The organism is Halalkalibacter sp. HAAS-P014 (assembly GCF_056619965.1).
Genome location: NZ_JBWQTV010000010.1, coordinates 57,672 through 173,014 on the forward strand (window position 1 = coordinate 57,672; position 115,343 = coordinate 173,014).

The window sequence follows — 115,343 nt, forward strand, 5'->3', positions numbered from 1 at the left end:
ACTTGATAGCCTGGTACAAAGTCAAATGGATTCACCAATATGAAGGCGACTTCTTGTGTTTTTGTTGATTGCAATACAAAAAAAGGAGTACCTTCTTCAAATGGTAAGAGTACAAATGATGTTTCCTCTTCAAAAGCTGGAATTCCCTTTTCAAACTCAATTACACGATCTTTATGTATGTCGATTGTCCCTTGATACTTTGTTTGGATTTGCATTGTTCACTCACCTTTTCCCTTACTATACGTGCTATTTATTATTGTCATTGTAACATAACAAAATCAATCGCTTTAGGAGAACTCATTACAGTTAACTAAATTGTTTAAAAACACAATTTTCTACTCAAGCTTCCATTATTATTACAATATTTCCTTACACCTTTGTCGATTTCCCGGGAAAGATGTTAGTTATTTCCTTGAAAATAGAAAAAGAAGCCATTACGACTTCTTTCTCTATAAACCAATATTAATATTTCCACCAGTGACAGTGAAGGAAATATGATTCTTTTGTTGAAGGTAGGCTTCTGTTTGCCATCTTGGAATCTCTATCTGCACGTCTTTTGTATGAACTTGAATGCCCAGTGGTTGATCATGAGCATGTGTTGTAACTTCACTAGGTTGATAGTGAAAATCAACACGGTCCATCGAACGTGGCATATTCACTAGACTCACTTGTTTTTCTGGACGTTCGCTGTTCGTTTTTAAAATTCGGGGGATTGCACCTGTTCCATTCTCAATTCGCATCATTTGATCGCCTTGTTGTGCTGTCCTTGTAATAAACTCGGCTGCTTTTCTTCTTCCACTTGAAAGATACTCTAGGTTTTGTCTTAGAGCAGGTACAAGATTTGCATCGGCAAATGCCTCTGTTTGGTCGATGTGCATTTTTGCAGCTGATTTACTAATTTCAATCAAACCTGCATGCTTTTGGTTTAACAACAAATCTGGATTTTTTTGACGAATTTGCAAATGAGGGCGATTTGAGCGAAGTCCGATATAGGCGCTGGACTGTTGAATGTCTATTGACGGTACTTGCATCTTCTCTCCCCCTACTCACTCTTCTTTTATCTTAAAAAGTCCATTAGTGTCGGTTGAATAATTCTAGCACTTGTTGCTAGAGCTGCGCGATGGACGCTTTCTTGTGTCATCAAATCAATAATCACTTTTTCCATATCGGCATCTTCGTTATCAGACATGATTCGATTTGCAATAACTTCTTGTTCCATTAAACGATTTTCCATCATTTCCACTCGATTTAACCGGGCTCCAAGTTCAGCGCGTTCAGCAACAAAGTTATTTATGTGCCCAAATACCGTATCGACAAAGCTAGTGATATCTTCACCACTCGTAGTTTCATCTTGCAAAGCAGCTTCTAGATCTTTGAGATCATTAAATAGTTCATTATTAAAAACGTTCTCTGGATTGATATTAACTTGAACGGATACCCCTTTTAATAACTCCACCTCAACTGGCTGAGAGTTGGTCGATACGACACCATCTTGTACAGGGGCCGTTGTCGTATTTGTTCCGTTAAAAATATATTTATTGCTATTTTTAGAATTAGCAATTGCTTCTAAATGCTCACGAAGCTGCATAATTTCTTTTGCAATATTGCCACGTTCTTCTGGATTATAAGAGTCATTAGCAGCTTGTGTTGCTAATTCACGAATACGTACAAGAGCTTGTGTTCCTTGGTCCAATGCCGTATCGGTCGTATCCATCCAATTGTATACTTCACCGATATTCCGTTTGAACTGTTCAACTTCTGTGACTTGCGTCCGGTAACGCATCCCTTTCATTGCTACAACTGGATCTTGTGAAGCTCTTGTTATTTTCTTCCCACTTGCTAATTGATCTTGAATCGTTCCTAACCGTTCATAACCTTGGCTAATATGTCTTAATGAGCTCTGCGATAGCATCATTTGTGTCACTCGCATATAGGTTCACCTATCTTTCTTACCTGCCGACTACGCCCATACCGTTAATGATACGCTCTAGCATTTCATCGACCATTGTAATATTTCTTGCAGCAGCATTGTAGGCATGCTGATACTGAATCATCATCGTCATTTCTTCATCAAGGGAAACATTACTTACAGATTGTCTGCGATAATCTACACTCTCACGCAATGCTTCATTGCTCGCTAACATTCGTCCGGCCTCAGATGTATCAACAGCCATTTGACCTATAACTCCTTGATAGAAGCTACTTATGGTAGCTGTCTCATCCCCAAACGCTAGCGTCAAGTCTTTGACATCTGCTAATCGCTTCGCATTACTTCCGTCACCAGCAAAGGCTCTTGGTGCCCCTTCAATAAAGTTAGCGTCATTTCCATAGAAAGCTAGAATATCTGTATAATACGTATCACTAAATGGTGCATTTAACAAATCTTGATACTGTTGTCTTTGCTGTTCTACAATTGCGTCTGTATTAAGGCCACTTGCTGCAATATTATTTAAACTTGATTGGATATTGTTATGGATTTTCATTTGGCTTGCAGCACCTTCGCCATCTGCAGTTGTTGTTCCAAGATCAAAGAATAGTCCACCTAAGGAAACAGACCCATCTGATGCAGGCAGTGTAAACCCAATTTGATGAGTTTGATTCACTTCGTTTGCAAACGCAAACGCCATATCATCTAGGTTTTTTAGCATGTCCGGATAGAGCCCGATAATATTTCCGTTGTTATCAGCGTATCCATATGCAGAAATTAAAGCTTTCATTTCACCACGAGGTATGGTCTCTAAATCAATTGTTGCCACTGGATCCCCATCAACCGTTGTTACTGTCATTCCATTTACGTAATTACCGTCAGTGCCATAAGATAAATTAAATTTCTTTGTGGGTTCTTCTCCCAAACCATCGACTAGCTTAATAGGAGCTCCATTTGATTCGAGTGGAGTCCCTTTATCGTCCACTAGTGTAACTGTCACAGCTCCTTCTGCAGCAGGATTCGGCTGCCCTTTGCTCTTTTCTCGTTCGACACTAATATTAACGATACGTGATAACTCATCAAGCAAGCGATCCTGCTCATCATAAAGATCATTTGTCACATATCCATGAGGTTCTGTTTCACGAATTTGTTGATTCACGCCTTCTAATCGTTGTAAAATCGCATTTACCTCATTTTGCGTCACGTTAATTTCATTACGGTAATCGTTTTGAATCGCTGTTAGGGAATCATTCATGAAGTTAAACGTTTCAGAAACTGCGACGGCCCTCTGACGCACGACTGAACGAGCACCTGCGTCTTCAGGATCAACTGTAAGGTCTTGAAGAGCCATCCAAAACATATCAATTTGCCTGCTTAATCCTTGTTCTGATGGCTCATTTAAGATATCTTCCATTTTCTCAAGAGCCTTAAATTGCGCATCCCAAAAGCCAACTTTGTTGTTTTCATTTCGATACTGTATATCAAGAAAACTTTCACGTACACGTTGGATCGAACCTGCTTCTACTCCTGTACCGATATGACCTGGAATACGTGGGGCATTTCGTCCGATTGCTGGGTAAGGCTCTGTTTGGCTAAAATTCACTCGCTGCCTAGTGTATCCAGGTGTATTGGCATTCGCTATATTATGTCCGGTTGTATGAAGTGCGTATTGTTGTGTCATCATCGCACGTCTTGCTGTTTCTAATCCGTGGAACGTTGATTGCATTGGGTGGATCCTCCGTTTCTTTTACGCTTTTGAATCAAAAAGCGAATGAGCGCCTCCTATTGGCCTCTCGTCGCGCTCCTTTGGGTTGTAACTTATATCTTCTTTGTTCGGCATCATTAAATCTAGAGAGAGGTTCACAAACCGCAACGATTCTTCAATAAGAGATTGATTAAGTTCGTTTTGTTTTTTCAGTTCCACAACCAACTTGACCAGTTTATTTTGCAGCTCATTTAATTGATTTCCCTCAACATCAGTTGCATAGTTTTTAATATCGGACAACGTTGCGTCTTCTTTTACCTCTCCCTTTTCGACTAAAAAGGTTCTTACCACTTTTGTTCGGAGTATTTCGGTTGTTTGCAATTTATGAGCTAGCTTCGACTCTTCACGAACAAGTTTCTCTAGAGCTTTAATATCGCCTTTTTTAATCGGTTCAACTTTTTGAATGGCTATGTCTATTAATGCTTCGTGAATTTCAAGTAAACGTTCAATTAACTGTGTGATTGCTACGATTGACATACCCATCCTCCTCAAATTTTTTACTCATTCCAATACTCATAAAACTTATTCGCTACTGCTTGTGCATCGACCCTATATTCACCAGCTTCTATTTTTTTCTTTAGAGCTTCGATTTTCTCACTACGTTCCTGCTCTATTTTCGTCCCTTGTTGCATTTGCATTGCTTCCGATGAGATCTCAACTTTATCTCGCTTTGCAGAAACATTAGCTGTACTTTCCATTTTATCAATTTGCTTTCTATAGGGATTTTGTTGGACAGATTGATACGGGTTGATTTTCATAAAATCACACCTCTCCTTTCTTTATATTCTAAGCTATTTAAAAGGCGGACAAGCCTATGTTCTAAAAGCGCTCCGCCCCTGGTATTGCTTCCTTTTGCTCTTATATCGGCACATTTGTCCGTTTTGTTAACTACTTTTTAGTAAATCGTTCATTTAATGAATGATACGTACTGCCTACTGAACGTTCCTTGCGCTTAGCATCAGCTTTTCGAAGATCAAATTCCTTTTCCTTATCGGCCTTTTCTAGACCTCCTGCAATATTTGTTCTGCAGTTAGTACAAATCCGACCTTCTTGGATCATATCCCCACATGATTCACACGGGTACCCTAAATTTGGAAATTGCGAAACTAATAATCGACCTTCTCGAACAAACTGGTGAATCTGTTCAAGTGGTACTTCTGTTTCTTCATGTACTTCGCGAATGGATGCCATTCTGTTTGCTTTTCGCCTCATAAACTTTGAGACCTTTTCAAAATTCTCTTCTTGCTCTTTATAACAGTGCTGACAAATTGATCGCAAAGCCTTAACAAAGATCTGCCCACATTTCGGGCAATTCTCTACATTTTTCATCGAATCTCCCCCCTAAACTCATTATAGCGAAACCCTAAGAGCTTGTCAGTCAGCTAAAGAAAAACAACACTTTATCTCGCTATTGTCATAGAGGCTACTTTGTTCGCTCCTTTTTCCTTTAACACACGTGCTGCCTGTCTTACTGTTGTTCCTGTCGTATACACGTCATCAACAAGTAGAAGGTTACGCCCTTTTACATGCGTCTCATTTTTGACGAGAAAGGGAGTTTGAGCCATCTGCTTTATTCTTTCCTTACGATTCTTCTTGCTTTGCTTTTCACCTGAAGTCCTGATTAACATTGATTGATCTTCTGCCCAACCTTCTAGTAGTAAACTCGCTTGGTTAAACCCTCTTGCAACAAGACGCTCTTCACTTAATGGCATCGCAACGGGTGTATACGTAATGAACTGTTCACGATAAATTCGTGCTAATTTCTCAGCAAAAAAGCTTGCAATGATCGCATCACCACGAAACTTAAATGTTGCAATCCATTCCTTCAAAAAAGTATTGTATTCATAAAGCGAGACATTCCGTTCAAGCAAACCGGCGCATGTTGCATTCTCCTCCCATCTCCAACAGTCTAAGCACATATTATCCTTTACATAAGACGAGTGAAGTTGAGAAAGACCACGCGAACACATGGAACAACGTGTACCTTCAATTTTTACTAACTGAGTTTCACATCTGTTACAAAGAGTAGAAGGTTGCTCAACAAGGAATATCCTTCTCCAGCCTGCTTGCTCATAAAATTTCTCATGGCACGCCAAACATCGTTTCATTTAAATCCACCTTCTTTATTCATGTTCTCTATATGGACTTTTGCAGCTCTCATTGCTTGCGAGATTCCGTAATGAAAGAAAACGATGTCCCCTGTTGGCGCTTCAGCTTTTCGACCAACCCGTCCGGCAATTTGGACAAGAGCAGCTTCTGTAAACACATCATTTTCAGCTCCAAGTACGGCCACCTGAACATCCGAAAATGTAACACCACGTTCAAGAATCGTTGTTGTGACCATCAGGGATATTTTTTTATCTCGAAAGGCTTGCACGGCCTCGTGTCGATTAGGATCAGCCGAATGGGTTGAAGCATGCGCGATGGAATTTGCAGTTAGTCGTTTTGACACTTGCGCGAGGAGCGAAATGGAAGGTACAAATAAAAGCATTTGTTTTTTGCTTGAGATCTTTTCCTGAATCCACGTCAATACGTTTCGCGATAGTTTATCGCTCGCTAACTTCTTTTGCCAGTTACCTATCCATGAAAAACGTGGTACAGGTAGGGGATGTCCGTGAAACCGTTTTGGAATTTTGATGATCGTGACGTCTTTTCTCTTTTGAAGTGCTAAAGACGGTGTGGCACTTAAATAAATTGTTGAAGCTGATTGAGTTTTCGCTTGGGTAACTGCATATTGAAGGCTTTCATCAAAGGTATAGGGGAAGGCATCGACTTCATCGATAATCATGACATCAATCGCTTTATAAAAACGCATCGCTTGATGAGTCGTCGCAAGAACAAGCTGGGCATCCGGCAAACGATTTTTACTACCACCGTATAAAGAAGTTAGGGTAATCTGTGGAAAGCTTGCAGCAAGACGTGGGTGTAGTTCTTTCACCACATCAGTACGAGGGGTGGCGATCATCACTCTTTTGCCTTGCGAAAAGGCATCCTCTAACCCTTTGAACAACACCTCTGTTTTTCCTGCGCCACAAACAGCCCAGATTAGTAGCTCTTGCTGAGTACTAATCGCCTGCCTGACTGCTGCCGATGCTTTTTCCTGTCCTGGAGAGAGCTCACCGTTCCAGTGCAAACTATTCGCAATTTTGGGAGGGGGAAGTTGTGGTCCGTTCCAGCTATATAACATTTGACAACTACTAACCTTCCCTAAAGATAAACAGTGGCGACAATAGGAACAACTCTTCTTGCAGCGTGCACATCTGTGTTCTCCAAATAAGGTTAAGTCATCATTTCCACACCTTCTACAAATGAGGCTTCGACCATTTTGTTGAATGCCTGGTTCTACCTTGAGAGCGTTAGCATGGAGTGCAACTTTCATCAGTTCTTCTGGGAATGAGATTTCAGAGCGAAGGAGTCGTTTTCCTTGTAAGTGTTGAGCTAAGGTCTCGAGTTGAGAGGACATGTTCAAGCGGGGCACCTCACTTTGTAAGTTTTAAAAGAAAAAGCATGGCATCAATTCTCATGATGACACGCTCGTTGTAGAGTATTAATTATGATAATTTCTTATGCCAACCTAAGCCGAGGCTACCAGCACCTAGATGCGTTCCAATAACTGGCCCGAAGTAGCTTATATCAACTGTTACATTATCAAATCGTTCTTTGACAGTTGCAGCTAATTTCTCTGCTCCTTCTGCATTGTTAGCATGAATAACTGTAGCGATAAATTCGCCACCTTTGCTTGTATCTTCTTCAAGTAAAGTGAGAATACGTGCTAATGCTTTCTTCTCCGTTCTTACTTTTTCAAAAGGAACAATTTTGCCTTCCTCAAAGTGAAGAATCGGTTTGATTTTCAGGAGATTACCGACAACAAGCTGCGCACTCGAAAGTCTCCCCCCACGATGTAAGTGGTTTAAATCATCGACCATAAAATAGGCTCTTAGCACTTTTTTTAATTCTGTTAATGTCTTAATAATCGCATCTGCATCGGCACCTGCATTGGCCATTTTCGCTGCTTCCATAACATAATACCCTTGAGGAGAACAGCTAACTTCCGAATCAAAGCCAATGACTTCAATGCCTTCAACCATCTCACCTGCACTGACAGCTGATTGATACGTGCCACTGATCTCACTCGATAAGTGGATTGTGACAACTTGTTTGTACCCTTCCTTTGCAAGACGCTCAAATAATGTAACAAACTCACCAATCGCTGGTTGAGATGTTGTTGGGAGCTTTGCCGCCGAGCTCATTTCCTCATAAAACTCCTCTGTTGTAAAATCAATCTCTTCACGATATGATTCTACCCCAAACACTACATTTAAAGGCACCATCTCAATCGACAATTCGTCACGAAGCTCTTTAGGTAAATAGGCTGTACTATCTGTTACAACAGCAACACTCTTATTCATAAATAAGTCCTCACTTCTTTTATTTCAAGTCGCTTTAAAACTTATAGTAATACTTTACATGGAAACGTACTAGCTTTCAAGCATTGAGCTTATTAGTTTTTGGATTCTCACAACTTCACATATACTTAAAACATTCATATATTGCTCACTCTAATAACGAATTAGAGCGTACGAATACCTTACTATGAACTCCATCTTTTTCCCTACAAAAAAAGAGAGAAATCATCATCTTAATTTCTCTCTTTCCTCGTTATCGCACTATGACATATCCTTTTTTGATCGCTTCAACAACCGCTTGTGTCCGGTCATTTACACTCATTTTTTGTAAAATATTACTTACATGGTTCTTAACGGTCTTCTCACTAATATAAAGTGTTTCGCCAATTGTACGGTTGCTTTGACCATCCGTCATTAATTGCAACACTTCACATTCACGGCGAGTTAAGATATGCAATGGTTTGCGATATTCAACTTCTCTAAATCCAATTGATTCTTCATGAAGGTCGTCCTCTGTTGCTAGACGTCGGTATTCATTGATCAAATTATGGGTCACTTTCGGGTGGATATACGCCCCACCTGATGCGACAACTTTCACAGCTTCTATTAACGCCGAAGCGTCCATTTCCTTTAATAAGTATCCTGATGCTCCGGTTTTTAATACGTGTGTCACATATGACTCATCATCATGAATCGATAAAATAAGCACCTTAGAATGTGGGAAAGATTCAATTAACTCTTTTGTTGCTTCTACACCATTCATTTGTGGCATATTTATATCCATAAGAATTACATCTGGACGGAAAGTTTTGACAAGCTCTAGCGCTTGTGAACCGTCTTGTCCATCTGCAACCACTTCAAACTCAGGCTCCATTGCTAAGATTCGCTTAACTCCCTCACGAAATAATTGATGGTCATCAATTATGACGATCTTAATCTTCTCTTTTTGCTCTTCACTCATCATTTTTCACCTCTCCACGGACAAGAATTCAAGACTCTATCATTTCGTTATTTTTTAAGATTCGATCGGAATGCCAATCATTACAAGCGTTCCGCTTCCCAATTTTGAGTCAATTTTCAACTCGCCCTTTAACATGTTGACTCTTTCCTTCATGCCTATTAAACCAAAAGAACCTTCTTTTTTAGTAGATGGGTCAAACCCTTTTCCATCATCTTTAATTATCATTATAACCTTGTTTTTCTTTATTTCAATTTTCACTTGAATTTCTGTAGGCTCACCATGCTTATGGGCATTTTGTACTGATTCTTGCACAAGTCGGAACAAAGCAACTTCGTATTGTTGAGGTAACCTCTGTTCTTTTCCAAAGTGATGAAACACCACTGTTACCTTATTATGTTGCTCAAAAGTCTTTAAATATTTAGCCAAAGTTGGAATCAATCCCAGGTCATCAAGCGCCATCGGTCTCAAATCGTATATAATTCTCCTCACTTCCGCAAGTGAAGAAATAACCATTTTTCGCATATCTCTAATCTCAATAAGTGCTTCTTCTATGCCTTTTTCTTTATAAATTCGTTCGATTAGCTCAGAACGTAGCATCACATTTGCCATCATTTGAGCAGGACCATCATGAATTTCTCTTGAGATTTTCTTACGTTCTTCTTCTTGGGCTTCGATGATTTGTAAGCCAAATGCTTGTTTTTCTTTGGCGTCTTCAATCACACCTGTCAGTTGTTTAATATCACTTGATAAAAATTTATAAACAACAGACATTTGCCCAGCAAGATGCTCTGCACGCTTAACCGTATCACTCAAATTAACAAGTCGTCTTTCAATGTGATCACGCTTCTCTCGCAGTTGAATTTCCTCTTGTTTTAACACTGCCAGTTGAATTTGAAAATTATTTGCTTTTTCATACGCTGCACGAACTTCTTCATTTGAATATTTATCAAACGCTTTGCTAACCTCAACTAACCGGCTGCGAGCAAGACGCGAATACATTTGTGTTTGATCTGTTTTTTCGATGATCGTCGCTACTTTTATACGAATTTCAGTTAACTCTTTTTCAAGTGTATGGAGCTCATTCCGTGACTGTTCTTCTATTTCAAATATTTGCTCGCGACTTTGGCCGACGGTGTCCAACGTCTGCTCAATAATTCCATCTAATATTTTTATATCTGTCATGCCTTCACCAATCCTCGGTTAAAGATAAAGCGATACATTTGCTAAGTAAAATAGAATTCGCTATCCTAATTTTACAACATCTTGCCCAAAATAGCGCTTAAATCTTCGCATTTAAGAAATTGGTAATAATTGGTCATTTATAGAAGCGTAGTCACTGCGACAAAATGTATCTTACCATAGCTTTATTACATAGACATTTCTCATATTTGTAAAACTATGAAAAAGGAGTAGTTAATTAATGGCACTAGCAACCTATCATACAGTTAAAGGACCTGGGGAACACGAAATTGTTATTCAAAAATCTAGATTTATCGCTTTCTTTGATAGAGTCGAAACCGAAGAAGAAGCACAAAGTTTTATAGAAAAGATTAAGAAGCAACACTGGAACGCCACTCATAACTGCTCAGCCTATTTAATTGGTGAACGCGATGAGATCCAAAAGGCCAACGATGATGGTGAACCTAGTGGAACAGCAGGCGTTCCAATGCTTGAGGTGTTAAAAAAGCGTGGGCTCAAAGATACCGTTGTCGTTGTCACTCGCTATTTCGGTGGAATTAAACTTGGAGCAGGTGGTTTAATTCGCGCATACGGAGGCGCTGTAAGTGAAGGCTTAAATGAAGTTGGCGTTGTGCGCCGTTCATTAGTGCAAGTCATTCATACGGAAGTTGACTATCACTGGCTCGGAAAAGTAGAGCATGCTTTGAGAGAATCACCTTATCAAATGAAAGGCATTGAATACCTTGAACAAGTCGATGTGCAAACATATGTCGAAGTAGATGAGATCGAAGCTTTCGAAGAGTGGATGACGAACATTACGAATGGCCAAGCTGTGATTAAACGAGGGGATGAGACATATTTGGAGGTCGATGTGGAATAGATTGAGTTCAGGTGCTGATCGGTTTTACTCGGGTTATTGATCGACCTCTTTTTCCGGGCAGTTGCCGGTGGGGGCCGGCGACTCCTGTCGGGGGCCGGCTGGCTCACTTATTCCGGCTGATTCCCGGTAGTTTCCGGCCTCTTTTTCTCTGATTTCGGCCGGTCCTCTCCTCTTTCCGGCGGCTTACTTACTGATTCCGGCCACTCTCCTCCGACTCCAACTCACTCCTTTTTAAGCGTTCCTCCACTCCTCTTTAAATTCGAAATGTCATACATTCTTGCTTTCGTAGAGCCTTCAAACGAACAGCTAACTTTTGTTAGTATTTTCTTAGCGACGCTTTCCGAGGATAAATGTAGAAAGTCTCTTGCTTCTTTATTATTAATATTTGTTTTTATTAGTAAGGCATAATCTTTTAAGGCTGCAAGATGGGCATCGCGATGTTTTTCAGAACACCTTCTGCAATGCCAGCCACCATACATTCTTTTTAAAGGGAGGAGGTTACAAACTGGACATTGAACACCTGTGCGAATCTCTTTCAGTGAAATTTGATATTTTTCTAGTAGACGTGGATCTGAGGGTGTATGGCGTTGTTTCAAGTGTTCAACTAATCTCTTTACTTCAGCTTTACTCATGAGTTCTTTTTTATATTTCGTATTTATCTGATTGATTTTTTCTGGGAGGGCATCGCGATGAATAACACGTTGAGAGATGGTCCGGTGTTCTGGAGAGGAACGAATAAAAGAAAATGGGTTACTTATGACTACTAACGTCTCTATTGGAATGGAGGGATACTTCATTTTAGTAAAAAATTGTTTCAGTAATACTTCTAATCTCTGCACTTGCAAGATCGGATCAGGAAACACCTCCTCAATCCCATCCTTCATTCGTATCAACTGTTGAAAGTCCCGGTCAAAGAATAATTGACCACTTATGTTTTTGACTTCTATAATGAGGATAAACTTATTGGTAATGACTAATGTATCGATTTGAAAATAGTGAGGGTCTTCGTAAAGTCTTAGGTCATGTAAGAGGAAATAGTGCTTTTCTGGCAGGAAGCTTAGTGGATAATCAATCGAATATTCGCCCTGATGGCCGGCTTGTCTTTTTGCAAGATCCTGTTGAATGTCGCTCACTTTTAGGTGAGCTGGTGGCAAGCGACGAAGGAGGGCTTGGAGCTTTTCAATCATTAGTGGCATTTCACGTTTTTTAGCAATCATGTCATCCCCCCTATTTATTGTTTTTTATTATATACGGCAAAATAATCGAGAATCCTCCTATTGAAAGGATGTTAAAAATGAATCACACATTGCATATCAAAACGAAAGCTCGTGATCAGATGATTGAAATTACAGAGGAAATCAAGCAATTCATTCGAACCAACCAAATCAACGAAGGGATCGTTATTGTCTCTTCGCTTCACACGACTGCAGGCATTACGATAAATGAAAATGCTGACCCTGATGTTAAAACGGACATGCTGAGACGCTTTGATGAAGTTTATCCGTGGCACCATGAGTTAGATCAACATATGGAAGGCAACACGGCTGCTCATATGAAAACAAGTACGGTCGGACATGCTCAGACAGTTATCATTTCAGATGGAAGACTTATTCTCGGAACATGGCAGGGTGTTTATTTTTGTGAATTTGACGGACCCCGAAACAGAAAAGTATTTCTAAAAGTACTAGAGGGGTAATAATAATAAAAGAGGATAGAGGAGCTACTAAGTAAAGGCCACAATGCCTTAATTTAGTAGCTTCTTCCATAGAAAAATAGCAATTCAACCGCTCACCCATAAATATCATATTACAATTGTCACGTTTTCCAGAAATCTTCTTATTTACTAATCTATAATTTTTCGATAAGATGAAGGAGTATGTTGAATATTGTCAAAAAAACTTATCATCTTAGATTTTAAATTATATATTTCTATTAAAAAAGTGAGGTTGAATAATGACTCAAAGTAGGGTGAAACGTAGAAGAAAGAGTAAGAAAAGTATTTTGCGTGTTTTTTTACTGTTTGGTCTAGTCACACTTCTAGCATTTGGTGGAGGTGTTGGTTATTTAATTTATAAAATTTCAAATGTTACTGCTAATACACAACTAGAACTTGATCGTGGTGAAAAATCTGAAAGACGTGATGTTGCAGTTAGTCCAGGGAAAGATAATATTTCCATTTTGTTCTTAGGTGTAGATTCACGAGACAGTGATCTTAGAGGGCGAACCGATGCAATGTTGCTAGCAACGTTCAACCGCGATGATTCTAGCATAAAACTTTTGAGTATTCCAAGGGATACACTTGTTGATATTCCGGGAAGACTAAATGCCGATAAAATCAATCACGCACACGCTTTTGGTGGCCTTGATCTTACCATTAGTACAGTCGAGGAGTTTTTAGATATTCCGGTTGATTACTATGCTACGTTGAACTTCGATGCCTTCATGGAAATCATTGATGCTTTTGGCGGTGTTGAAGTAGAAGTTCCATTTACGTTCACAGAACAAAATAGTGATGGAAGACTTGATAAGATTGAAATCCAAGAAGGCTGGCAAACTCTTGACGGTGAAGAAGCATTAGCTTACGTAAGGATGAGAAAGAAAGATCCACTTGGCGACATTGGTCGAGGGATGCGCCAACAGCAAGTTATGCAAGCACTTATTGAAAAAGCAGCTTCCTTCTCTTCTATTACAAGATATGGAGACGTTCTAGATAGCATCGAGCAATACATGCATACGAATCTAACTTTCGGAAATATGATTGCTCTACACTCTTATGCGAATTCATTAAATAATATCGAAGCGATTAACTTGAAAGGAAATAACGCTACAATTAACGGTGTCTATTACTACCAAGTAACAGATCAATCAAGGCATGAAATTTCAACAACATTACAAAGACATTTAGGATTACTTCCAGATGCACCAGATGTAGTCGAAACTCTAGAAACGGAGCCAGAACCTGAAACTGCTTTACAATAGAATATGCAAAAGAGGGTAACGATCTAATCGATTCGTTACCCTTTTTTTCGTTTCATTTCTTGTCCAACATCGCTAATCGTTTGACCGCGTCGATAATCGGTCTCCTACTATTGCCGATTAATCCAATCGTTTCAGCGTACAGTTGGATACTCGTAATTAAGACAGCAATGATGATAAAAGACGTCACTAACGTAGCATTCGTAAACAAAATTGCTAGTGCACCAAAAATAATACTAAAGCCGTACACAATCAAAACGGTTTGTCGATGGCTATAGCCTAATGCAAGCAAGCAATGATGTAAATGACCTTTATCCGGACTCATAATATTTTGCTTATTAAGAAAACGTCTCACCATCGCAAAGACTGTATCTGATATTGGGACAGCCAATATGATAACTGGTACAAGCAAACTGAAAACCGTTACACTTTTGAATAAACCAAGGAGAGAGATAATTGCAATGGAATAGCCCAAAAATAATGAACCGGCATCACCCATAAATACTTTCGCTGGATGAAAATTAAAAATTAAAAATCCCAATGTACTCGCAATCAGTACTACCGATAATGCTATTGTTGTTAAATGCGAATAGGAATCAAGGATAGCCATTACGAGAATCGTGATGATTGCAATTGTCGCTACTCCCCCAGCAAGCCCGTCTAAGCCATCAATTAAATTAATTGAATTGGTGATGCCAACGATCCATAAAATCGTGATCAAGTAGCTAAATACCCCAAATTCAAATTGCCCACTAAACGGAAGTGTGACAAACGGGATATTCAATCCTGATGAAACGACAATGACAGCAGCAAGCAGTTGAGCTGAAAATTTTGTTTTCGCGTCCAACGTATACTTATCATCAAGTATTCCCGTGACGACAACGACAAGCGCTCCAAATGCTATGCTTATCAAATATTCATTTTCAGGACGAATGACAAGTAGCCCTGCTACAGCCCCTAATATAATAGCAATACCACCAAGACGTGGCATTGTACATTTATGGATTTTTCTTTCATTTAGTTCATCAACAAACCCATATTTGTTGGCAAACCAAATGACTAGTGGCATTGAAGAAACCGAAACAAGAAGTGAAACGAAAAAGGCAGTTACATACATCAATGGAATCTCCACATAGTCCACCCACTTCTACATATAAGTTGCACCCAAGCAAATGTAATCAATACGAAATCAGTTTTATTATTCACTACTTTTGTAAATATTAAACGAAAAGAAGGAAAGTATCGTTTGTCTTTTATACAAAAAAAAGAGAGCAGCTAATCTGCATCTCTTCTTTAAGATATTATCGAACTTCTTTGCTTTCTTGTAAAACAGTATTCACACTTTTTGCATCTGCTTGTTCACCATCTGCTTTTGCCTTATTGATTACAACTAGTATCGTACGCAAGATGATAACCATATCAAGCCAGAGCGAATAATTCCGGATGTAATGTAAATCAAATTTCAACTTATCATTCATATCCGTTGTATAGTTCCCCATGATTTGAGCATAGCCTGTAATACCGGGCTTGACCGCACAACGAGCTTTAAACCAAATGTTTTGCCTTTGGAAGTTTTCAGCAAAGAAAAAACGTTCAGGACGAGGTCCTACAATTGACATTTCACCTTTTAACACATTGAGTAATTGTGGTAACTCATCAATACGTGTTAGACGAATGAAATTCCCAATTTTGGTAATACGCTCATCATTATTTTTAGCAAGTGTTGGTCCCGTTTCACTTTCTGCATTTTCTCTCATCGAACGGAACTTCAAAATATTAAACGGCTTGTTGTTTTTTCCTAAACGTTCTTGTTTAAAGAATACACTTCCACCATCATCTAACTTAATGAGAAGTGCTGTAACAAGCATAACCGGTGACGTCATCACTAACAATAGTAATGAAAAGACAATGTCAAACAGCCTTTTCCCTAGCAAGTAAACACCATTAATATAAAATGGCTTTACTTGAAGCAACATCGTATCGTTTAATGTTGCAATAGAGGATTTCATTAATAATAATTCACTAACTGTAGGCAATACATAGATATTTTTGTTTTTTCTCATACCAAGATACATGACTTCATTTTTCACTTTTGTGCTCACTGATGAACTGATAAAGACAATATCATAGTTAGCAAGTTTCGCTTTCATTTCTCTGTAAGACGTTTTCATATCAATAAAATCAACATCTTCTTGTTTTTTGATTAGTGTTTTAATATTATCCTTGATTGTCGAGTACTCACTTTGAGCACCGATAATAAGCGCTTTCCCCTTTTTGATTTGGTTTGCTTTAATAACTATGGATTTCCACGCAAACAAAAACATAAAGATGAACGCATGTGCTAAGAAAATAACTGAACGTGGTAGAGAAAATTCTCGGAATAAAAACGATAGAGCAATCGTTAACACCATAATAAATAGTGATGCAACCACTAATTTACGAACGAGATCGAGAAAATCATGCTGCACCAATCGTTCTAACTCAAAAACAATGATAAAAAAAACGCCAATTAATAATATCCATGGCAGTAAGTTGACAAAAGAATCTATATTACGTTGTTCAATTAATGTGTATTGTGAAGCTATCCAGAAAGAAGCTACATATGCAAAAAAGATTAATATAATATCGACTAATACGACAGATACTCTTAAAAATCGATTTGGATTGATATTTGGCATCATAAATCTCCTATTTTTTTAGTCTATTGAAAGTCTAACATATACACCAATAGTTTCAAAGGAACATTTTCGCACCATTTTGTGAAAATCATTGTTAGAGTCAATATGAGCCCACACTTCAGAGTTTTTTCGTAATGATCATCAGAAATCATTGTACCTGTACTTCAACTCACATTGCAAGTTGAAGTTTTTGACAAAATGCGACTTCACCACATCTCAACGCTTTCAGAATATTTCTCTATACAATTAAAAATACATTTAAATAGGTTTTTTCATATTTTTAGACAATTACATTCAAAAAGGAGCGTACGAATGCTATCGTACGCTCCTACCATCTTACTTATACCTTACAATATCAAAATGTAAAGATGGATTATCTAATTGATTATATAGGTTCTTAATAGCAGGAACTTGTTTCACTGCCCACCCCATATCGGTTGCATATTGAGGGAATCCTGGGTTAGCTGGGTTCCATCTCATTTTATACAATGTGTTTTGGTTATATGAATTATGAATGTAACGTTCTCCAATAAATTTAGCTCCACCAATAATGGCAGCTTCTGGTGTAAACCATCCTTGTCTATAGGCATGGATCGCACCTTGATTATATGGATCACTGTCAATAGCGTTAATACCAAACATATTATACGTTGTTCGAATATTTTTTAGACTACTTCTATTGCTGCTAGTGACTACTACAGGATTTCCGTTGCCATTCTCGCCAACTTCGATACCTGTTGCTAGCCTAGAAGAACCATGACCTGTCTCTAAAATCGCATGTGAAATGAGATATACTTCATTCACTCTATGTTGTCTTCCTCCATCAATAAATGCTTGTCCTAAGCCATGTAATGATCCTTTCCCTTCAAGCAAACCATTTAGCTGCGAAGCTGAAACGCCAGCACTTGAAGATAAAACTAGATGTTGGAATTGATCATTTTTGCTTGGGTCAACATAATCGCGTAAATCAGATTCTTTTGCATTTCTCCAAGTACCAAAGTTAATCTCATGCCATGAAGAACCTGGATTCGTGATTGTTACCTGTCTTCCACTTGGTACAGTCGCGAAAATATGACTGTTCGTGCTCGCACTTTCACGAATGTGTACTCTGCTTGTTGTTGTACCTGTAACCCCTACTAACGAGCTATGAACATATAATGTACTACCATTATACCTAATTTCATACCAAAGCGTACTACCAGCATGACTGTCTCCAGTTACCTCATCAAGTATCGTAACTTTTGTATTTCTAGGAACATTGGCCCCAATACTACTTGATAGTGAAGCTGATGTACGTAAATTAACCCCGTTACCAGAAATAACTGCATCGTCATTAATTCTCACATGTGAAGCAGAAACAAAAGCTGGATCATTTCTGTATCTGTCCGTTTGTGCTGGAGGATTTAAAGATAATTGCGTTTGGATTGCTTGGTTAAGCGTTACGCTTGCTTGCATGTACGTCATTTTTTCACTAGGTGAGGCTGCCTCTTCTAGCTTTTCTAGTGTTATATCATCTGCTATACCACTAACTGGCAGTCCGTACGCTCTTTGAAATTCTTTCACACGCTGTTCTGTGAAATTACCGAAGTAATCGGTAACCAGAATACCTCCAAAACCAATAGAGTTTAGATTTTGTTTTAGTTTAATAGTATCTGAGTGGCTTCTTCCCAGCTGAAGTGGGCTTGCCAAAATCGTTGAGATCTTCTGGAGAGTGGCAGGATTCGCAACCCCAGTTGTAGGTAAGCCAAAATGTTCTTGGAACTCACGAACACGTTGCTCTGTAAAGTTACCGTACAAATTGGTCTCAAGAATACCATTAAACCCTAAACGATTTAGGTTCTGCTTGAGCGTGATAATTTCATCATGACGATCGCCATTTGTAAACGTTAATGTTAAGGCATTGATTTTCTCTCTTGTAAGAGGATCAACCATCCCCGTCACTGGTAGCCCCTGGTCTCTTTGGAACTCTTTTATCCGCTGTTCTGTAAATGATCCAAAGTTCTCCGTTACTAAAATGCCACCATAACCACTATTATTAAGAATTTCTTTAATTCCAATTAAATCAGTATGACTGTCCCCGCGTTTAAGCGAGCTTGCTAAAATTTCATCAATCTTTTCGAGCGTTTCTTTATCTGCTGCTCCCGTAGTTGCTAGGCCATATTTAGCCTGAAATTCTCTCACGCTCTGAGCAGTCATAGATCCGTAAAGCTCTGTTGGATTATTTGATACAGGGAAACCAAGTAATGCTAAGTCCTCTTTCAATTGAATGACTCTGGGATCTCTCATTCCTTCAAAGAGAATACCCGACGATATGTCTTTAAGCTTGTTCATCGTTTGTTGGTTTGCGATTCCATTTGCCGTTAATCCAAAGTCTTTTTGGAATGCTTTTAACTGAGATTCCGTTTGTGGACCAAAGTATGTTGTGGTGTTACCGGGCACCCTAAAGCCTGCTGCATCTAAATAAATCTTTAGCTGAACAACATCGTCTCGGTACATCCCAATACGTAACGGGCCGTTTGCCAGTTCATTCAACTTTTGTACAGTTGCTTTATCAGCCATGCCTGTTACAGGTAATCGATAAGCTTTTTGGAACTCTTTTACTTTCTCCGTCGTGATTGGTCCATAATACTCTGTTGGATTATTGGATACAGGAAATCCTAAAATCGCTAAATTCTCTTTTAATTGTATAACACTTGAATTACTCAACCCTTGAAAAAGGATATTGTCCGTTAATTCCTCTAACTTATTTAACGTAGCCGGACCTGCGACTCCATCAACCGTTAAACCATAGGCTTCTTGAAACGCCCTAACTTGAGACTCCGTTTGTGGACCGAAGTATGTTGTGGTGTTACCTGGAACGGCAAAACCTACTTTAGCTAAATCTTCTTTCAACTGCACAACATCATCTCGGTACATTCCGTTTTGTAATGGGCCAGTTGCCAACTGATTTAAAAGATCTACAGTAGCTTTATTGGCAATTCCAGTAGACGTAAGGCCGTTAGCAGCTTGAAATTCAGCCACCTTTTCAGTTGTGATTGGTCCATAATATCCAGTTGGATTACTTGATACAGGGAAGCCCACAATCGCTAATTGTTCTTTCAGTTGAATCACTTCAGAATCAGTCATTGAAGAAATCGTTACCTTGCTATTAGCAATCTCTTCAAGTTTATCGAGTGTTGCTTGGCCTGCAATTCCATCTACTGTTAAACGATAGGCCTCTTGGAAAGCTCTCACTTGTTCTTCCGTTAAAGGGCCGAAATAAATAGTTGTATTTCCAGGTACAGTGAATCCAGCTGCATCTAAATTATTTTTCAACTGAACAACGTCTTCCCGGTACATTCCGTTACGCAAAGGACCTGTTGCCAATTCTACTAAACGGTCGAACGTTACCTCATCTGTTTCTCCTGTCGCAGGTAAACCAAAAGCTTCTTGAAATTCCTTTACTTTTTCGGCCGTGATCGGTCCATAATAATCATTTGGATTATTTGAAACCTGGAATCCCATAATCTCTAGGTATACTTTTATATCTACAACCTTAGGATCATTCATTCCTTGCTTTAATACATCCTCAACCTCAGAAACGTTCATTACAGAGACTTCAGCTGCAGTTCCCTCTTCAACTGTTTGCTCTTCTTCTTTTTCTTCCTCTATTTCTTCATCAAGCTTTACTTGTTCTTCTTCCCCTATTTCCTGCTCTGTTGTTTCAGATTCCTCTTCAGGAAACTCTTCATCTTCCTTCGCTTCTTCTAAAATAAACAAGAACAAATCTTCATCTATCGTTCCCGTTACATCAAATTCATAATTCTCCTGCAGAAGTTTTACTTGTTCTTCCATAACTTCATCGTATATATCAATTTCTACATCTAACTCATAACCGAGCACATTTAAGGCTTCCCTTAGTTCTAGTACATCATCACCTTGTGATCCGACTTCTAAAAGGAAAAATTCTTCACTATGCTCCGAATTTGTTGCATGAACCCAGTTTGAAGTTACAGGGACAAATACGACAACCGTTGCCGTTATCCCACATAAGAAAGAATACCTAACATTTTTTAGCATTTACGATCTCCTTTCAATCTACCAATCTACCAAACTTAACTACTATCTCTCAAATAAAAAATTACTCTATTCTCTAAATAAACATAAAATAATTATCAAGTAAATAGTAGTTTTTGTTCTAACTTGTAAAAATACCTATTAATTTGTTAGATCTATAGATAGAATAACTCATTTCAGCACAATTAAAAAATAGTTTTATGTCAAAAGATTAGATATTTTGTAAATGATTTATAACAGAGGAAATTTTATCATGATACATGTAGAATATTGTAGTAGTATGTAGTATGTAGTATGTAGTTAGTTTAGATCTATAATTGAAAGGGGGCTTTATACGTTTGAAACTTACCAATTTAATAGTTTTCATGTTGTTATTTCTTCTAACAATTGGCTTAGGATACAACGAAGCTACTGCACAATCAATCGTGCTAAAAAATGGTGATAGACACCCTGAAGTTGTCACTTTGAAACTAGAATTAGAGAAAGCTGGCTTTAAAGTTTCAGACAACCCTACCGAATTTTTCGGAGGTATTACGGAAAGGAAAGTTAAAGAGTTCCAGCAAGCACATGGACTAGTAGCTGACGGCATCGCGGGGCCAGCTACTTTTGCTAAATTGAATAACGTCCTTTCCAGCTCCAGTTCGACTATCTTGCGTAACGGTGTTTATGACCAAGCCGTTGTTCAACTCAAGATTGACTTAGACAAAGCTGGGTTCACCGTTCCGGGCAATCAAACTACTTTCTTCGGCTCTCAAACTGAAGCTCAAGTTAAAGCGTTCCAACGCGCTCACGGATTGACGGCTGACGGCATCGCGGGGCCGACTACTCTTAGCAAGTTGGATGACGTCCTTTCCAGTTCTAGCTCCAGTCCATCCGTCTTGCGTAACGGTGTCTATGACCAAGCCGTTGTTCAACTCAAGATTGACTTAGACAAAGCTGGGTTCACTGTTCCGGGCAATCAAACTACTTTCTTCGGCTCGCAAACTGAAGCTCAAGTTAAAGCGTTCCAACGCGCTCACGGATTGACGGCTGACGGCATCGCGGGGCCGACTACTCTTAGCAAGTTGGATGAGGTCCTTTCCAGTTCCAGCTCCAGTCCGACTGTTTTGCGTAACGGTGTCTATGACCAAGCTGTTGTTCAACTTAAGATTGACTTAGACAAAGCTGGGTTCACTGTTCCAGGCAATCAAACTACTTTCTTCGGCTCGCAAACGGAAGCTCAAGTTAAAGCGTTCCAACGCGCTCACGGCTTAACTGCTGACGGCATCGCTGGGCCGGCTACTCTTAGCAAGTTGGATGAAGTCCTTTCCAGTTCTAGCTCCAGTCCATCCGTCTTGCGTAACGGTGTCTATGACCAAGCCGTTGTTCAACTCAAGATGGACTTAGACAAAGCTGGGTTCACTGTTCCGGGCAATCAAACTACTTTCTTCGGCTCGCAAACGGAAACTCAAGTTAAAGCGTTCCAACGCGCTCACGGCTTAACTGCTGACGGCATCGCTGGGCCGGCTACTCTTAGCAAGTTGGATGAAGTCCTTTCCAGTTCTAGCTCCAGTCCATCCGTCTTGCGTAACGGTGTCTATGACCAAGCCGTTGTTCAACTCAAGATTGACTTAGACAAAGCTGGCTTCACTGTGCCCGGCAACCAAACTACTTTCTTCGGTTCTCATACTGAAGCTCAAGTTAAAGCGTTCCAACGCGCTCACGGATTGACGGCTGACGGCATCGCTGGGCCGGCTACTCTTAGCAAATTACAAGAAGTAGTTAATAATCCAGGAAACAACAGCAGGCCACTTCAAGGCAAAAGAATCGTTATTGATGCCGGTCATGGAGGCACAGATCCTGGTGCGATTGGTGTAAATAATTTAAAAGAAAGCGATGTTGTTTTAGATATTGCCAAACGTACAGAAAGTAAGTTGAAAGCAGCAGGAGCAACCGTTATCATGACACGAACAGAAGATGTTACTGTCTCTTTAAATAATCGTGTCAGTATTGGAAATAACTCTAATGCAAGCTCTTTTATCAGCATTCATGCTAACTCTTTTAATAAACAGGCAAGAGGGGTGGAAACGTACTGGAATCGAAACCATACGTCAACACTTAGTAAAGACTTAGCTGAAGAGATTCAAAAAGAGTTAGTATTAGCAATGGAAACAACCGACCGGGGCGTAAAGCATAGTTCGTTTCAAGTTATTACCGGTGTAACAATTCCATCCGTTCTAGTTGAAGCTGGCTTTATCGATAACAGCAGTGACGGTGCAAAATTAGCAAATGCAAACTATCGTGATAGAATTGCCGATGCCATTTCTAAAGGAATTATAGCCCACTATAATAATAGGTAAGTTGATAAACGAAAAGGGTATCTCGATGTGAAAACAGCCTCGAGATACCCTTCTTTCTTATTATCTTGTCACTTCAATTAATTTTCTTCTCGTTTCTGGGTTCGCCACTCCAGTAGGCTGCAAACCAAAAGTTGATTGAAACTCTTGTACTTTTCTCGTTGTAACGGAACCATAGAAATTTGTCGGTTGAGCTGAAACTCTGTAACCAGCTTTCTCTAAATCTAACTTTAATCGAATGACATCTGGCAACCGGTCTCCTTCTTTTAGTGAAACAGTTGTCACTTCAGCAAGTTTATCCCAAGTTGCATTATTCACGGTGCCTGTCACTTGAAGGCCGTAATGAGACTGGAATTCTCTTACTCTTTGAGTTGTCACAGATCCATAAAAATCAGTTGGATTCGCTGATACACGGAAACCTGCTTTCTCCAAATCTACTTTTAATTGGATTACTGCAGGATGATAATCTCCTTGTTTCAATAATGGTTGTGCGATAATTGTCTTTTCCTTAGCTGTTTTCAACTTCTCAAGTGTAGCAACATCAGCGATGCCTGTTACACGTAAACCATTAGCAGCTTGGAACTGACTGATTTTTTCTGCTGTAACAGGGCCGAAGTAATCGTTTGGATTTGATGATACAGGAAAACCTGCTTTCTCTAAATCTCTCTTGAGAGTAACCACTTCAGGGCGACGGTCTCCCAACATTAAATGAATAGCTGCTAATTCACTTAACTTTTGTAAGGTTGACGGTCCGGCAATTCCATCTGCCAGGATTCCGACAGAACGTTGAAACTCTTTTACCTTTGTTGTTGTAATCGAACCAAAAAAGTTTGTTGGATTATCAGATACTTTGAAACCCGCTCTTTCTAAATCTAACTTTAGTTGGACCACTTCAGGAAGACGGTCTCCTTCTTTTAATACTAATCCTTTTTCTTCAATTACTGTATCTTCTTCTTTTTGTAGTTCAATTGGAGCTTGTACTAGGCCGTAACCAAAGTGCTCGTCCCTGCCAGTTGCGCCAAGGTCAATCGCCATATCTTTTAACATCGTTCGATATTGTTGATGAGAAAGGTGAGGATTTGACTCTTTTAATAATGCTAAAGTTCCTGCTATAAACGGAGCGGCCATTGATGTTCCGTTCATGCGAGTGTATTGATTATTTAAATGAGTACTATATATATTTACACCCGGTGCTGCCATTTCAACAGCCGGGCCTGTCGCTGAAAACGACCCTCGTCTATTGTTAACATCAGTAGCCGACACTGCAATAGTTGAGTCAAACCTAGCCGGGTATTCAACTGTATTCCCTGAACCAGTTCCTCTATTCCCAGCAGCGGCTACAACTAATATTCCATTTTGATAAGCACGGTCAACACTGTTTTTAAGCGCTGTTGATTCGTTCGCCGTACCTAAGCTTAAATTAATAATGTCCATTTGATTTTTGATCGCCCAATCAATTCCAGCCACAATATCTGACACAAAGCCCGTGCCGTCTTCATTTAGTACTTTCACAGCATATAACTCTGCATCTGGGGCTACGCCAATAACACCGATTCCATTATCTTTTGCTCCAATGATTCCAGCTACATGAGTGCCATGTCCGTTGTCATCATGAAACGAGTTGGTATATGAGGTGAACACAGCACCTCCTGCAATTGATAAGTCTTCGTGTGCAGCAATGCCTGTGTCAACAACAGCAATTTTAATCCCTTTACCAGTTACATTTGATCCCCAGGCAAGAGGGGCATTTATCTTATCCATACTCCAATCAATCGTTTGCGATTGAATCGAAACAATATGGTCAACTTCAACGGTTAATACATCTTTATGACTTTCCAATTCTTCTATCGCGCTCTCTGAAAGTTCAACTGTAGCAGTAGCAATTTCGTCTAATGAGTTAATGACATCGGCATCCAGCTCTGTCAACAAGTCTTCATTAACGCTGTCTTTAAAGACAACAATCATTTTTTCTTTATGTTCATAATCTTCTGCTGTAACGATCGTATTAGATAACGATAGAACAGCTATCAGAAGCATTAGGATAAACGATCTTTTCATTCTACACCTCATCTGCTTAAATAGGATAAAATGCTATTAGAAGCTAATCTAAATATAGTGGATTACGCTCTAAATGGGAACTAGGAGATTGCTTCCTTTTTATTAATTAATTTCATATATCACGCTCTTTTTATTAAATACATAAAAAACCTTACAAAGTGTTAATACTTTGTAAGGTAAATTTAACTATAATTTTACAGTTTGTCGGCCAAATAAACTCTTGAAAAACATACTAATTCTTCTGAGTGGTTTAGTTAACTTATAAGAGCGACTGTTCCTAATATCTCTTATCCTTCGTTCATAACGATTCTTTTCTTTTTCTATTTGAGTTAATTCTTTTTTCATCATGTTTAGTTCATCTTCTAAATGCTCTAATGTCATTACATTTAGTCTATTCTTAATTTCAAAACCCATTTTAATAGGCTTGTCGTAGACCTCTTCATTAATGATTTCAATATTACCAAGAACAGTATTTTTAGATATACTCTCCATAACTTGCTTAATTATGCTTTCATTTGTTCCAGCAATAATCAACTCAAGATCTAATTTATTAACTTTCTGGACATACCCATTTAAATTGTGAGCTAGGACTATATCACGAATCATAGGTTGTACATCTATATTAAAGGGTCCTTTTATGACATACCTCTTTGCAATAAGTTTTATAGCGGGTATAGGTGCTACTTCTACTTCTATTGAAGACCTACTTTGCAGGGCGTCGGCAATACTTTTAAAATCAAAAAAAACATTGGAGTGTTCAGTATTTATCCCTTTTGTCTCCGGAAAATAATAATCAATAATAGCTTTTGGAATATCTTTAGCTTCTCCCTCTATCGGAAATAAGTGTGACCCAATTCCAGCTTTAGTATTAAGCTCTAATACAACACCACTGCTATAATCGTTATTAACGATCATATCAACCCCACATTGCTCTAAACCTGGTACAGCCTTAACTGCATCTATTGCAATTTGCTTTAGCTTATCCGTCAAATTATCAGTTACATCTATAGGATCTCCACCTGCAGAAACATTACTAATCTTCTTTAGATATACACGTTTACCTGCTTGAGGTATACTTTCCAATGTATATCCTGCCCCCTCTATAGTATTTCTTACAGTTTTATCAATCTTTATAGGCCTAAAATACAAATGTGGTATACGCTTTCTCTCTTTATTTTTAATTCGAATTAATTGTTGTACTGTATTATAACCATCACCTACAATATTGGCTGGTCTTCGATTGGCGGCGCCTAATACTTGATCTCCAAGAACATAAATTCTTATTTCTTCTCCAGTTACAAACCTTTCGACAATTACTTCTGGAAAGTCTAATTCTCTTCGAACATAATCTAAAGCTTCTATGAATTCCTCTTCTGTTTCGATGTTTGCAATTACACCTTTACCTGCACATCCATTTGTCGGTTTTAATACTAGTGGATATGTAAGTGACCTTGAATAAGAAATAATATCTTCATCAGTAGCTTCTTCACTAAACTTCTTTCCTTTGGGTGTAGGAACACCTGCCTTTGTAAGATAATCATTTGTTAAACCTTTATTATCACATATTTCATATGCTAAATCCGAGACTCTATCCCCTTTAGAACTTTGAAATTGATGTACACGTCCATTAAAAGCCAGAGAGTATCTAATCTGTAATTTATTATCCTCGTTATTGTTATAAAACTTCAGTTTTATACCTCGCCTCCATGCTTCTAATGCAATGACATACATGCTTGTTTTTTTTCTACGCGCCTCAAGTGGAACTGCATCGACATAATGTGGCAACCAATTTTTATTCTCCAACATTTATATCCCTCTTTACTTTTTCACTTCTTAAGCTTAATTTCACTCTAATTTTTTTTAAGTTTGCGAAACGGTTTAGTCAATCTCCAAGAAATACTGTTTTCTACTAACCTATATTTATGTTCAAGCATATCATATTTATTTAGGAGAGATTTATAATTTCTATCAAGTTCCTCTTTCTGAGATAATAATTTTTTGTATTTATCCTTTTCTGCTTTACATTCGTTGTCTATTTTAACCGATTTAATTATATTTGTATCTTCTAATTCCTCAAAACCAATATTTACCGATGACTGCCAAATATCCTCTACCACTTTTTTTATAATTGCTTTAGATGGACTTTCATTATTAATAATTCCATCCAATTTTTCAATACTATCTTTCTTTCCTGCTACAACAACCAATACTGTTCCATTTTTTAAATTTTTTGCGAAACCATGTAATTGTAGCGATTTAGCTACCTTCCTAATCCAAGCTCTATATCCAACGCCTTGTACTTCTCCTGAAATCCTGTAGCTTTTTTTTTGCAATTCTTCATTTGGTACTTGAGGGAGCGTCACTTCATCAACTATTTCATTAAGAAGTAATCTTGAAATACTTTTATAATTAAAGGATACATTTTGAATGCTTTTATCTTGTGTTTCCGGAAAATAGTAATCAATAATAGCCTTTGGAACATCACGGGCTTGACCTTCCATAGGAAACAATAATGACCCTATGTGAGCTCTTGAATTGACTTCTATAACCACACCACTATTCCTCTCTAAATCTACAATCATATCTAAACCACAATGTGATAACCCCATGGTCTTAGCTGCTCTAATTGCAATATTTTTCATCTCCGGAGTTAATTGATCTGTAAAGTCAACCGGATCCCCTCCAGACGAAAGATTACTTTTCCGACGTAAAAACACCCTTTCTCCTTCTTGAGGGATGGTGTCTATCGTATATCCAGAGTCTTCAAGTAATTTAAGCATTTCATTATCTACCCTAATTAACCTTTTAGAAACGCATGGATTTTTTTTTCTTAACTTATTCTTTGCCGCAATAAGTTCTGTTATTGAACTTTCTCCATCACCAATTACATTGGCTGGAATACGATTAGCTGCTCCTATTACCTTATCTTCAATTACGTAGATACGACACTCATCTCCAGCAATATACTGCTCAACTATAACTTCATCGTATTTTAACTCTTCTCTAATGTAAACAAGGGCATTACTTAATGTATCTATATCGTTAATATTCACTATTACTCCTCTACCTAAGCTTCCATTTGTTGGTTTGATTACAAGCGGAAAGCCTATTTCTGCTCCATAATTCAGAATATCTTCATTTGAAACATCAGCAGTAAAACTTTTGCCCATTGGTACAGGTATACCTCTTTCTGTTAAAATTTCCTTAGTTAGTTCTTTATTTTTACACTTAGCTATTATGTCGTCTGGTATTTTATCACCCAATGAATGTGAAAACTCATGAACTCTACCTTGGTAACTTAAACTATATCGCAACCTTACCTTTTGTTTTTTTACTACCGTATGAAACTTTAGCGTCAGACCTCTTCTCCAGCCTTCTAATGCGATTGTATACATACTTAACTTATCGCTAAAAGCCTCTTTTGGTATCGCACCATTTAAGTGTGACAGCCAATTTTCATTACTAAAGTCCATTAGACCCATCCTCCTATAAAAGGTTTAGTTTAAGTATTTTTTATCCACTACATAACAATTAAGTTAACTTACGTTTTAACATTTTAATCAAATCAAATGTCTTTCGAATAGGATAAGTCAAGCGCCAAATTTTGCTATTCTTAAACTTTAAATAGTTTTGTTCAAAACGTAATCTACCTTTTTCTGCTTTCTCAATCTCTTTTCTAGTTTTAGCTATTTCTGCTATTAACTCTTTCAATTCTGCTTGAATCTCAAAGCCAAGCCTTACAGGTTCTTCCCATTCTTCCTCAACTATATTAAATATTTCGACTCCTTTAGGATATTCTCTAACAACATTTCGGAAAAAATTTACATCTTCTTTGCTAATCCCAGCAACAATAATTTCAATACTGTTATCAGTGATGTTCTTAATGACACCATTTAATCCTAACTCTAAAGCTCTCTTTCGTAACCATTGGTGATATGCAACATATTGAACTTCACCATAAACTTTTAATTTTTTTGCATATATTTGCCCTAATTGGGGAGGTGCTACCTCTACTTCTATCGCATTCTTACTTGTTAGAGGTTGTAAAACACTTTTAAAATCAAAATAAAGGCTTGTTTTTATAGCAGGTTTTGATTCCGGGAAATAATAGTCAATAATAGCACTAGGAACATCTCTTGCTTTCCCTTCCATTGGGAAAACTAAAGAACCAATTTGTGAAGTGGGATTAATCTCGAGAACTACAGCGCTCTCTTTAGAATCATTTGTCTTATCAAAAATTATATCAACACTACCATGAAATAGACCCGGGATAGACTTAATTGCTCTAACAGCAAGATTCTTAACTTCATTAGGAAGGTCATCTATAGCGTCTACTGATTCTCCACCAAGGGATATATTACTTTTCTCTCTTAAGTAAATCCTTTCACCTTTATTAGGAACACTGTTTAATTCTAAACCTTTAGTTTTTAGCAGTTCTTTAATTTCTTTATCTACTTTAATTAAACAGCTATAAAGGCGTGGATTTTCCTTCCTTTTTTCATTTTTTTGAATAATTAGCTCTTCAATGGAATTAATTCCGTCTCCAACTACATTAGTTGGTATTCTCTTAATTGCAGCAACTACTTCATCCCCAAGTACATAAATTCGAAAATCATCACCTACAATAAATTGTTCAACAATTACATCATATAACTTAAGTTCAGTTCGAACGTGTATAAGTGCCTTTTCTAACGACTCAACATCTTGTATATTTGTTACTACTCCTCTTCCAAAGCTACCGTTAGTCGGCTTTACTACCAAAGGATAATTTAATTGAGAAGCATATCTCAATATTTCTTCATTATCAGTTTCGGAACTAAACTGCGTACCTCTTGGTACTGTAACCTCACCATTTGATAAGTATTGTTTTGTTTTTTCTTTATCTGCACCAATTTCAATAGCTTCATTAGTTACTATATCTCCTCTTGAACGAAAAAAATAATGCGTTTTGTCATTGGAGCTTAATGAAAATAATCTACCTGGCTTATCTACATACCATACTTTCATATCATTAAATTTTTCTGATTCCTTTGAGTACCATTTAAGAGTTAACCCTCTTCTCCAACCTTCTAATGCGATTAAATACGGACATAATTCATGCCCTCGCGCAGCTTCAACAACTTCAGTTGAAAGGTTAGGGAGCCATTCTACTTTTTTCTGATTCATTGAGCTTCCTCCTAATAAAAACAATAAACTCTTTTAAGAATTTAAACTATATGCCAATGCTCTAATACCGTTTCTACCGTTATATTCCAACTAAACTTTATTCATTATAATTAATTATTAACTCTTAGATAGGAGTTTTGAGAAATAAGTAAATCTTTTACCATTAAGCAAATCTTTAATCAAACGTGCTTCAGCTTCCAAATAAAATTCCCCAAGTAAACGATCAATATCTTCATTAAAATAATCATAATGTCCAGGTTTCGGTGTAAATTCCCCAAAGACGAGATCAGTATCACTCTTCAAAAAGTCAACTCTCATAAATGGTGCTGGAATCTCAGAACTAATCTTTTCAGCAAGTTTAATTTGTTCCTTTGAGGCACCTAGCCCATTAAAAGTTGCCGAATCGTATTTACCAGTACTTACCTGCATTCCATCTGCAGTCCACCAACAGTATTTCACTTCTGGGAACCGAACTATTTCAAGTATGAGCGCAACTTTTCCATAAAAACAGTAAAATTTAATATCACGCGCAGCTATTTTTTCTTTGTTATCCAGTACAAGTTCTTCAATCATCCATTTATCTTCATTAACCCAACCCGAAGCAAGGTCAGCCTTTATATATGTTTCAAGTTCTTCCCAGCTAGCGAGGGTTTGTGACCTTTTTACATCCTGTATATTCTCTAGACCATGGACAAGATATACTCCTCGGGAACCAGCACCTTCAACAGGCTTTATCACAATACCTTCTTTTGGGGGGATCTCCGAAAAAGAGAATTGTTCATCGGAAACCCAAGGTCTTTTTACCCCTAAGCTATCAATAAATGTGTAGGCCGCAATTTTATTATCGAGAATCCATTCTGGCAAAAATTTTTCAAGCTGTCTCTGTCTAGATCTCATCGTTAAACTTGCTTTAAATGACGCAACGTGATCAAGAGGTAGATTCTCCACCGATTCTGCAGCTCGAATAATAAATTCAGGTACTTCTTCAATTTTCAATCCAGCTAAAGCCTTTTGATAAACGGCCTGTTTAATCACTTCATCTTTATTGCTATAAAGGCTCGCTGCCAGTCTTAGCGCTTCACTATATTTTTCATCATGATTTGACCTAATTTTGATTACTTCATCAAGCCAATTGATGATTTCACCATTATCTGCTGCCTTTTTAACCCCTTCTATCAAATGGTCACGGTCGATTTCTTGCAGTTTCATAACGAGTTCTAATTCTCGTTTTTCTCGTTGTTGTAAATCTCTTTTAGTTACCTTAAGGCTTTCCTCGGCTACAGCTAAATCCCGTTGCAACTTTGTTTTTTTCGCCTGAAGTTTACTATTTTCTTCGAGAACTGCTCGATACTTCGCTCCAAAAATAGCCGATCGAACAAATACTCCAACCTTTTTAAGCAATGCAAGCGACTTTCTTAAAGGCCAAGAAAGCTTCCAAACCTTATTTCTAGTAACGGTTTTATAGTTTTTCTCAACAAGATCTCGCTCTTTCATAACTTTCTTTTTTTCTCTTTGTAATTTCTGTAGTTGAGCCTCTTGCTTGATTAATTTCTCTAATAACCGATCATCATTAGGCTCATCTACAGGATCACTTTTGTTCATCGAATCTTGGTCTCTCACCGATAACATCTCCCAATTCCCAAACCTTGTCTATCAGGTTAATGGAGCTTATATCTTCTTTCAAATTCTTCTCTAGCAACTCTCGAACATTTGAGTTTGCTGTGTACCACATTCCTGTTTTCCCGAAATACTCTTGAAGAAGTTGCTCGCATTTACTAAAGTCAATAGTTGTACCTTCCTGATTATCCTGATCAGATACTACTTGACTGATAACAACATGTATAGAACTAGCTTTAACCTCTGGAATATATTTTTGCCAATCCTGTAATGATTGAGGATGTTTGACAATAAGGAAGTCACAGATTACCCTTTCACCATAGACAACCATTTGAATTTGTTCATCTAACATTTCGCGAATCATCGGATGGACTTTCTTTTCTGGACTAACTTCGTACTGAAACAATTGAATAAGACCGATTTTAAATCCTTGTTTTTTTAACTCATTAATTTCTTTTATAATTGAAATTAAAGAATCTTTCTCAAGTCGGTAATCATGTCCAATTATCACGTCAAATTGGCGATATCCATCCACTTTCTCCTCTTTATTAGGCCACATAGGTTCCGGGACAGAAAATGGGCGCTTAACTTGAGGATAATCGTAATAAAGGTTATCTGAAGTAGCATGGAAATGATCATGACTTTCTTCATACTCTCGTCTTGCCCCCATTTTGTAACCATGGTACCCAAAGGCAGAATTACCTGTTAATGAGGTAGTTGTTTGACGTTGAAACGAAAACGGCCCTGTTGGCAATTGAACTACAGCTTTCTCTCCAAACACTTTTTTAATACGTCTAATAAACTCAGAGTCCGCAGCAAAACGAACTGTATCCCAATAACCTAAAGACTTCATAACTTTTTCTCGTCTAAATAAGAAAGACGACATATTGCTAAAAATATATGTTCCTGGTTTCCCTCGACGATAAAACTTCAAATCATTTGTAGCCCTTGCCTGTTCAGATGTGTTCCCGATAACTTCTGGGTTATTAACCAAATGCCGTACTTGTGTTTCAATTTTCTCTGTGTGTGACCAATCATCAGCATCATTGATTGTTACAAAATCACCCGTTGCTACTTTAAGTGCTAAATTACGCGCCGCATAGGCTCCTCCATTTTTCTCGGCTCTTAATAACGTAACTCTAGAATCTTTTTTTACATAAGCTTCTATTTTTTCGATCGTTGAGTCTTGACTGCAATCATCAACCACTAAAACTTCCAAGTTTTCCCACGTTTGAGTTAAAATAGAACTTAAGGATGTGTCAATTACATCCTCAGCGTTATATACAGGCATAATCACAGAAACTTTTGGATTGTCAATTAAAGCTTTTCCTCGTTGTTCTCCTTTAGAATGCAAGCGATCATATGCAAGATCATTTGACCTTTTCTCCAATGAAACCGGCGAGATTTGATAAAGCTCTAATACTTTATTAATCCACTCTATACGTTTCTCAATTGATGATTCTAAATTAGCAGCGGCTAAATAGACATCAGCGTTCTGTTCAGTTGCTAGCGAGTGAGATAATGCTTCTTTAGCAAGATCAGCTTCTCCCAATATGTCATAACATTCGGCTTTCATAATAGCCGCTTGACGTATCCGATTAGGATCGACCTCTTCTTTTAGTGCTACATTTAAGATTTCTAGGCACTTACAAGCATCTTCCTTTGTATACTGGTTAGCATGCCATAGCGCCAATTCCCAATTCGCAAGCCTGTTTAAATAAGGCTCATTCTCTCTTTTGCTTAACTCTTCAAGATCTGCGAATCCCCGATAAGTAAAGCCCAGGTTATAAAGGCGATGCTTTACTTTACCAACTTCGCTTCGCTGCCATTTTCCTGAAAATAATATTTTCTTTAGATAATACTTTTGTTTTTCTGTTAACGAATTCTTAATCTTTTCCCTTTGCTTAAGACTGAGCATTTTATAACTCAGTCTCTCTGTTGCATGTAACATTTTTCGGATGTTTGATTTTATCATCTAATCCTCAGCACCTATTCATTACTTTTTGCATCTGTTTTTGTTTAAACTTCAGTTCCTACTTCTTTCTTTTTCTTCTTTTTCCTAAGGGGTGTCTTTTTAGGCATCTTCTTTCTTTTATTCCCATTTACACTTTGTGCGTAAAATTCCACAGCTGCAGTAGGGTCACCATCAAAACGAATTTCGCCTTTTTCCATCCATATAACACGTGTACAGATTTTTTCAACAAATGTCATACTATGAGAGACGATAATAACTGCCTTCGCTTTTTCCATCATCTCTTGAATTCTCTCACTTGCTTTTTGCTTAAAGGCCATGTCACCAGTAGATAATGCTTCATCAATTATGAATATATCAGGCTGTAACGTTGCCGCAATACTAAACCCTAACCGTGCTTGCATCCCACTTGAATACTCTTTAACCGGCTTATCAATCGCACTCTTCAACTCCGAGTACTCTACAATTTCTGGATAATCTTCTTCGATCTTCCTTTTCGGAATCCCTAGAAGCATTCCGTTTAAATAAATATTATCGCTTCCGGTTAGTTGTGCATTAAAACCAGCCCCATACCCTAATAACGAAGTCGTCTCACCATTTAATTCCATTGAACCTTGGTCCGGGGTTAAAATATTAGTCATTAACTTACACAAAGTGCTTTTACCAGCCCCATTGTGTCCAATAATACCAATGACCTCTCCTTCCTTCACTTCGAAATTCAAATTCTTCAAAGCCCAGAAGGTATCATTTTTCACCTTGTAAGAAACTCCTACATTTTTAGCTTTTACAACCGTTCTTTCCTTCATAACTTGGTTCGTCTTTTGTATCTCTAACTTCTTCTTTTTTCTTCTCGTTTTGACTGGTACAGAAGCTTTATATTGTTCGACAACCTCTTTCGGATCGCCGTCACCCCGAATAATCCCTTTATCTAACCAAATCAATCGATCACAGTTTTTCTGCGCAAAGCGAAGGCTGTGGGTAACAAGGATAACCATTTTTGCTTTGGATACGAGTTCTCTCATTTTTCCGGCGGCTTTTTTGCTAAAAGCAGCATCACCTGTATTCAAAGCTTCATCTAAAATTAAAATCTCAGGCTCTAAAAAAGAAGCAACACTAAACCCTAGCCTTGCCTTCATTCCACTTGAATAAGTTTTCATAGGTTGGTCTAGAAAAACGCCTAACCCCGAAAACTCTTGAATTTCATCTATAAAATCACTTATTTTGTTTTTTTCAATTCCTAACATCATTCCGTTTAAATAGACATTCTCACGACCTGTTAATTCTTTATTAAAACCCATACCAAGTGAGAATAAAGCAGATACTCGTCCATCAATAGAAATCTTTCCTTCATCTGGCTGTAAAATACCAGAAAGTAGTTTACAGAGTGTTGTTTTTCCAGATCCATTCGATCCAATAATTCCAAGTACTTCGCCTTTGTAACCAGTTATACTTATATGCTTTAGAGGCCAGACGACTTGATCTTGTTTTTCTTTTGATTCCGTTTTTTTCTTTCTAAAAAGATTAATAACATGTGATTTATAATCATCTTTATGAAAACCTGAATTAAAGGAAACTCCAAGATTTTCTACACGAAGGACTACTTCTTTAGACTCAACAGACACATCATTTGATTCGTTTTCTGTTACTGACATATACAAACCCTCTTTTTATAAAGCTTTAATAATTTTATGTTCATTTCGACTGTAATAATATAATACCCCAAAGATAACAAGAATTGAAGAAACGGCGATTACGAGTAAACCCCAAAATTGAGGGTTGCTTTGGTACATTAGAACTGCGCGATAAGAATCCAGTATAATCGCAACCGGATTAAGCGCTACAAACCAACTTATCCAGCTGTATTCTACGTGCTGTAATCGGCCACCCTCCCATATAATTGGAGATGCGTAAAAGAATACTCGGAGGATGTGAGATAAAATATTATCTATATCACGGACAAAAACACAAATATAGGCTACAAATAAACTTATAGCCAACAAAAATACTAACTGTACCATTATAATTAAAGGTAAATATATTACTTGCCAACCTGGAATAATTCCAAAAGCAATTAGAAATATAGCAATTACTGCCAACCCAAAGACAAAGTTCACTACTTGAGTAAAAGATGCTGCAAGAGGGAAAATGGACTTTGGAAGATACACTTGATTTATAATGGACGAATTTTTGATGATTGCCTTAGCCGATGTATTAACTGTAGTATTCATCCAACGCCAGCCAATTAGACCGATTACTAGAAAAACTGCGTAATTTTCCCCTCCACGTTCTAAGATTACAACTACCAAGAAATAATAAACAAGAACGTTTAATAATGGATCAAGTAACCACCAAAAATACCCTAAATAACTATTACGATGCTCTGCTTTAAGACCCGATTTCACTAGATAAATTAGCAGGTCTTTTCTTTTACGCATCTCTTTCATATATTCACGCATATGTTAATTTCACACCGCCATTCAATTTATTAAAACTCATTCAAACATTTTTAGGATAGACTTTAACTATTATCACATATTTTATAGAGTAATGTACAAATATTCATTACATCAATTTCATCTCGAATACTTCTTTAATTTAAAATAAATATAATGCAAAAAGTACCATACACTTTTTAATAAGTTAAGTTTTTCTATTTCCCGGTAAACGTGCCAATTTTGTTTTGCCATTTTAATTTTATTACTGGAAATTGAATTTTCTACTTTACGGTAACTCGCCAATACTTCTTGAAGTCCATAAGCTTCATAACCTTTTTTACTTAGGTGCAACCATAATACGTAATCTTGACGTGTTCGAATATTAACCATCTCAACATCACCAATTTTCTCCTTATCTAACATCACAGTTAAGCACCCAATGACGTTATTTTTTAACAATTGTTTATAATTTACCTTCGAGGGAATATGAACTACTCTTCCAGTTCCAAAACCTTCTTCATTAATAAGTTGATACTTCGTAAAGGAAAAAGGTACTTTCTTTTCAAGCATAAAATTCAACTGTTTTTCTAGTTTTTCAGGCAACCATTGATCATCGCTATCAAGAAAAGCTAAAAAGCGTCCCTTAGCATGCTTAATTGCAGTGTTACGAGTTACTGCTGGTCCACTATTTTCCCTAAGCTGTATTAGTTTTATTCTCTTATCAACCCGAATATATTCTTTTATTATTTCAACAGTTTTATCAGTTGAACAATCATCCACAATTATCATTTCCCAATTTGAATAAGTTTGTCCAAGAACTGACTCAATAGTACCTCTAATAAAACTCTCAGAATTATAAGCTGGCGTTATTACTGAAACTAATGGTAAAACCTTATAAACAACACTCAATTACATCACCTTTTTCGAATTGCCTCTATAAATGTTTAAGCACAGGCTTTTTAACAATCCAACTGGTACTTTATTTGTACCAACCCTAGGCACTCGTATTTTTAGACCCTAGCTCATCATACCAGCTCACAAGCTTCCTCGCTTCACTGTCCCAGTTCAGTTCTTCTACTACTGCCTTTTTGCCGTTTTGCCCCATTTGCCAAGCTTCGGCTTCATTTGCTTGTAAGTACGCAATCGCCTGCTTTATCTCTTCATCGTTATTTGGATTGACTGCTATCCCACACTGGTGCTTTTCAACAAATTCCTTCCAAGCAGGGAAATCCGAGCAAACAATCGGCAGCCCGTAACTCATGTATTCAAAAAACTTCGTCAGCTCTTTTTTTAAGTAATGTTCATCCGGTGGAAATAACGCTATTCCTGCAAGCCAGTGCCTTGATGTATAAGCTTCGTCAATTTCAGTTTTCGGAACGTAATGGTCAATTCCTTTAATAAATAGTTGTTCTTTGTAGTCCCCGGCTTCTGCAAACATTTTATCAGCTAACGCTTTTGGACATTTCCCGTAAAAATACACTGACATACTCGGATCAATTTTAGGGATGCGCGCTTGTAATAACGCTCCTCTTTCAACAGACACATTTCCTGTATAGAGCAATTGATCGGCTACTCTTTCACCTTGCACTAGGTCTTTCATTGCTTGCTCATGTAAAACCGGATAATTGAGGACACATCTACCTCGTGGGTACTTTTCTTTGTAATATTTTTCTGCTAAACAAAGCTCAAGCTTTTTTGAAAAAAGCTTCTCCATTAGACGGTATGCTTTTGCTATAATTTTTCGTAAAGGCTTACTCAAATATTCCTTTTGCATAATGCTTGTTTCATAATCTTCATGGATGTCATAAACGACCACGTTATTTTTATTTTTCAAAAGTCGAGCAACAGGCAATAGCTCCGGGTCATGAATATGGTAAAAATCAGCCTCTAACTTTTTTGCTTTTTTATATGCTTGATAAGGAGAAGTTATCATCCTAAGCAAGCGACTCTTGGGCTTTTTCACTGAAACTACTCTGACATCGCTCTCTTTCACTACCTCTTCTGCGTCTGGAGCTAGTAAAGTTACATCATATCCTGCTTTTTGCAGGGATTGACACTGTTTATAGAAAATTCTCGGGTCCAATGGATGATGGACCGTTGTAATATGAACAACCTTTTTCACCGGCTTCCACTTCCTTACTGACTGCGATTTACTGTGTTCAAAAAGACTTCTTCATACTGCTTTACAATCTGTTTCGCATCAAAGTCCTTCGCCCTCATGTAGCCATTTTCAATAACTTTGGCCACCTGTTCTTCCTGCAGGGTAAGAACAGAGATCATTTTTTCAGCCATTTCATCTGCATTGCCGACTTCACATAACTTTCCGTATTGACCGTGATCGAGCACTTCAGCCGGACCTGATTTGCAATTAGTTGAAACGACAGGTGTCCCGGTAGCAAGCGCTTCGGCAATCACATGGCTGAAACCTTCATGGACGGACGAGAGCGCAAATAAATCTGCTTGTTTAAAATAGATATATGGATTGCTTTGAAAGCCGATAAAGTGAACGCGTTCAAGAACGCCTAATTCCTGAGCTAATTTGACTAACTCTTCTTTTAAAGGGCCTTCACCGAGAATAACTAATCGACTAGCTTGGGTTTCATTGACTATTTTAAAGGCGCGCAGTAACGTACGTTGATCTTTCTGCTCGACCAGGCGTCCTGCCGTTACTATCACTTTATCAGCAGTGTTAAACAGTTCTTGGTGTTCTTTTGCTACTTGTTCGTTCCTTACCTTTTCATTGATACTTTCTAAATCAACCGGATTGTAAATCACTTTAATATTCGACGGTCTGATTTTATATTTGCTGACTAAATTTTCTTTCACCCCTTCAGATAAGGAAACAACTTGATCCGATAACTTATAAACGGCCCCAAATCCTAAAAGCTGCAAATCTTCTTTAAAGCTTCCACCCAAATTGTCAGCTTCCCGAATGACATTTTTCGCTTTAGAGAAGGAGAGTTTATTAGCTATTATCGCAATCGTATTAACGCGTGGAATCGTGCTGAATACAAGATCAACCTCTTCATCTTTGATAATTTTTGATAAAGGCATAATCGATCTGCTTAGACGGTTTGTATCTAATTTAATAAACTTCACATCTTCTTTTAGCTCTCCTTCGTACGATCCATCGAAGTTAAGCGTTACTAAAATAGGAGCAAATTTCGTCCGATCCAGGTTGTTAATAATGTTTAATAACGTTCGTGCTGCTCCTCCTGCGCCCATCTGATATATATAAAAGAGAATCTTCACTTTTTTCATTACGTATCAGCCTTTCTAGCTGTATTTCATTTATCTAACAAGATTATACACGCTCGGCATTACCAATGTAATAGTATATCACAGCCCATGCGAATATTAAAAAATTACAATTAAAACCACATCTGCCAAAATAGGTGGTAGTTGAATTATTAGGAAAATTTAACAATGTTGGCGAATCCTACAAAAAACACTTGAAATCTAGCGGATTGCGTCAGAAAATAAGATTTGTAGGGAAGGAGGATTAGATGAAGTTTAGGAAAATATCATTATTAGTAGTATTTATCTTATTTTTTTTATGTTTCTTCCCATCTGTTGCAGCTGAAACGGAACACAACATAGACTCTGCTAAAGCCGAAGCAACAATAGACGACGAAGAACTCGTTGAAGAAGAAGAGAAAAGCATTATGGCAAATCAAGCCGACGGTGATGCTGAGGTCATGGAACCTTTGGAAGAAGAAGTAGACTATGAATATGCGAAACTAGAAGACTTTAGCCCCGAAGAGGACAAGATACCTTCTCAAGAAACAGAGTCCGTAACTTCTGAAGAAATGGAAACTGAAATGCAGAAAGATGAAGTTGAAGTTGACAAAGAAGCGCAAAGCTCCCAGTCCCTAGCGACCGAAGCTACCACTTCTGACTTTCTGCTTGAACTTGGGGTTAGAGATCCACAAGTCATTGATCTAAAAAACAACCTTAATCGCCTTGGCTTCAGTGGGATTTTAGTAACAGAATATTACGGCGATTTCACAGAAAGGCGTGTCCGTGAATTTCAAAGTCATTACGGCCTTAATGCTGATGGAAAAGCTGGACCACAGACTCTAGAAAAAATCAATGAGATACTTTCTGGCCCATTTCAACTCAGGAAAAGCCACTCTGATTTGATCACCTTAAAAGAAGATTTAAATGCTCTAGGGTATACCGGCATCTTGGTGACCGTAAACTTCGGTGACTTTACAGAAAGACGAGTGAAAGAGTTTCAAAGAGATAATGGGTTGCCTGTTAGTGGGATCATTGACCCAATTACTAGATCAAAAATCGAACAGATGGCTACATTTCTTGCTAACACCTCTGATTCCTTTCGAGTTGGAGATCGTCATCCAGAGATTGTAAAACTGAAAGAGAACTTAGGAAAACTTGGGTTTGGTGGAATTACACTGACTGAACTATATGGTAATTTTACTGAGACTCGTGTCAAGCAATTCCAAAACCATTACGGACTATCTGTTACAGGAATTGCTAATCAAGCAACGTTGAAAAAAATTGACGATATTGTAAACAGCCCCCTACAAGCTGGAAAGAGCCACAAAGATCTCACAATGATAAAACGTAAGCTTAACAATAACGGCTATGGCGGGATCACCGTTACAACAAATTTTGGAAGCTTTACAGAAAGAAGGGTAAAGGAATTCCAAAAAGATCATAACCTACCTGTAAGTGGAATAATTGATCCGATCACAAAAGCAAATATCGAAGCTTTATCACCTGCCTTTCAAAAAGGTGATAGGCATAATGGAATTATCCAATTAAAACGAAACCTTAATAAAATTGGGTTCGGTGGAATTAAAGTAACCAATTTTTACGGAGACTTCACGGAAAGGCGCGTTCGCGAGTTTCAACTCCATTATGGTCTTCGCGCTAATGGGGTTGCGAATAAAGCAACCGTCCAAAAAGCAAACGAAATTGCAAACAGCCCCCTTCAACTTGGAAAACGCCATTCTGATTTGATTGCAATCAAGCAAAAACTTAACCAAATTGGCTACGGTGGAATTAAAGTTACGAACTACTTTGGCAGCTTCACTGAGCGTCGTGTCAAGGAGCTTCAAAAGGACCTACGACTTCCTGTAAACGGGATTATTGACCCAGTTACCAAAAAAGCAATTGAGAATTATGGGAAGCTAAGTGGAAAAGTTATTGTATTAGATCCTGGCCATGGTGGAAAGGATCCTGGAGCGATTGCAAATGGAATGACCGAAAAAGCATTGGTTCTTCATATTTCAATGCGTGCAAAAGCACTATTAGAAGCAGAAGGCGCTACAGTCATAATGACTAGAACGACAGATAAATATTTGGAGCTTGCCGAACGTTCTGCCCTAGCCAATAACTCAAACGGCGATATTTTTGTTAGTGTCCACGCAAATAAATTTAATGGTACAGCCAATGGTACAGAAACTTTCTGGTATGGAAAACACCAAAGAGCAAATAGTATCAAGCTCGCTAATTCCTTACAAGATGCTGTCGTAAAAAAAATGGGAACTAATTATCGTCGCGTTGCTGAAGGCGACTTCCACGTTATTAGAGAAACCAGAATCCCTAGTGCGCTACTTGAAGTTGGATTTATGGATCATTCAGGTGATGCTAGTAAGTTAAAACAGAATCGTTACCGTCAACTTGCGGCAGAAGGAATTTATGAGGGAATTGTAAATTTTTTTAAATAAAACTGTACTTTTTAAGACATAGTAAAACATTAGGTAGCCTTTTTAGGTTACCTTTTTTCATTGATCTATGTGATCGTTCTACACAAGCTACATCCATTGAAAATATATTTGACAAAAATGTACAATAGGATAGAGTTTTAGGATAGAGTTTTAAGTGTATAAATTGTTCTATTTGAAAATAAGAGGTGACGGAAATGAAAGTACGGAAAGCCATTATTCCGGCAGCTGGTCTTGGTACAAGATTTCTACCTGCTACGAAAGCACAGCCGAAAGAAATGCTGCCGATTGTTGATAAACCAACGATTCAATATATTGTGGAAGAAGCAGTAGCTGCCGGTATTGAAGACATCATCATCGTCAGTGGTCGTGGTAAACGCGCGATTGAAGACCATTTTGATAAATCATATGAACTTGAAGAAACATTAGCAAAAAAAGAAAAGCACGAGATGCTTAAAGAAGTTCAAGCCATTTCAAATATCGCTAATATCCATTATATTCGTCAAAAGGAGCCAAGAGGACTCGGTCATGCGATTGCTTGTGCAAGTCGCTTTATCGGTGATGAGCCATTCGCGGTATTACTAGGCGATGATATCGTTGAATCTGATAAGCCTTGCTTAAAACAATTAATTGATGTTTATAACAGATACAACTCTTCTGTTGTTGGGGTACAGACTGTTGCACAAGAAGACGTTTCGAAATACGGCATTATTGCTCCAAGAGGCGAAGAAGTCGAACGAAATGTCGTGCATATTAATACACTAGTTGAAAAGCCTGCTCCGGATAAGGCTCCTTCTAATTTTGCTATTATGGGACGTTATGTATTACGCCCAGAGATTTTTGATATCCTTCACAACCTCCCACCCGGGGCTGGAAATGAAATTCAATTAACGGATGCGTTAGTGAAATTAAATGAGCAACAAGCTGTTCTTGCTTGTAAGTTTGATGGCTTGCGTTATGACGTCGGTGATAAACTTGGCTTTGTGAAAGCAACCATTGATTTTGCATTAAACCGTGATGACTTAAGTGAAGACGTCTATAAGTATATCGAACAGAAGGTTAAGGGTAAGCTTGTGAATTAATGGAGGCGAATAAAAATGAACATCTCAGTAGTAGGCACTGGCTACGTCGGCCTTGTAACAGGTGTGGCTTTATCTGATGTTGGTCACAACGTTACTTGCATTGATTTAGACGAAGCCAAAGTCAACAGCATGCGCCAAGCGCAATCGCCCATTTACGAGCCTGGTTTAGAAGAATTAATGAAAAAGAACATACGCGCTGGTCGTCTTTTTTTCACAACAAACCATCGCGAAGGCTTTAAAAATACTGATGTTGTTTATATTGCTGTTGGAACCCCACAGAGAGTAGATGGAACAGCAGACCTGCGTTATATAGAAGCTGTATGCCGTGATATTGCGACAAATATTTCTAAGTCAATCATTGTCGTAACGAAGAGTACAGTTCCAGTTGGGACGAACGAAAAAATAAAAAGCTTGATTACAAAGCACACATCTATTCCGATTGAAGTGGTTTCAAATCCTGAGTTTTTACGCGAAGGTTCAGCTGTTCATGATACATTTCATGGTGATAGAATCGTCATTGGTGCTAATTCAGAACAAGTTGCTTCTATTATCGAAGAAATAAACAAACCGTTTGGCATTCCTATTTTCAAAACAGACATTCGTAGTGCAGAAATGATTAAATATGCTTCAAACGCCTTTTTAGCAACAAAAATTAGCTTTATTAATGAAATTGCTAATCTATGCGAAAAACTAGGTGCAAATGTGACTGATGTTGCAAAAGGAATGGGCCAAGATAATCGCATTGGCAATCAATTTTTAAATGCCGGTATTGGCTATGGAGGTTCATGTTTTCCCAAAGACACAAACGCACTTTTGAAAATTGCCGAAAATGTTAATCATGATTTCAGTTTGCTTCGTGAGGTAATTGAAGTCAATAACAAGCAACAACTGTTATTAGTGAACAAAGCAAAAGATCGTTTTAACTCACTCAAAGGAAAACGCATTGCAATGCTTGGTCTTGCCTTCAAACCGAACACTGACGATATGCGTGAAGCAGCATCGATCGCTCTTGCAAAGGAATTAGTGCTTGCTGGAGCTGATGTTGTTGCTTATGATCCAATTGCCACAGAGAATGCGAAGAAATTTCTTCCCGAAGCTGTCGAGTATGCTGACACGCCAGAAAAGGCCTTACTAGATGCTGATATGACCTTTGTCGTGACAGAATGGAATCAAATCACGTCTATTTCACCATCGACGTTTTCAAAGTTATTAAAACAAGCAATTGTTTTTGACGGACGGAACTGTTTTGATATGAACAAGATGAAAGCTGCAAACATTGAATATCATTCAATCGGACGTCCGTCTATTTAACTATTTAGAAAATGGTAACATGTAGGTTCAGGTCTCTTGTTCGAGTCTGAACCTTTTTGATGTTCCATCGACAAATTTCAGTTTTTTTCTTCAATTCGTTCCGTTATTTGGTAGATTCCTTTATAATAAAAGTTACTCTACTAATACGATCTATCTATTTTTTCAGATAAATGTTTAAGGAAAAGAGGTAATTAGTCTATGTCATGGAAAATTATTCTTTCCAGTATTAGTTTTATCGCCATTCTTATCGGGGCTTTCATTGTATTACCATTTGAATCGAGTGGACAAATAAGTAAGCTTGAGGAAGAAGCTAAGAACTCCTATGATCTAGCAAACTTTGAAGAAAGCATAGAATATTATTTAGAAATTCTTGAAAAGGAACCTACTCATGTGAATGCAAGAATTGGACTTGCAAATAGCTATCAAGCAATCGCTAGACTTGACCTAGCCGAAGCAACGATCCAAGAAGGTATTGACTTGATTCCAACTGAACATCAGTTTTATACTTATTTATCTGAGATTTTCTTAAATCAATCTGATATTGTATCGGCCTTAACGATCCTTGAACAAGGTTTAGAAGTTACAGAACTTCAAGAATTAGAAGAGAAATACGATAACCTTCTCTCTCAAATTATCATTAATATCGATCAGCCTTTTATTCAAGAAGGATTTGAACGTGAAATTGATTTTATTTGGTCTGATGAAAAAGGAAGAACCATTCCATTGGATGTCGAATGGTCTGTTACAGATGAGGACGTTGCGAAAATTGATACATATGAGGATGAGAAGACGGTACTAAAAGGTCTTAGTGAAGGAAGCGTTACATTAACGGCAACATCAAATGAATTCACAAGAGAATTACATATTGAAGTAAAGGATCAAGTTGTAGAAAAGATGGAATGGATCATGGATGAACAGCCTGTGCTAGCATTTGGACAACCATTTTCAGTAGAACTTATTGCCTATGATGCACACGAGGAACCTTTTGTGATTGAGCCTAACTGGTCTTTAGAAAATAATCTAGGTGATTTGTCATCCGAGGGCGATCAAAAAGCTATGTTTATAGCCACTGAAGAAGGACGCGAGACAATTATTGCCGAAAAAGATGGATTAACGATTTCAACTTCATTTACAATTTCTGAAACAAAAAAAGCCATTATCACTTCGGTTAGTGGTGAAGGTACGATCATAACGTCACCAGACCAAGATGTATTTGAAGTCGGAGAAACCGTTAAAATTGAAGCCCTCCCTTCTCCTGGTTGGAAGTTCGTTCGTTGGGAAGGTGATCTTACTGGTACAAACTCAACTCAAACGATCATAATAGATACTCACTTAGAAATATTAGCTATTTTTGAACGTGATGAAACAACCGAACATACTCTTTCTGTTTCCATGTCTGGAGAAGGTACAATTATTAGAAGTTCGTTAGATAGTACATTTAACAAAGGTGAGAACGTTACATTGACTGCTCGACCTGAAGAAGGATATGTTTTTGATGGATGGACTGGTTCATTCTCAAGTAACAACGCCTCCATCACCATTCAGATGAACGATAATTATTCTTTGCAGGCAAATTTCAGACAACAAGAGCGACAAACGTCTAACTCAAATACTAATCGTGAAACAGAACAAGTGGAGCAGCCAACCCAAGAGGCCCAACCTAAAAGACAAGAGCAATCACGCCAAGAGCCTAACAAGGCCGAAAATCGTGAGCAATCCGATAGCAACAAACAAGAGAATCAAGAAAGCAAACTAGAAGAACCGAAAGAACCTACTAAACCAGAAATTGAGGAACCAAAAAAGCAGGAAGAACCGAAGCAAGATAAAGTTGAAGTGGACGATGATACCAAACCTGAACAACCAGAAAAAGAAACAACAGATAATCCAACAAAAGAGGATTCAGAAGTAAAACAAAATGATTCAAACGATTCATAGAAAGGCGGAAGTATTATTTTGAAATCAATTCTATTTTTTGGCAGTATTATTTTATCAATTATTCTTATCTTCGTCGGCCATTCTCATTATCAACAAAAGCTCAACACCATTGCCGATGAATCAAATGTCCTAGCTGAAACAACAGCGATTGAGGAAGCTGAACAAAAAGAGCAACAAACAGAAGAAATATCTGGTCTTGTAAAAGAGTGGATGAATTCAGGCGAAGAGACCATTCAAATTACCATATTTGGATCAGCATCAATTGCTGATGAGGAAGATACTCTGACACCCTGGCCTGCCGTACTTGAAACAGAATTAAATAAATTGTTACAAGACCATTCAATTGACGTTACAAGTGTTGATGCTGGGAGAATGGCTTCCATTTATATAAGAGGCGAAAACTATATAACTCAAGTGATAGAAAGCGAACCTGATGTTCTTTTCTTTGAACCTTTTCTCCTTAATGATATTACTGAAGGTATTCGTTCTGAGGATACCTTCGAAGCTTTAGATTTAACGTTAAATCGTTTTAATCAGGCACTGCCTGATACAACGATTATTTTAATGCCAGCTAACCCTTTATATGAAGCAGGGTTTTATAGTGATCAAATGAATAGATTAAAAGCGTATGCAGAGGAAAACGATTATTTATACGCTGATCACTGGCAAGGATGGCCATCTACAGATGATCAAGATCTAGAAAATTATATTGAAAATGCTAGACCAAATGAAGAAGGACATATCGTTTGGGCTGAAGCTTTGATGGAGTACCTAACTAGCGAATACTAATTACCGTAACTAAAGAGGATGATTCAAAAGGCCAATTCTTTGCCCTTCTGAATCATCCTCTTCTTTTGCTATTTAATTAATCTACCTATTACTTTCACCCAACCAAATAAGGACGCCCATAATGGGATACTTAACACCGTGCCCCAAAACAGTCCGACAATAAAATTCCCTTCTCTGTACATGGTTCCTAACCTCCTCTTTAAGGATTTTAGGCAAATTTACTATTCTTTAAACGTCCAATCTCTATTTCAATTATTTAAGAGTATGAACAGATATTCGTGTTCATGCATTATTTATATATAGAAAGAGAAGGACTCCTAGCCAAAACAAAGCACATATCGTGTTTCGTAATGACTAGGAGTAATCTAACCTATTTCATTTAGTAATGTTTCAATCGTTATCACATCTGCTATTCCACTAACCGGAAGGCCTATAGACTTTTGGAACTGTTTAACTTTAGCTGCCGTAATGGGGCCGTAATATGGCGTGGGGTTATTGGATACCGGAAAGCCGACCGTTTCGAGATTTTCTTTTAATTCTATTACTTCAGGACGTCTATCGTTTATTTGTAAAGAACTGGTTCTAACTTGGTGTAACATTGCTAGTGTTTCTAGGTCAGCTATACCGGTTGCTTTCAAACCATAATGAGCCTGAAATTCTTTTACTTTCGAAGTGGTAATTGGGCCATAATAATTGGTTGGATTGTCTGAAACTTTAAATCCAACTGCCTCTAAATCAAGTTTCAGTTGAATGACTTGTGGCAGACGATCACCTTCTTTTAGAGGACGATTGATCACTTCTTCAAGCTTATTCAATGTGATCGGGTCTGCCACTCCTGTAACCGTCAATCCAAAATGTGATTGAAATTCTTTTACTTTATTCGTAGTAATCGGACCATAAAAATTCGTTGGACTAGTTGATACTTTAAACCCAGCTATTTCTAAATCAATTTTAAGTTGAATGACCGCTGGTAGACGGTCACCTTCTTTCAATGAGTTTGCAAGAGCATCCTTGATTCTTTGCAGAGTTACAGGACCAGCTGTTCCATCTGCTTTTAGGCCATAGGCTTCCTGAAACTCTCTTACCTTCCTTGTTGTTACAGAGCCATAAAATGTAGTTGGGCTACTTGAGACTTTAAAACCTAACATCTCTAAATCTTTTTTCAACTGGATCACATCATCATGGTAATCTCCTTCACGGAACGTAACAGGCCCACTTCCAACCCCCTCTTCAACTAATTGTCGTAACTTAGATAAAGTCGCTTGGTCAGCCGTTCCAGTGACCTTTAATCCATATGCTTTTTGAAATTGTTTCACTTTCTCCGTTGTAACAGGGCCATAATAATCTGTAGGGTTGGCTGAAACAGCGAACCCTACCTTTTCTAAATCAAGTTTAAGCTGGATAACTTCAGGACGATAGTCACCTTGTATCAGCGTATTTTCTGCTATTTCTTTCAGCTTTGCCAATGTATCTGCATCAACGATTCCATCAGCCGGTGCAATCCCATTTGCTTTTTGAAACTCTGTTACCTTCTGGGTTGTAATCGGCCCAAAAAAGTTATTTGGATTAGCAGATACAAAAAAACCAGCTCGTTCTAAGTCCAACTTCAATTGAATTACTTCAGGGCGCCGGTCCCCCTCTTTCAACGTATCCTGATCCTCAGGTTCCGTTTTCTCTATAAATGGTGCCTGAACGATCCCAAAACCGAATACTTCATCTCTTCCCGGAGTTCCTATATCTTTAGCTGTTTCTTGTAATCGGCTCCTTAGTTGCTTATGTGATAACGTTGGATCTGCTTCTTTTAATAAAGCTATTGTTCCAGCGACGAACGCAGAAGCCTGTGAAGTACCACTCATTTGACGATAACTATTATTGTTATGTGTGCTAAGGATCGAAACACCTGGTGCTGCTACTTCGATCGCTGGTCCCGTTGCTGAAAATGAACCTCGTTTATCATTTGAGTTCGTTGCTGAAACGGCTATTACAGATTCATACCTCGCTGGAAATTCAACTGTATTCCCAGAACCTGTTCCTTTGTTTCCCGCAGCTCCAACAATGATGATCCCTTCGCCGTACGCTTTATCCACTATTTTTCTTAATGTTTGTGAATCCTTCGTTGCACCTAGACTTAAATTAATAATATCCATGTTGTTCGTAATCGACCAGTCAATCCCTGCCACAATATCGGAAACATAGCCAGAACCTTCTTTATCTAACACTTTGACAGCATAGAGCTCAGCATCAGGAGCGACACCGACAGTGCCTACCTTATTGTTTTTAGCACCAATGATACCGGCAACGTGCGTACCATGCCCATTATCATCATGGTAAGATTCTGTATAAGAGGCGAACGATACTCCACCTGCTATTTTCAAATCCTCATGAGGGACAATCCCTGTATCCAAAATGGCAATTTTAATGCCTTTTCCTGTGAAATTAGATTCCCACGCACGAGGAGCATTAACTCTCTTTACTCCCCAGTCAATTGTTTGGCCAGATACTTGTACTTTTTCATCCGTTTCAACAGCAAGTACGTTTTCTAGCTTCTCTAACTCATTAATAGCTTCTGTTGGCAATTCAACAGATGCCGCCCCTAGCTCTCTAAAGACTTTCAATTCTTCCCCATCTAATTCAACCAGCAAGTCCTCGTCTACCTCACCTTTAAACACAACGATGACCCTTTCCACTTCATTTAGATTCTCTTCTGCAAAAGAATTTAAAGGCGAACCGAAAAATGCCAACAGTAATATGACGAATAATATCTGTTTCATGTCATCCTCCCCAAACCTCTTCACTAAACAATTCTATAATCTATTAATCAGCTATAATATCTCTATCATAACTAAATTGTTATTACGTTTTATTATACAATATCGTTTCTGCTAGGAACGTAAATTTGTTAATAAATTGAAAGGTTTTCAGCCGTTTTTTAGAATTCACCACATTAAAAAGCTAGCACTCTGTAAGAAGTGCTAGCTTTCCCCTTAAACCGCTTTCTGTTTTCTCTTCGTGTAAAGAACTAACAATACTCCTAAACCTATTAGGATGAAACCAATTAAGATAAAGTTAAAGATTGTTGTTGCTGTATTCGGAAGAGCACTTTCATCTTCTTCCTCTTCCCCTTTGACAACTTCCTCCACTTTCTCTTCTTCATTGTTACTGCTTTCTTCTGATGAAATTTGTTCAGCTAATTCCTCTGTTACATAATTAACCTCTTCTTTCACATCATCAGTTTTCTTACTGTCATCAGAATTTTCTAGTTGCTTCTTGTCATCATCTGCATTAGACACTTCTTTCGGTTTTGAAGCTTCCTGTTCATCATCTTCTTTAGGAGGGATTGGGGCTTCCTCTTTTGGCTCCTCATCCTCTGCCGGAGTATGATCACTCTCTTCACGTTCTCCACCATTTTTTGTTACAGATAAGATATTCCCTGCATTGTCATACGTATATTCAATCGTTTGGCCGTCTTCATATTCTACTGAAGTGAGACGATTTAGCTCATCGTACGTATACGTCGCTGCAAATACAGCTGAAGTTGGTAGCAGCAAGGAAAAAAGTATTGTTAAGAACAACACAATTGGTTTAAACGATTTTTCCTTCATATTTTTCTCCTTTTTCGGTTCTTTAAGCAAGATTCGCAAATTTAGGCCTTGTCGTTAACCTCACTAAGGACGGTAATACTTTAACATTGAATATAATAAAGCATTCTTTTTGGTATAGGCCGGGACAACTATGATTTTGTTATCCTTCTTCATTTTTACTTTGAACTGAAAGGCTCGTTCCTCAATAAATACATCTTTAATATCAGTAAAATAGAATCTGGATTTTTTTCTTCCTCGAACATATATGACTTGGTTGCCTCTTATTTGTACATATTCTCTTGAGTAGATTACTTTCATGATCAGTGGAAACAGCATAACGATACCAGCAGCGATGTACCAGCCAATCGTGCTTTCATCACTCTCTCCTGACTCAATCCACAACCCTAAAAACACAAGAATACTTGCTACCAGAGCACTAAATAAAAATGAAACTGTCAGCATCCAATTGGATACATAAAATGTCTGATTTCTAAACAATTTAACATCAACTTTTTCAGATTTTCTCTCAATTATCGAGAAGAATATGGTCGGGAATAAAAATACTGCTATTCCCGCCAATGCTACTGGTAATAATACTAAAATATGAATCACCCTTAATTATTACTATATTTTGTGCCATTATCATTTGTTGGCTTTTGTGTATTTAAGGCTGACTGTACATTCGAACTTTGGCTTTCCGGAACCGGAGTGAGAGCATATGAAGCAGCTGCATTCACCGAACTCCACATCACATTATTCGCTGTATCTGTAGCATTAACCGCGAGTGACTTTTTACCTGTTCCAAATAAAATATTTGAAACACCTGTATTACTTCCTGGGACAATTCCTATTCCTGCCAATGCCAAATTCTTCTTATGATTTAGGCTATCTGTTGCCCCTGCCAAGCTCTTATTATCATAGATATGCCCTACAACATCCTCTGTATATCCACCAGCTAAGTTCCCTGTAAAGCCTGCTGCTGATGATGCAGCCATAGTTGCTGCTGGACCTGAAAACAACGCCGCACCAGAACCGATCATAAAACCTGATACAGCTCCACCTGATGCCCCAGTAACGGTTCCTTTTAGAATATCGTCACCTTGTATTGCTGCACTAACGCCACCAACAACTCCCCCGACGACTCCTCCGACTAGACCACCTATTGCTCCGGTTTTCAGGAATGCAAAGTTTCCATCGGCATCAATATATATAACTGGGTTATTGCGTGAATATGCATATCGGTTTAGCGTTGGACTTATGACTACAGAACCTATCACTACGTCCTCATTAAGGAAGCGTTGATCCTCAGGGCTATAATATCTTGCTCTCATATATTGAAGACCGTTCTCCTCGGTCTGAACGCCAAACTGTCCTACATATAGGTAAGGTTGGTCAATTGTTCCTTCTTGAGCCAAAATGTTACCGAATGGATCGTACATGTAGCGTCCTATAACCTCTTCATTACTATCAGAAATCGCTGTCGTACTACCTCTAAAATCTTGATGGTAATAATATTGGTTACCTTGAGAATCCTCAAATCCAATTAACCCTAATCCATATAAATAAACCTTATCAACTTTTCCTTCTTCATCTATTTCCATAAGAACAGAAGGGAATTGTGCGTTAGGGTTTACAACGAATCTTGTTGTCTCATCTTCTACCGTTTTCGCAATACGATTGTTATTAGCATCATATTGATAGTTTGAATCTCCTACAGCTGTTAAACGATTTCTTGAGTCGTATGTAAACGTTTCAACTTCACCGTTTAATAGCCCCTCTACCATATTCCCATCTTTATCATAAACATAAGGAGTTCCATTTGACTCTTCAATTTGGTTTCCTTTAGCGTAACTTGATGTAACTTGAGAGAATGGAAGATCTGGCACCAGGGAAATACTGCTGCTTTCGGATATTACATTTCCTGCACCGTCATAACTATACGAATACTCATTAATTAGTTCGCCTTCTGAAGTCACGTCTTGTAACTCAGTAAGCTGGCCACTTTCATCGTACGCACGTTTTTCAACCGTACCATTCGGTCTTGTTGTCTCTACAAGTCTATTATTATCATCATAGTTGTAAGAAGTCTTTTGATCAGTCCAGTCTGTTACTTCCACTAACTGATTTGCCTCATTATAAGCATACTCAACTACTTTTCCATCAGGGTACGTTATAGAAGTTACATTTGAGTTAGCATCGTAAGCGTACTGAATTGTGTTTCCATATACATCGGTATACTTAGTTAAACGGTTTAACGCATCATACGTATAATGAATTGTTCCTGTTTGATCTGTTATCGTCAGTACATTTCCGTTCGCATCATACGCGTAGTCCGTCACATTGTCAGGCTCTGTTATTTTACTAACATTTCCTCTTGCATCATATTCATATGACGTTGTTTCCCCTCTGCCGTTTACCATCTCAGTCATTAACCCACGGTTATTGTAATTATACGTAATTTCCTGGCCTCCAGCTGAAACAATTGATTTAAGCTCACCGCTATGGTTATAGCTAAATTGCATTTCATTACCATTCGGGTCCGTTAACGCCGTCCGGTTGCCGTCTCTATCAAACCCTTGCTTGCTCACACCTTCTAGTGCGTCCACACTAGAAACTACTCTTCCTAGAGCATCGTAGCTGAGCGTCTGTTGATGGCCGAGCGGATTAATCACCTTAATAAGTTGATCGACTTGATCATATTCGAGTGATTCAGAGCTACCTAATGCATTTGTCACTTCAATTAGGTTGCCTACTGCATCGTAATTAAGTGACGTCACGACATTGTCATATGCGTCTTTTTCACTTAGAACATTCCCTTCACCGTCGTATGTGAATGAAGACGTGTTCCCTAACGGATTTGTAATACTAGTCACTCTGCCTTTTTTATCGTAAGCAAAAGTTGATGTATTCCCTTTGGCATCAGTAATGGCATTCAAACGGTCTTCACCGTTATAACTATAACGAACCGTCTGATTAAGAGCATTTGTTTCCTCAATTAAGTTTCTATTGCCATCATAACTGTAACGAGTTGTATTACCATTAAAGTCAGTTTCTTCAATAAGGTTGTTAAATTGATCATATGTGTATGTGTAACTGTTACCGAAGTGATCCGTTACTTTAGCTAAATTAGAATTGTTATCATATTCAAACGTTGTCTCATAACCATCCTTATCTAAATGCGAAATCAAGCGTCCAATTTGATCGAATTCTAATTGAGCCGTTAAACCTTGTTGATCTGTTATTCCATTTAATAGACCATTTGAATACTCATAGATTGTTTCTCCACCTTCAGGCTGTTTAATCGAAGTTATTAATCCATTATCATTGTAAGTTAGAGCATAAGTATTACCAATCGGGTCTATCATTTTCGTAATTAGATTTCTAGCATTATAATTGAAAATTGTTTTATCACCTTTGGCATTGACAACTGAAAGAACATTATTACGATCATCATATGTCATTGTCGTCGTACGGCCTAATGCATCTGTGACAGTCAACAAATTACCACGTTCATCATACGTGTAAGTTGAGCTATTTCCGTTCGCATCGTGATCTTTAATCATATTGCCAGCTGAATCATACTCAATGTTATTTGTATTTCCTAATTCATCCGTACGGCTCACAAGTTGATAGCGGTTATTGTAAACAAAAACCTGTTGATTTCCTGCACGGTCTGTATAAGTTGTTGTTAATTTATCCTGATCAAGGTCCTCGTCGTATTCAAAGTGGCCTTCTTGACCTTTAGAATCTTTTTGAGCAATTACGCGTCTTACTTCATCAAACGTATTAGCAAAGATTTGCTTACCTTCATGGTCAGTTGCCGTTACAATTTGTCCTAGCTCATTGTACGTATAATGGATCGAGTTTTGTGCTGCATCTGTTTTCTTTACTAACGAACCATTCTCATCATAAGTAAATGTTACCTCTCTATTACTATCATCTAAAACAGAAGTAAGCATATCTTGTCCATTATATTGAAAATGCATTTTCTGTCCAGAAATTGGCTCTTCAACACTTGAAAGCTTACTAGAATCATCATAGCTTAGTAGTAAAACTTGCTCATGTTCATTGAACTTTTCTACTAGGCGTCCATCTGTATCAAATTCAAATCTTTCATTGTTATTTCCGGTTAACGTATAACTACCATCGTCATTTTTGACTAAATCAAAAGACTTCATTGCCGTATCCGGAGATTCATAACCACCATCGCCTACTTCAACAAAGGTGTTTGATCGATTTGAATCCCATTTCACAACAGCTAAACCACTTTCTGACTCTTCAACACTAACCTCAAAACTATGTGTCCAGCCAGCACCCATTACGCCTTCATCTAATAATAATGAATTATAATAGACATCAAAATCTAAAGGTATCGCACCATTACTAGATAATAACGTTTCCTTTAACACTTGAGCACCAGTTGCCGTGTCAATCGGGTCAATAATTGGTACACCAATTGTCATTTCAGGATAATTGGGCTGCTGTGACTTAATGTTATTTTTAGCACCAATCCCTGATAATACGCTTGCTTGTCCAACAAAACTACCGGACTTAATAAATACATTTGAATCGTAAATAGCATCACCTGCATCAGCAATTGCTAATTTAATTCGGTTGTATTCTCCTGGTGTTACTTTGGCTCTAATAGGGAGAACAACTGTTAGGCCATCCATCTCAGTATTGATATCTCCACCACCGTCAGTAAAATCATTGTTCCGGAAAAGCTCGGGAAAGCTTGCATCCGTTCCATACGGATTTCCTCCATTAACTGTATTAATAGCAACAGGGATATCTGTACCTGGAATCGTCGCAACATTTTCACCGTTCACAAAAAATCCAAACACATCATTGTATGAACTATTTACATATTCGTTATATTCATCAGATGCGAATACATACTCAAAATAAACTTCATCACTTGTTGGAATGAAATCAAATTCTAATACCGTTGCATCATAAGTTGTATATCCAGGAATTAATGCTTCTAAATCAGGATCTCCCGATAAACCATTATTTTCTGAGATAGACGTGCTTTCATTAGGTCCTACAACATTATGTATACTTCCTGTACTAAGAATAATCCCATCCTCAAAACCGATAGTCTCTTCTTCTGCACTGAAAAATCCGGCAGATGTCTCGATACCGGTATACTCAACATTTCTTATCACAACACCAGAACCTACAAGAGCCTCAGCTAAAATCTCACCCTCCGTCTTACCTTCAGGATTGTCGAGACTATCAAGGTCCCAGATTGCCCATTCTGATTCATTTAAGGCAGAAAACTCTCCCCTATCTTTTTTTGTTTCGCCTACACGTTGAGTTGTTTCTTGAGGCTCTTGTTCGTCTAGTACTTCTGACTCTTCTGCTCCTGTTTCTTCAACCTCAACAGTTGTATCTTCTTTAACTGCTTCAGTCTCTGTTTCTTCAACAGCATTTTCATTTTTCTCTTGAATCACTTTTTTTGTGTCATTATTATCTTCTTGTTTTTCTTCAAGAGGTGTCTCTTCTATTGCTTCTGCTTCTTCAGTCACTGGCTCTTCTTCTTGAACCTCTGCTTCTGCTTCTTCATCAGCATTTTCGTTCGCTACATCAGCTTCTAGAGAGCTTGCTTCTTGCTCAGGTTTTTCATTTTGCGCAAACTCAGTCGCATATACTGTCCCTATTGGTAATAAGTGATTAATAGTTAACAGAATTACCAGGAAGACAGCAATTATTCTATTATTCTTCTTCATAACCATGTGCAGATTTTTCTCCTTTTCTTTGACATTTTTTGTACTTTTCTTATTATTCCATAGAAATATGTCAAAAAAAAGGATATTTTTGATAAAATCTAGTTTTTTTTACCTAGTCGATTAGATATTTCTAACGCAAGGATGTAATAAGAAAACCTATTACTTTCTGACAGTTCGAAAAATAACACTATATTTCTCAACATCTCCAACTTATAATATGAAAGAAACAAGTAAATCATTTCAGGAGGAATGTTATGTGAAAAGGTTGTTCTTGGCTTTATTGTTTGCTTTAACTCTTTTTGCTTTACCTGCCTTAAGTTTTGCAGCACCATCTAATTCAGATTTACAACATTATGTAGATGAAATTGGTTGGACAAAAACGGAGCTCGTTGAATATCTCGACTTTTATGGCCTTACATTACAAGATTTTGAGAATATGAAAGAACTGAGCGAGTTTCTTGGACCCGTTCTGACTGAGGAAAATTTGCTGGAGCTTCTGGATATGTATGATCTGACATTAGAAGCCGCTACTGAGTTACTCATGTTAAATGGAGAGTTAGAAGAAGGACAAACGATTTTAGAAGTCTATACTTTTTGGGACGACCTAGATTTCAATCTGTATTTTTATCATTTAACTCCAATTACGGACGAGAATTTACAACAACTACTAAAAGATTATGACTTAACAATAGATGAGCTCAACGCCTTATTGGCCGAAAACGATGACTCTCTTAATAACTATGAATTTATTGAAGACCTTGAGTGGGCAGTTGATTTCTATTTGCACTACAATGATGAACTAGATTACTCCGATATTGACAGTCTATTTAGCGAGATCGGCTTAACTAGCGAGGAACTCGAAAGGTTATTTACCCACTTTTTATCTCTAGATTTTGAAGAACCTGCTTTTTTGGACAAGCTATTAGAGCTCTCTGAGCGTATGATGGCGTTTGAAGACTTTGACAGCGCTTCTGAATTAACAGCTGGACAAATTGCCGAACTCCTCGACATCTTCACGCAATTAATTGACCTATTTGAACTTGATCTGAAGTATTATTTGGTTAAAGGTGATGAGAAAAAGGCAATCTCCTTTGAAATGCTTTTAACAATGACAACCACAGACGGTTATGATTTATTAATCGAACTGTACAACAAACAAGGTGAGTTCCTTGCTGATCTTCTTTTCACAGCAGATATGTTCGGCTCAGAACTGATTGCCGAAACAGGTCAAGATTTAAAAGAAGCTGAGGAAATTATATCTAAGAAAATATCCGACACCAAACAAGAACAGACGGCTGTGCACCAACCTGTAACGAAAACTGAAAAAGGGGCGAAACTTCCTAAGACAGCATCTGATTACGTGGCGAAGGCTTTAGGAGGGCTTGTGTTAGCCTTTACCGGATTCGCTCTATTCCGTCGCTTTAGATGGAACAATGCGTAAAGCTCGTACTACACAAAGAGGATTTAGTCGGCTTCTTCTTCTATCCTTATGCAGTATGTTAATTGCCTTTGGCCTTTGGTTTTCTACTACAAACGCTTATACCTTTTTAAAAGGGTATTTCTTGTTTAAGACTGGAAACATTTCGAGTGAAACAGTTTCAGCAGACGGCCCTATTCTAGAAGAGGAAGAACCTGGGATCGAGCAGAGTCATGAAAAGGAAACGGTAACACATAGTGCTGCCCAGGACTTTCCATTACATCCTCAACTTGGCGATTTAATGGGCGAATTATATATTCCTAAGCTTGACGCCTCCTTGCCTATTTATCATGGAACTGATGAGAACGAACTTGAAAAAGGGGTCGGCCATTATGCAGGTAGTGTTTTGCCTGGCGAGGCTGATAATTCTGTGCTAGCAGGACATCGTGATACCGTTTTTCGTAGGTTAGGAGAAGTTGGCGAAAATGATTTATTAATTGTCACAACAGCAACTGGCGAATTCACGTATAAAGTCCGACGTGTCCGGATTGTCGATGAAGACGATCGCACTGTTATTGTCCCGAGGCCGAAAGCAACGTTAACCGTTTCTACTTGCTATCCCTTTCATTTTGTTGGATCAGCTCCTGAGAGGTACGTGTTAGTAGCTGAGTTGAAAGGTGAGGAACGATTGAAACGGGAGAGAGAGTAGTGAAAAAAGAGGGCTCCATCATAAGTGGAGCCCTCTGTTCATCTTAATTTAGACTGTAGCAACTTGCTTTCTTTTAGCAACCAATAAAGCAATCATACCAGCTGCTACTAATAATGCACCGATTAACAAGAAGTTAAATAAGTTTGTAGCTGTATCTGGTAACACTTGGCCACCTTTTGTCTCATTGTTAGAGTTGCTTGTAGTTGCAGCAGCCTCATCTGAATCAGCATCTTCAGATTTAGTAGACTCTTTAGATGTCTCCTCTGATGTCTCTTCTGAAGTTTCTTCTGTTCCTTCGATAGCTGCTAACTCTTCATTTGTAAACTCAAACACTCCGTATATACTGAAGTGAGTCACGTCTGCACTTACTACACCTGTTTCCGCATTGTAGACCGGTTTTATATACTCTTGCTTATCACCGTTTTCATCAATGTAAACAACTCGTACATTTTCCCAGTTATCAACAAGGCTTGGATCAACTGTAAACGTTAATGTAATTGGTGCGTCACCAAATTGAGTAATTTTAGTACCGTCAGCCTTTATTAAAGAGAAATCATATAATTCACTTAATAGGCCTTTACTATTTTTACTCTTGATACTTTCAGAAACTTCACCAAAAGTGAAAGTTACTTGTTCGCCATCAAGGATGGACGCAGGAATTAGAACTGTTACATTATTATTACTTAGCTCTACTTTACTATCACTTTCAAACTGCTGTGCTACATCTGCAGTAATAGTAATAGAATTGGCAGGTGTTTTAAAGCTATATACTTTTGTCTCTGATTCATAAACGAAATCAGTCTCATCAATCGCATATACGTGCTCTGCTACTGGTACATTATTGTATACGCCTCCTGGCACTGTATCATATACATCTCCAGGTACATTGTCATACACGTCTCCTGGCACTGTGTTGTATACATCTTCATGTACATTGTCATACACGTCTCCTGGCACCGTGTCGTATACATCTTCATGTACATTTTCTTGATACACATCGTTATGTACATCTTCACTATAAACATCTTCTGTTACTGTATACACATCCTCAGTTACAGTGTAAACGTCATCGGTTACACTGTTATCATCACTCGCTGCGTATGTAGTTGTTGTTCCAATTGGCGCAAGAATTAACGCAAAAGCTGTTAAGCCACTAATAAATGATAGTTTACTGCTTTTTTTCATTTTCTTCGGTCCCCTTTTTCATTTTTATTAGGATCCCTTGTCCACCTCCTTTTTAGCTATAATCTAGTAATCCCATATGAAATTACTAGTTTATAATACCTAATAATGGTTAATTTGTCTATAATTACTAGTAATTTTTTCTTAGTATTTTGTTTCTGAATCCCTTATTTTTAAGTCTAATTGATCAGGATCATTGACATACCCCTCTATTATCAAGTTTACATCTTCTTCCTCTCCTAAATCAGATAATGCTGCTATCGCTTTAATAACTAGCTCTTCGCTGTCATTACCATACTCATGTACAAGACCCACAATCTCTTTATGCCATCCCTTTATATGATAAAATCTAAGCATTTCTTCTAGAGCTTCATTACTCATTTCAAACTCCCGGCTATTATGAGCATCCCCAATTGGATTTTCCTCAACTAGTTTGACATTGGTTTTATACGTTTCAAAGATCATTTCGGGTAACTCAGAGTAGGTCACGTTACCTCTGTTATCATCAAAATTATCTTTTGTTGTTAGAAATATGGAAACATTCAATGCTTGTTTATATAAATCTTGATGAAACTTATCAATATTGAGCCCACGTAAATAATAGTCTAACGCTCTTTCTGTCTCCCCCACCTGCTCTAACATCAATCCTGCTCGATATAGAACATTTGAATTATTAGGCTCTAACTTTGCAATCGTTTCACTAATATCGACTACACGCACTTTAAACTCATCTGTGTACTGATTATGGTTATGAAGTTGGACATTAGCATCTCCTAGCAAATACCAATATTTAAGATTGTTTTTGTTATACGTTACTGCTTTAGTGACTATTTCATGCCGTTCAAATAAAGAATTTATGACCCTAGCATTGTTATATTCTTGTTCTGCTAGATTGAAACGATAAGAAATAATAAAACAGAAAATTACTACTATCAAAAATCCATATAGTCCATACTTTTGGTATTTTGGTAAAACTGGTTCAGATTTTGCACTAGATTTTTCGTTTGTTTGTTCAACCAACCCCATTACAAACATCCAAAAAATGATTAGCCAAATGGTCCCATACGACATATTAAAATCCATAAAGCTATGTGAGAAGATCGTGACGGTTCCAACGATTACAGCAATAAAGGTTGAGCGATCTCCGGCTCTTAAATAGTTTTGAAAAATCATAAAATAGAGATATCCGAAGAGCACCAAAAAAGTAATTAATCCGAACCAACCAATATCAACAATCCACTCTAAAAAGCCATTGTGAATTTTATTGGACTGGATTGGTAGCTGTTGATATTTATAAGAAAGGGAAGACCACGCTTCACCACCAAAACCGATTAAAGGAGAATCTTTACTAATTTCGATCGCATCTTGCATAAACAAATAGCGTTCTCTTGCTGATGAATTTTCCACTTCAATAGATGTTACTCTTTCTTGCATTGCTTCTGGTAATTGTTTATATACTAAGCCTTCATTTGTTAGGTCTAAATACCCTAAGAGCCCAACAAATAGAAAAGCAACTGGTAAAATGTATTGATAATATGCTTTATTTGTAAGCACACTCCATTTTTCACGATAACGTCTGCTGATATGATCTACTACTTCAATTAAGAATGAAACTAGCACACTTACCAGTAGTAAGGTGAGTAAGCCTGGATACTGCGAGACAATTGTTGGCTCTGCTTCAATTAATCTCGTAACTAGAAGAGCTCCAAGTAACGAGAATATAGTAAATAATACATAACGAATCTGTTCAAAAGGCTTTAGTAAAATCAATCCAAGTAACCATGTAAAAGGCAAGATGACATACATACCACGAGAATAGGACTCAATAAAGCAAACCATATACACAACTAACGGTAGTGAATACATTAAGGATGCTGTAAATTTCTCCTTTTCTTTCGTCAACATGATTAATGTAAATAAGAAAAATACCGCCATCAGTAATCCGTATGTATTCGGATATTGCAGCACACCCGAAAAGCGCTCTTGAATAATTGATTTATGAAATTCTATTAACTGGTAGTGAACAAGGATCATGTGAATAGCCAACCATAGACCCGTTACTTGAAACACAATCGGCAAAAGCTTTCTAATTTTGGGACTTAGACTAGACCAATACAACAATATAAAGAAGGCAACGTAAGTGGTCCAACGGATAAACGAGTCCCAGGCACCTTGAGGGTTTTGCGCCATAAAAAGTGAAACCAAATAACACAATGGAAATATGACGAAAAGAGCTACATTTTTTAATGAATACAGCTCTTTTGTGACTATCAGGCGAATCACTAACATAATAAACAAACTGCATATAAATAATGAAACACTATAAAAATCGTAAGAAAAATACAATCCTCTGAAATAAGGAGTTATAATGAATAAAATTGACAACATGAGAAAAATAAACCAATTCATTCGATTTCACCTCTCTTTCTAATAGATTGATAGGATTCTTCAAAGACATTACGAAAGATCCTCCCGGCAAACTGACTTAGTACTAAACGAGTCCCAGGGGAAACTTCATCTGGACCAATCCAAATGGAAGCTACGTAGTTCTCGTCAAAGCCGACAAACCAACCATCAAAAGATGTTGTACCGGTTTTCCCAGCTATAAGCTCTGTATCAAACCATGCCGTACTTCCTGTTCCCTTTTTAACGACTTCCTCGAGTAGTTTTGTCATGATTTTAGCCGTTTCAGTTTCGATCATTTTCTTCTGTTTTGGTTTGCGTTGATCGATTGAACGACCAATTGATTTTTTCACTTCATGAATTGCCGCTAACTCGATCATCTTCCCTTTATTCGGAAAAACAGTATACGCTTGCGCCATCGCTAAAGGCGATGTACCAACGCTTGTATACCCTAGTGCGTTACGATATCCATCGTTTATGTCAATGGCAAATAAGTCATAATTTAGAACTGCCTCAATACCTGTCTGATAGCCAATCTGGTGCAACAACCATACAGCCGGTACATTATACGACTCAATAAATGCTTCTTTTAACGAAACTTCACCTCTAAAAGAGCGATCTGCATTTTGAGGTGTATAATCGCCAAACGTCATAGGTTGGTCAACTAAGAGGCTTTCTGGTTTCCAACCTGCCTCTATCGCTGGTGCAAATGCGATTAACGGTTTGAAAGAAGAGGCTGGCTGTCTTGTTGTTTGTGTTGCACGGTTAAAGGGGGTGTCTAAAAAATTTCTGCCTCCTATCAAACCAAGTATGGCACCAGTTTCATGGTCAGCGATAACCATTGCGCCTTCTACAAAGATATCAGTTGTTTCGGGAAATAATTCATCCTCCATAAACGCATGGAAAAGCACTTGCTGCAAGTCTAAATCTATATTCGTATAAATTTCATACCCTTTGCGAAAGTATTCCTCTTCCTCAAATCCTTGCTCTCTTATTTCTTCTATTACGTAATCAATATAGGAGTGAATGGCAGTGCCTTGATGATAGAGAGAGTCATGGAAATCAGCAACCTCGCTATCTCTTTCATTTTTGTTTGTATGTACATAATTCTCTTCACTGATCTCATGGAAAAATACTGTAAACTGTTCTAATAATGGCTTGAAATGTAAATGCTCTGCTTTATAAAGTAGGAAAGCAGCTTCTAATTCTGTTAAATCTTTTATATTTTTTTGAAAATAATAACTCGATGCATTGTTTAGCCCTACTAGTCCGTGACCAACATATACATGATTAATAAAGATAATCTCCAACTCTTCAGGGGTTTTAGAACGCAAAAAATAACGTGAGAGAAGACGTTTCAACGGGTTATCGGGGTATAACATTTTAGGCAAAGATTCTAATTTGTTATTTTCCATCAAGTATTTTGAAATTATTTCTGGGATGTCACCTTTTTCAAAAGACTCATGGGGTACGAGACTTACTTCATCCCTATCGTATAGTAATGTTCGTTTAGGCATTTCTATATTATTCTTAACGGAAATAACATTTGCAGTAAAAGTAATCCCAAGTAATAAAATAACAGAAGAAACTAAGGCGAGGATAAGTATCTTATTAATTTTTTTCTTTTTGAAAATTAGTTTCATGATTCAAAGCTCCTAGGTGTAATTGGAAAAACACTACAAAAAGTTCCATATTTTTCATTTCCACCTAAGTATACATTATGACATTTGACCTATACAATACAAAATTAAATATCTTAGTTGAAAAAAGACGACAAAATAGGGTTGTCCCATAGGTATAAATCCCTTAGAACAACCCAAAACAAGGAGCACTTCTTCTCTCGACGAATAGCGAAAAAGCCAGTGGCCCCATATTATTCACCTTTTGAGAACAGCTCATTATCAAACATATATTACTCACAGTGTTTCCATTACCTTCTTCTCCAACACCGCCAAAATCGCTTCGATTTCATTTAACTTTGGACCATTCAACTCCTTGAATTGTTCAAGCTCTTTACGATATTGTTCAACGTTCTTTTCAGCTGTCTCTGAAATTGTTGCGCGCTGGTCCGGGCTAATTTCTTGGGTAATATTCCAGACCATTTCGCTCTTTAGTAACCGTCCTTCGATAATAGCTTGACGTCTAAGAAGCTCTTCCTTTTCCGCTTCAAGACTTTCTTTCCACGCTTTTAGTTCATTGTCCATCGTAGTCCTCCTTTACACTTCCTTTGGTTTGCTTCTTTTTTCAACATCTATTTATAACTTCAAATGGACTATGTATAATGTCCATTTCCCTTGTTTATAAGAACTGAAACATGCATGTTAATTGGACATCAGAACAATCGAGGCTAGAAATCTATTGCAACAGTTGCAAAACTCCTTGTGGCAATTGGTTCGCTTGGGCCAACATCGCCGTAGCTGATTGATTAAGGATATTACGTCTCGTGTATTCAGTCATTTCAACTGCCATGTCTACATCTCTTATACGAGATTCAGCTGAAGATAGATTTACATGATAATTTGATACATTGCTATGAATATGCTGCAGTGCATTTTCATAGGAGCCCCATTTTGAACGTTCAGATGAGATCGTTGCTATCGCTGCATCTAATTTTTTAATAGCTTCATGAGCATCTGAAACAGTTATCATTGATAGATCTCCTACTCCTATAGTTGAAGCCCTAGCATCTGTTAAGATTAGTTCTAGAAGTTGGCCTTCATTGGCTCCCGTTTGGATTTGCAATGGTAAATCTGTTACTGTCTCGGTTGTTGTAACTTCTTCCCAGGTTGTAATTTCAGTCTCGTATGTTTCTTCTGTTATTTCTGTGTCATGAATTAAGTAATTTGAGGTGAGGTTGAATGTCGTTGCAAATTCACCGTGATCGTGTCTTATTTCGATATACCACCTGCCACTTATAGGATTTTCAAACGTCATTTTTTCATCGCTTGCAGCGTATCCGTTATAGGACGCCATTGTTGAAGACGTGTTTTGATTATCTGTTATTGAGACAGATGAGTTTAAAAAGTCACTGTTATAGCCAAAAACCTCACCATTTGGGCTTACAATATTCATATCAGGCCAGTATGCTCCTGACTCCGTACCAAAAAAGGCTTCTACTTCTAATAAAGGTGGATCAGGGTCTTCCGGTATTTCGATGTAGCCAGCCGTTACTCTATTGGCAATTCCCGGTTCAACTGTCACAATTTTATTCATAGTTGGAGTTGTCTGTGTGATCGTTTCTGTTACGGGTACCAACTCGGTTGTCGTAATTTCCTTTGTAAGTCCCGTACTATTTAGCAGATGTATACCGTTAAAAGTAGTTGAATTGGCAGTACGGTCAATTTCACTTGTTAATTGTTCTATTTCCTTTTGGATAGCTTGTCTATCTTCAATTGTTAAAGTATCATTGCTTGCTTGAACGGCCAGCTCCCTCATTCGGTGAAGCATATTATGTATTTCTTGGAGTCCTCCTTCTGCCGTTTGAATAAGTGATACGCCGTCTAAAATATTTCGATCTGCTTGTGATAAGCCTCGAATTTGCGACCTCATTTTTTCAGAGATGGCCAATCCAGCTGCGTCATCTGCTGCACGGTTGATGCGTAGTCCAGAAGAGAGCTTCTCCATTGTTTTACCTGCTCGAAAGCTATTTTGCTGCAATTTATTCAAAGAGTTTAACGCCATAACATTTTGATTTATTTTCAAAGATTTTCACACCCATAAGTTTTTATATCTTATATATCGGTATATTAGTCCCAGGTTTTAACTTTTTTTGTAGGGGTCTGACCCCTCTTTATGACAGTAACGCATAAAAGAGGGGTCTGACCCCCACTCTACTTCTCAATTTTCTCATAAGTTTCCCGGTTACAAATGATGTAAAGAACTGCTTCATTTGGGATCTTTTCATTTAGCCGACGATTAATATCTAATAAATTTCGATCTGCTATCAATGTTGCCCCTTGTACGAGCAAATCTTGAAATGCATCATTATAGGTTGTCCACTCCTCTTTTTTAGAGATTTTATACAAATCTTCACCATGCTGCCGACTAATAAGCTGGGAGTATACTTGACTGACCCCTTTGTATAGGGCAGAACGTACAGCTAGCCTTGAGATTGTCTCCTGTGATAGGATGAATTCATCTACTTGCACGTGAGAAAAGTTGGAGATGTTCTTTTCTGCCATCACTTCAACAGTCGTATGTACATCAGGAGCTAAGCGTTCAACTGTAATTGCCACAAGTAAGGACTTTGCATCCCTTAAAGAGGGATCTTGAATAGAGTCATCCGAAAAAACTATGACAGCACTAGCCTTTGATAGATTCGCTTTTTCATATGGTTCTTCTGTTGTTGGGTCCCCTTGTACATAATGAATGCGGGTATTATTTATTAATTCAGTTGGTGCCTTAGGCAATGTATCAATGACAACAACTTCTATATCCTCATCGGAATCAAGTATTTCTTGTAATGCCGATTCTGACTTCTTATCCCAGCCAATAATCACAACATGTCGCTCTTTCATATAACTCATCCGTCCTTCCTCTCTCATCTTTCTAAAAAGCGTAAAAGAATCAACAATCTTCCCGATTACGACCCCAAGTAAGCCTATTCCTATTAAAAACATAAACACAGAATAGATTTTCGCTGGAATCGTTACAGGTGAGTAATCTCCATAACCAACAGTTGTGAACGTTGTCATGACGAAATAAAAGGTATTTACTAAGCTCTCAAAATTATCAGGTTCGAGAACATACATAACAACTGTACTTAATAAAATGAATAGCGCAGTGGTCAAAAATAACGTAACATTTCGCATTTTTATTAAACCAAGACTAATTTTCAAGAAAAAATACATGATTCCCCCCTAATTAAAAGATCAGCACCCACTCTTTATCACTGTAAAGAGCCACCCAAGGGACTGTCCCCTCTTTACTCCTACAACGCACAAAAGAGGGGTCTGACCCCTACCCTGTGGTGTATGCAACAAACATTGATAAGTTCCCTGTAATAAGGCCACCGACTCGGAAAAACAGCCCGCTCGGTTGACCATTAATGACGTGGGAGCCAATCAGTAACTTGCCTGTATACGGTCCGTCCCACGTATCAATTGTTTGATCTGGCATTGAAAAGTATTCTTGGTAAACAGTAGCTTGATCCTGATAGTAGTCTACATCTTCTTCCAACACCGAGCCTCCAGACACAACCTGAATCCCTCCACCTTCACGGCCAAGTACAGGCTTTTTCACATATGAAGTCATGTTCCCAACTGAATCGTACGTTGGCAAAAAGTACTTCTCTATCGCCGCTTGTTCAATTCTCGTATACCATTGATCTTTCTTCTCCCAAATCAATGAGAGAATTGCTTTTGATTGCATTAAAAGTGCAGATGGAGGATTAATCACTTTCACTTTATCGTTCATTAAATGCACGATAAAGCGCTCTCCAATTTGCTCACCGGTCGCGCTTTTTTCATTTAGAAAATACTCTAGTGGATAAAGCCGATACAAAAAGTCAATTTTCTCTCCTTCTGGTGTCCTGACATCCTCTTCTCCGACAACGATATCCTCAAGTGGTATGTACTGCGCCTGCTGTGGATACAAATCCATTAAATATCTAACTGTTTGTTTATCCTCGTCATGCCAATCCGCACATGTAAAATACAATGTATCCGTACTAGCAATATTGTAATCACGAATCACTTGATTCCATGCATTACGGATTTTTCCGTCCATTTGAATATTCGGATTCGCTCTTTGATGTTCCCTACAGAGCACATCTTGAGCGATCGCAGCTTCTACTAACCCGACTGGTGTATCCGTATTGCCCTCAATTACTTTTAACCCTTGCGCTGACGCAATGAAATCATAGCGACAAAAATAAGAAAACAACTGCTTACCTTCAGCTAGCAGCAAATCCCATAAGAAAACAGAAATTCCAAGTTTATGGATAATAGAACGATCTTTTCCTATTTGCTCATATGTCTTTTGAAAAATATCATTTACAGCTCGCGATGCATCTTCTACTTCACGGACAAGTGAAGATGGAATAACCAAAAGAGAATCGCTCATATACTGATTGTCTTCGTAATTCTCATATAATGAAGCCCAAGTAAAACCTCGCTCCGATACTTTACGCTCAAGTTCTAGCCAGCGTTTTAAATATCGATCGGGGTCAAACGGCTCTGTAAGTGATTTATAGGGAAGCACGTTTGTAGCAACCTCCTTGAATAAAATTAAGTTATTCATCTTTTCAGTTTTAGGATCGGTTTTTCAGCAAGTTTAGTTCGGTTTCCGGCTGGATTCTAATGTTTTCCGATCACTTCTCTTCGGATTCCGGCCGGTTCTCTTATGATTCCGGCCATCCTCTTTTTTTTCGGCTGGCTCACCAGCTTTTCCGGCCACTCTTCTCTTGATTTCAGCCGGTTCTCCTGTTATTCCGGCACTTTCTCTTTTTCCGTCCGAAACTCCCTTGATTCCGGCCACTCTCATCCGGTTTCCGGCCAAGTCAACGGCTTTTCCGGCTACCCCTCCTGTTTTTCCAGCCATCCACCTCTTGATTCCGGCCAGTTCATAAGTTTTTCCGGCCGAAACTCTCACGCCCCCACGTTCTAGTAGCTTATCGTAGCCGCGACAATCATCCCGACTAATATCGAAACACCACCAAGTAACAAACCAACGGCAACATTGCCCTTTTCTACTTCTTTTGCCAGATTGGTCCCCCTTGTTAGTACGTACTCAATAACGATGTGGAGTACGATTTGGATAATGATCGCGATCGCTGCCCAAATCATCAAGTCAATTAAATTAATAGAATGGCGAATTGCCGATTGTAGTACGACAACTAGCCCGGCCATTTTTCCGAGTAATTTCAGCGTCACAGCTGTATTGCCATTTTTGATCTGTTCTCGTTCTGAGTACGGTGACGTTAATTTAAAAATGTATGTCCCAATTACGAATAACACAAGTGAGACGGCAAGGTAAATAATAAAGTGATCAAATGTCTGTAAATAAAATGTTAAGTCCATTCATGTACTCCTTTCACCCCACAAGGTAAAAAATAAGAGAGGTTATCGGTTATTTGTGCTCCTGCCCGGATGCCAAACGCACTCGGTTTTTCATTTACGATGAAACTTCCTATTAATAAATGAGCTTCCTCTAATCCTTTTTCTGTTTGAATCTTGGTAGTGGGTAGCTCAACAAACTGTTGAAAAACTTTAACGTATCGCTCATACGATTTTGCTTTTTGTGAAAAAAGTATTTCTCCGTCTCTTCGTACTTCTATAGTATCTCCTTCTCGACCAAAGGCCGGTTTTGACACATATGTCATTCCTGTTTCAAGAAACGGTTCTTCATCTAGGTAAGTTGGCAAAAAGTAACGACTGATCATTTCATGTTCATGTTCTGAGAAGATTGGGTGGCGCTGTTCATGCATCCCCCAAATTGCTGCCATTACTGCTTTTGATTGCATTAAAAACGCGGAGGCTGGATTTAGCATTCCTACTTTCTTTTCAGCAACAAGGTTCATAAATTCTATGCCGATTGGAAACTGATCATCTGCCACGTCTTCTACTAACGCTTCAAGTGGATATGTATGCCGATAAACAACATCAATTCTGTTACCTGACTGATCAAATACGCCAACACCATCAATGACTTGGAGGTGACTAAGTGCTACAAACTTCGCCCCTTTAATTTGAGCAATTCCCATTAAGTACATCATTGTTTCGTGGTCTTCAATATCATCTTCATGGGCTGTAAAGACAACATAGGGATGATCTTTTATATCCATTGCACGCGCACAGTGAAATACACTGTTACGAATCGATTTCGCTAAATAATCTTCTTCGGATGAATTCGGGTTCTCCATACGAAACTCATCGCATACAAGTCCATTTACTTCGAAGAGTTCTCGTATAAATGTAGGCGTATCGGAGTTGAATTCAATTAACTTTAGTCCATGATCAGACTTAACAAAATCAAATCGCCCAATTACGGTTTCATATGGCAAGTTCATCATTCGTAAAAACGGTAATGCTTTTGCGGGGAACCCTAAGTCAAGGAACGTTTCATCAGGCGCATTTCGTATAATGGCGTTACCCTTTTTATAAATCGAATACACCTCATTAGTTGCGCGTCGAATCTCATCCGTTAGCTCTTGCTTAATAGGGAGACAATCATATAATGCGTATTCCATCCCATACAAACGGTCCCAAAATTGTGGAATCGATGCATAAAAGGTATCACGCTTTTGCTTCCAGTTATCCACCAAACACACCGCCACCGCCCATACCAGAGCGAGGGTTGGTTGCTCGGTTGGGACTTCTTTGTTCATTTTGATCTTGACGTGGCTGATTAACATTTTGATCTGTGCGACCATCTGTAGCCGGCTGCCTTACTTGGCCCCCCCCGGCACCTCCACCAGCCATCGCTCTACCTGCCATAAAAGCTGCAATCGTTGGAAACCAACTGCCACCATAATAATAATGACCAAAGTTTTCATTGCCCTCTTCTACACATTGATAGCCTTCTGCTTCTTCATCCCACGTCCACGTATCACAATCGGCTTCCTCAGGTGAAGGTGGCCCTGCATCAGGTTGGACATTGTGCTCTGGTTCTGGCTCTGCCGGTACCGAAAACAACTCTTCCTGCACACCCGGTGCACAAGCGGTCAACCCTAATAGCGCGACGCTTGAACTAACCATGCCTTTTAGCAATTTATCCGTCTTTGGTTTCTTCATCTCAACACCTCCTGTATTACATACGAACGCTTCCTAGATTGGTTTCAACTTCACTTAAATTCTATCAGTATGAACAAGAACTGCAAGCAACGAACAATTTTTGTGCAGTCTTTTTCATTCTCTCCTGATTTCGTTAATAATCTAACAAAATGTCTCTCATTATTGACTATATTACACAAGAACCTATGTTACAATAGCACCGGTTTATTATTTTTAATGTGAAAATGAGGTCATTTAAGTGGGTTATAGAGGAAGATTTTTTTCAATTGGAGTAGTTATTTTATTTAATATCCTTCGTTATGTTTATTATCATCAATATTTAGGGCTTCGATTTGAAAGCAATTTTTTTATTTTAACAGCTATTTTTTTAACAATCGCATGGTGGTGTGGGTTACAGTATGATAAGGCAAAATATTATTCAGAAAAAGATCCACTTACAGGTATATACAACCGGCGCACCATTCTTCGCTCCTTTGACAAACTTGCTTCTAGCTGTAAAAAAAATCAGAAAAACCTAGGCGTAATCCTGATTGATCTTGATCATTTCAAAGAAGTGAACGACACTTACGGGCATCAAAAAGGCGATGAATTATTACAACAAGTTTCGGTTGTGTTAAAAAGGATTTCAAAAAAAGATGATTTTGTCGCTAGATGGGGCGGAGATGAATTTGTCATCCTTTCTCCTCTTAAAGAAGGCGATTTTGAATCCGATTACAAACAACTTCTTCAAAGAGAATTAACCAAAATTGATCTATTTCAAAACTCTTTTTTTGGAGCATCAATCGGCTTCGCTCTCCACTCTGTACATGGAGAAACGTTTGAACAGTTAATACAACAAGCAGATCGCTCCATGTATCGTATAAAAAAAGAAAAAGAGCGTTTCTACTCTAGATAGGTAGAAACGCTCTTTTGTGTCATTCCTTTTGAAGCAGGACAATTTCCTCCTCTCGAAAAAATCAGAAAAATCAAAATCGGTTTCAAAAAGCAACATAATTCGCAACAGGTTAGTACTATACTTATAGTATATACTCACATTTCATGGAGGGGATTCGTTTGGAGAAACGATTTTATCCTAAAGCAAGTGAGCTAAAACCCATTAGCGCTTATGCCAAAATTGAAAAGGTTGGTCATGAAATTATTAATTCGAACAAAACAATTGTAAATGTCATTCAAGTTAGTTCAGACGGTTTAACGTTATCGACCGATCTAGATTTCCCTTTACTTGAAGGTATACCTATTACACTAAAAATTAGCATCTTTTCACAATGTACCTTTACAGGTGAAATTGTTTCAAAAGAGTTTAAGAACGACCAGTATTACTATCATCTATGTGCCGACGCTTATAATTTACTTTTTCATAGAACGTTCTTCCACATGCCCACGCGTGACTTAAACGTTCCTTTAGCTGACTTAATAGCACTGACAGAGTTGAAGATTTCTTAATTTATTAGTAGTTAAAGAAAAATGAGGTTCTCTTCTTTAACTACTTTTTATTATACTGCCATTTTCTCTTCGCATTTTCCCATCATTACTTCTAATAGGTCTTGTCCCTCTAATGGCGTCCATGGAACTTTAATCCCCTTGCCTGGAGCAACCGCCATTCCACGATATTCTTTGTCATCATTTGTAGCAATGTAAATATCCCAGCTCCATGTATCTAGTTTTTTTCGGTATTCTTCCTTAGCACGTTGTTCAATTTCAGCTAAATAATAATTTTTAATTTTGTACCCCTTAAGATTATTTGTCATAACAGTCACTCCTCCTCAGTTAGATAATTTCACATTTCTATTGTTTGTATAAGATTTCTTTGTTTTGTTAATTATAAGAATAGTACAAAAATTAATCTATGAAAAGAGTTTACGTCAGATAATTTGACATACAAAAACATGTGAATAGAAAATTGCCACCTTTTGCTGTTACTAATAGCAAGATTCGAGCTCCTTCTATTTATATCGCGCCTTTTAATTTATGCATATCTTACATATGATAAGGTGGACATCCTACGTATCTTGTTTTAGAGCGTTCTGCTACTCCCAAATTCGTTCATGTTTATAAACATTGATTCCGGGAATATTGTCGATGAATTCTCAAAACTATTTGTAAAAGTCAGCAGGAAATTTGAGCCTTTATTTGGTAATTCTCTAGAGAGATATTTTTATAAATAATTCTAGAAAAATATAAACTTAAGAGGGGGGAGCAAATATGAAACAATCAATGATATCAGCTGTTACTTTATTTTTTATTGTCTCACTTTTAACAGGATGTGGAACAGCACCTGAACAAGTACTGGCTAGTAGTAACGGTAATGACGCTGAATTAGTTCAACACTTTAACCAACCTGTGGAAGAGTCAACAGAGCCTGAAGGCGATCAGCATCCTGAAAATGGTTCAACAACGTTAAAACTCGATTACTTGGTCGAAAATAGTACATTCTCTTTTGCGATGAGAGATGAAAATAACCAATTGTTCAATATACATATTTACGCTCCTGATGAAGAGATTTCACAGTTAGATGCGTCTTCCTTTCAAGGATCAGAAGGAGAAACGATCTTCTCTGGTTTCTATCAAATATATGTAGCTGAAGAAGGCAAAAATTACGCGATTAAACAAGATCATATTTCGTTGTTTCAAACAGAAGAAGGTTCCCCTCTCATTTTTAATGAAGGCGAAGAAATGGCTTACATACCAACCAATAAAAATGGACAAGATCTGTTAGCCATTTATCAAAAGGTTTCAAGCGATCAAAACAGTTTGCAACTTTTCGCTCTTGCTGATGGGGTTCTAGAGCCAGTATTAGCTGAAGGAGACTTACTGTATACTATCGATGGCGAATTTCGTAATGTTGAGGGCTCCTATTATCAAAATGTTGAGTATGTAGATCAAGATTCGGAACGTGGATTTGGTTGGATATTTAATACATGGGAATTCGATGAGAAACAACTTACTTTAAATCTTATAAATCAAACGATCTATAATGATGACACTTTCTATGACGGCTTGAATAACGGGAAACAACTGTATGAAAAGTGGCGCGATCAATCGTCTTATGCGTTTCCTTATCCCTATATCTCTGTTAGTGATGATTGGTTAGATCAAGCTAAAGATGGGCGATTTCCAACTGTCGAGTTTGCTGTTGGCACGAAGTTGCAGCAAGTATTAGAACAAAAAGGTGAGCCTGATGCTATTACGGACTGGTTAGGGGGAGCTGAAACATATTTTTATGACAATATCGGTTATGCCGTACCTTTTAGCGATGAGGAGATCATTACAACACTTTTCATTCCAGGGGCACTTATCGACGGCGATAGTAACTTCGTCTTACAGACACTTGGTGAACCTGATGAACAATTTGTCGATGAACAATATGATGATGTTGAAGTTTTGGTTTACCATGCTGGGGATTACGATTTACAAGTTGAAAAAAATCATCGCGATGAAATCCTCAATGTGTTAGTAACGAAAAATCATGAGGATTCTCGAGAACCAACGGAAAGTTCCACTTCTGATTGGAGTGGTGAATGGGAGATTTCTCCTGACTCTGGTGTAAATGGAACACTCACAATTTCTAATGAAGATCAAGAAGGGTTTCATTTTGAGATTTACGTTTCCACTACTCATGTTGGACATATTGAAGGATATGCAATCAAAGACGGAAATAAAGCGATCCAAGCCGAAGATGAACTTGGTTGCCAAATGACTTTGATTAAGGAAGAAAATACAATTACCACGATGGAAGGCCCTGACTGCTCGGGCTGGAGTGGTGTAGGAATTGACTTAAATCATACATTTGTAAAAAAGCTCAGCTGAGGCTGAGCTTTTTTGGGGTCAGACCCCATTTATTATTTTCATGTATATTTCCAAATATATGAAGCAAACTATCCAAAAAAAGGAGTGAAATGATGGACACGTTATTTAGTAAGGCTTATAAAATAGTTGGCAACATTGATACTAAAGGCTATCTGTTCGATAAAAGTCTGAAATGGATCACCTTTATCCAAAATAACAGTTCGTATTCTTCTTCTTGTCATTGGGTAGGGACTGTTATTGGATTGGTATAGGGTTACATCGGTACAATTTTTATACGGACGATAAAAAGTTCCTCTCTTGGCTGAATTTCGAGAGGAACTTTTTGATTTGTGGTACATCTACTACTGTCGTTTCTCTACCAATAACAAAATAAATGTTGCAACCGGCCCTAGTAGAAGGGATAGTAAGAACCAGTTTAAGCCCGTGCGATTCTTTCCTTGCAAGTCCTGCATTAATCAATGCTAATGTTCCCCATCCAACAAAATAAGTATCCACTACAAGTCCTCCCCTTCTTTATAACAAAATTCTCTTTTCATATATACTCACCTTCTCCATTCTCAACTAAAATAGCAACATTTGTCGCAAAAAACTTATCATTTACTGACATGTTTCGGCTTACTTCCTTTTTCATTGTTGCTATAGTTCTACCATGGAAATAATTAACCTGATAGATTCATTCTACATTCTATTAGGAACTTGATTAAAGGTGGTTTTAAGTCTATGAAAAAATTTCTGTTTTTTGCCGTTATTATAGCAAGTATCTCTTTTGTTGTTTTCGGTCATTTTTATTACCAAAATAAATTAAACGCGATTGCACAAGAGTCGCAGTTACAAATGATGCCAGCATCGAATGAGAACGAGGAAGAAGAAGTTATTCATGAAACGCGAGAGCTTGGTGGAATCATTGAAGAGCTATCAAATGAAAAAGAAGAGGATGATGATATACAGCTCACTATATTCGGCTCAAATACCTTATCCAATGTCGATGATGCCGACTCGCTTCCCCATCTACTTGCAGCAGAAATACAACCTCTATTACCGAATAATGAGCTTGAATTAAGCGTTGTTGATGTGGACCGTGCAACATCGGATGAAGTAAACGAAAATGAGTATTTTGACACGATATTAGAAAATGAACCTGACCTTTTATTGATTGAGCCTTTTCTTTTAAATGATTTTAAAGAGGATACTTTTGAAGATTCATTAGATCATATTGAAGACATTCTAGATATATTACATGGAGAACTTGACGATACGACGATTGTCATTATTCCATCCATCCCCATTAAGACAGATGATAAAGACTATGTAGAACTAATAGCTGAACTGAAAGATTGGACAAGTGAAGAAGAATATCTCTACGCTGATCACTGGTCAATCTGGCCCGATCCAGAAGAAGACGATTTTTCTCTCTATGTAAACGATCAATTGCCTACCAAAGAAGGCCACCTTCTGTGGGCAGAATACATGATTGGCTACCTATTAGAATAAAAGGTAACTCCTGACCTCCTACTTTCTCTAATAGAGGTCAGGTGTTTTAATTCATAGTTGGCAGATACGAATTAAATAATTAACATGAAAGTCATGGATGGTGGTGCCATCTTTCAAGGGGTTGCTGTTATTTTCATCGCTCAATTTTATGGATACGAACTAACTCTGATGCAATTTGCAATCGTCATGATTACGGCGACTCTCTTTCAATGGAGCAGCTGGTGTTCCTGGTCCGGACTAATTATGCTCGTGATGGTCTTAACGGCTGTTGGCTTGCCGATTGAAGGTGTAGCGTTAGTTGCTGCGATCGACCGGATTCTTTATATGTTCCGGACAGCGACAAATATTCTAGGTGATGCAACTGCCTCTGTTGTCGTCGATCGTTCAGAGAAAAAAATGAAGAAAAAGTTGCTGCTTAAACTCAGCTATAAAGGCCCCTCATCTATGAGGGGCCTTTGTTGTTAATTTTCTAATGTCTCCATTCCTGCGTTTGGTTTCTGTTGTTTTTTCTTAAATAGCCGTTTCATTCCGTTGCCGATATCGTCAAATAACATATATACAGCCGGAATCAATAATAACGTAATCAATGTCGAGAATAACAGGCCAGAGATGACAACCGTCGCGAGTGGTGCTTGGTAGTTGCTTGCAACCCCTGTCGAAATGGCTAGTGGCAGCATTCCACCGATGGTCGTTAGTGTTGTCATAAAAATCGGACGGATCCGGTTTTTCCCCGCTTCAATAACTGCTTCATGAACAGACTTTTCTTCAAGGCGTAATTGATTCGTGCGATCAATGAGGAGTATTGCGTTATTTAACACGATCCCGATCAGCATTATTACCCCCATTCCTGACATGACACTTAGCTCTCTTTGCGTAACTAACAGCCTGATAATCACCCCTGTAACCGTCATTGGGATAATTAACTATACTTTCCGTCTCAACATAAATCGGTGTCGAGTCAACATTTTGCAGCTGGCCGATCTGTTGTTTTGATGACTGGGCATAGATGGCGTCAAAAATTTGCATTGCCGTTAAGCCGTCTTCTTTGATCTCGTCTTCCTTTAATACAATAAGCTGTTCTTCCACTTGCTTATCGGACGTAATCGAAGTAGCTTTCCAGAAAATAAAAGTAATTCCCAGAAAAATTATGTATTTATGGGAGCTACTTTCGGAAGTTGGTAGCCCTCACCATCTCGAGGAGAAGAACTCAATTGCTTACCACACTACATTAACGCGTTAACTTGCTAATAAGGGGTCTGACCCCAAACATATAAAATGATAGACTTTTCTTCTTTCTTCTTAATATAATAGAATAGTTAATCGCTCATTGTTTTGAGCTTGCATGAAGTCAGCAAGAATACACAGAGGAGAGAAGTTTATGACATCATTGATTGAAAGCGTCGTTTCGGTTGGAAACGATATTCTTTGGAGCTACTTGTTAATTGCCTTGCTCATTTTAGCCGGAGTTTATTTCACGGTTGCATCTCGCTTTGTTCAGTTTAGATACATTGGTGAAATGTTCCGTCTACTTACGGATAAAGATACTGTAAAAACTGAAAAAAAGAAAATATCTAGTTTCCAAGCTTTTTGCATTAGTACGGGTTCAAGGGTAGGAACTGGTAACCTAGCAGGGGTTGCTTCAGCTATTGCTCTTGGAGGTCCTGGAGCGATTTTTTGGATGTGGCTCATTGCCCTCTTAGGTTCTGCAACTGCATTTATCGAGAGTACGCTTGCGCAAATCTATAAAGTGAAAGACGGAGAAGGGTTTCGTGGTGGTCCTGCTTATTATATGGAAAAAGCTTTAAACAAGAGATATCTTGGAATTATCTTCGCCATTTTAATTACATTTTGCTTTGGACTTGTTTTTAACTCGGTTCAATCAAATACAATCTCCTTAGCTATGAATGGTGCCTTTAATATTAGTACGTCCGTTGTCGCGATCTTCCTTGCAATTTTAACTGCTGTTGTTATTTTCGGTGGGGTACAACGTGTAGCTAAGGTTACATCGACTGTTGTACCAATTATGGCCCTTATTTATTTAGGCGTTGCTTTCATCGTCATTATCATGAACATTCCAGCAATCCCAAGCATGTTCATTCTAATTTTCGAAAGCGCATTTGGCATTGAGCAAGCTGTCGGTGGTAGTGTCGGCGCAGCCTTAATGATGGGAATTAAGCGTGGTCTTTTCTCCAATGAAGCTGGTATGGGTAGTGCGCCAAACGCAGCGGCGACTGCACATGTTAGTCATCCCGCAAAACAAGGATTGATTCAAGCTTTCGGTGTATTTGTTGATACATTACTTATTTGTAGTGCAACTGGTTTTATCATCTTACTATCAGGAGACTTTACTTCTGGAGCTATCGGAATTGAACTTACTCAAAATGCCCTCGCCGCCCAAATAGGGGAATGGGCTAGCATCTTTATTGCGATTGCTATTTTCTTGTTTGCATTTAGTTCAATTATCGGGAACTACTATTATGGTGAAACAAATATCGAATTTATTAAAAAAAGCAAAACATCTATCTTTATCTATCGTTTAGCTGCTGTCGGTATGGTCTTCTTCGGAGCAACAGCCGAATTTGCACTCGTATGGGATATGGCTGACTTTACGATGGGACTCATGGCCTTAATGAATATTATTGTTATCTTTTTCTTAGGTAAAATTGCCATTGCTGCCCTTTCAGATTACAGCAAGCAACGTAAAGAAGGGAAAAACCCTGTCTTCTATGCTGATTCCATCCCTAATCTGAAAAATGTTGAACATTGGCAGAAAGAAGAAGATGTAAAGAAAGCAGTCATAAATAAGTAACCTTGTTTTACAGCATCTTATTTTTAAACAGGCACGAATTTCTTCATGAGAGATTTGTGCCTGTTCTTTTGATACTGATAGATTATCGAAGTTAAGCACGAGTGTCCTTTCACAGTTTCAATGTTACGTACCAATAGCTATCCCCATAACCCCAATAAGAATTCCGGCAACTGCACCTATTATCAACGATCTTACACGGATAAAATCAATCATCATTCTGCCCCCTTTTAAATCGTAAGTTTATTGTTATACTTCCGACTATAGGGTCTATTCAGAAAATAGTAAACAGCATTAAGCTTATTGGATAGCTTTACCGATTTATAGCGTCCCTTAAAAAAGCAGGGATACAAATAACAATTATTTGCTCCCTACTCTTAATTTCTTCAAGTTACATCCTTAGACCTGCACTATACGCTTTTTCTTCTGTGGCATATCTGGAAGTTCATTTACTGAGACAACTTCTTCTGTTTTTTTCTTTGGCGCATTCCAGTACTGTTCATTGCCTGGAAGGTCATCAAACCACGCAGCACCCTCTGGACAGTCTAGCACCATGAATTTACCGTAATTATTATCTCTTGATTGATGGTATTTCAAATATGCCTTGCCATCTTCAATCGCTAAAATTTCAATTTTTCCAGACGTATGACTCATTGATAAACGAACTCGTTTCCCTAAGCCTGACGTTTTTGCCTTTGCTTTTTCAACAATTTGATACGCTTCTTCTAATGAAAGAACAAAGTCATTATTGCCCGCTACTGGACGGTTGATGAAGAAGTAATATGGTGTCACACCTGCCCAAGATAATTTATCAAGTAATTCAGCTAATACATCTGAATCATCATTAATCCCTTTTAGCACTGGTGTTTGATTCACAACTATTGCTCCGGCATCATGCAACGCTTTAAACGCACGTTTTGCCTCAGTTGTGATTTCAACTGGGTGGTTAATATGCGCCATAATGTAAATGCGATTATCTGGCGTTGAGTATTCTTTAATTAACTCCAGCAATGCTTCATCCTCATAAATACGCATCGGATTAAAAACTGGAAGCTTCGACCCAATACGAATAATTTTCACGTGGTCAATTTCACGCAAACGCTCAATAATCATACGTAACTTCTTCGTTGCTAGAATAAGAGGATCTCCTCCCGTTAAGAGGACATTGTTGATTTCCGGTGTGTTTGCTATGTACTCAAGGCCAGGTTCCACATCAGACATCGCTTCTTTTACATCGTTACGGAAAAGACGCTTACGGAAGCAATAACGACAATACGCACCACACACCTCAGAGCAAATTAATAATGCGGTCGTTGAGTACTTGTGCTGACAGCCAGGTACAGCATAGTTCGTGTCTTCATCTGATGCATCCCATCTACCGTATTCCTTTAACTCACCTTCATTCGGAATAACTAATTTATATATTGGATCATTTTCCGGGTCTTCCCAATTAATTAAATTCAAATAATAGTCATTGACACGGAAAACATACTTCTCTGTAATTTTCTTTAAAATTTCTTTTTTATCTTCTGGTATTTGATCAATCTTATCAATATTCGTGATATATTTCGGCATGTGTAGATACCCTCCATCTCAGATAGATTTTGAAGTGTCTTAACTATGAAACTAGCACGCTTTTAAGTTCTAAAAACCAGCCTACCATTTACCATAACAACTAAAAAACCCCTTTGTCAAACGGCTTCATTGTTTTAAAAAGGAAATTACAGCTAAAATCAGCATGCAATTTCCCACGTTTATTATACTGTATCCTTCTTTATATGAGGCGTGTGTATCCGTTTACAATAAAGCTATTATCACTATAACATATATTCAAAACAGCTTGTAGAAAAATAGCGGAAATAACCGAAACATTTAGAATTTAAAAATTCATTCTACTTTACTAACTTTCATAAAAAAACTCCACCACCGAAGATCATGTTTCAGTGGTGGAACTACATGCTATTATTCAGCCCTATCGACTGGGCCATTTTCAGTTCTGTCAATAAAGACTGCACACGCTGCATCTCCTGTAATATTAACAGCTGTACGTAGCATATCAAGAATCCTATCTACTGCAAGTACTAGGGCAATCCCTTCAACTGGTAAACCAACAGATTGCAAGACCATCGCTAGCATAATCATTCCTACACCTGGCACCCCAGCTGTCCCAATACTTGCAAGCGTTGCAGTTAATACTACAGTAACTAAATCCCCTAGAGAAAGTGGAATAGCAAATACTTGCGCAATAAAAACTGTTGCTACTGCCTGCATGATCCCAGTTCCATCCATGTTAATCGTTGCACCGAGTGGCTGCACAAAACCCGAAATCCTTCTAGAAACCCCTAAGTTTTCTTGGGCCGTCCTCATCGAAATCGGCAGAGTTGCATTACTGCTTGATGTACTAAACGCAACTGTCATTGCAGGGAAAAACCCTTTGAAGAACTTCAGTGGATTCATTTTTCCCAAGAAATAAACCGTACTCGAGTAAACGATAACAACGTGTAAAATCAGAGCGAGAATGACACAAAACATGTACATTGCCATTGAGGATAATGCTTCTAATCCTTGTTTTCCTAATGCAGACGCAATTAACGCAAAGGCCCCATATGGAGCAAGCTTCATCGCCAAAGTGACAAGGTACATCATAATCTCATTTCCTTGCTCAAATAGACTAAAGACCCCTTTTGTTTTATCACCTAACCTCGCAAGTGCAATTCCAACAAAAATCGCAAATGCGATAATTTGTAACATTTGTCCTGTCGCCATCGCATCAATCGGGTTTCTTGGAATGATATTAAGTAATGTCTCCATCACTGGTGGAGCTTCGACTACATCCACTTCCTCTACTGGAATCTCTCCCATTAACCCTTCTTGGCCGGGCTGAATAATTAATGCTACAGTCGCTGCAATACTTAGAGCTAACATGGTTGAAATGAGATAAAATCCAATTGTTTTTGAACCAATCCTTCCAAGCTTTATCGGATCGCCCATTCCAGCTGTTCCTATTGATATTGAAAAGAAAACAAGTGGTACAACTAACATTGTAATGAGCCTTAAGAAAAGTTGACCTAATGGTGTTAGAACATATTCATCCACAGAAACAAATACATTCGGTGCTAAAATGTTAAATCCAATTCCGACACCGACCCCTAAAATAAGGGCGATAATAATTTTCTTTGTCAAACTCATCCTGAAACTCCTCTCATGCTGTAACATCTACACTGTCTTTTGAATTATTTTCACTTCTTACTATTCGTGACATTGTGTCAATCCATACATAAAAAGCCATAAAAATCTCTAACTGTTTATTGCAGTATCACGCGCATCAATTGCTCTCTAAACACACAGGTTTGCTTTCTTATCAACAAAAAGAACCAGATGTTTTACACCTGGTCCTTGGCTTAATTCATTTATTCATTCTCGCTAAAAATCCACCTAATAAATCTTCAGCGTCTTCTTCTTCCTCGACTGCATCTTCCTCTGCAGTCACTGCATGCTGCTGCATCGCCTGTTCCCAATCAAAATTCATTAAGTCATCGTCTAAATTATCGTTATCATCAGGATCCGTAGCCTGTTTTGATAATTCTTCCTCATGATCACTTATAGCCTGACTGCGCGACTGTACAGCATCATCTTTCAAAAAAGCTTCTGTTTCTTGCAAATAAAGAGCGTCATCAATATCAATTGCATTACTCGTAAGCGAAGCCAGTACTGAGGTCGCCCTAACTGGATCACTCAACAATTGATACACAATCGCCCCAAGCAAAGCTTCTGAATGGGCATGGCGCAGCCAATTGCGCTGTTCCTTACTCAGTTGCTTTGGCAAAGGAATCGTAACCGTTTCGCGATCTTTCGTTAACGATTTGCTAACTCCCTCTAATGCAAATTCAGCCATTTTACTTGAAAAATTACGTTTTTCTGTTTCTTTTAATTTTTGGAGCTGTTTAAGTAAGTGATCTGGCGTATCAGAAGGGATACGAAATGTGATCGCTTGTCCCCTCTGAATTCCAGTCGTCCCCTTTATACTCATAAAATCACCTTATTATAGCGATTGCTGAAAAGGCTAGTTCTAGAAGCACTGAAAAAGGGTGTTCTTTCCCTTTGAAGTGCCCCTCTAGTTCCTCTTTTTTCAGCTTCTTAATTTTTCACAGCTTTTTTATCTTTATCTTTATCTTTATCTTTGGGATCGCCATTTTTTGCTTTTGCAAAAGCAGAAATCAACTTGTAATAAGCATTTGCCATCATCCAAATACTCTCTTTTTCATCTTCAAAGAAACCGATATTATAGCCATCTAAACTATTGTTTAACGTTTTTAAGTAATCCTTTAATACCATTGCGCCCCCACCAACAAAATAACAAATTTCTGTTTGTGAGTTCTTTTGCCATACGTTACGTAAATGACGGTATTGTTTTTTCGCCAGCTCCAATAAAATCCGATCGGTAATATCATGAACGCTTGTCCGACTTCCTCGTACCATAATATGATTACGATCTTGTTTTTTCGTAATAATATCAACTACATCACGACGACTATCAAGTTCAACTCCATGCTTCGAACGAATTTCTTCACGAATTTGTTCAAGAGATTCAGCTACACCTAAGTTAAACCCCTGCGCCTTATCATCATCGACATTACGATTTTTGATAACAGCGATGTCTGTGGATAAACCACCAATATCTTGAATTAAGATACTTTTATCCACTAAATCTCTGTTGATAATGTTCAAATTATTATCCATGACTAAGTTAATGTAGGCAGCAAATCCTTCAGGATATACCTTCACCTCATCGAACTTAATATTTACTTTTATTCCTTGGTACTTTGGCGTTACTAAAAATTCAACTTGATGAACTGAACTTAATAGCTGCGAGCGATAACCGACATCTTTCCCTTCTTTTACTTCACGCAGTGGCAATCCTGTTCCTAGTGTATAACTGGCATCAATTACATTATTTGTTTTCTTGAATGTATCAGCGTTTTCATCTCTTACAGCATCTAATGCGATGGAAGCAAATAGCATAACCAATGTTTGATCTTCTTCAGATTTGCTACTGCCTGGATCAAGCTCATTTGGATTATTACTCTTTGTCGCCAAGTTTCCAACACGATAAATTACATTGTTCTCTAGCAGGGCAGGGGAGTGAACACGAATATGTATTCCTTCTAGAGGGTCTTTCTCATTTAAATCTTCTATTCCAATAACTGGGCGATCTTCTATATCTCTTGCAATAACATTTGGGATATTCAGTTCATAGTCAGACTTACCAAAAATCGCCTTTAACGAATCATTCCCTACATCAACTGCAGCAATTCTTGTTTTACTCATTAACATCATACCTTTCCATTTAAAAATAGTTACTAAATTTTTCTATCTATTAAGATTATAGTAGGGTGCTAGATTCGTCAATGATACTTAAGTTGTATTCATTTACGTACACATGTATTCATTTTTGTATACTTGTGTACTTTTTTGTACACATACTGTAAATAAAGGATATATACCACTTTGTATACAAGTTTACAATAATGTATACAACAAGTTTACCGATTGTGTACATGTATACATTTTTGTATACAAATATATTCCTTCAAAATTTCTAGTTACAAAACCCCTCTCCTCTCCCCTCCCCTTTTAACACTCCTATAAAGAATGCACGCAAAAAAGCCTACACATTAGTGCAGACTTAACTTATCCTCAAACTATCCATCCTGTCTCATACCCCTTCTTCTCACTAAAACAAAAACCCCTCCTGCAACAATTACTAACACTGCTGCTACAACGATAACAATATTTGTTATATTTGGTACTTTCGCTTCAAACATCACCTCATTTTCATCACCTGTGAGTAACTTCCATGTTAATGTGTTCGTTTCTTCATCAACATTCGAAGCATTATGAACTTCTATTTCAACTGGTGATGTGAGCGTGAACGTAAACTCTGCTTGACTTGCCAACATTCGCGCAAATTCTTCGCCCTCTCCTTCAATCATATCACTCATATTAAACCGACCACTAACTCGGTAAGTTGTCTGGAAAAATCCCTTCTCTTCTTCAATTTTGATCGGACTTTCCTGTTCGCCGTCAGCGAACGTACCCATATCAACTTCGCGAATATCTTCAAAATATCTAACCGCTTGAAATCCGGTTATTTCATCATCAGAGTAATTGGAGATGACAAATTTTTCTACTTCAAGTTCCTCTTTCATGTCAGAAAATGGGTCTCCTTGGATCGAAGCCATTCTATATATATCATTTTGAAGCCCCATCGTTACTACTATATCGGCACTTCCATCACTATTAATTGTGATGTGAAAGTCCCCTTTGACACAACCTGACAACAACAATAAAAAGGCCATAAGTGAAAAAAACTTGATCAGTTTATTCATTTACATTTCTCCCTTGTTTTTTCTATGTACCCTTACTGACGATGTTCTCTACCTTCGCCCACACATTAGAAGCACAATCTTCTCCCACCACGCCCACGGTATGACCTGCTTCATTATCAAAGTTATTTTAAGTCCTTTTCCTATTGGATAACGTAACTTTTTCAGTTTCAGCGTGTCTGCTAGAGTAGCAATTAGCTTCGCCACCTCACTTGGGTCTCCGTGCTTCTTTTTCCCTAATTCTAACCTGTTTGTGATGCCTTTCATATACGCATAGTATGGAGATGCCTCATGTAAGGACTTTTCTGACACCTTCATTCCAGACGACCAAATATTTGTTTTATAAGAGCCTGGTTCCACTAAAGCCACCTGCACACCGAACGGCCTCATTTCCAAACGTAAGCTCTCTGTATAGCCTTCTAACGCATGTTTAGAGGAAGCGTAAGGTGAAAGACCTGGAAATGCAATTCGTCCACTAATGCTGCTAATATTGATGATCTTGCCATCTTGTTGTTCGCGCATTTTCGGAAGGATCGCTTGCGTTACAGCCATTACTCCAAACACATTCGTTTCAAATTGCATCCTGTAGTCAGCAATGTCAACTTCCTCTGCAAAGCCTCCCGATGCAAAGCCTGCATTGTTAACGAGCAAATCAACTCGTTTAAGTAACTGAACTTGCTCACTAAATTGACTAATTGATTGCTGATCTGTTACATCTAGAGGCCACACTTTAATTCGATCGAGTACGCCTTTGCCTTCTGCAGCGCTGTATAAAGCCGTGGCTTTCTCAATAGTTCGCATCGTTGCAAGTACGTTAAACCCTCTCTTTGCTAATTCAATTGCTATAAGTAATCCAAAACCACTTGAGGTCCCTGTCACAATTGCTGTACGCCGCATTTGTATCCACCGCTTTCATTCAAATCCAATCAACAGTTCTTTTCTATTTACGATATCTCCCATTTTCATTGAAGGCAATCAGTTTATCGAATGAATCTGCAAATACCTCAAAATTCGTTCAAAAAAACCCCAAACAGGCCTTGCCTCGCTTGGGGAATCACCTTATATTATCTTAAAACAATTCACGAATCTCTTCAAAATCCTCTGATAAAACAGCTGAATCTAGTTCATTCGCATATTTATGTTTTCCATCTTCTTCAATGAATACATGGATGATCTCACGCTTTCCAGATTCGTTTACTTCGTTGTCTACTAGAGCTAAAACAGCAATGACATCTACTTCACCGTTATATTCCTCTATATCAACACTTCCAAGAACTTCAACAGTCGAATTCCAAGCAACACGTTCCTCCTCTGTATGTTCCTGCCACATTGCAAGGGCAATCGTTGCCATGAAACTATGAAGGTTTTCAGTTAAAAATGCCTCTACTTGCGCTTCGTCATCTGAAGCAAATACATCATAGAAATCAACTACAATTTGTTCTTCTCTTGTTAGCTCCTCAACAAACGCACTTTCTTCTTCTGTCGATTCAATGCCATTGCTTTCATCTGCTGGTTCTTCAGTAGTCGCCTCGTTTGAACCACCACATGCTATAAGTGTAAAACTAACCATAAGTCCCAATCCTGAAAGTACTAATTTTTTTTTCATTTTTGTATCCCCCTATTATGTAGCTCTTTGAACCTATCTAATTTTGTGAAAATATTCTACTCCATCAGCTGATATGATTACCTCTAAAGGTTTATCATCCTCTGCAACTTCTTTTGGCAATTCTGCTGGAAAGTGTACCGTCCCAGAAGATAAAGGTTCAATATTGGTGATATTCGTATATTGAAGATCTGCTCCATCACCTTGCTCGATTGTTGAAAATGTATTGTATTCGTATGTATTGTCATAAATTACTTTTACTCTTACAAAACGATCAGCACTTTCGCCAGAGGTTTGTAAGTTTTTTATATTCATTACAGTATTCACGAAAATATTCTCGCTACTTTCCACTTCATAATATGAGTAAAAATCATCTGGATTAGGAGGCTCAATCACACTCGTAAACTCTAAATCTTTTAACGTTAGTTCAGCATAATTTTCTACTGTCACCGTCTCATCCAATTCTAAGGTATTTCCGTCCTGACTTTGCTCAGTTCCGTCCCCAGCTTCTTCACTTTCTGCTAGACTGTCATCATTTACAACTTCTTCACTAGCTGTTTCTTCAATTTCCTCTTCGCTCGTATTGGGCTCGCTATCAACATCAGAGCTTCCACAACCAGTTAAAAGTAATCCCCCAGCTAGCGTAATCAAAAATAGTCCTTTTCTCATAATAACCCCCAAATAAATAGTGAAAATGTCCAACATTTAGTATTATATACATAGAGAAAGCACGATCACAACCATAATTCCAAACAAAAAAACAGTAAAAAAAGACTGTAAAACCTTTAACCAAGCAGAAAAAGGTACCTGAAGAAGGTACCTAAATACTGAATTCAATTTATCTATTTCTATCATGACCTACCCTATCCCAAAACAACTTCTTTTTCCTGCTTCTCTTCCACGCGATCTTTACGTTTAATAAATGTGGATAGAATGAGCGCCACTACTGTCAAAGCTGTAGCTGCAAGAAAGGAATCATCAATTCCTTGCAATAGAGCTTGATCGACAGCCTGCTGAATCTCTGGTGTGATAGCTGCAGGCTCTGTCCCCTGGGCAACACTTGCAGCCAGCTGCTCACTCAGTTCAGGTGAAACTCCTTGAGAATCAAGTGACTCAGTTAAATACCCATTTGCCCTGCTGGTCATCAACGTAATTAAAAATGCTGTTCCAATCGCTGCAGAAACTTGACGCATCGTATTAGCCATCGCTGTGCCGTGGGAATTGAGGCGCTGTGGCAACTGATTCAGCCCCAGAGTCATAATCGGCATACTCAATAGCGACATTCCAAACATCCTGATTGTAAAGACAATCACCACATAGGAATAGGTGGTCGTTTCTGTTAGCATACTTAACTGAAAGGTCGTTATCGTCGTAATGATAAGCCCGACAATCGCTAGCATTCTTGCACCAATTTTATCAAAAATATAGCCTGCTACAGGAGCCATAATCCCCATTAATATAGCGCCTGGTAGTAGCGCTAATCCAGATTCCATTGGTGAGAATCCACGGACGGACTGTAAATACATTGGCAGAAGGATCATACCTCCAAACATCGTCATTTGAATAACCATATGAATGACTTGCGTTAAAGCAAACATCTTATATTTAAATACACCAAAGTCAAGCATCGGTACAGCTGAATCATTTTGTCTTTTAATAAACAAAATAAGGGCAATCAGCCCAATCATAAACGAAGAAACAACTTCTATACTTCCCCACCCTTGGCTTCCTGCAGTGCTGAAACCAAATAAAATTCCTCCAAAGCCAAATGTTGAAAGAATAATCGAATAGACATCAATTTTTGGAAAGGTAAGCTTTGTTACATTTCTTAAAAAGACTGAACCAACAAAGATCGCAATCAATGAAACTGGTATCATAATATAAAAGAGTACACGCCAAGAGTGATGTTCAACAACCCAGCCTGAGAGTGTTGGACCGATTGCAGGTGCAAACACCATTGCCAGCCCCATCATTCCCATCGCCGCCCCCCTTTTTTCCGGTGGATAGAGTGTTAAGATCACATTCATGAACAACGGCATAATCATTCCGGCTCCAGTCGCTTGAACTAATCGCCCTCCTAACAACAATTGAAAATTAGGTGCAATCGCACATATAATCGTTCCAAGAGCAAATAACACCATCGATGTGATAAACAACTTCCTTGTCGTAAACCGTTCCATTAAAAAAGCCGTAATTGGGATTAACACCCCATTTACAAGCATGTAGCCTGTTGTAACCCATTGAATCGTACTAGCAGTAACTTGTAGGTCCTCCATCATCACAGGTAGAGCCACAACCATCAGCGTCTGATTTAAAATCGCTACAAAAGCTCCAACCATCATCACAGCGAAAATCGGGCCTTTTCTTATCTCACCTGCGCTAGAATCACTCCCGTTTATCATTTGTTCGTTCGCCCCCTTGGACTTTTTCAATAATTAGTTGATGCAACGCTAAAAGCTCGGAAACCTCTTCATCTGAAACTGACCTTAGTTCAGTTGTTTGTTTAGCATGAAAAGCATCTATTTCTTTAGCTTTTGCTTCTCCTTTTGCTGTCACGCTTATTTGAACTGATCTCCGGTCGTTCTCAGAACGTTTTCTCTCTACAAATTCAGCTTGCACTAGCCGGTCAACAATCCCACTCATTGCACTTTTCCCGACTTGCATTCGGTCAGCTAACTCCTTTATCGAAATCTTGGGATATTTGTCTACTATGCGTAGAACCATACTTTGTTGAGGTGGCAAGCCAACCACACCGTCCATCTTTTGCCAAACCTCTTGGAATATTACTCTCTTTACTTCTCGAAACGAACTAAGTATTGCCTCGACTTTTTTATCCATTTAAACACTTCCTATTTTAGTTTATATATAAATAGTTCATATGCGTACTATTTTATATCTCCATTTTACTCCTTTATCGAAAATAGTCAACCAAGTTTGACGAAAATTATAAAATCGGGCTCGGGCAAAAATCTAAAAAAACCTGCTATGAGCAGTAATCTCATAAGCAGGTTCCTATTTTATTCCACTATGTTTGGGTCAGGATAATCAAACCCTTTTGTATCAACCGTTACGGTTTGCATAATTTGATCTTCTAATGGTTTATCAACAGAATTGCGTTCAACTTGCACAATTTCATCGACAGTGTCCATTCCTTCTAGCACTCGTCCAAATGCAGCGTATTCACCATCTAGATGCGCTGAATCTTCCACCATAATAAAAAATTGCGAACCAGCCGAATCTGGATCATGACTCCTTGCCATTGAAAGAACACCCCGTTCATGTGTTAGCTCATTCTCAAAGCCATTTGCAGCAAATTCACCATATATTGAATACCCTGGATCTCCAGTACCATTTCCTTCAGGGTCGCCACCTTGAATCATAAATTCAGGGATGACGCGATGAAAGACCAAACCGTCATAAAACCCATCTTCAATTAACGAAACAAAATTAGCAACTGTATTCGGTGCGACTTCAGGATACAGTTCAAGGGTGATCTCTTCATCATTTTCCATCGTTATCGTAACAACCGGGTTTTCTTCTACCTCATGGAAATAAGTTATTTCATCTGTCTCCTCAGCCTGTGGCTCTTGTTCTTGTTCTTGTTCTTGTTCCGTTCCACAAGCTGTCGTAACAACTACAAGAACTGCCAACAGCAGGAAGAACGGATAGTTCCATGTTCTTACTTTCATAAGATTACCTCCTTCACTCTAACCTCTATAGTATAGCATGGAATCTTTTTCTAGCGTTCATACATCTAATCAACTCATCTCGCTCCATATTTTAATAGTTTGTCAACAAATTTAGAGAACATAAGTAGGAGTTTTGTTATTTTTGTCGAATTGGTAGGGGTATGTTTATAAGGAGGGAATTATCTTGAGTAAAAAAATGATACTACTTTTTTCACTCTGCACCATGATCATTATGCTGTTCCCTAAAGACACTAAAGCTGAACAATTGTTGCAGCACGGGGATCATGGGCAGAGCGTTGTAGAATTACAGGAAACATTAATTGCATTAGGTTATTTACATACGAATGCAACTGGATATTACGGCTCACTAACAGAAAATGCAGTGCGAGAACTGCAGCAAGACTTTAACCTATTAGCTGATGGTATCGCAGGACCAAATACTCTATATCGAATACTGGAAATTGAAAAAATGGCTCGAATCGTTCATGGAGAGGCACGAGGTGAATCGTATGAAGGACAAGTCGCAGTGGCTGCCGTCATTAAAAATCGTTTGCATTCACCGGATTTCCCTTCAACAATCGAAGGAATCATTTATCAGCGCAATGCCTTTACAGCTGTGCAAGACGGGCAATATTACTTATCTCCAACAAATACTTCCTACCGAGCTGTAAAGGATGCTTGGAAAGGCTGGGACCCAAGTAAAGGCGCTACATATTATTACAATCCAAAAATTGCTACATCTGAGTGGATTTTTAAATGGACAACACCTAAGTTTACAATCGGGAAACATTTATTTGCTGAGTAATCAATACATAGGCAACAAAAAGCTAGTGCAGAAAATGCACTAGCTTTTATTTCAAGGCTGTTATTTATATAAATTTCATCACTGCCCCTATGTTTCTTGCTGTATTCTTTGTATTTTCATAGCCATTTTTCAGGGCTTCATCCAGTGTAACGATTCCTGGTACGACACTAAATACTGCATCAATTCCATGATCATGCACATTCTGATAATCATGCGTTAAACTTCCCGCTAAAGCTATTACTGGGATGTTGTATGCTTTGGCTGTTTTCGCTACACAAGTTGGCGTTTTACCGTAAATCGTTTGGTGATTAATTCCACCTTCTCCGGTAATGACGACCGCTGCATCACGAACGGCTTCATCTAACTTTGTTGCTTCAACTACTAAATCCCCACCACGCTTTAGTTCAGAAGGAAGGAATGCCAGCAATCCTGCGCCTAGCCCTCCTGCAGCACCCGAACCTGGAACTTTCTTAATGTCTTTGCCTACATCGCGTCTAATCACTTCGGCATAATGAACTAAGTTTGCATCTAACTCTTCAATCTGTGCAACTGTTGCTCCTTTTTGAGGACCATAAATGGCTGAAGCTCCTTTAGGCCCTGTTAACGGGTTATCGACATCACATGCAACATCAATTTGAACACCCTGCAGACGCTTGTCTAAGCCTGATAGGTCAATGCGGGCAAGATTTCCGAGCGTTCCTCCACCAAAGGGAAGACTCAATCCATCAGCATCAAGAAGTTTCCCACCTAATGCTTGCACCATTCCAGCGCCACCATCATTTGTAGCACTCCCACCAATTCCAATAATAATTCGCTCGACTCCTCGATCTAACGCAATCGAAATTAATTCTCCTGTTCCAAACGTAGTTGTAATCATCGGATCTCTTTTATCGATTGGAACAAGTTCAATTCCGGAAGCTGCAGCCATTTCGATTGCTGCCGTTTTTCCGTCGCCCAGAAGTCCGTAAAATGCCTCCACTTTTTCTCCTAGTGGCCCCGTAACGGTAACACGTTCAATCGTCCCTCCCGTTGCATCAACGAGTGACTGCACCGTCCCTTCTCCACCATCAGCCATTGGAACTTTCACATACTCGGCATTTGGCAGCACGTCCTTTAGTCCTTCTTCAATTGCATTTGCTACCTCTAATGCTGTTAAACTCTCTTTGAATGAATCTGGTGCAATGACAATTTTCATTTCGACAAGCCTCCCCTATTTATAAAAACAACTTAAATACACCGAATATGAGTGTTGAGATAATGGCAATAGTAAGACCAACTAGTGACTCATACGGAATTAACTTTAAACGTTCTTGGAAATTCATTAGCACACTTCCTGCAGTTGCGTGGAAGAAGCTTCCGTGTGGTAAGTGATCAAGCACTGTTGACCCTGCATGGATCATTGCAGCGCCGGCAAGACCTGCTACACCGAGCTCAAGCAACGTTGTACTAAACACACTACTTGCTACAGCTGCCCCAGCAGTTGTTGAAGCTGTTGCTGCTGACATGAAAATCCCTGATACTGGTGCTAATACGTATGACGGCAAACCTAGTACTTCAATGCCATCAATTAGGACATTACGTAATCCTGAATTTGAAATAATTCCTGCAAGCGTCCCTGTTCCTAGTAATAACACGGCAACTCCAGACATCTTATTTAAACCTGAAATGATAAATGTATTAACGTTCTTAATTTTTCCCATCACTAACGCACCAATAAGTCCACCAGCCGGCAGCGCAAGCATTGGATCGATTACTATATCAAACAACGGACGCAGTGAAAGCAATACAATCGTCACAAGTGGTGCAATAATCGCTAACCCAAATGCCGGTAGCTTTTGATTATCTGTTTGTGTAATTTCATCAAGCTTCACCATTGATCCTTTATTTACTAATTTTTTCGCAATAAAATACGTTACAGCAAGTCCTGCTAGACCTGGGATAATACCTGCCGCCATGACAGATGTTAATGGTACTTCAAACGCCTCTGCTACTGCGATTGAGTTTGGGTTGGGTGACATGATGTTACCAGCCTTACCTCCACCAATCATCGCAAGTAAAATAGCAGTCTTTGATAGATTTGCACGGCTTGCAATCGCTAGAGCAATTGGCGCAACCGTAATAACTGCGACATCAACAAACACCCCGACAGCGGTTAAAATCATTGTCGCTATCGCAAGGGCAAACAACGCTTTCTTCTCACCGATTTTTTTGACGATGCTCTCAGCAATTGAAGCTGCAGCACCAGACTCTATTAACACACCGGCAAGGACACCAGCAGCTAAAATTCTAAGGACAGCCGGAATGATGCCTTGAGCTCCCCCCATCATCAGGTCAACCGTTTGGGTAACCGACGCTCCACCGACTAATCCACCAACCATCGCTCCACCAACTAAAGCATAGACAGGTGGTACTTTTCTAAATATAAGAATAATTGCTAATATCAAACCAACTAATGCACCTAAAGCGCTTACTTGAATATCCATTGTAGTTCCCCCTCTGTTGTCTTTCTACTTCATATTGTAAGCGCTCCCCACACCTTAATCATTATTCATCTGACTAAAAATGCTGTTAATGCAGTCTATTCTTTTTAGTCAGATGCACAAATCACTCTGTTTCGCGAACAAATGTATCCAACATCACAGACAGATATAATTCAAATAAATCTTTATAGTTTCTTGGATCCTTCCCGGTAATTTCTTTGATTTTTTCTAAGCGATATTGCAACGAGTTCCGGTGAATAAACAACTCAGTCGCCGTACTTGCTGCTCCTCCGTTTTCATTGATGTACACTTCAAGTGTCCTTTGTAACTCTCCTGTTTTGTCTTCTGCTTTTAATTTTTCTATAACGTGGTGAAAGGAACTGTTCTCAATTGAATTCGCAAGTTCATTCATAAAAACATATAATGAGAATTTCTCAAATTGCAAAAGCATTTCATTAGGAGCAAGTTTTTCACCTACTGTCATTGTATCTCTTGCTTCTTTGTATGATTTATGGAGGTCTTCAAACGTTGGATAATAACTGCCAATAGCCATTTTAATCATCGGATCAATTCTATGTAATTGTGCAAGCCAAATTTTTAACGTGTTGAGGGTGTACTCTTGGTCTAAGTTCAATTCTTTCACACGGACTTTTTTCAGAATCACGATTTCACCTGCAAATGTCGTTACAACAAGATCATCTTTGTCCTTGAGTTCGTTAACCATTTGCACTAACTTTTGGCTTTTTTCAAGCTTTTGCTCTTTGCTTTTTAAGACTAGACAGATTCTCGGTATCGTAAGGTCAAGCTTGAGAGAACGTGCCTTTTCAAAAATCAACTGTTCACCAAGCCTTCTTCCGTTTATTAATTGATGAACAATTTCATCTTTCAGTCGTTCGTCTAGTTGCAACTGTTTTTGCAAAAAGGATTGTTCAATGATCATTTCTGTCGTCACTTTCACGAGCTGCCCGTAGCCCCTTACTTCTTCAGGATCTCCTGTAATCCCGACAACCCCTAGCACCTCTCCTTGAAAAAAAATCGGTAAATTTATTCCCTCCTTCACACCTTGCCAATTCGCTGTATCAATTGTTGCAATTTCAATTGTTTCTTTTTTCTGTATAACGTAGCTAGCTACTTCATGTTTCGTTGAGATTCGCTTTTTATCGCCTGAGCCTATAATGCGCCCCTCTTGATTCATCACGTTTATATTGTACGGAAGAATGGCCATCGTTCGATCAACAATTTCTTGAGCCAATTGTTCTGATAAGTATATTGCCATAAGGTTGGTATCCTTTCTATTTCAACTTCTTAAACGATACACAAAACATGAGTACCAGTGCAAATTCAATAAATTGAAGGACTATTAATGAAACTGCTTTTTTGGTTTGCGTTTTTTATAACAATGTCCCTTAACAGGATTTACAAAACGTTATGTGGACAAATCTAGTTTTTGTCGAAACGGTTAGGTGCGCCACATTCCACTCCTAGCTATTTTATAACTACCGGCGGAATACACAAGAAAGCGCGTTTTCTAAAAGGAAGATTATAAAGTGAATATAGTTGATAAACCGTTTGAAGAAGTGTTGCAGATGTTTGAGCCAGCTATTAAAAAGCAACTAATCGCATTACGACTCTACAAAGATTATGATGAATTTTATCAAATTGGTCGTATTGCTCTTTGGGATGCCTTTCAAAACTTCGATCCTAGTAGAGGAAACTTTGCCACCTATGCCATCTCCTACATACGAGGTAGAATGATGACTACTCTTACAAAAGAGAGCAGGTATAGCGAAAGACATTGCTACAACGAGGAAGGATTCGAACAGGTTCAGAGCAACTTTGACGAGGTGCCACTTGAGAGCGAAATCATTGCAGACTATTTAGTTCATCTAAGTGAACGTGAAAAAGCGTGGGTTCATGAGGCCATTTTAAAGGACAAAAATCCAGCAGATATTGCTGCTGAATACAAAGTTTCTGTGCACACGGTGCGTTCATGGCGCAAAAGCGCACTAGCAAAGCTCAGGAGCACACATAAGGAGAAAGACTACCGTTAGAGCACAACTCTTTTTTCGGCCGGTATTCTGTTGATTCCGGCCACTTCCTTTCGTTTTCCGGTCAAATCGAGGTGGATTCCGGCCGGATTTTTACTTTATCCGGCCAAAATTAGGAATTTTCCGGCCAAATCACCTTCTGTCTCTCGGTTCTACTTCGTAAAATGGATGGAAACCCACTCATTCATTTGAATTTTTTCCTTAATCGAGAATCCACCTGCTCTAAATTGCTCGATTAATGGGTCAAGATGCCACTCAACTAAACCCGAGATCATAAAGTCATTGCTATTCTTTAAAAGGTCATGCTTTTTTACGATGTTCATCGTTTCATCGGCACCGATGTTAATCAAAATTAAGCCATACTGTTCATCAATCGTATAATCGCCATCGATAAGATCAGCTTGGTCTACAATTAGTTCGTTCGTTAAGCCATTCAGCTCAGCATTATGGCGAAGTTCGCGTTCAACCGGTTCATAGTCAACGGCTACTACTTTACGAGCGCCAAGTAACGATGCTGCAATCGTCAACATTCCTGAGCCTGTCCCTAAGTCAAGAACGTTCATGCCTGTTAGATCCTTTGGTAATAATAGCTTTAAACAGCCTTGAGTCGTCTCATGCAACCCTGTGCCAAAGGCAGCTAGTGGATCAAATTTCATGATCCTTTTCCCTTCATATGTTTGGGTTGAATGGGGATAAGTGATCACCCAGCCGTTTTGCAGGTCAATATCATCAAAATCATACGTCCCTTCCCAACTATCTTCATTATGCGAATCGTATTGGATCTTGTCTTTGGAAATCGAAAGCGTCTCCTCAATCAGCTTAAAATAAGACTCTGGCAGATTATCAACTTCCGACTCGCTCGCATATATTTTCAAATCAACATTGGCATCAGCTTTTTCTGCAACACCGTATCCATTTTGAACTTTAATAATGTCAATTGGTGATTCATAGTACAAGTGATAAATTCCTGCTGCATTTAATTGATCTGCTAGTGTTTCAACCGTTTTGTACGGTACATTGATCGTAAATTCGTGTAACATTCGTTCAATCCTCTCTATTGTAAGGCTGACTCGCTCTTTCATACCGGCCTTTAATCTCTTCACAGTTTAATACATGTATGATGATCACTTCAACTTTGTTTCATTTTAATAAGTGTTCGGCATGTTCGGTCATGTTGTCTAACACAAAAGCATTCTTACATACAAAAAAGCAAATTGAAGACACTAATTTTATTAGAGTTTGATCAAAACAGATCGATCATTACTAACATTCTCCATAAGGATGTGTCTTCATGGATCTATTTAAAAAACATCAAATAAATATCGTTAACGACCGAATTTCCGTAACGCTTTATATTGATGAAGAAGTTTTGAACCAAGAATTTGCACAGGAATTTCTTTTCCGTGAAAGAAAGCAAAAGCTTGAAGAGCAAGTCCAACTATATATAAGAAATAACTTACCGAACGTAAAAGTTAGTATTATAAAAATTATGGTTGGAACCTTACTTGTATCTGTCATACCGGTTCATTCTGCTTCTGCCACTGGGCAATCGGACTCCTCTCAAGTTGAAGAAGCACCATACTTTTTATACACAGTGGTGTCTGGTGATTCTCTATCCGTAATCGCAAAACGTTTCGACGTAACGGTTAATGAAATTAAAACACTAAATAACTTATCGGGTGATTTAATTTTTGTTGGACAAGTTTTAAAAATACCTGATGAAGTGGCTGAGGAAACAACGGTACCAGTAGAAACGGAGCCACCTCCATTAGAAGAAGAAGTTTCTCTCCCAAAAGAGGAAAACTCCGAACCGGAAAACACTACCGAACCAGTTACTGAGACAGACGAAGAACCTGCTGTTGAAACCGAAAATAGTCAAACAATTGCTGAACCTGAAGGACTCACCCTAAAAAATGGTGATCGCTTTCCAGAGGTCATTCAATTAAAGGAACATTTAGCGATCGTTGGGTTTCCTGTTCCCGGGAATACAACTAATTTCTTTGGAGGACAGACTGAAGCTCAAGTCCGTGCCTTTCAATCATCTCAAGGGCTTCCTGAAACAGGCATTGCTGATCAAAAGACAATTAATCGATTGAATCAATTAGCAACTGGTCCGTTACGTAACGGGATGTACCGTGATGATGTCGTTCAGCTCAAACTTAATTTAGCTAAAGTTGGATTTACTGTTCCTGGGAACAACACGACGTTCTTTGGGAATCAAACGGAAGCAAGATTAAAGGCTTTTCAGAATGCTTATGGACTTCCTAATTCCGGCATTGCTGATGAAGCTACCTTGGACACACTCTCTGAAGTTATCACAAATTCCTTACGTAACGGAATGCGTCATGATCATGTCGTACAATTGAAAGTAAATTTGGCAATCGTCGGGTTCCCCGTTCCGGGAAATAATACGACGTTTTTTGGAGACCAGACGGAGGCACAAGTTAGAGCCTTTCAATCTTCTCAAGGTCTTACTTCAACCGGAATTGCAGATCCTAGAACAATCGAATTGTTAAATCTAAGAGCATCTGGTCCACTGCAAAATGGCATGTACCGAGATGATGTTGTCCAACTAAAGCTTGATTTAGCTCGCGTTGGTTTCCCTGTCCCAGGAAATAACACGACGTTTTTTGGCTCTCAAACAGAAGCTTCCGTTAGAGCCTTTCAACAAGCTCATGGTCTAAAAGCTGATGGGATTGTCGGAGATGCAACTCAGAGCAAGCTTCAAGAAATTTTGAATAACCTAAATGCCTTGCCAAGTTCTGATGTAATCCAACTAAAGAAAAACTTAGCGATTATGGGCTTTCCCGTATCAGACGAACCGACTGGAGTCTTTGATTCTAAAACACAGGAAAGAGTTCGTCAATTCCAAGTGGCGTACGGGTTAGAACCAACAGGACTCGCTAATGATAAAACCATTAAATTATTACATGATTTAGCAACAGGCCCACTACAAAATGGGATGTATCGCGATGATGTTGTTCAATTGAAGATTAACTTAGCTAGAGTGGGCTTTCCTGTCCCAGGAAACAACACGACGTTTTTTGGTAATCAAACAGAAGCACAGGTAAGAGCATTTCAACAAGTTTATGGACTTAACGTTGACGGAATTGTATCGAATGAGATGCTTAATAAATTGGATGAACTTTTAGATACAAGCTTTATGGATGCAATGACCGATTCTGAAGTCATCCAATTAAAAATAAATTTAGCAGTCATGGGCTTTTCTGTTTCAGATAATCCAAATGGAAATTTTGGGCCAATTACAACTGAGATGGTACGAAGTTTTCAAGCAGCAAACGGCTTACCTCCAACCGGGATTGCGAATCAAGAAACGGTTGAGCTTTTACAAGAAATGGCGACTGGCCCCTTGCGTGAAGGAATGTATCGACACGATGCAATTGAGTTAAAAATAAATTTGGCCATTGCCGGATTCTCTGTGTCATCTAACCCAACTAATTTCTTCGGCTCTACTACAACAGCAAGAGTAAAGGCCTTTCAAAAAGCCAATGGTTTACCCGAAACTGGTATTGCTGATCAAGCAACATTAGACATGTTGCAAAAGGTTGTTGATGCGACCATTCCTACCCCTTTTTCAAGGACCATGCAACGAAACGACTCGGGTGAAGACATTCGTTTGCTACAAACTTACTTAGCCGATGCCGGTTTTAAAGTCGTCGATCAGCCAACAACTTTCTTCGGCCCATTAACAGAAGAAAAGCTAATAGAATTCCAAAAGCAACAGGGTCTAACTGCAAATGGGGTGGCAAACGGGTCAACTTTGCACAGACTTATTGCCGTTCGAGAAAGTAAAATCGGTCAAGGCTTTGAACGCTTTGTAATCAGAGGAAAAGGCTGGGGCCATTCGGTCGGAATGACGCAGTGGGGTGCCTTCGGAATGGCTCAAGCTGGATACAATTACCGAGACATTTTAACGTACTACTACACTGGCGTTACGATCGGGCAACGCAATACAAGCAATACGATGATGCGGGTTTTATTAGCACAGAATACTCTAACAGCCACTGTAACAAGTGCTTCGGCATATCAAGTAGGTGATTTGGAATTCCCTGCAGGCTCATCGACTGCAATTAGATATGAAAACAATCGTTTTGTAATCGAAAACAATGGCAACACTTACTTCCGGACAAACACATTTAACATTGTACCGGCAAGAAATGCTACACTGCAATTTAGAGGAAGCCATGGCCTAAATCAATATGAAGGTTTCTTTGAGATTTCAAGGTCTGCCAATTCAAGAGTAGATGTAGTCAATCATCTAAACGTCGAAGATTACCTCAAAGGAGTCGTGCCGTATGAAATTATTCCAAGCTGGGATAATTTAGACGTATTTAAAGCGCAGACATTGGCTGCCAGAACATACGCCTTAAGAAATTCGAGTTCGACTCGAAAGTTCGATGTATACGATACAGTGCAATCTCAAGTTTACAAAGGCGTACCGCAAAGTATACCAAGCCGTTTTGTAACAAAAATAAATCAAGCGATTCATGAAACCCGAGGTGAAGTCATCTTGCATAACGGTACCTTAATCGATGCAGTTTATTCAGCTTCTGCAGGTGGACATACCGTGGATTCAGAGGATGTTTGGGGTGGGACCGTGGCTTACTTAAGAGGAAAACCTGACCCATATGATCAGTCTATTTATTCAAGGGATTGGTGGGATCATACAATTACCCGTACTGAGCTTTCAAGGTTATTCCCTGAGGTTGGTAACGTTCAAGATATTCAGGTTCTTTCCTTAAAACATAATCGTCCTAGTCAAGTTCGAATTCTCGGGGATCAGCAGTCCATCACGATCACAGGTCTGCAATTTAGACAAAGAGTTGGTTTCGATAAAATGTCCTCATCTCAGTATACGATTGAAGGAATTCGATAATAAACATAAGCCAAGCAGTTTGCAAGTTGCTGTTTGGCTTTTTCCATTGGTAAACTAAAATAGCTACCCTTCATTGTTAGAATTTAGGCGTGTTACCTGAAAGGAATGTAATCAATGAGTAATAATAAGTATGTACTCGGCTTAGACATTGGAACAACAAGTGCGAAGGCTGTCTTGTTTCAAAGAAACGGCTTTGTTGTCTCAGAACATGAAAACGAGTATCCTGTCTATCAGCCGAAGCCTTCTTGGGCGGAACAAGTGCCAGATGAAATTGAACAAGCTGCAATTAAAGCGATTGCCGGCGCTGTTCAAAAAGGACAAGTCACACCAACTGATATCCTTTGTGTCGGTATCTCGAGTGCGATGCATTCACTTATTTGTATGGATCATAACCACAAACCACTTTCGCCGTCGATCACGTGGGCAGACGGCCGAAGTGTTGAACAAGCCAAGCGATTGAAAGAGACAATTGGCAAGGATCTTTATTTAAAAACAGGAACACCCATCCACCCGATGTCACCGTTATCAAAATTAATTTGGATGAAAGAAACTAACTACGAACCATACAAACAAGCAGCGAAATTTGTTTCGATTAAGGAATACTTGCTTCATAAATGGTTTGGTAAGTACGTTGTGGACTATGCTATTGCTTCAGCAACAGGTTTGTTCAATATTCGTACGTTTAAATGGGAAGAAACAGCGCTCAAGGCTTGTGACATTACGAAAGAGCAATTGTCAGAACCCGTTGCGCCGACAGAAATTCTCCAAGGGCTTACAGCAAATTTGGCAGAGCAAATGCACCTTCCAATAGATATTCCCTTTGTGATTGGATCAAGCGACGGCCCTCTTGCTAACCTTGGAATTGGAGCGATTGATCCTGGAGAAGTTGCGATTACGGTTGGAACAAGTGGCGCGATAAGACAAATGTCATCGAAACCTCAAACGGATGAATTACAAGAAATTTTTTGCTACAGTGTGACGAACGATTTATGGGTAATGGGTGGGCCTACAAATAATGGAGGTATCGTCTTGCAATGGATCCGAGATGTTTTCGGTGAAGCAGAGGTAAAGCAAGCATTAGCATCTGGTGGAAGCCCTTATGATCTTTTAACGGATCTTGCTAAGGAGGTTGGCCCCGGAGCTTGTGGCCTCTTATGTTTACCATTTTTAAACGGAGAACGCGCTCCTTATTGGGATGCAGATGCACGAGGCAGCTTCATCGGCTTGACTCTCTCCCATCAAAAACAACATATGATTAGGGCCGGCTTAGAAGGGGTGATCTTCAATCTTTATAGCATTGGAGAAGCTCTAGAACGTCTTGCCGGAGGTACCTCGTCTATTTTTGCTAGTGGAGGCTTTGCTCGCTCTCCTCTATGGCTGCAAATGCTGACGGATATTTTCGGCCAAGAGGTAAAGGTCCCAATAAGCCACCAAAGCTCAGCTTGGGGGGCTGCATGGTTTGGTCTATATGCACTCGGTGAGGTTTCTTCGCTAGTTGACATTAAAGAGCACATCCCAATGAAAGAAACATATACTCCAAACAGCGTAAACCACGAGCTGTACAAACAATTATACAAAACATATAGCCAGTTGTATTATGTCCTAAAACCTCATTTCCATGAACTCGCTTCCTTGCAAAGAGGCACGGCAAACTAACGATGTCCTGTACTTCAGAGGGCAGAGAAAAAGGTACGACTTTCACCTTTTTCTCTGCCCTCGAAGCCGTGTGTGGAGCAGCCGTATGCTTTTAAACTTTTTGAGCGAACTTCTCAAAAAGCGCACGGCGTGTCGAGCCATGGCCTTCTTGAATGAGATTAATTGTTATGTTACTTCCTTAGATCTTCAAAAGGTACGACTTTCACCTTTTTCTCCAGCTTAGAATACAGGTTTTTCAAAAAAAAAAATTTCTCCCCCTCCCCCATTTTCCCTTACTCGTCTATATATACAAAGTGAAAGGAGGTGATCATGATGCTAGTTAATTCTCGCTTAATCCTTGGCCTTTCTAACGGTGTAGATGGTGAGGGAAAACCAATCAATAAAACAAAAAGCTTTAACAACGTCAAGACCGAAGCAACCGATGCACAATTAATTGCGATTGCTACGGCATTTGCCCCGCTACAAGAATGGGATGTGACTTCGGTTGAACGTACAAACCTTCACAGCTTGATGTAAGAACAATTACTTCAATTCAGTAAGGAGGGAATCCAATGAACAAGCGTCTTGAAATGATCTTTGAAAATGAACTCGGGGGCAATGTCACTCTTTCACTAGACAATCCGGTCTATCCCGTTGACCCAGCTGCGATTAGTTCGGCGATGGATACAGTCGTTGCACAAAACGCCTTTACTTCAAGTGGTGGTGAAATCGTAATGAAAAAGGCTGCTCGTATTGTTGATCGCAATGTTGAAATAATTGAAATTTAAACCGAAGGAAGAGGGAGGTTACGTGGCCTCCTTCTTTTTTTCGAAAGGAGGACCTTTTCGATGGAGACGTGGCTACCACTATTAAGCGAGTTTGGATTTCCAGTCATTGTCACACTCTACTTGCTTCACCGTGTCGAGAACAAACTCGACCTTGTGAACCAATCGATTGTCAAACTACCAGAAAACCTATACTACCAACAGATCCGTAGCATAGAACAGAAGAAAATGGCCGAGTAAAGAAACTAATTTAAAATAGAGGTTGCCTGACAAAGGGTCTGACCCCCTTTCAGGCAATCTTCTTCCATATGAAATACTTCCAGAGAATAGAGGGTATAAAAATTACCAAAAATACACAGCCTATCCATATGTCTATAATTAAAAAGGGAGTGTTCATTTATGGAACAAACGCTTTATGAAAAACTTGGTGGCGAAGAAGCAATTGGCAAAGTGGTTGACTATTTTTACTCAGAGTTGGTGCTAAAAGACGATACCGTAAATCACTTTTTTGAACATACTGATATGGAAAAACAAAAACGACATCAAACAAAATTTATTAGCTTTGCATTAGGAGGACCTAATCAATACTCCGGGCAATCTATGGCGAAAGCACATGAAGGAATGAATTTGCAACCAGCACATTTTGATGCGATTGCCAAACACCTTCACGATGCTCTTGCACATTTCGGTGTAGAAGAAGCCGATATCGACAAAGCTTTAACCAAAGTTAGCTCCCTACGAGATGACATCCTACATAAATAAGAGTCATGTACATCTGAACACAAAAGCGCAATCGATTAATGATCATCGTTGCGCTTTTGTTACTTCACTAAGCATTAGTTTCTTTTTTCGTAACTTCCTGATTCGAGATCGTTTCTAATAAAATTCGATACTCCTCTTTTTTATCACCTACCTTCTTACCATAATAGGCAGCTTGGTAATCGACATTTAATTGCTCGAGCAATTCTCTTACATCATACGTAGTACTGTTGTACTGAAACGTAGCCTTTTCTTTCGGAATTGCTTTGATTATTCGCTTCGTGTAATCCTTTGATGTTTCAGCTTTACGCACTGGAAACCCATTTTTCTTTCCCCATTTTTGCAGCTTGTAGTAATGCCAATATACTGACTTATAATAAAAAATTGGGAACCTGCTACGCCATTTCACTTTGAGGTTTCGTAAGTATGACTTTAGTTTTTTCTTGAAGTTTTCCCACCATGACTCTTTGAAAATAGTAACCTTATTTGCCTGAACCACCTTTTTCGATGATACATTTTTTAGCAATTTTACTAGCAGCCAAATCGCTACAACCGTGATGATAGCTGCAATCACTGCTAAGAGCCAAAGTGGAAATGAAAGAGCCGTCTCCTCTGCTCCTTCAGGGATCGCAAAGCTACTTCCAGGCTCAATCCCTTCAAGTGTCCCGTCCATCTCAGTTTCAGGTAAAAGGTCGACCATCCAATAGAGAAATTGGGCGAGTAGCGACCCAAGCGACGTAAGTACTCTCCATAAGCTTGTAAACAGCGACGTTACCGTTCTATTAACAGCAGGAAGAAGCAATAACAGTGAAAGCATCGGGATTGCAACAACAAGTGCCACCAACCAACCGGTTAACGACCATGATTGCCCAACTTGCCTGATTTCAACTTGTTGATCACCTTCATTACGACCGTGGCTTTGCAGCGTTAACACCATTCCAACTAAACTAAATGCAATCGCCGTAATAAACGAAACATGAAAGCCCTCATGCCCCCACTCCTTTAAGGTAAACACAGTAGCAAAGACGATATAAGCGATGATATTTGCTTCAAAGCACCGTAAAATATCACGACGAACCGGCATGCGATAAACAAAGGTTGCCCCACGAATAAATAGATATATTACAGCGATGCTAATAGCTAGGCCCAATCCAAAAGACCCTTCTACAACAGCTACTCTCGCATTTTGATAAAGGATCAACCCAAGGAGGACCAAATTAACGATAACGAAAAGGACAAGATGGCCCCTTCTTGCTAACAAAAAATTACCGACATATCCTAGAACGGCAGCTATCCCCCACCACATCACATCAAACAGAACAAGCCTGTCCCACTCAATACTCGTAAACAACACGATCGTATAATAGATCCATAAAGCTTCACTAAACAAGACGATAGATGTTTTCGTTAATTGTTTGATAGATTCCATCAGTCGGACTCCTTTGCCTTTGCAGCAAGAAACGAATCAACCCGTCTTGCTCTAACTTTATCAGCATAGCTTGTTTTCGTTCGATAAAAAAAGCAAACGTCAGCTAGCTTCTGTTTATGTTGCTCATACCATAGGTAATGCCTCTTTGACACATAGTCACAAAAAATATACAAAGGACCTGCAATCATGCCTTTATGGAGCATTTCATCAAGTACGATTTGCTTTTTGGCGCCCATACGTTGCGTGCTTTGGGCTAGCTGATCAAGCACCAAAGTCAAATCCAATCCAGGTGAAACAGGAGGCATCACCCTCCCTTTATAACTTAACGCATTGCTCCCAAAGCCGACCGAAACTCCTTGCTCCCTATACGTTAGTGCAACAGATGCAATCACTGATAAGAACGATTCAAATTCTTCTTGCCTGCTCATGATATACGTTTGTAATTCGATAGGATCCTCATATTTTGACTCATCGATGACAAACCCTTCCATATCTGCGTATATGATGACTTGTTCGTTCACGACTCGTTGATACACATTCGTCTGCAGTCTACCGGTTCGTGCGCTTGCTTGTGCATTAAATCGGCGCATCTCATCACCTGGTTGATAATCACGAATCCCACTAATTAAAAGTGGATCTTCAATAAATCCTCCATTCTTTCCTTTTACTCCCCATTGCATCGCAGGACGGAAAGTCGGAACACGAACAGCGATGAGCTTAGGATAAACATAGAGGAGACCATCAAGTTGATACGCTTTCTCGGTCTCTGCAAATCGGAATCCGTCACCCGAACGCAACGTAACGCTTCCGATGTCATAGACACCACGCCTGTTGGCTACTGCATCGATTTGCCAATTCACGCGCTGGTACCAAAGGAGCCATAAAAATCGAATCACATTTGCCTCTTGCTCCCTACTCCCAATTGTAATCGCTTTACTTTTTGGGAATTCCCATTCAATCCAGACTAAAGGTAACCATTTGTCGTTTGAAACTGTCGCATCAATTTTAAATGTTTCTCCGGCAAAGATCCTCGTTCTAGAAAGTTCAAGCTCAGGCTTAACATGCGCGAGTGATTTGTTCTTCCACAGCATAATCATGAGCGATAAAAGTAATAAAAACGTACTAACGATAATAAGTGGGACAAATTGAAACGAAATCGCTAGTACTAGAAAAACGACTAATACCCAAATTGCATGTCGATCAAATAATAGACTCGTTTCTTTTCGGGGCGACTCTTCTTCCCCTTTTTCAGAGTCGTTTGTTGAGATCGGCTTTTCTTCGCTCATACACGTACAACCTCTTCATTCGGCAATGACACTGTCGCAAGAATCTCCTTGATGATCATATCTGGAGTTGTATCGTTTAGCTGAGCTTCTGTTTTTAACTGGAGACGATGATTCCAAACAGGCTTGGCCATCTCTTTGACATCATCAGGGACGACATACGTACGACCATTAAGCATGGCCCATGTCTTCACTGTTTGATAAAGGGCTTTGCTTGCCCTCGGGCTAACTCCAACCGAAACAAGCTTATGATTTCTCGTGGCGCCAGCAAGAGCTGTAATATATGTGCGAATTGCTGCGTGTACCTCGACCTCTTGACACTTTTTCTGCAACTTCTCAATTTCCTCTGGGTGAAACGTGTTATTGATCGCTTCAAATGGAATGTCATCACCGACTTTTTCAAGCATTAATTCTTCTTCTTCCTGCGTTGGGTATCCAAGTGTCAGTTTCATTAAAAATCGGTCAAGCTGAGCTTCTGGGAGAGGGAACGCCCCTTCCATATCAACAGGATTTTGCGTAGCGAGCACAAGAAATGGATTGGCAAGAGGGTACGTTTTGCCTTCAATGGATACTTGCTTTTCCTCCATGCATTCGAGCAAACTTGACTGTGTCCGTGGTAGCGTTCGGTTAATTTCATCAACTAACAAGACATTGGTAAAAACCGGTCCTTTTCGAAAGTGGAATTCACTCGTTTTAGGATTATAAATAGAGCCACCTAATACATCAGACGGTAATAGATCTGGGGTGCATTGAACTCTTGAAAACTCACAATCAAGTCCTCTTGCAAACGCCTTAACCATTGTTGTTTTCCCTGTACCTGGTAAATCCTCTAGCAATACATGGCCTTTTGTTAACAGCGCCGTAACCAAAAGCTTCAATTCCTTTTTTCGTCCTATAATGACCTTGGCCATCTCTTTCCATAACTTCTCCATTTGCTCGTTCGTTTGCGTCATAACTACCTCCTGAATGTTTGCATGCTACTTTTTTATATCTACCAATTGCAATGACTTAACTAGTTCCTATTCTTCAAAGCTCTTTTCCAAAGCAAGTGCAGTCGCTGTTACAACCTGCTCTTTCTTTAAAAGAGAAAATAACCCTTTTACGACCAGCCATTCAGGATGCTCTTTATTCACTTCTTGCGAGATCCGGTCTGCACATTCGCGCAATTGTTCCTTTCGTGTGTTAGGAAGTTCCTTACTGGCTTCAATCTGCTTATAAAGTTCTTTCCACGCTCTTTCTCTTTTTTCAAACGAAGCAAATTCATCTTCCTTGTCCATTGGCACAACAAATTGAGCCATGTCCTCTTCTTTTAACAGTGGCGCTACTCTACCCCCTATATAGTTTTCCCCAAGCAGTTTGAGTTGAGTGGTTAGATGCTTCGCAAGTTCGTCTGCTTTCAATGACACTTGATCGGAAACAAATAACCTCATGTACGAAACATAGATTGACTGTATCATCCAATACAGATCCCATTTGTACGGAGTGATCTCGTTGCCAAATAGATCATAGACGCTTCCTTCTAACCATGTGAAAAAGCGCCCCCGCATCCGATGCTCTAGCCCTGTTAGTTTCTCACTGTTTTTCGGGCCATCCCCTCGCATATGCATGCGCATATAAAATTTGTACTCAGCCATTCCTTCAAATTGAACTTGAAACTGTTTGATCAAGCGCTCTTCTGCAGAAAGGCCTCGATTCAACGAAACAACAAAGGAACGCTCAAAAACAAGCTGTTGATAATGTTCATAGATCGAAATGAGTAAATCTTCTTTTGATTGAAAATAAGAATAGAAAGAGCCTTTTGCAATCCCTAACTGATCAGCGATTTCTTGGACTGACGTTTGTTGATACCCTTTCTCCCCAAATAGACGGACGGCTGTTTCTAAAATTTTTTGACGTTTGTTCACGTTGTTCCCCTCTCTATTCTAGGTGCTAGTTCAATTTGTTGACTATAAGACTGCACACATGTAAAAATGACTTAGTAGTCATGCATGAAATCAACTTTTTTCAATAAAATAAAACGATTTTGACCGTTCAGTCAACGGAGGTCAGGAGGCCATTATGCTCACATGGATTTTAAACCGTTCTAAAGTTTTTTTTGTATTATTTTTTCTTCTTATTATCATAGGTGGCTATACGTTTTTAACGTTACCACAACGGGAGATTCCAGAAATTTCATTTAACCTTGGTACGGTCACTACCGTATATCCAGGAGCAACCACCCTTGATGTTGAAAGAGACATTACCAATCCAATCGAATCGAGTTTAACGTCGGTCGATGGCATTGAAGAAGTTACCTCATCTTCTGCAGCTGGATTTTCATCTATTGTCCTCTCGATTGAAGAAGGAGAAAACACAAATCAAGTGCTATCAGATGTAAGGCAAACCGTCTCAGATGCTGCGACTGGCTTTCCAAGTGGTGTCCAGCAACCGGTAGTAAGTCGGGTAACGGCTAGTTCACCTATTGTTTCTTACCACATTATAAGTGATCAAAGAGCAAACTTAAATGACTTACACTTGGAAATGATGCATTGGAAAGAGGAAGTAGAGCAACTTGCCGGTGTCGAGAATGTTGTCGTTAAAGGAGTGTCGGAAAGTGAAGTGATTCTCTCCTTAGATTCAGACCTACTTGCCGACGCTCAAATTCTTTTGCCAAATGTTTTAAGCGCGATTGAGGAAGAATTTTCTCCAATTCCTTTAGGTAAAGTGGAAGCAAACGGAACAATCTCTCAGTTAAAAGTGGAACATTATCGTGATATCTCTGAATTAGAAAATGTATTTGTCGGGTTAAATGCTGACGGCGATGCCATTTACGTAGAAGATGTTGGATCGATTACCGTTGAACCAAAGGATCCGGTCGATCTAATTTCATTAGAAGGCACACCTTCGATCTCATTTACAGCCTTTGTCAAACCAGGTGAAGACATTCCAACGGTAGACACAAGAGTCGATCAAAAAATCTCTGAGCTCGCAACATCTTTGCCTGATGAAGTGGAACTCATCCCCTACTACTCTCAAGCAAGTCTTGTAACAGAGATTTTCAAAGGCTTATTTACATCACTTGCGATTGCCGTTGTTGCTGTTATTTTCATCACTACACTTGGACTGACATTGTCTGGAGCCTTCGTTGTCGCATTAGCTGTGCCAATTTCGATGCTTATGGGGCTCATCCCTCTTCCTTTTACAGGAGTTGATTTAAATCAAATCTCCGTAATTGGGCTAATTATCGCATTAGGAATTCTTGTAGATGACTCAATTGTTGTCAATGACAACATCCAACGTCATTATAAAATGGGCAAATCTCCACTTGCAGGTGCTGTAACAGGTGTAAAAGAAGTTTGGGTATCCATTGTCACCTCTACGCTTGCAATTGTCTTTACCTTTTTACCACTTGTATTTTTAAGTGGTGCAAACGGGGCATTTATCCGTGCATTGCCAACCGTATTAATTACAACTATTTTAGCATCAACAATCGTCGCCCTTTTCTTCGTTCCCATGTTGCGTTATGTATTCAGTCGCAAACGAGAAAAGCCGGTCTCAGATGCACCTGGTTTGCTTGGAAAACCATTGAACTCACTCAGCGACTTTTATGCTGATAACATTTTGAAAAAAGCAAGCAAACGCCCGTTTACTGTTGCTTTCATTGGGCTTCTTGTAACAACGGCCACCTTTGTGCTCGTACTGTTCACACCATTTGAATTTTTCCCGGCTGCCGATCGCCAAGAAGTGACGATTGATGTAACGTTGCCTATTGGAACAACGCTTACTGAAACAAATGAAACACTTGAGGATATGGCTGAATTTTTACATGCAGATCCCGGTGTTATGGAAACAAGCATCTTTGCTGGAACAGGATTGCCGAATTTATTTGATAGTTCACTTGATATTAGTGGCGATTATACTGGCCAAATCGCTGTACGCGTTGATCGCGATAACCAATCAGCACAAGACTTGATTGATGAGTGGACGCAACCGTTACGTAACGAGTTTCCAGAGGCTGTTATTTTCCTTGATACGATTGTCCAAGGACCTCCAACTGGAGCACCAGTTACAGTCACAGTCGCTGGACCAGAAATTGATGAGTTGACGACCATTTCCGAGAATCTCCAGAAGCAAATTGCAGATCTTGGTGCAGACCTAGTTGTCGATAATATTGGTGAGCCTGAGCCAACGATTGTATATGTACCAGACCGGGAAGCATTAGAAGAATTCGAGGTTACCGTGAATCAAATTAGTGAACGAATTCGACTTGTAACTGATGGAATCCAACTTGGTTCATTTGAAGATGGAACGATCACTCGTGATTCAAAGGTGTATGTCGACCGGTTAGCAACTGGTGAGGAGCTTGATCTTAGCGAGATCGAAATCGTTATTCCTCAACAAGGTCCTCCAACGATCGCATCATTGGATGAACTTGTTACAGTGGAAGAGTCAACAGAGTTGCAGCGCATCCCACATTTGAACGGGGAACGTTCGATTGTCTTACGCGCCTACCCTGGAGAAATTGAGGATTTTAAAGCGAGTGTAACGGAAATAGTTGAGAAGGAACAAGAAGCATTAACCGATGGTGACTATTCGATCTGGATCGGTGGAGAAACCGATTCACAAAATGATTTCTTTGCTGAAATTATCATCTTGTTTACGATTGTCATTTTCCTTGTTTATTTATTACTAGCGTTTCAGTTCAACTCGTTGTCATTGCCATTTATAGTGTTAATTGCTGTCTACCTAGCAATTGCCGGGGCAATACTCGGTTTATTTGTTACACAAACACCGATCAGCTTCTTAGCTGTAATGGGAATGGTTTCGTTAACCGGAATCGTTGTTCGTAACTCTGTTGTGTTAATTGACTTTATCGAACATGGATTAAGGAAGGGAATGAGCATGCACGAAGCTGTTATCGAGTCAGGACGTGCACGACTGCGCCCGATTGTCTTAACAGCAATCACGTCGATTGTTGCACTCATTCCAATTGCACTATCTGGAGATGCACTCTTTACACCACTGGCAATCACGATTATCTCCGGTATACTCTTTTCGACAATCCTAACACTCGTGATTGTGCCAATGCTTTATTTAGTGTTCAAACGGGGTCTGACACCTCGCTAATGCTGTGACGCACTGCAGGGGGGTCTGACACCTCTTTGGTGCTGTGATGTACTGCTGAGGGGTCTGGCACCTCTTTCCTGCTGTGATGTACTGAAACGAGCATGCTACAAATTTGTAGCATGCTCGTTTATATTACCAACTAATCGTAAATACAAATTCATCAATCGTAACATCCCAGTCATCTGAGGAACCATCTAAATAAAGTGACAGTTCATTCTCTGTTTCAAAATCAATTGCTGGGAATGCAAGAATTCCTTCAGAAACAACCCCTGAACGGATATCTGATTGTAATTCAGGGTAATCAGCTTCCCAATTATAATCAGTTTCATATTGTGTTCCACTTTGAATTAATTTTGCACTATGTTTCCAGAAATTAATCGTTGAATCTGAATCATTTTCGATTGCTAGATAGACACGTGTATCCTTCTCACCAAACTCTATCTTTTCCACATTAATTTTATAACCATTTTGATTTTGTTCTTCCTCCACAGCCACTTCATGAAGCGTTGGAGACACAGCACCGATGTAATCAGTTAGTTCATATGTTTCAGCCTCAATAAGAGGAACAGTTAGTTCTGCACCGAATAAATTCTCTCCTTTAAATTCATCTTTTACGATACCTGTTAGGACAATAAAGTCATCTTCAGATACGTCAAAATCAGGATCGTCAATACCAACGATAGTGTTATGGTCATTGTTTTCTATATCAGCCCAAACTTGTAGGTATGTACCATCCGGATCTCTCTCTACGGTGAACACTTTCCCTACATATTCTACATACGCTCCTTTAAAATCTTTCGGACTGCTTAACATTTGCGCAAACTCTTGAGAACTAAGAGGCTCTGCACCCTCAGCTTCTTCTGTTGCTACTTCATCTACTCGATCTTCCTCATTTGAACTAGGTTCTTCACTTGTAGTTGCTTCTCCCCCACAAGCTGCTACTAACAATGAAACGATAACGAATAATACTAGTAATAAATACCTTTTCATACGATCCCCTCGTTTTCTATTTTTTACCAACATAGTATACCATACGAACCTATTTTTAATTATTCCTTTTTGCACAAAAAAATCGACAAAAGCGTTACATTTAATGTTATTACGTAAATCATTCTCTATTAAACTGCAAAAAGAGCATGACAAAAGCCATACTCATTTGTTAATATAACGACCACTTTTTCTTTATCTCCTCTTGTCTACCACGCTCATATCAAACCCTCTATCTGTTACATACCCTTCAATTGAATGAATATGTAAGCGTCCATCTCTTGCCTTTTCCTCTACTTCCTTATAACGATCAACATACTTGTACTCATCAAACAAATAAGCGATTCTGGCTAAGCCAGTTGCCAAAAGAGCCTCCTGCACATTCATGCCGTCTACAGTGAACACATGCCCAAGCAGACGGTCAAAGTTATCAAAGCTTGCGTTCTCATCTATTTCAATTACGACATAGTCTCCATCTAATACCTGTTCCACAAACTCCGTACTTTCTGCTCCATACAGCTGCTCATCAGGCCCCATTTCAGGCGTATCAACGGCAAGAAAACGCACTCGTACAGTTGGACCAACTTCAGCAAGCCCCTCTATAATTTCAGGTTCACTTACATAGTCCAAGTTCAAGTCCGAAATCACAATCGTATCGCCGTCAACAACCCGATCTAAAGAAGCCAGGATCCACTCACCTTCCAAGAACACCGCATCGTCAGCTATGATCGAGTTCGGAACTGACGACTCTGGCGCCTGGCATGCACCACCAACAAACACAAACATCAAAACCAACAGCCAGTTAATCTTCATTTCTCAACTTCCTTTCTAAGTGGGGGTCAGTCCCCTCAGCACTTCTTCACCGTACCAAAGTGGGGTCTGACCCCTCAGCACTTCTTCACCGTACCAAAGTGGGGTCTGACCCCTCAGCACTTCTTCACCGTACGAACGTAATGACCGACTCCATTATACCGCTCGAATGTGGTATACTTTTAAAAAAAGGAGGTCTTTTTATGCAACCGACTGAATGGATTTTAAGCCATAACAAGGAACAAGTTACATTACTAGCAGAGAAGTTGACCCTTTTTCAACAATGCAAAATCATTGAATGTACAGGTTCCAATGACCTTCGCTACGTACTATTTTTCTATAAAGATCACTTTCTAACTGCCCAGCCAGTTGTCTCTTATGATGAATCATCGTTTCTAGCCCATGCCGAAAAACATGGAATTCACCTTTACGCGCCAAATCCACTTTTCTCCCGATTACTAGTTCCATCCACTTCGATTAAAATCATGCCGATCCAATCTCTTCTTTCTAACATAAAAAAACACTACTCTACAGAAGAAACAGCGTTAATCTACTCCTATTTTGATGCCTATATACCTGCTTCCGAATTAGATAATCTTTTGAGAGGCTTCTTTTACACATATCGTCGTAATGGAAAATTAAAAGCAGCTTACCACCTTGCTCAAATTCTACTAGCTAGAGGATATGAACAGGACTGGCTGTTAAGCCTGATCAAACATCCAGATTACTCTCAGGCTGCTAAAGTATATCAAGTATCTCTTACAGACCTTCACACCACCTATCCGATCTACGCTGAACAAAAGTGTTTTAGCGACTTATCTGCTCACAACAACTTATTAACGACCCTTTACACACAACAAACTCGTGTGATCGACACGTTAATTCTTCATACAAGCAAATGGCTAACTCACCCTAGTTTGCGTACCTACCCTACATTTGTACAAATGTTAGAAGCTCATCTAAAGACAGACGATCTTTTATCCTATCTCTCATCTCTTCTGCCAAACGTCCCAACCAGCTCTGGTCTTCATCTTGATCTCTATCGCCGATTAATCGTGAAAAGGAACTACGAAACAGCCGTACAGTTGCTGTTTTCATACTCATTTCCACTCCATGCCGAAGACAGAGGCAACCTGACAACAGTCTTACAACAGCTATCGCCATCGAAATTCGATCTTTCCTTAGAGATATTTTCCGAGCGTCTGTTATCGTTTGCCCAATCGAATCCAAAAACAGTTGAACACGTACTTCACGCCACTCTCCCTCAGCTTTTACAACAACATAGTTTGATTCAAATAAATGAGTGGCTGCAACAACTCAAGCCTCAGACTGAATGGCCTATTGTCAAAAAAATTCAAGATATGACCCTTCTCATCGAGGATCCTGATCGTCAGCTTGAACTCGGTCTTTCTTATTTTAAATTACATCAATATGAAAAAGCGATTGAATGCTTCAACTGGGAAATGGAAATGAACCCTGAGAACATCGAACCTATCAAATGGCTCGCTAAGACGCACCAAAAATTGGGCCAAACAACAGAAGCCGAAACGTATCAACAT

Annotated in this window: 94 protein-coding genes (2 of these 94 cut by a window edge); 28 read left to right on the plus strand and 66 right to left on the minus strand. The window is 38.8% G+C overall.

Going from position 1 to position 115,343, the window contains the following annotated elements:
- The 12 genes from fliW to AC1FXZ_RS07975 form a co-directional block, all read right to left on the minus strand.
- On the minus strand, window positions 1–215 hold the beginning of the coding sequence (fliW, locus tag AC1FXZ_RS07920; RefSeq protein ID WP_480052328.1) for a flagellar assembly protein FliW. Its footprint begins 235 nt before the window's first position; the window shows 215 of its 450 coding nt (coding positions 1–215); the start codon lies at window positions 213–215; its stop codon lies beyond the left edge, outside the window.
- A gap of 234 nt (window positions 216–449) precedes the next feature.
- The gene (locus AC1FXZ_RS07925; protein WP_480052330.1) at window positions 450–1,031 is read right to left on the minus strand and encodes a DUF6470 family protein; all 582 of its coding nucleotides are present in this window, start codon (window positions 1,029–1,031) and stop codon (window positions 450–452) included.
- A 26-nt stretch (window positions 1,032–1,057) separates the two neighbouring features.
- Window positions 1,058–1,930 carry a flagellar hook-associated protein FlgL gene (gene flgL / locus AC1FXZ_RS07930; protein WP_480052332.1) on the minus strand — a complete coding sequence of 291 codons (873 nt, stop codon included), beginning with the start codon at window positions 1,928–1,930 and terminating at the stop codon, window positions 1,058–1,060.
- Window positions 1,931–1,949: 19 nt separating this feature from the next.
- Window positions 1,950–3,653: a flagellar hook-associated protein FlgK gene (flgK, locus tag AC1FXZ_RS07935; RefSeq protein WP_480052334.1), complete on the minus strand. Its 1,704-nt coding sequence runs from the start codon at window positions 3,651–3,653 to the stop codon at window positions 1,950–1,952.
- Between the two features lie 21 nt (window positions 3,654–3,674).
- Window positions 3,675–4,169, minus strand: a complete 495-nt coding sequence (locus AC1FXZ_RS07940; protein ID WP_480052336.1) for a flagellar protein FlgN — start codon at window positions 4,167–4,169, stop codon at window positions 3,675–3,677.
- Between the two features lie 20 nt (window positions 4,170–4,189).
- A complete protein-coding gene (gene flgM, locus AC1FXZ_RS07945) occupies window positions 4,190–4,450 on the minus strand; it encodes a flagellar biosynthesis anti-sigma factor FlgM (RefSeq protein ID WP_480052338.1) in 261 nt (86 codons plus the stop codon).
- Between the two features lie 130 nt (window positions 4,451–4,580).
- A complete protein-coding gene (locus AC1FXZ_RS07950; RefSeq protein ID WP_480052340.1) occupies window positions 4,581–5,021 on the minus strand; it encodes a TIGR03826 family flagellar region protein in 441 nt (146 codons plus the stop codon).
- 71 nt (window positions 5,022–5,092) lie between these two features.
- Complete coding sequence (locus AC1FXZ_RS07955; RefSeq protein WP_480052342.1) at window positions 5,093–5,800, minus strand: ComF family protein; 708 nt, start codon at window positions 5,798–5,800, stop codon at window positions 5,093–5,095.
- A complete protein-coding gene (locus tag AC1FXZ_RS07960; RefSeq protein WP_480052344.1) occupies window positions 5,797–6,879 on the minus strand; it encodes an ATP-dependent helicase ComFA in 1,083 nt (360 codons plus the stop codon). The genes AC1FXZ_RS07955 and AC1FXZ_RS07960 overlap by 4 nt, the downstream gene beginning before the upstream one ends.
- A gap of 364 nt (window positions 6,880–7,243) precedes the next feature.
- On the minus strand, window positions 7,244–8,101 hold the full coding sequence (locus AC1FXZ_RS07965) for a DegV family protein (RefSeq protein WP_480052346.1): 858 nt from the start codon (window positions 8,099–8,101) through the stop codon (window positions 7,244–7,246).
- A gap of 250 nt (window positions 8,102–8,351) precedes the next feature.
- Window positions 8,352–9,059 carry a response regulator gene (locus tag AC1FXZ_RS07970; RefSeq protein WP_480052348.1) on the minus strand — a complete coding sequence of 236 codons (708 nt, stop codon included), beginning with the start codon at window positions 9,057–9,059 and terminating at the stop codon, window positions 8,352–8,354.
- A 54-nt stretch (window positions 9,060–9,113) separates the two neighbouring features.
- Complete coding sequence (locus tag AC1FXZ_RS07975; RefSeq protein ID WP_480052350.1) at window positions 9,114–10,241, minus strand: sensor histidine kinase; 1,128 nt, start codon at window positions 10,239–10,241, stop codon at window positions 9,114–9,116.
- A gap of 238 nt (window positions 10,242–10,479) precedes the next feature.
- Between AC1FXZ_RS07975 and AC1FXZ_RS07980 the strand changes: the two genes are divergently transcribed.
- Entirely contained in the window at window positions 10,480–11,118 is a 639-nt protein-coding gene (locus AC1FXZ_RS07980; RefSeq protein ID WP_480052352.1) for a YigZ family protein, read from the plus strand.
- A gap of 221 nt (window positions 11,119–11,339) precedes the next feature.
- Here the strand turns inward: AC1FXZ_RS07980 and AC1FXZ_RS07985 are convergent, their stop codons facing one another.
- A complete protein-coding gene (locus tag AC1FXZ_RS07985; protein ID WP_480052354.1) occupies window positions 11,340–12,335 on the minus strand; it encodes a nuclease-related domain-containing protein in 996 nt (331 codons plus the stop codon).
- Between the two features lie 77 nt (window positions 12,336–12,412).
- Here AC1FXZ_RS07985 and AC1FXZ_RS07990 point away from each other — a divergent pair, with 77 nt between their 5' ends.
- A complete protein-coding gene (locus AC1FXZ_RS07990; RefSeq protein ID WP_480052356.1) occupies window positions 12,413–12,814 on the plus strand; it encodes a secondary thiamine-phosphate synthase enzyme YjbQ in 402 nt (133 codons plus the stop codon).
- A gap of 257 nt (window positions 12,815–13,071) precedes the next feature.
- Complete coding sequence (locus AC1FXZ_RS07995) at window positions 13,072–14,097, plus strand: LCP family glycopolymer transferase (protein ID WP_480052358.1); 1,026 nt, start codon at window positions 13,072–13,074, stop codon at window positions 14,095–14,097.
- Window positions 14,098–14,149: 52 nt separating this feature from the next.
- Here the strand turns inward: AC1FXZ_RS07995 and AC1FXZ_RS08000 are convergent, their stop codons facing one another.
- The 3 genes from AC1FXZ_RS08000 to AC1FXZ_RS08010 form a co-directional block, all read right to left on the minus strand.
- Window positions 14,150–15,226, minus strand: a complete 1,077-nt coding sequence (locus tag AC1FXZ_RS08000) for a glycosyltransferase family 4 protein (protein ID WP_480052360.1) — start codon at window positions 15,224–15,226, stop codon at window positions 14,150–14,152.
- Window positions 15,227–15,395: 169 nt separating this feature from the next.
- Window positions 15,396–16,772, minus strand: a complete 1,377-nt coding sequence (locus AC1FXZ_RS08005; RefSeq protein WP_480052362.1) for a sugar transferase — start codon at window positions 16,770–16,772, stop codon at window positions 15,396–15,398.
- Between the two features lie 336 nt (window positions 16,773–17,108).
- Window positions 17,109–20,831 carry a peptidoglycan-binding protein gene (locus AC1FXZ_RS08010; RefSeq protein WP_480052364.1) on the minus strand — a complete coding sequence of 1,241 codons (3,723 nt, stop codon included), beginning with the start codon at window positions 20,829–20,831 and terminating at the stop codon, window positions 17,109–17,111.
- A 335-nt stretch (window positions 20,832–21,166) separates the two neighbouring features.
- Here AC1FXZ_RS08010 and AC1FXZ_RS08015 point away from each other — a divergent pair, with 335 nt between their 5' ends.
- Complete coding sequence (locus AC1FXZ_RS08015; protein WP_480052366.1) at window positions 21,167–23,167, plus strand: N-acetylmuramoyl-L-alanine amidase; 2,001 nt, start codon at window positions 21,167–21,169, stop codon at window positions 23,165–23,167.
- Between the two features lie 60 nt (window positions 23,168–23,227).
- Here the strand turns inward: AC1FXZ_RS08015 and AC1FXZ_RS08020 are convergent, their stop codons facing one another.
- The 11 genes from AC1FXZ_RS08020 to AC1FXZ_RS08070 all read right to left on the minus strand — a co-directional run bounded on the left by AC1FXZ_RS08020 (window position 23,228) and on the right by AC1FXZ_RS08070 (window position 39,673).
- Window positions 23,228–25,222 carry a peptidoglycan-binding protein gene (locus AC1FXZ_RS08020; protein WP_480052368.1) on the minus strand — a complete coding sequence of 665 codons (1,995 nt, stop codon included), beginning with the start codon at window positions 25,220–25,222 and terminating at the stop codon, window positions 23,228–23,230.
- 186 nt (window positions 25,223–25,408) lie between these two features.
- Window positions 25,409–27,028: an ATP-grasp domain-containing protein gene (locus AC1FXZ_RS08025; protein ID WP_480052370.1), complete on the minus strand. Its 1,620-nt coding sequence runs from the start codon at window positions 27,026–27,028 to the stop codon at window positions 25,409–25,411.
- Window positions 27,029–27,072: 44 nt separating this feature from the next.
- Window positions 27,073–28,695, minus strand: a complete 1,623-nt coding sequence (locus tag AC1FXZ_RS08030) for an acylphosphatase (RefSeq protein ID WP_480052372.1) — start codon at window positions 28,693–28,695, stop codon at window positions 27,073–27,075.
- A 58-nt stretch (window positions 28,696–28,753) separates the two neighbouring features.
- Window positions 28,754–30,388 (minus strand): acylphosphatase, encoded by a 1,635-nt coding sequence (locus tag AC1FXZ_RS08035; RefSeq protein ID WP_480052374.1) that lies wholly within the window; start codon window positions 30,386–30,388, stop codon window positions 28,754–28,756.
- A gap of 117 nt (window positions 30,389–30,505) precedes the next feature.
- Entirely contained in the window at window positions 30,506–32,008 is a 1,503-nt protein-coding gene (locus tag AC1FXZ_RS08040; protein ID WP_480052376.1) for an ATP-grasp fold amidoligase family protein, read from the minus strand.
- Window positions 31,977–33,980: a glycosyltransferase gene (locus tag AC1FXZ_RS08045; RefSeq protein ID WP_480052378.1), complete on the minus strand. Its 2,004-nt coding sequence runs from the start codon at window positions 33,978–33,980 to the stop codon at window positions 31,977–31,979. The genes AC1FXZ_RS08040 and AC1FXZ_RS08045 overlap by 32 nt, the downstream gene beginning before the upstream one ends.
- A 44-nt stretch (window positions 33,981–34,024) precedes the next feature.
- Window positions 34,025–35,629 (minus strand): ABC transporter ATP-binding protein, encoded by a 1,605-nt coding sequence (locus AC1FXZ_RS08050; RefSeq protein WP_480052380.1) that lies wholly within the window; start codon window positions 35,627–35,629, stop codon window positions 34,025–34,027.
- Between the two features lie 15 nt (window positions 35,630–35,644).
- A complete protein-coding gene (locus AC1FXZ_RS08055) occupies window positions 35,645–36,433 on the minus strand; it encodes an ABC transporter permease (RefSeq protein WP_480052382.1) in 789 nt (262 codons plus the stop codon).
- A gap of 117 nt (window positions 36,434–36,550) precedes the next feature.
- The gene (locus tag AC1FXZ_RS08060; RefSeq protein ID WP_480052384.1) at window positions 36,551–37,321 is read right to left on the minus strand and encodes a glycosyltransferase family 2 protein; all 771 of its coding nucleotides are present in this window, start codon (window positions 37,319–37,321) and stop codon (window positions 36,551–36,553) included.
- An 85-nt stretch (window positions 37,322–37,406) separates the two neighbouring features.
- On the minus strand, window positions 37,407–38,534 hold the full coding sequence (locus AC1FXZ_RS08065) for a glycosyltransferase (RefSeq protein WP_480052386.1): 1,128 nt from the start codon (window positions 38,532–38,534) through the stop codon (window positions 37,407–37,409).
- Between the two features lie 14 nt (window positions 38,535–38,548).
- Window positions 38,549–39,673 carry a glycosyltransferase gene (locus AC1FXZ_RS08070; protein ID WP_480052388.1) on the minus strand — a complete coding sequence of 375 codons (1,125 nt, stop codon included), beginning with the start codon at window positions 39,671–39,673 and terminating at the stop codon, window positions 38,549–38,551.
- Window positions 39,674–39,918: 245 nt separating this feature from the next.
- Here AC1FXZ_RS08070 and AC1FXZ_RS08075 point away from each other — a divergent pair, with 245 nt between their 5' ends.
- The 5 genes from AC1FXZ_RS08075 (at window position 39,919) to AC1FXZ_RS08095 (ending at window position 47,222) form a co-directional block, all read left to right on the plus strand.
- Window positions 39,919–42,108: a peptidoglycan-binding protein gene (locus AC1FXZ_RS08075; protein WP_480052390.1), complete on the plus strand. Its 2,190-nt coding sequence runs from the start codon at window positions 39,919–39,921 to the stop codon at window positions 42,106–42,108.
- A 194-nt stretch (window positions 42,109–42,302) separates the two neighbouring features.
- Window positions 42,303–43,187, plus strand: coding sequence for a UTP--glucose-1-phosphate uridylyltransferase GalU (gene galU, locus AC1FXZ_RS08080; RefSeq protein ID WP_480052392.1), 885 nt, complete (start codon window positions 42,303–42,305; stop codon window positions 43,185–43,187).
- Window positions 43,188–43,202: 15 nt separating this feature from the next.
- Window positions 43,203–44,498 (plus strand): UDP-glucose dehydrogenase family protein, encoded by a 1,296-nt coding sequence (locus AC1FXZ_RS08085; RefSeq protein WP_480052394.1) that lies wholly within the window; start codon window positions 43,203–43,205, stop codon window positions 44,496–44,498.
- 198 nt (window positions 44,499–44,696) lie between these two features.
- Complete coding sequence (locus AC1FXZ_RS08090) at window positions 44,697–46,433, plus strand: InlB B-repeat-containing protein (protein ID WP_480052396.1); 1,737 nt, start codon at window positions 44,697–44,699, stop codon at window positions 46,431–46,433.
- A gap of 18 nt (window positions 46,434–46,451) precedes the next feature.
- The gene (locus AC1FXZ_RS08095; protein ID WP_480052398.1) at window positions 46,452–47,222 is read left to right on the plus strand and encodes an SGNH/GDSL hydrolase family protein; all 771 of its coding nucleotides are present in this window, start codon (window positions 46,452–46,454) and stop codon (window positions 47,220–47,222) included.
- A 365-nt stretch (window positions 47,223–47,587) separates the two neighbouring features.
- Here the strand turns inward: AC1FXZ_RS08095 and AC1FXZ_RS08100 are convergent, their stop codons facing one another.
- The 4 genes from AC1FXZ_RS08100 to AC1FXZ_RS08115 all read right to left on the minus strand — a co-directional run bounded on the left by AC1FXZ_RS08100 (window position 47,588) and on the right by AC1FXZ_RS08115 (window position 56,541).
- Entirely contained in the window at window positions 47,588–49,993 is a 2,406-nt protein-coding gene (locus AC1FXZ_RS08100; protein ID WP_480052400.1) for a peptidoglycan-binding protein, read from the minus strand.
- 213 nt (window positions 49,994–50,206) lie between these two features.
- Window positions 50,207–50,824, minus strand: a complete 618-nt coding sequence (locus AC1FXZ_RS08105; protein WP_480052402.1) for an LPXTG cell wall anchor domain-containing protein — start codon at window positions 50,822–50,824, stop codon at window positions 50,207–50,209.
- Window positions 50,825–50,887: 63 nt separating this feature from the next.
- Complete coding sequence (locus tag AC1FXZ_RS08110) at window positions 50,888–51,415, minus strand: hypothetical protein (RefSeq protein ID WP_480052404.1); 528 nt, start codon at window positions 51,413–51,415, stop codon at window positions 50,888–50,890.
- Window positions 51,416–51,417: 2 nt separating this feature from the next.
- On the minus strand, window positions 51,418–56,541 hold the full coding sequence (locus AC1FXZ_RS08115; RefSeq protein ID WP_480052406.1) for a choice-of-anchor L domain-containing protein: 5,124 nt from the start codon (window positions 56,539–56,541) through the stop codon (window positions 51,418–51,420).
- A 250-nt stretch (window positions 56,542–56,791) separates the two neighbouring features.
- On the opposite strand from AC1FXZ_RS08115, the gene AC1FXZ_RS08120 reads away from it, so the two are divergent.
- Window positions 56,792–57,976 (plus strand): processed acidic surface protein, encoded by a 1,185-nt coding sequence (locus tag AC1FXZ_RS08120; protein WP_480052408.1) that lies wholly within the window; start codon window positions 56,792–56,794, stop codon window positions 57,974–57,976.
- Entirely contained in the window at window positions 57,969–58,661 is a 693-nt protein-coding gene (locus AC1FXZ_RS08125; RefSeq protein WP_480052409.1) for a class D sortase, read from the plus strand. The genes AC1FXZ_RS08120 and AC1FXZ_RS08125 overlap by 8 nt, the downstream gene beginning before the upstream one ends.
- 48 nt (window positions 58,662–58,709) lie before the next feature.
- Here AC1FXZ_RS08125 and AC1FXZ_RS08130 read toward each other — a convergent pair whose 3' ends face one another.
- The 11 genes from AC1FXZ_RS08130 to AC1FXZ_RS08180 form a co-directional block, all read right to left on the minus strand.
- Window positions 58,710–59,846, minus strand: coding sequence for an LPXTG cell wall anchor domain-containing protein (locus AC1FXZ_RS08130; protein WP_480052411.1), 1,137 nt, complete (start codon window positions 59,844–59,846; stop codon window positions 58,710–58,712).
- A 141-nt stretch (window positions 59,847–59,987) separates the two neighbouring features.
- Window positions 59,988–62,033: an O-antigen ligase family protein gene (locus AC1FXZ_RS08135; RefSeq protein ID WP_480052413.1), complete on the minus strand. Its 2,046-nt coding sequence runs from the start codon at window positions 62,031–62,033 to the stop codon at window positions 59,988–59,990.
- Window positions 62,034–62,248: 215 nt separating this feature from the next.
- Complete coding sequence (locus tag AC1FXZ_RS08140; RefSeq protein WP_480052415.1) at window positions 62,249–63,889, minus strand: transglycosylase domain-containing protein; 1,641 nt, start codon at window positions 63,887–63,889, stop codon at window positions 62,249–62,251.
- A gap of 273 nt (window positions 63,890–64,162) precedes the next feature.
- Complete coding sequence (locus AC1FXZ_RS08145; protein ID WP_480052417.1) at window positions 64,163–64,450, minus strand: hypothetical protein; 288 nt, start codon at window positions 64,448–64,450, stop codon at window positions 64,163–64,165.
- 151 nt (window positions 64,451–64,601) lie between these two features.
- Entirely contained in the window at window positions 64,602–65,948 is a 1,347-nt protein-coding gene (locus tag AC1FXZ_RS08150; protein WP_480052419.1) for a flagellin N-terminal helical domain-containing protein, read from the minus strand.
- 128 nt (window positions 65,949–66,076) lie between these two features.
- Window positions 66,077–67,096 (minus strand): potassium channel family protein, encoded by a 1,020-nt coding sequence (locus AC1FXZ_RS08155; RefSeq protein WP_480052421.1) that lies wholly within the window; start codon window positions 67,094–67,096, stop codon window positions 66,077–66,079.
- A 109-nt stretch (window positions 67,097–67,205) separates the two neighbouring features.
- A complete protein-coding gene (locus AC1FXZ_RS08160; RefSeq protein WP_480052423.1) occupies window positions 67,206–68,447 on the minus strand; it encodes a glutathionylspermidine synthase family protein in 1,242 nt (413 codons plus the stop codon).
- A gap of 72 nt (window positions 68,448–68,519) precedes the next feature.
- A complete protein-coding gene (locus AC1FXZ_RS08165; RefSeq protein WP_480052425.1) occupies window positions 68,520–68,837 on the minus strand; it encodes a hypothetical protein in 318 nt (105 codons plus the stop codon).
- A gap of 11 nt (window positions 68,838–68,848) precedes the next feature.
- On the minus strand, window positions 68,849–69,265 hold the full coding sequence (locus tag AC1FXZ_RS08170; RefSeq protein WP_480052427.1) for a DUF350 domain-containing protein: 417 nt from the start codon (window positions 69,263–69,265) through the stop codon (window positions 68,849–68,851).
- The gene (locus AC1FXZ_RS08175) at window positions 69,256–70,506 is read right to left on the minus strand and encodes a glutathionylspermidine synthase family protein (protein WP_480052429.1); all 1,251 of its coding nucleotides are present in this window, start codon (window positions 70,504–70,506) and stop codon (window positions 69,256–69,258) included. The genes AC1FXZ_RS08170 and AC1FXZ_RS08175 overlap by 10 nt, the downstream gene beginning before the upstream one ends.
- Window positions 70,499–70,978, minus strand: a complete 480-nt coding sequence (locus tag AC1FXZ_RS08180; RefSeq protein ID WP_480052431.1) for a hypothetical protein — start codon at window positions 70,976–70,978, stop codon at window positions 70,499–70,501. Before AC1FXZ_RS08180 ends, AC1FXZ_RS08175 begins: the two co-directional genes overlap by 8 nt.
- 238 nt (window positions 70,979–71,216) lie before the next feature.
- Here AC1FXZ_RS08180 and AC1FXZ_RS08185 point away from each other — a divergent pair, with 238 nt between their 5' ends.
- On the plus strand, window positions 71,217–71,873 hold the full coding sequence (locus AC1FXZ_RS08185) for a GGDEF domain-containing protein (RefSeq protein WP_480052433.1): 657 nt from the start codon (window positions 71,217–71,219) through the stop codon (window positions 71,871–71,873).
- 158 nt (window positions 71,874–72,031) lie between these two features.
- Window positions 72,032–72,421 carry a hypothetical protein gene (locus tag AC1FXZ_RS08190; RefSeq protein ID WP_480052435.1) on the plus strand — a complete coding sequence of 130 codons (390 nt, stop codon included), beginning with the start codon at window positions 72,032–72,034 and terminating at the stop codon, window positions 72,419–72,421.
- A gap of 50 nt (window positions 72,422–72,471) precedes the next feature.
- Here AC1FXZ_RS08190 and AC1FXZ_RS08195 read toward each other — a convergent pair whose 3' ends face one another.
- Window positions 72,472–72,726 carry a hypothetical protein gene (locus AC1FXZ_RS08195; RefSeq protein WP_480052437.1) on the minus strand — a complete coding sequence of 85 codons (255 nt, stop codon included), beginning with the start codon at window positions 72,724–72,726 and terminating at the stop codon, window positions 72,472–72,474.
- A 454-nt stretch (window positions 72,727–73,180) separates the two neighbouring features.
- On the opposite strand from AC1FXZ_RS08195, the gene AC1FXZ_RS08200 reads away from it, so the two are divergent.
- Both AC1FXZ_RS08200 and AC1FXZ_RS08205 read left to right on the plus strand, forming a co-directional pair.
- Window positions 73,181–74,785 carry a hypothetical protein gene (locus AC1FXZ_RS08200; RefSeq protein WP_480052439.1) on the plus strand — a complete coding sequence of 535 codons (1,605 nt, stop codon included), beginning with the start codon at window positions 73,181–73,183 and terminating at the stop codon, window positions 74,783–74,785.
- A gap of 92 nt (window positions 74,786–74,877) precedes the next feature.
- Complete coding sequence (locus tag AC1FXZ_RS08205) at window positions 74,878–75,036, plus strand: hypothetical protein (RefSeq protein WP_480052441.1); 159 nt, start codon at window positions 74,878–74,880, stop codon at window positions 75,034–75,036.
- Window positions 75,037–75,055: 19 nt separating this feature from the next.
- Here AC1FXZ_RS08205 and AC1FXZ_RS08210 read toward each other — a convergent pair whose 3' ends face one another.
- Window positions 75,056–75,280, minus strand: coding sequence for a hypothetical protein (locus AC1FXZ_RS08210; RefSeq protein WP_480052590.1), 225 nt, complete (start codon window positions 75,278–75,280; stop codon window positions 75,056–75,058).
- 225 nt (window positions 75,281–75,505) lie between these two features.
- Between AC1FXZ_RS08210 and AC1FXZ_RS08215 the strand changes: the two genes are divergently transcribed.
- Window positions 75,506–76,276, plus strand: a complete 771-nt coding sequence (locus AC1FXZ_RS08215) for an SGNH/GDSL hydrolase family protein (RefSeq protein ID WP_480052443.1) — start codon at window positions 75,506–75,508, stop codon at window positions 76,274–76,276.
- Window positions 76,277–76,360: 84 nt separating this feature from the next.
- Window positions 76,361–76,741 carry a dicarboxylate/amino acid:cation symporter gene (locus AC1FXZ_RS08220; protein ID WP_480052445.1) on the plus strand — a complete coding sequence of 127 codons (381 nt, stop codon included), beginning with the start codon at window positions 76,361–76,363 and terminating at the stop codon, window positions 76,739–76,741.
- Here AC1FXZ_RS08220 and AC1FXZ_RS08225 read toward each other — a convergent pair.
- Window positions 76,738–77,187, minus strand: coding sequence for an efflux RND transporter permease subunit (locus AC1FXZ_RS08225; RefSeq protein WP_480052447.1), 450 nt, complete (start codon window positions 77,185–77,187; stop codon window positions 76,738–76,740). The genes AC1FXZ_RS08220 and AC1FXZ_RS08225 overlap by 4 nt on opposite strands.
- Window positions 77,188–77,654: 467 nt before the next feature.
- Between AC1FXZ_RS08225 and AC1FXZ_RS08230 the strand changes: the two genes are divergently transcribed.
- The gene (locus tag AC1FXZ_RS08230; protein ID WP_480052449.1) at window positions 77,655–79,085 is read left to right on the plus strand and encodes an alanine/glycine:cation symporter family protein; all 1,431 of its coding nucleotides are present in this window, start codon (window positions 77,655–77,657) and stop codon (window positions 79,083–79,085) included.
- Window positions 79,086–79,481: 396 nt separating this feature from the next.
- Here AC1FXZ_RS08230 and AC1FXZ_RS08235 read toward each other — a convergent pair whose 3' ends face one another.
- The 11 genes from AC1FXZ_RS08235 to AC1FXZ_RS08285 all read right to left on the minus strand — a co-directional run bounded on the left by AC1FXZ_RS08235 (window position 79,482) and on the right by AC1FXZ_RS08285 (window position 90,760).
- Complete coding sequence (locus AC1FXZ_RS08235; RefSeq protein ID WP_480052451.1) at window positions 79,482–80,657, minus strand: KamA family radical SAM protein; 1,176 nt, start codon at window positions 80,655–80,657, stop codon at window positions 79,482–79,484.
- Window positions 80,658–81,044: 387 nt separating this feature from the next.
- Window positions 81,045–82,271 (minus strand): dicarboxylate/amino acid:cation symporter, encoded by a 1,227-nt coding sequence (locus AC1FXZ_RS08240; RefSeq protein ID WP_480052453.1) that lies wholly within the window; start codon window positions 82,269–82,271, stop codon window positions 81,045–81,047.
- A gap of 217 nt (window positions 82,272–82,488) precedes the next feature.
- A complete protein-coding gene (locus AC1FXZ_RS08245) occupies window positions 82,489–83,112 on the minus strand; it encodes a hypothetical protein (protein ID WP_480052455.1) in 624 nt (207 codons plus the stop codon).
- Window positions 83,113–83,219: 107 nt separating this feature from the next.
- A complete protein-coding gene (locus AC1FXZ_RS08250; protein WP_480052457.1) occupies window positions 83,220–84,410 on the minus strand; it encodes an Alp7A family actin-like protein in 1,191 nt (396 codons plus the stop codon).
- 374 nt (window positions 84,411–84,784) lie between these two features.
- Window positions 84,785–85,471, minus strand: a complete 687-nt coding sequence (locus AC1FXZ_RS08255) for an LppM family (lipo)protein (RefSeq protein ID WP_480052459.1) — start codon at window positions 85,469–85,471, stop codon at window positions 84,785–84,787.
- Window positions 85,472–85,519: 48 nt separating this feature from the next.
- Entirely contained in the window at window positions 85,520–86,365 is an 846-nt protein-coding gene (locus tag AC1FXZ_RS08260) for an SDR family oxidoreductase (RefSeq protein WP_480052461.1), read from the minus strand.
- 172 nt (window positions 86,366–86,537) lie between these two features.
- The gene (locus tag AC1FXZ_RS08265; protein ID WP_480052462.1) at window positions 86,538–87,074 is read right to left on the minus strand and encodes a hypothetical protein; all 537 of its coding nucleotides are present in this window, start codon (window positions 87,072–87,074) and stop codon (window positions 86,538–86,540) included.
- 33 nt (window positions 87,075–87,107) lie between these two features.
- The gene (locus AC1FXZ_RS08270; protein ID WP_480052464.1) at window positions 87,108–87,740 is read right to left on the minus strand and encodes a hypothetical protein; all 633 of its coding nucleotides are present in this window, start codon (window positions 87,738–87,740) and stop codon (window positions 87,108–87,110) included.
- Window positions 87,741–87,934: 194 nt separating this feature from the next.
- Window positions 87,935–89,473: a DHA2 family efflux MFS transporter permease subunit gene (locus AC1FXZ_RS08275; protein ID WP_480052465.1), complete on the minus strand. Its 1,539-nt coding sequence runs from the start codon at window positions 89,471–89,473 to the stop codon at window positions 87,935–87,937.
- Entirely contained in the window at window positions 89,457–89,909 is a 453-nt protein-coding gene (locus tag AC1FXZ_RS08280; RefSeq protein WP_480052467.1) for a MarR family winged helix-turn-helix transcriptional regulator, read from the minus strand. Before AC1FXZ_RS08280 ends, AC1FXZ_RS08275 begins: the two co-directional genes overlap by 17 nt.
- Before the next feature lie 179 nt (window positions 89,910–90,088).
- Complete coding sequence (locus AC1FXZ_RS08285) at window positions 90,089–90,760, minus strand: peptidylprolyl isomerase (protein ID WP_480052469.1); 672 nt, start codon at window positions 90,758–90,760, stop codon at window positions 90,089–90,091.
- Window positions 90,761–90,944: 184 nt separating this feature from the next.
- Between AC1FXZ_RS08285 and AC1FXZ_RS08290 the strand changes: the two genes are divergently transcribed.
- Window positions 90,945–91,565, plus strand: coding sequence for a cell wall hydrolase (locus tag AC1FXZ_RS08290; protein ID WP_480052471.1), 621 nt, complete (start codon window positions 90,945–90,947; stop codon window positions 91,563–91,565).
- Window positions 91,566–91,629: 64 nt separating this feature from the next.
- On the opposite strand, the gene AC1FXZ_RS08295 is transcribed toward AC1FXZ_RS08290, so the two are convergent.
- The 3 genes from AC1FXZ_RS08295 to AC1FXZ_RS08305 form a co-directional block, all read right to left on the minus strand.
- A complete protein-coding gene (locus tag AC1FXZ_RS08295) occupies window positions 91,630–92,760 on the minus strand; it encodes a glycerate kinase (RefSeq protein ID WP_480052473.1) in 1,131 nt (376 codons plus the stop codon).
- A 19-nt stretch (window positions 92,761–92,779) separates the two neighbouring features.
- Window positions 92,780–94,048 carry a GntP family permease gene (locus AC1FXZ_RS08300; RefSeq protein WP_480052475.1) on the minus strand — a complete coding sequence of 423 codons (1,269 nt, stop codon included), beginning with the start codon at window positions 94,046–94,048 and terminating at the stop codon, window positions 92,780–92,782.
- Between the two features lie 121 nt (window positions 94,049–94,169).
- Complete coding sequence (locus tag AC1FXZ_RS08305) at window positions 94,170–95,321, minus strand: CdaR family transcriptional regulator (protein ID WP_480052477.1); 1,152 nt, start codon at window positions 95,319–95,321, stop codon at window positions 94,170–94,172.
- Window positions 95,322–95,592: 271 nt separating this feature from the next.
- Here AC1FXZ_RS08305 and AC1FXZ_RS08310 point away from each other — a divergent pair, with 271 nt between their 5' ends.
- A complete protein-coding gene (locus AC1FXZ_RS08310) occupies window positions 95,593–96,096 on the plus strand; it encodes a sigma-70 family RNA polymerase sigma factor (protein WP_480052479.1) in 504 nt (167 codons plus the stop codon).
- A 149-nt stretch (window positions 96,097–96,245) separates the two neighbouring features.
- Here AC1FXZ_RS08310 and AC1FXZ_RS08315 read toward each other — a convergent pair whose 3' ends face one another.
- The gene (locus AC1FXZ_RS08315) at window positions 96,246–97,133 is read right to left on the minus strand and encodes a 50S ribosomal protein L11 methyltransferase (protein WP_480052481.1); all 888 of its coding nucleotides are present in this window, start codon (window positions 97,131–97,133) and stop codon (window positions 96,246–96,248) included.
- Window positions 97,134–97,384: 251 nt separating this feature from the next.
- Between AC1FXZ_RS08315 and AC1FXZ_RS08320 the strand changes: the two genes are divergently transcribed.
- The 6 genes from AC1FXZ_RS08320 to AC1FXZ_RS08345 all read left to right on the plus strand — a co-directional run bounded on the left by AC1FXZ_RS08320 (window position 97,385) and on the right by AC1FXZ_RS08345 (window position 104,172).
- Window positions 97,385–100,990 carry a peptidoglycan-binding protein gene (locus AC1FXZ_RS08320; RefSeq protein WP_480052483.1) on the plus strand — a complete coding sequence of 1,202 codons (3,606 nt, stop codon included), beginning with the start codon at window positions 97,385–97,387 and terminating at the stop codon, window positions 100,988–100,990.
- A 114-nt stretch (window positions 100,991–101,104) separates the two neighbouring features.
- Window positions 101,105–102,646, plus strand: coding sequence for a gluconokinase (locus AC1FXZ_RS08325; RefSeq protein ID WP_480052485.1), 1,542 nt, complete (start codon window positions 101,105–101,107; stop codon window positions 102,644–102,646).
- 309 nt (window positions 102,647–102,955) lie between these two features.
- Window positions 102,956–103,162, plus strand: a complete 207-nt coding sequence (locus tag AC1FXZ_RS08330; RefSeq protein WP_480052487.1) for a DUF1659 domain-containing protein — start codon at window positions 102,956–102,958, stop codon at window positions 103,160–103,162.
- 35 nt (window positions 103,163–103,197) lie between these two features.
- Window positions 103,198–103,413, plus strand: a complete 216-nt coding sequence (locus AC1FXZ_RS08335) for a DUF2922 domain-containing protein (RefSeq protein WP_480052489.1) — start codon at window positions 103,198–103,200, stop codon at window positions 103,411–103,413.
- A gap of 60 nt (window positions 103,414–103,473) precedes the next feature.
- Window positions 103,474–103,650 (plus strand): YvrJ family protein, encoded by a 177-nt coding sequence (locus tag AC1FXZ_RS08340; protein ID WP_480052491.1) that lies wholly within the window; start codon window positions 103,474–103,476, stop codon window positions 103,648–103,650.
- A 159-nt stretch (window positions 103,651–103,809) separates the two neighbouring features.
- A complete protein-coding gene (locus AC1FXZ_RS08345; protein WP_480052493.1) occupies window positions 103,810–104,172 on the plus strand; it encodes a group I truncated hemoglobin in 363 nt (120 codons plus the stop codon).
- Window positions 104,173–104,239: 67 nt separating this feature from the next.
- Here the strand turns inward: AC1FXZ_RS08345 and AC1FXZ_RS08350 are convergent, their stop codons facing one another.
- From AC1FXZ_RS08350 to AC1FXZ_RS08365, 4 genes are all read right to left on the minus strand, one after another.
- A complete protein-coding gene (locus tag AC1FXZ_RS08350) occupies window positions 104,240–105,598 on the minus strand; it encodes a hypothetical protein (protein ID WP_480052495.1) in 1,359 nt (452 codons plus the stop codon).
- Window positions 105,598–106,884 (minus strand): DUF58 domain-containing protein, encoded by a 1,287-nt coding sequence (locus AC1FXZ_RS08355; RefSeq protein WP_480052496.1) that lies wholly within the window; start codon window positions 106,882–106,884, stop codon window positions 105,598–105,600. Before AC1FXZ_RS08355 ends, AC1FXZ_RS08350 begins: the two co-directional genes overlap by 1 nt.
- Window positions 106,881–107,834 (minus strand): AAA family ATPase, encoded by a 954-nt coding sequence (locus AC1FXZ_RS08360; RefSeq protein WP_480052498.1) that lies wholly within the window; start codon window positions 107,832–107,834, stop codon window positions 106,881–106,883. The genes AC1FXZ_RS08355 and AC1FXZ_RS08360 overlap by 4 nt, the downstream gene beginning before the upstream one ends.
- Window positions 107,835–107,900: 66 nt before the next feature.
- Window positions 107,901–108,785, minus strand: coding sequence for a TetR/AcrR family transcriptional regulator (locus AC1FXZ_RS08365; protein ID WP_480052500.1), 885 nt, complete (start codon window positions 108,783–108,785; stop codon window positions 107,901–107,903).
- Window positions 108,786–108,939: 154 nt separating this feature from the next.
- On the opposite strand from AC1FXZ_RS08365, the gene AC1FXZ_RS08370 reads away from it, so the two are divergent.
- The gene (locus AC1FXZ_RS08370) at window positions 108,940–111,987 is read left to right on the plus strand and encodes an efflux RND transporter permease subunit (protein WP_480052502.1); all 3,048 of its coding nucleotides are present in this window, start codon (window positions 108,940–108,942) and stop codon (window positions 111,985–111,987) included.
- Between the two features lie 132 nt (window positions 111,988–112,119).
- Here the strand turns inward: AC1FXZ_RS08370 and AC1FXZ_RS08375 are convergent, their stop codons facing one another.
- The gene (locus AC1FXZ_RS08375) at window positions 112,120–112,977 is read right to left on the minus strand and encodes a DUF4352 domain-containing protein (protein WP_480052504.1); all 858 of its coding nucleotides are present in this window, start codon (window positions 112,975–112,977) and stop codon (window positions 112,120–112,122) included.
- Window positions 112,978–113,169: 192 nt separating this feature from the next.
- On the minus strand, window positions 113,170–113,787 hold the full coding sequence (locus AC1FXZ_RS08380; protein WP_480052506.1) for a thermonuclease family protein: 618 nt from the start codon (window positions 113,785–113,787) through the stop codon (window positions 113,170–113,172).
- A 200-nt stretch (window positions 113,788–113,987) separates the two neighbouring features.
- Between AC1FXZ_RS08380 and AC1FXZ_RS08385 the strand changes: the two genes are divergently transcribed.
- On the plus strand, window positions 113,988–115,343 hold the 5' portion of the coding sequence (locus AC1FXZ_RS08385) for a hypothetical protein (protein ID WP_480052508.1). It continues 33 nt past the right edge of the window; 1,356 of the gene's 1,389 nt are visible here — the first part of the coding sequence; it begins with the start codon at window positions 113,988–113,990; the stop codon falls past the right edge of the window.

Bases quoted from the DNA above. Each gene is read 5' to 3' on its own strand.
- AC1FXZ_RS08335 (WP_480052489.1), top strand. From the start codon at position 103,198: ATGAACAAGCGTCTTGAAATGATCTTTGAAAATGAACTCGGGGGCAAT.
- AC1FXZ_RS08370 (WP_480052502.1), top strand. From the start codon at position 108,940: ATGCTCACATGGATTTTAAACCGTTCTAAAGTTTTTTTTGTATTATTT.
- AC1FXZ_RS08270 (WP_480052464.1), bottom strand. From the start codon at position 87,740: ATGAGAAAAGGACTATTTTTGATTACGCTAGCTGGGGGATTACTTTTA.
- AC1FXZ_RS08145 (WP_480052417.1), bottom strand. From the start codon at position 64,450: ATGGACAATGAACTAAAAGCGTGGAAAGAAAGTCTTGAAGCGGAAAAG.
- AC1FXZ_RS08315 (WP_480052481.1), bottom strand. From the start codon at position 97,133: ATGTTACACGAATTTACGATCAATGTACCGTACAAAACGGTTGAAACA.
- AC1FXZ_RS08330 (WP_480052487.1), top strand. From the start codon at position 102,956: ATGATGCTAGTTAATTCTCGCTTAATCCTTGGCCTTTCTAACGGTGTA.
- AC1FXZ_RS07955 (WP_480052342.1), bottom strand. From the start codon at position 5,800: ATGAAACGATGTTTGGCGTGCCATGAGAAATTTTATGAGCAAGCAGGC.
- AC1FXZ_RS08105 (WP_480052402.1), bottom strand. From the start codon at position 50,824: ATGAAGGAAAAATCGTTTAAACCAATTGTGTTGTTCTTAACAATACTT.
- AC1FXZ_RS08100 (WP_480052400.1), bottom strand. From the start codon at position 49,993: ATGAAACAGATATTATTCGTCATATTACTGTTGGCATTTTTCGGTTCG.
- AC1FXZ_RS07950 (WP_480052340.1), bottom strand. From the start codon at position 5,021: ATGAAAAATGTAGAGAATTGCCCGAAATGTGGGCAGATCTTTGTTAAG.
- AC1FXZ_RS08140 (WP_480052415.1), bottom strand. From the start codon at position 63,889: ATGAAACTAATTTTCAAAAAGAAAAAAATTAATAAGATACTTATCCTC.
- AC1FXZ_RS08025 (WP_480052370.1), bottom strand. From the start codon at position 27,028: ATGTTGGAGAATAAAAATTGGTTGCCACATTATGTCGATGCAGTTCCA.
- AC1FXZ_RS07960 (WP_480052344.1), bottom strand. From the start codon at position 6,879: ATGTTATATAGCTGGAACGGACCACAACTTCCCCCTCCCAAAATTGCG.
- AC1FXZ_RS08125 (WP_480052409.1), top strand. From the start codon at position 57,969: ATGCGTAAAGCTCGTACTACACAAAGAGGATTTAGTCGGCTTCTTCTT.
- AC1FXZ_RS08180 (WP_480052431.1), bottom strand. From the start codon at position 70,978: ATGAAGAAACCAAAGACGGATAAATTGCTAAAAGGCATGGTTAGTTCA.
- AC1FXZ_RS08005 (WP_480052362.1), bottom strand. From the start codon at position 16,772: ATGCCAAATATCAATCCAAATCGATTTTTAAGAGTATCTGTCGTATTA.
- AC1FXZ_RS08055 (WP_480052382.1), bottom strand. From the start codon at position 36,433: ATGCGTGAATATATGAAAGAGATGCGTAAAAGAAAAGACCTGCTAATT.
- AC1FXZ_RS08135 (WP_480052413.1), bottom strand. From the start codon at position 62,033: ATGGCGCAAAACCCTCAAGGTGCCTGGGACTCGTTTATCCGTTGGACC.
- AC1FXZ_RS08195 (WP_480052437.1), bottom strand. From the start codon at position 72,726: ATGACAAATAATCTTAAGGGGTACAAAATTAAAAATTATTATTTAGCT.
- AC1FXZ_RS07990 (WP_480052356.1), top strand. From the start codon at position 12,413: ATGAATCACACATTGCATATCAAAACGAAAGCTCGTGATCAGATGATT.
- AC1FXZ_RS08325 (WP_480052485.1), top strand. From the start codon at position 101,105: ATGAGTAATAATAAGTATGTACTCGGCTTAGACATTGGAACAACAAGT.
- AC1FXZ_RS07995 (WP_480052358.1), top strand. From the start codon at position 13,072: ATGACTCAAAGTAGGGTGAAACGTAGAAGAAAGAGTAAGAAAAGTATT.
- AC1FXZ_RS07940 (WP_480052336.1), bottom strand. From the start codon at position 4,169: ATGTCAATCGTAGCAATCACACAGTTAATTGAACGTTTACTTGAAATT.
- flgL (WP_480052332.1), bottom strand. From the start codon at position 1,930: ATGCGAGTGACACAAATGATGCTATCGCAGAGCTCATTAAGACATATT.
- AC1FXZ_RS08320 (WP_480052483.1), top strand. From the start codon at position 97,385: ATGGATCTATTTAAAAAACATCAAATAAATATCGTTAACGACCGAATT.
- AC1FXZ_RS07925 (WP_480052330.1), bottom strand. From the start codon at position 1,031: ATGCAAGTACCGTCAATAGACATTCAACAGTCCAGCGCCTATATCGGA.
- AC1FXZ_RS08265 (WP_480052462.1), bottom strand. From the start codon at position 87,074: ATGAAAAAAAAATTAGTACTTTCAGGATTGGGACTTATGGTTAGTTTT.
- AC1FXZ_RS08205 (WP_480052441.1), top strand. From the start codon at position 74,878: ATGGACACGTTATTTAGTAAGGCTTATAAAATAGTTGGCAACATTGAT.
- AC1FXZ_RS08050 (WP_480052380.1), bottom strand. From the start codon at position 35,629: ATGTCAGTAACAGAAAACGAATCAAATGATGTGTCTGTTGAGTCTAAA.
- AC1FXZ_RS08285 (WP_480052469.1), bottom strand. From the start codon at position 90,760: ATGAAAGTAAGAACATGGAACTATCCGTTCTTCCTGCTGTTGGCAGTT.
- AC1FXZ_RS08340 (WP_480052491.1), top strand. From the start codon at position 103,474: ATGGAGACGTGGCTACCACTATTAAGCGAGTTTGGATTTCCAGTCATT.
- AC1FXZ_RS08375 (WP_480052504.1), bottom strand. From the start codon at position 112,977: ATGAAAAGGTATTTATTACTAGTATTATTCGTTATCGTTTCATTGTTA.
- AC1FXZ_RS08295 (WP_480052473.1), bottom strand. From the start codon at position 92,760: ATGAAAATTGTCATTGCACCAGATTCATTCAAAGAGAGTTTAACAGCA.
- AC1FXZ_RS07965 (WP_480052346.1), bottom strand. From the start codon at position 8,101: ATGAATAAGAGTGTTGCTGTTGTAACAGATAGTACAGCCTATTTACCT.
- AC1FXZ_RS08115 (WP_480052406.1), bottom strand. From the start codon at position 56,541: ATGGTTATGAAGAAGAATAATAGAATAATTGCTGTCTTCCTGGTAATT.
- AC1FXZ_RS08250 (WP_480052457.1), bottom strand. From the start codon at position 84,410: ATGAGTAAAACAAGAATTGCTGCAGTTGATGTAGGGAATGATTCGTTA.
- AC1FXZ_RS08355 (WP_480052496.1), bottom strand. From the start codon at position 106,884: ATGAGCGAAGAAAAGCCGATCTCAACAAACGACTCTGAAAAAGGGGAA.
- AC1FXZ_RS08360 (WP_480052498.1), bottom strand. From the start codon at position 107,834: ATGACGCAAACGAACGAGCAAATGGAGAAGTTATGGAAAGAGATGGCC.
- galU (WP_480052392.1), top strand. From the start codon at position 42,303: ATGAAAGTACGGAAAGCCATTATTCCGGCAGCTGGTCTTGGTACAAGA.
- AC1FXZ_RS08035 (WP_480052374.1), bottom strand. From the start codon at position 30,388: ATGAATCAGAAAAAAGTAGAATGGCTCCCTAACCTTTCAACTGAAGTT.
- AC1FXZ_RS08300 (WP_480052475.1), bottom strand. From the start codon at position 94,048: ATGGATATTCAAGTAAGCGCTTTAGGTGCATTAGTTGGTTTGATATTA.
- AC1FXZ_RS08010 (WP_480052364.1), bottom strand. From the start codon at position 20,831: ATGCTAAAAAATGTTAGGTATTCTTTCTTATGTGGGATAACGGCAACG.
- AC1FXZ_RS08075 (WP_480052390.1), top strand. From the start codon at position 39,919: ATGAAGTTTAGGAAAATATCATTATTAGTAGTATTTATCTTATTTTTT.
- AC1FXZ_RS08380 (WP_480052506.1), bottom strand. From the start codon at position 113,787: ATGAAGATTAACTGGCTGTTGGTTTTGATGTTTGTGTTTGTTGGTGGT.
- AC1FXZ_RS08200 (WP_480052439.1), top strand. From the start codon at position 73,181: ATGAAACAATCAATGATATCAGCTGTTACTTTATTTTTTATTGTCTCA.
- AC1FXZ_RS08255 (WP_480052459.1), bottom strand. From the start codon at position 85,471: ATGAATAAACTGATCAAGTTTTTTTCACTTATGGCCTTTTTATTGTTG.
- flgM (WP_480052338.1), bottom strand. From the start codon at position 4,450: ATGAAAATCAACCCGTATCAATCTGTCCAACAAAATCCCTATAGAAAG.
- AC1FXZ_RS08260 (WP_480052461.1), bottom strand. From the start codon at position 86,365: ATGCGGCGTACAGCAATTGTGACAGGGACCTCAAGTGGTTTTGGATTA.
- AC1FXZ_RS08215 (WP_480052443.1), top strand. From the start codon at position 75,506: ATGAAAAAATTTCTGTTTTTTGCCGTTATTATAGCAAGTATCTCTTTT.
- AC1FXZ_RS08220 (WP_480052445.1), top strand. From the start codon at position 76,361: ATGAAAGTCATGGATGGTGGTGCCATCTTTCAAGGGGTTGCTGTTATT.
- AC1FXZ_RS08345 (WP_480052493.1), top strand. From the start codon at position 103,810: ATGGAACAAACGCTTTATGAAAAACTTGGTGGCGAAGAAGCAATTGGC.
- AC1FXZ_RS08170 (WP_480052427.1), bottom strand. From the start codon at position 69,265: ATGGACTTAACATTTTATTTACAGACATTTGATCACTTTATTATTTAC.
- AC1FXZ_RS08235 (WP_480052451.1), bottom strand. From the start codon at position 80,657: ATGCCGAAATATATCACGAATATTGATAAGATTGATCAAATACCAGAA.
- AC1FXZ_RS08130 (WP_480052411.1), bottom strand. From the start codon at position 59,846: ATGAAAAAAAGCAGTAAACTATCATTTATTAGTGGCTTAACAGCTTTT.
- AC1FXZ_RS08070 (WP_480052388.1), bottom strand. From the start codon at position 39,673: ATGAAAAAAGTGAAGATTCTCTTTTATATATATCAGATGGGCGCAGGA.
- AC1FXZ_RS08275 (WP_480052465.1), bottom strand. From the start codon at position 89,473: ATGATAAACGGGAGTGATTCTAGCGCAGGTGAGATAAGAAAAGGCCCG.
- AC1FXZ_RS08085 (WP_480052394.1), top strand. From the start codon at position 43,203: ATGAACATCTCAGTAGTAGGCACTGGCTACGTCGGCCTTGTAACAGGT.
- AC1FXZ_RS08020 (WP_480052368.1), bottom strand. From the start codon at position 25,222: ATGAAAAGATCGTTTATCCTAATGCTTCTGATAGCTGTTCTATCGTTA.
- AC1FXZ_RS08045 (WP_480052378.1), bottom strand. From the start codon at position 33,980: ATGATAAAATCAAACATCCGAAAAATGTTACATGCAACAGAGAGACTG.
- AC1FXZ_RS08280 (WP_480052467.1), bottom strand. From the start codon at position 89,909: ATGGATAAAAAAGTCGAGGCAATACTTAGTTCGTTTCGAGAAGTAAAG.
- AC1FXZ_RS08090 (WP_480052396.1), top strand. From the start codon at position 44,697: ATGTCATGGAAAATTATTCTTTCCAGTATTAGTTTTATCGCCATTCTT.
- flgK (WP_480052334.1), bottom strand. From the start codon at position 3,653: ATGCAATCAACGTTCCACGGATTAGAAACAGCAAGACGTGCGATGATG.
- AC1FXZ_RS08155 (WP_480052421.1), bottom strand. From the start codon at position 67,096: ATGTATTTTTTCTTGAAAATTAGTCTTGGTTTAATAAAAATGCGAAAT.
- AC1FXZ_RS08245 (WP_480052455.1), bottom strand. From the start codon at position 83,112: ATGAGTATAAAGGGGACGACTGGAATTCAGAGGGGACAAGCGATCACA.
- AC1FXZ_RS08240 (WP_480052453.1), bottom strand. From the start codon at position 82,271: ATGAGTTTGACAAAGAAAATTATTATCGCCCTTATTTTAGGGGTCGGT.
- AC1FXZ_RS08350 (WP_480052495.1), bottom strand. From the start codon at position 105,598: ATGGAATCTATCAAACAATTAACGAAAACATCTATCGTCTTGTTTAGT.
- AC1FXZ_RS08225 (WP_480052447.1), bottom strand. From the start codon at position 77,187: ATGACGGTTACAGGGGTGATTATCAGGCTGTTAGTTACGCAAAGAGAG.
- AC1FXZ_RS07980 (WP_480052352.1), top strand. From the start codon at position 10,480: ATGGCACTAGCAACCTATCATACAGTTAAAGGACCTGGGGAACACGAA.
- AC1FXZ_RS07970 (WP_480052348.1), bottom strand. From the start codon at position 9,059: ATGAGTGAAGAGCAAAAAGAGAAGATTAAGATCGTCATAATTGATGAC.
- AC1FXZ_RS08230 (WP_480052449.1), top strand. From the start codon at position 77,655: ATGACATCATTGATTGAAAGCGTCGTTTCGGTTGGAAACGATATTCTT.
- AC1FXZ_RS07975 (WP_480052350.1), bottom strand. From the start codon at position 10,241: ATGACAGATATAAAAATATTAGATGGAATTATTGAGCAGACGTTGGAC.
- AC1FXZ_RS08030 (WP_480052372.1), bottom strand. From the start codon at position 28,695: ATGGACTTTAGTAATGAAAATTGGCTGTCACACTTAAATGGTGCGATA.
- AC1FXZ_RS08305 (WP_480052477.1), bottom strand. From the start codon at position 95,321: ATGGCAATATACTTATCAGAACAATTGGCTCAAGAAATTGTTGATCGA.
- AC1FXZ_RS07985 (WP_480052354.1), bottom strand. From the start codon at position 12,335: ATGATTGCTAAAAAACGTGAAATGCCACTAATGATTGAAAAGCTCCAA.